General features: G+C 60.8%; 111 protein-coding genes, 1 tRNA gene and 3 pseudogenes (2 of these 115 only partly in view). 60 read left to right on the top strand and 55 right to left on the bottom strand.

Annotated elements, in window-relative coordinates; translation table 11 throughout:
* Together ACR0BA_RS09085 and ACR0BA_RS09090 are read left to right on the top strand one after the other, a co-directional pair.
* Positions 1-61, top strand: the 3' portion of a protein-coding gene (locus ACR0BA_RS09085; protein WP_480727544.1) for an Lrp/AsnC family transcriptional regulator. 392 nt of this gene lie to the left of the window's left edge; the window shows 61 of its 453 coding nt (coding positions 393-453); the start codon falls outside the window, past its left edge; its stop codon occupies positions 59-61.
* A gap of 143 nt (positions 62-204) precedes the next feature.
* A complete protein-coding gene (locus ACR0BA_RS09090) occupies positions 205-606 on the top strand; it encodes a helix-turn-helix domain-containing protein (protein ID WP_480727546.1) in 402 nt (133 codons plus the stop codon).
* 670 nt (positions 607-1,276) lie between these two features.
* Here ACR0BA_RS09090 and ACR0BA_RS09095 read toward each other — a convergent pair.
* The gene (locus ACR0BA_RS09095) at positions 1,277-1,573 is read right to left on the bottom strand and encodes a hypothetical protein (protein ID WP_480727547.1); all 297 of its coding nucleotides are present in this window, start codon (positions 1,571-1,573) and stop codon (positions 1,277-1,279) included.
* A 149-nt stretch (positions 1,574-1,722) separates the two neighbouring features.
* On the opposite strand from ACR0BA_RS09095, the gene ACR0BA_RS09100 reads away from it, so the two are divergent.
* Together ACR0BA_RS09100 and ACR0BA_RS09105 are read left to right on the top strand one after the other, a co-directional pair.
* On the top strand, positions 1,723-2,841 hold the full coding sequence (locus ACR0BA_RS09100; RefSeq protein WP_480727549.1) for a DUF262 domain-containing protein: 1,119 nt from the start codon (positions 1,723-1,725) through the stop codon (positions 2,839-2,841).
* The gene (locus tag ACR0BA_RS09105; protein WP_480727551.1) at positions 2,825-3,460 is read left to right on the top strand and encodes an MAE_28990/MAE_18760 family HEPN-like nuclease; all 636 of its coding nucleotides are present in this window, start codon (positions 2,825-2,827) and stop codon (positions 3,458-3,460) included. Before ACR0BA_RS09100 ends, ACR0BA_RS09105 begins: the two co-directional genes overlap by 17 nt.
* A gap of 111 nt (positions 3,461-3,571) precedes the next feature.
* Here the strand turns inward: ACR0BA_RS09105 and ACR0BA_RS09110 are convergent, their stop codons facing one another.
* Positions 3,572-4,309: a competence protein CoiA gene (locus tag ACR0BA_RS09110; protein WP_480727552.1), complete on the bottom strand. Its 738-nt coding sequence runs from the start codon at positions 4,307-4,309 to the stop codon at positions 3,572-3,574.
* 417 nt (positions 4,310-4,726) lie between these two features.
* The gene (locus ACR0BA_RS09115) at positions 4,727-5,521 is read right to left on the bottom strand and encodes an SDR family oxidoreductase (protein WP_480727553.1); all 795 of its coding nucleotides are present in this window, start codon (positions 5,519-5,521) and stop codon (positions 4,727-4,729) included.
* A 228-nt stretch (positions 5,522-5,749) separates the two neighbouring features.
* On the opposite strand from ACR0BA_RS09115, the gene ACR0BA_RS09120 reads away from it, so the two are divergent.
* Positions 5,750-6,709 carry a TAXI family TRAP transporter solute-binding subunit gene (locus ACR0BA_RS09120; RefSeq protein WP_480727555.1) on the top strand — a complete coding sequence of 320 codons (960 nt, stop codon included), beginning with the start codon at positions 5,750-5,752 and terminating at the stop codon, positions 6,707-6,709.
* 72 nt (positions 6,710-6,781) lie between these two features.
* Positions 6,782-8,575, top strand: coding sequence for a TRAP transporter permease (locus tag ACR0BA_RS09125; RefSeq protein WP_480727557.1), 1,794 nt, complete (start codon positions 6,782-6,784; stop codon positions 8,573-8,575).
* Between the two features lie 140 nt (positions 8,576-8,715).
* Here ACR0BA_RS09125 and ACR0BA_RS09130 read toward each other — a convergent pair whose 3' ends face one another.
* The 5 genes from ACR0BA_RS09130 to ACR0BA_RS09150 form a co-directional block, all read right to left on the bottom strand.
* Positions 8,716-8,913: a hypothetical protein gene (locus ACR0BA_RS09130; protein ID WP_480623552.1), complete on the bottom strand. Its 198-nt coding sequence runs from the start codon at positions 8,911-8,913 to the stop codon at positions 8,716-8,718.
* A 366-nt stretch (positions 8,914-9,279) separates the two neighbouring features.
* A complete protein-coding gene (locus ACR0BA_RS09135; RefSeq protein ID WP_480727558.1) occupies positions 9,280-10,266 on the bottom strand; it encodes a porin family protein in 987 nt (328 codons plus the stop codon).
* A gap of 367 nt (positions 10,267-10,633) precedes the next feature.
* Positions 10,634-10,966 carry a thermonuclease family protein gene (locus ACR0BA_RS09140; RefSeq protein ID WP_367646573.1) on the bottom strand — a complete coding sequence of 111 codons (333 nt, stop codon included), beginning with the start codon at positions 10,964-10,966 and terminating at the stop codon, positions 10,634-10,636.
* Between the two features lie 82 nt (positions 10,967-11,048).
* Complete coding sequence (locus ACR0BA_RS09145; RefSeq protein WP_480727560.1) at positions 11,049-11,828, bottom strand: COG3904 family protein; 780 nt, start codon at positions 11,826-11,828, stop codon at positions 11,049-11,051.
* A complete protein-coding gene (locus tag ACR0BA_RS09150) occupies positions 11,828-13,108 on the bottom strand; it encodes a hypothetical protein (RefSeq protein WP_170343017.1) in 1,281 nt (426 codons plus the stop codon). The genes ACR0BA_RS09145 and ACR0BA_RS09150 overlap by 1 nt, the downstream gene beginning before the upstream one ends.
* A gap of 200 nt (positions 13,109-13,308) precedes the next feature.
* On the opposite strand from ACR0BA_RS09150, the gene ACR0BA_RS09155 reads away from it, so the two are divergent.
* The 10 genes and pseudogenes from ACR0BA_RS09155 to ACR0BA_RS09200 all read left to right on the top strand — a co-directional run bounded on the left by ACR0BA_RS09155 (position 13,309) and on the right by ACR0BA_RS09200 (position 22,068).
* A complete protein-coding gene (locus ACR0BA_RS09155) occupies positions 13,309-14,196 on the top strand; it encodes a LysR family transcriptional regulator (protein ID WP_480727561.1) in 888 nt (295 codons plus the stop codon).
* A 107-nt stretch (positions 14,197-14,303) separates the two neighbouring features.
* A complete protein-coding gene (wrbA, locus tag ACR0BA_RS09160; protein ID WP_480727563.1) occupies positions 14,304-14,927 on the top strand; it encodes an NAD(P)H:quinone oxidoreductase in 624 nt (207 codons plus the stop codon).
* On the top strand, positions 14,927-15,565 hold the full coding sequence (locus tag ACR0BA_RS09165; protein ID WP_480727886.1) for a DsbA family oxidoreductase: 639 nt from the start codon (positions 14,927-14,929) through the stop codon (positions 15,563-15,565). The genes wrbA and ACR0BA_RS09165 overlap by 1 nt, the downstream gene beginning before the upstream one ends.
* A gap of 177 nt (positions 15,566-15,742) precedes the next feature.
* Positions 15,743-16,639, top strand: a complete 897-nt coding sequence (locus ACR0BA_RS09170) for an EamA family transporter (protein WP_480727565.1) — start codon at positions 15,743-15,745, stop codon at positions 16,637-16,639.
* Between the two features lie 368 nt (positions 16,640-17,007).
* Entirely contained in the window at positions 17,008-17,979 is a 972-nt protein-coding gene (locus ACR0BA_RS09175; protein WP_480727567.1) for a DNA cytosine methyltransferase, read from the top strand.
* Between the two features lie 47 nt (positions 17,980-18,026).
* On the top strand, positions 18,027-18,818 hold the full coding sequence (locus ACR0BA_RS09180) for an NgoMIV family type II restriction endonuclease (RefSeq protein WP_480727568.1): 792 nt from the start codon (positions 18,027-18,029) through the stop codon (positions 18,816-18,818).
* 998 nt (positions 18,819-19,816) lie between these two features.
* Complete coding sequence (locus tag ACR0BA_RS09185; RefSeq protein WP_480727570.1) at positions 19,817-20,518, top strand: hypothetical protein; 702 nt, start codon at positions 19,817-19,819, stop codon at positions 20,516-20,518.
* 141 nt (positions 20,519-20,659) lie between these two features.
* Positions 20,660-20,798: pseudogene (locus tag ACR0BA_RS09190) on the top strand (IS3 family transposase); the annotation flags it as partial.
* Positions 20,799-20,932: 134 nt separating this feature from the next.
* A pseudogene (locus ACR0BA_RS09195) lies at positions 20,933-21,067 on the top strand (excisionase family DNA-binding protein); the annotation flags it as partial.
* 17 nt (positions 21,068-21,084) lie between these two features.
* On the top strand, positions 21,085-22,068 hold the full coding sequence (locus tag ACR0BA_RS09200; protein ID WP_480727571.1) for a tyrosine-type recombinase/integrase: 984 nt from the start codon (positions 21,085-21,087) through the stop codon (positions 22,066-22,068).
* Positions 22,069-22,139: 71 nt separating this feature from the next.
* Here the strand turns inward: ACR0BA_RS09200 and ACR0BA_RS09205 are convergent.
* A tRNA-Pro gene (locus ACR0BA_RS09205) sits at positions 22,140-22,216 on the bottom strand.
* A 105-nt stretch (positions 22,217-22,321) separates the two neighbouring features.
* Positions 22,322-23,434, bottom strand: a complete 1,113-nt coding sequence (locus ACR0BA_RS09210; protein ID WP_480727572.1) for a THUMP domain-containing class I SAM-dependent RNA methyltransferase — start codon at positions 23,432-23,434, stop codon at positions 22,322-22,324.
* Between the two features lie 298 nt (positions 23,435-23,732).
* Between ACR0BA_RS09210 and ACR0BA_RS09215 the strand changes: the two genes are divergently transcribed.
* The 6 genes from ACR0BA_RS09215 to nqrF are packed head-to-tail and all read left to right on the top strand — an operon-like array spanning position 23,733 to position 29,592.
* On the top strand, positions 23,733-25,076 hold the full coding sequence (locus ACR0BA_RS09215) for a Na(+)-translocating NADH-quinone reductase subunit A (RefSeq protein WP_480727574.1): 1,344 nt from the start codon (positions 23,733-23,735) through the stop codon (positions 25,074-25,076).
* Positions 25,077-25,081: 5 nt separating this feature from the next.
* Positions 25,082-26,290: an NADH:ubiquinone reductase (Na(+)-transporting) subunit B gene (locus ACR0BA_RS09220; RefSeq protein WP_170407596.1), complete on the top strand. Its 1,209-nt coding sequence runs from the start codon at positions 25,082-25,084 to the stop codon at positions 26,288-26,290.
* Positions 26,283-27,098, top strand: a complete 816-nt coding sequence (locus ACR0BA_RS09225) for a Na(+)-translocating NADH-quinone reductase subunit C (protein ID WP_480727575.1) — start codon at positions 26,283-26,285, stop codon at positions 27,096-27,098. Before ACR0BA_RS09220 ends, ACR0BA_RS09225 begins: the two co-directional genes overlap by 8 nt.
* Positions 27,098-27,751: an NADH:ubiquinone reductase (Na(+)-transporting) subunit D gene (locus tag ACR0BA_RS09230; RefSeq protein ID WP_170341481.1), complete on the top strand. Its 654-nt coding sequence runs from the start codon at positions 27,098-27,100 to the stop codon at positions 27,749-27,751. Before ACR0BA_RS09225 ends, ACR0BA_RS09230 begins: the two co-directional genes overlap by 1 nt.
* Positions 27,751-28,359, top strand: coding sequence for an NADH:ubiquinone reductase (Na(+)-transporting) subunit E (gene nqrE / locus ACR0BA_RS09235; RefSeq protein WP_050603817.1), 609 nt, complete (start codon positions 27,751-27,753; stop codon positions 28,357-28,359). Before ACR0BA_RS09230 ends, nqrE begins: the two co-directional genes overlap by 1 nt.
* A 12-nt stretch (positions 28,360-28,371) precedes the next feature.
* Positions 28,372-29,592 carry an NADH:ubiquinone reductase (Na(+)-transporting) subunit F gene (gene nqrF / locus ACR0BA_RS09240; protein WP_170341483.1) on the top strand — a complete coding sequence of 407 codons (1,221 nt, stop codon included), beginning with the start codon at positions 28,372-28,374 and terminating at the stop codon, positions 29,590-29,592.
* Positions 29,593-30,104: 512 nt separating this feature from the next.
* Here the strand turns inward: nqrF and tviB are convergent.
* The 6 genes from tviB to ACR0BA_RS09270 form a co-directional block, all read right to left on the bottom strand.
* Entirely contained in the window at positions 30,105-31,388 is a 1,284-nt protein-coding gene (gene tviB / locus ACR0BA_RS09245; protein WP_480727577.1) for a Vi polysaccharide biosynthesis UDP-N-acetylglucosamine C-6 dehydrogenase TviB, read from the bottom strand.
* A 22-nt stretch (positions 31,389-31,410) separates the two neighbouring features.
* A complete protein-coding gene (locus ACR0BA_RS09250; protein ID WP_170372559.1) occupies positions 31,411-32,424 on the bottom strand; it encodes a GDP-mannose 4,6-dehydratase in 1,014 nt (337 codons plus the stop codon).
* 113 nt (positions 32,425-32,537) lie between these two features.
* The gene (locus tag ACR0BA_RS09255; protein ID WP_480727578.1) at positions 32,538-32,966 is read right to left on the bottom strand and encodes a hypothetical protein; all 429 of its coding nucleotides are present in this window, start codon (positions 32,964-32,966) and stop codon (positions 32,538-32,540) included.
* Positions 32,967-32,979: 13 nt separating this feature from the next.
* The gene (locus tag ACR0BA_RS09260; protein ID WP_480727579.1) at positions 32,980-33,312 is read right to left on the bottom strand and encodes a hypothetical protein; all 333 of its coding nucleotides are present in this window, start codon (positions 33,310-33,312) and stop codon (positions 32,980-32,982) included.
* Between the two features lie 294 nt (positions 33,313-33,606).
* Positions 33,607-34,026: a YjbF family lipoprotein gene (locus ACR0BA_RS09265; RefSeq protein WP_480727580.1), complete on the bottom strand. Its 420-nt coding sequence runs from the start codon at positions 34,024-34,026 to the stop codon at positions 33,607-33,609.
* The gene (locus ACR0BA_RS09270; RefSeq protein ID WP_480727582.1) at positions 34,020-34,307 is read right to left on the bottom strand and encodes a hypothetical protein; all 288 of its coding nucleotides are present in this window, start codon (positions 34,305-34,307) and stop codon (positions 34,020-34,022) included. The genes ACR0BA_RS09265 and ACR0BA_RS09270 overlap by 7 nt, the downstream gene beginning before the upstream one ends.
* Before the next feature lie 158 nt (positions 34,308-34,465).
* On the opposite strand from ACR0BA_RS09270, the gene ACR0BA_RS09275 reads away from it, so the two are divergent.
* The 4 genes and pseudogenes from ACR0BA_RS09275 (at position 34,466) to ACR0BA_RS09290 (ending at position 37,750) form a co-directional block, all read left to right on the top strand.
* A complete protein-coding gene (locus ACR0BA_RS09275; protein ID WP_480727583.1) occupies positions 34,466-35,266 on the top strand; it encodes a metallophosphoesterase family protein in 801 nt (266 codons plus the stop codon).
* Positions 35,267-35,382: 116 nt separating this feature from the next.
* Positions 35,383-35,886, top strand: a complete 504-nt coding sequence (locus tag ACR0BA_RS09280; protein ID WP_480727585.1) for a sugar transferase — start codon at positions 35,383-35,385, stop codon at positions 35,884-35,886.
* A gap of 125 nt (positions 35,887-36,011) precedes the next feature.
* Positions 36,012-36,266, top strand: a pseudogene (locus tag ACR0BA_RS09285) (hypothetical protein); the annotation flags it as partial.
* A gap of 596 nt (positions 36,267-36,862) precedes the next feature.
* A complete protein-coding gene (locus ACR0BA_RS09290) occupies positions 36,863-37,750 on the top strand; it encodes a GNVR domain-containing protein (protein WP_480727586.1) in 888 nt (295 codons plus the stop codon).
* A gap of 142 nt (positions 37,751-37,892) precedes the next feature.
* Here ACR0BA_RS09290 and ACR0BA_RS09295 read toward each other — a convergent pair whose 3' ends face one another.
* On the bottom strand, positions 37,893-38,417 hold the full coding sequence (locus ACR0BA_RS09295; protein WP_093963355.1) for a CBS domain-containing protein: 525 nt from the start codon (positions 38,415-38,417) through the stop codon (positions 37,893-37,895).
* 125 nt (positions 38,418-38,542) lie between these two features.
* On the opposite strand from ACR0BA_RS09295, the gene ACR0BA_RS09300 reads away from it, so the two are divergent.
* From ACR0BA_RS09300 to ACR0BA_RS09330, 7 genes are all read left to right on the top strand, one after another.
* Positions 38,543-38,728 carry a hypothetical protein gene (locus tag ACR0BA_RS09300; RefSeq protein WP_480727588.1) on the top strand — a complete coding sequence of 62 codons (186 nt, stop codon included), beginning with the start codon at positions 38,543-38,545 and terminating at the stop codon, positions 38,726-38,728.
* Positions 38,729-38,794: 66 nt separating this feature from the next.
* Complete coding sequence (locus ACR0BA_RS09305) at positions 38,795-39,820, top strand: FAD:protein FMN transferase (RefSeq protein ID WP_170359443.1); 1,026 nt, start codon at positions 38,795-38,797, stop codon at positions 39,818-39,820.
* 15 nt (positions 39,821-39,835) lie between these two features.
* Positions 39,836-40,081: a (Na+)-NQR maturation NqrM gene (gene nqrM, locus ACR0BA_RS09310; protein WP_170341485.1), complete on the top strand. Its 246-nt coding sequence runs from the start codon at positions 39,836-39,838 to the stop codon at positions 40,079-40,081.
* Entirely contained in the window at positions 40,082-41,749 is a 1,668-nt protein-coding gene (locus tag ACR0BA_RS09315) for a sulfatase-like hydrolase/transferase (protein WP_480727590.1), read from the top strand. It begins immediately after the preceding gene.
* 92 nt (positions 41,750-41,841) lie between these two features.
* The gene (gene gpmI, locus ACR0BA_RS09320) at positions 41,842-43,359 is read left to right on the top strand and encodes a 2,3-bisphosphoglycerate-independent phosphoglycerate mutase (RefSeq protein ID WP_480727592.1); all 1,518 of its coding nucleotides are present in this window, start codon (positions 41,842-41,844) and stop codon (positions 43,357-43,359) included.
* A complete protein-coding gene (locus tag ACR0BA_RS09325; RefSeq protein ID WP_170435720.1) occupies positions 43,356-44,489 on the top strand; it encodes a murein hydrolase activator EnvC family protein in 1,134 nt (377 codons plus the stop codon). Before gpmI ends, ACR0BA_RS09325 begins: the two co-directional genes overlap by 4 nt.
* A gap of 6 nt (positions 44,490-44,495) precedes the next feature.
* On the top strand, positions 44,496-45,842 hold the full coding sequence (locus tag ACR0BA_RS09330) for a S41 family peptidase (RefSeq protein ID WP_480727594.1): 1,347 nt from the start codon (positions 44,496-44,498) through the stop codon (positions 45,840-45,842).
* A gap of 54 nt (positions 45,843-45,896) precedes the next feature.
* Here the strand turns inward: ACR0BA_RS09330 and ACR0BA_RS09335 are convergent, their stop codons facing one another.
* The 3 genes from ACR0BA_RS09335 to ACR0BA_RS09345 form a co-directional block, all read right to left on the bottom strand.
* Entirely contained in the window at positions 45,897-47,423 is a 1,527-nt protein-coding gene (locus ACR0BA_RS09335) for an MFS transporter (RefSeq protein ID WP_480727596.1), read from the bottom strand.
* A 110-nt stretch (positions 47,424-47,533) separates the two neighbouring features.
* Complete coding sequence (locus tag ACR0BA_RS09340; RefSeq protein ID WP_170369316.1) at positions 47,534-47,893, bottom strand: hypothetical protein; 360 nt, start codon at positions 47,891-47,893, stop codon at positions 47,534-47,536.
* A gap of 11 nt (positions 47,894-47,904) precedes the next feature.
* Entirely contained in the window at positions 47,905-48,666 is a 762-nt protein-coding gene (locus tag ACR0BA_RS09345; RefSeq protein WP_093963346.1) for a DUF6478 family protein, read from the bottom strand.
* Between the two features lie 245 nt (positions 48,667-48,911).
* Between ACR0BA_RS09345 and ACR0BA_RS09350 the strand changes: the two genes are divergently transcribed.
* Genes ACR0BA_RS09350 through ACR0BA_RS09365 form a run of 4 tightly spaced genes read left to right on the top strand, consistent with a single transcriptional unit; the run spans position 48,912 to position 55,167 of the window.
* Positions 48,912-51,992: an ABC transporter transmembrane domain-containing protein gene (locus tag ACR0BA_RS09350; protein WP_480727599.1), complete on the top strand. Its 3,081-nt coding sequence runs from the start codon at positions 48,912-48,914 to the stop codon at positions 51,990-51,992.
* Between the two features lies 1 nt (position 51,993).
* A complete protein-coding gene (locus tag ACR0BA_RS09355; RefSeq protein ID WP_480727601.1) occupies positions 51,994-52,893 on the top strand; it encodes a CPBP family intramembrane glutamic endopeptidase in 900 nt (299 codons plus the stop codon).
* Between the two features lie 58 nt (positions 52,894-52,951).
* Positions 52,952-53,896, top strand: coding sequence for an acetyl-CoA carboxylase, carboxyltransferase subunit beta (accD, locus tag ACR0BA_RS09360; protein ID WP_480727603.1), 945 nt, complete (start codon positions 52,952-52,954; stop codon positions 53,894-53,896).
* Positions 53,893-55,167 (top strand): bifunctional folylpolyglutamate synthase/dihydrofolate synthase, encoded by a 1,275-nt coding sequence (locus tag ACR0BA_RS09365; protein ID WP_480727605.1) that lies wholly within the window; start codon positions 53,893-53,895, stop codon positions 55,165-55,167. The genes accD and ACR0BA_RS09365 overlap by 4 nt, the downstream gene beginning before the upstream one ends.
* A 39-nt stretch (positions 55,168-55,206) precedes the next feature.
* Here ACR0BA_RS09365 and zapE read toward each other — a convergent pair whose 3' ends face one another.
* Entirely contained in the window at positions 55,207-56,265 is a 1,059-nt protein-coding gene (gene zapE, locus ACR0BA_RS09370) for a cell division protein ZapE (protein ID WP_170371708.1), read from the bottom strand.
* Positions 56,266-56,410: 145 nt separating this feature from the next.
* Here zapE and ACR0BA_RS09375 point away from each other — a divergent pair, with 145 nt between their 5' ends.
* Entirely contained in the window at positions 56,411-57,652 is a 1,242-nt protein-coding gene (locus tag ACR0BA_RS09375) for an MFS transporter (RefSeq protein WP_170365830.1), read from the top strand.
* Positions 57,653-57,654: 2 nt separating this feature from the next.
* On the opposite strand, the gene ACR0BA_RS09380 is transcribed toward ACR0BA_RS09375, so the two are convergent.
* From ACR0BA_RS09380 to mbfA, 6 genes are all read right to left on the bottom strand, one after another.
* Positions 57,655-58,275: an HAD family hydrolase gene (locus ACR0BA_RS09380; RefSeq protein ID WP_480727606.1), complete on the bottom strand. Its 621-nt coding sequence runs from the start codon at positions 58,273-58,275 to the stop codon at positions 57,655-57,657.
* A gap of 73 nt (positions 58,276-58,348) precedes the next feature.
* Entirely contained in the window at positions 58,349-58,804 is a 456-nt protein-coding gene (locus ACR0BA_RS09385; RefSeq protein WP_480727608.1) for a YaiI/YqxD family protein, read from the bottom strand.
* Positions 58,801-60,270: a Si-specific NAD(P)(+) transhydrogenase gene (gene sthA, locus ACR0BA_RS09390; protein WP_480727609.1), complete on the bottom strand. Its 1,470-nt coding sequence runs from the start codon at positions 60,268-60,270 to the stop codon at positions 58,801-58,803. The genes ACR0BA_RS09385 and sthA overlap by 4 nt, the downstream gene beginning before the upstream one ends.
* Positions 60,271-60,273: 3 nt before the next feature.
* The gene (gene fghA, locus ACR0BA_RS09395) at positions 60,274-61,107 is read right to left on the bottom strand and encodes an S-formylglutathione hydrolase (RefSeq protein WP_480727611.1); all 834 of its coding nucleotides are present in this window, start codon (positions 61,105-61,107) and stop codon (positions 60,274-60,276) included.
* A gap of 101 nt (positions 61,108-61,208) precedes the next feature.
* Complete coding sequence (locus tag ACR0BA_RS09400; RefSeq protein ID WP_480727613.1) at positions 61,209-62,138, bottom strand: AEC family transporter; 930 nt, start codon at positions 62,136-62,138, stop codon at positions 61,209-61,211.
* 44 nt (positions 62,139-62,182) lie between these two features.
* Positions 62,183-63,157 carry an iron exporter MbfA gene (mbfA, locus tag ACR0BA_RS09405; protein WP_170599942.1) on the bottom strand — a complete coding sequence of 325 codons (975 nt, stop codon included), beginning with the start codon at positions 63,155-63,157 and terminating at the stop codon, positions 62,183-62,185.
* Between the two features lie 127 nt (positions 63,158-63,284).
* Here mbfA and ACR0BA_RS09410 point away from each other — a divergent pair, with 127 nt between their 5' ends.
* Positions 63,285-63,902 (top strand): TetR/AcrR family transcriptional regulator, encoded by a 618-nt coding sequence (locus tag ACR0BA_RS09410; protein WP_480727615.1) that lies wholly within the window; start codon positions 63,285-63,287, stop codon positions 63,900-63,902.
* Positions 63,903-63,911: 9 nt separating this feature from the next.
* Here the strand turns inward: ACR0BA_RS09410 and ACR0BA_RS09415 are convergent, their stop codons facing one another.
* The 12 genes from ACR0BA_RS09415 to ACR0BA_RS09470 all read right to left on the bottom strand — a co-directional run bounded on the left by ACR0BA_RS09415 (position 63,912) and on the right by ACR0BA_RS09470 (position 73,739).
* Positions 63,912-64,751: an EamA family transporter gene (locus tag ACR0BA_RS09415; RefSeq protein WP_480727617.1), complete on the bottom strand. Its 840-nt coding sequence runs from the start codon at positions 64,749-64,751 to the stop codon at positions 63,912-63,914.
* 175 nt (positions 64,752-64,926) lie between these two features.
* On the bottom strand, positions 64,927-65,562 hold the full coding sequence (gene ureG, locus ACR0BA_RS09420) for an urease accessory protein UreG (RefSeq protein WP_480727619.1): 636 nt from the start codon (positions 65,560-65,562) through the stop codon (positions 64,927-64,929).
* Positions 65,559-66,212, bottom strand: coding sequence for an urease accessory protein UreF (locus ACR0BA_RS09425; protein WP_480727621.1), 654 nt, complete (start codon positions 66,210-66,212; stop codon positions 65,559-65,561). The genes ureG and ACR0BA_RS09425 overlap by 4 nt, the downstream gene beginning before the upstream one ends.
* Positions 66,196-66,642, bottom strand: coding sequence for an urease accessory protein UreE (locus ACR0BA_RS09430; protein ID WP_170359485.1), 447 nt, complete (start codon positions 66,640-66,642; stop codon positions 66,196-66,198). Before ACR0BA_RS09430 ends, ACR0BA_RS09425 begins: the two co-directional genes overlap by 17 nt.
* Positions 66,643-66,657: 15 nt before the next feature.
* Positions 66,658-68,367, bottom strand: a complete 1,710-nt coding sequence (gene ureC, locus ACR0BA_RS09435; protein WP_480727623.1) for an urease subunit alpha — start codon at positions 68,365-68,367, stop codon at positions 66,658-66,660.
* A complete protein-coding gene (locus ACR0BA_RS09440) occupies positions 68,367-68,672 on the bottom strand; it encodes an urease subunit beta (RefSeq protein WP_480727625.1) in 306 nt (101 codons plus the stop codon). Before ACR0BA_RS09440 ends, ureC begins: the two co-directional genes overlap by 1 nt.
* Complete coding sequence (locus ACR0BA_RS09445; protein WP_480727626.1) at positions 68,669-68,827, bottom strand: hypothetical protein; 159 nt, start codon at positions 68,825-68,827, stop codon at positions 68,669-68,671. Before ACR0BA_RS09445 ends, ACR0BA_RS09440 begins: the two co-directional genes overlap by 4 nt.
* Positions 68,828-68,838: 11 nt before the next feature.
* A complete protein-coding gene (locus ACR0BA_RS09450) occupies positions 68,839-69,141 on the bottom strand; it encodes an urease subunit gamma (RefSeq protein ID WP_005976933.1) in 303 nt (100 codons plus the stop codon).
* Position 69,142: 1 nt separating this feature from the next.
* Positions 69,143-69,910, bottom strand: a complete 768-nt coding sequence (locus ACR0BA_RS09455; RefSeq protein WP_480727629.1) for an urease accessory protein UreD — start codon at positions 69,908-69,910, stop codon at positions 69,143-69,145.
* A 311-nt stretch (positions 69,911-70,221) separates the two neighbouring features.
* Positions 70,222-72,201: a bifunctional 2',3'-cyclic-nucleotide 2'-phosphodiesterase/3'-nucleotidase gene (locus ACR0BA_RS09460; RefSeq protein ID WP_480727631.1), complete on the bottom strand. Its 1,980-nt coding sequence runs from the start codon at positions 72,199-72,201 to the stop codon at positions 70,222-70,224.
* Positions 72,202-72,424: 223 nt separating this feature from the next.
* Entirely contained in the window at positions 72,425-73,144 is a 720-nt protein-coding gene (locus ACR0BA_RS09465; protein WP_480727632.1) for a glutathione S-transferase family protein, read from the bottom strand.
* Positions 73,131-73,739, bottom strand: coding sequence for an NAD(P)H-dependent oxidoreductase (locus tag ACR0BA_RS09470; protein ID WP_480727634.1), 609 nt, complete (start codon positions 73,737-73,739; stop codon positions 73,131-73,133). Before ACR0BA_RS09470 ends, ACR0BA_RS09465 begins: the two co-directional genes overlap by 14 nt.
* Before the next feature lie 128 nt (positions 73,740-73,867).
* Between ACR0BA_RS09470 and ACR0BA_RS09475 the strand changes: the two genes are divergently transcribed.
* On the top strand, positions 73,868-74,233 hold the full coding sequence (locus ACR0BA_RS09475) for a winged helix-turn-helix transcriptional regulator (protein ID WP_480727636.1): 366 nt from the start codon (positions 73,868-73,870) through the stop codon (positions 74,231-74,233).
* 4 nt (positions 74,234-74,237) lie between these two features.
* Here the strand turns inward: ACR0BA_RS09475 and ACR0BA_RS09480 are convergent, their stop codons facing one another.
* Positions 74,238-75,251 (bottom strand): LacI family DNA-binding transcriptional regulator, encoded by a 1,014-nt coding sequence (locus ACR0BA_RS09480; protein WP_480727638.1) that lies wholly within the window; start codon positions 75,249-75,251, stop codon positions 74,238-74,240.
* Between the two features lie 246 nt (positions 75,252-75,497).
* On the opposite strand from ACR0BA_RS09480, the gene ACR0BA_RS09485 reads away from it, so the two are divergent.
* From ACR0BA_RS09485 to ACR0BA_RS09510, 6 genes are all read left to right on the top strand, one after another.
* Positions 75,498-76,766, top strand: a complete 1,269-nt coding sequence (locus tag ACR0BA_RS09485) for an ABC transporter substrate-binding protein (protein ID WP_480727639.1) — start codon at positions 75,498-75,500, stop codon at positions 76,764-76,766.
* A 101-nt stretch (positions 76,767-76,867) separates the two neighbouring features.
* Complete coding sequence (locus ACR0BA_RS09490) at positions 76,868-77,713, top strand: carbohydrate ABC transporter permease (protein ID WP_480727641.1); 846 nt, start codon at positions 76,868-76,870, stop codon at positions 77,711-77,713.
* Positions 77,710-78,549, top strand: coding sequence for a carbohydrate ABC transporter permease (locus ACR0BA_RS09495; protein WP_170341552.1), 840 nt, complete (start codon positions 77,710-77,712; stop codon positions 78,547-78,549). The genes ACR0BA_RS09490 and ACR0BA_RS09495 overlap by 4 nt, the downstream gene beginning before the upstream one ends.
* A 21-nt stretch (positions 78,550-78,570) precedes the next feature.
* A complete protein-coding gene (locus ACR0BA_RS09500) occupies positions 78,571-79,611 on the top strand; it encodes an ABC transporter ATP-binding protein (protein WP_480727643.1) in 1,041 nt (346 codons plus the stop codon).
* Positions 79,612-79,621: 10 nt separating this feature from the next.
* Entirely contained in the window at positions 79,622-80,899 is a 1,278-nt protein-coding gene (locus ACR0BA_RS09505; RefSeq protein WP_480727644.1) for an amylo-alpha-1,6-glucosidase, read from the top strand.
* Between the two features lie 44 nt (positions 80,900-80,943).
* A complete protein-coding gene (locus ACR0BA_RS09510) occupies positions 80,944-81,366 on the top strand; it encodes a GNAT family N-acetyltransferase (protein ID WP_170529897.1) in 423 nt (140 codons plus the stop codon).
* A gap of 17 nt (positions 81,367-81,383) precedes the next feature.
* Here ACR0BA_RS09510 and ACR0BA_RS09515 read toward each other — a convergent pair whose 3' ends face one another.
* From ACR0BA_RS09515 to ACR0BA_RS09530, 4 genes are read right to left on the bottom strand one after another with little or no spacing between them, the layout of a single operon-like run.
* The gene (locus ACR0BA_RS09515; protein WP_480727646.1) at positions 81,384-82,367 is read right to left on the bottom strand and encodes a glycosyltransferase family 4 protein; all 984 of its coding nucleotides are present in this window, start codon (positions 82,365-82,367) and stop codon (positions 81,384-81,386) included.
* Positions 82,368-82,381: 14 nt separating this feature from the next.
* Complete coding sequence (locus ACR0BA_RS09520) at positions 82,382-83,368, bottom strand: glycosyltransferase family 2 protein (protein ID WP_480727647.1); 987 nt, start codon at positions 83,366-83,368, stop codon at positions 82,382-82,384.
* A 20-nt stretch (positions 83,369-83,388) separates the two neighbouring features.
* Positions 83,389-84,309: a glycosyltransferase family 2 protein gene (locus ACR0BA_RS09525; RefSeq protein WP_480727649.1), complete on the bottom strand. Its 921-nt coding sequence runs from the start codon at positions 84,307-84,309 to the stop codon at positions 83,389-83,391.
* The gene (locus ACR0BA_RS09530; protein WP_480727650.1) at positions 84,306-85,544 is read right to left on the bottom strand and encodes an oligosaccharide flippase family protein; all 1,239 of its coding nucleotides are present in this window, start codon (positions 85,542-85,544) and stop codon (positions 84,306-84,308) included. The genes ACR0BA_RS09525 and ACR0BA_RS09530 overlap by 4 nt, the downstream gene beginning before the upstream one ends.
* Before the next feature lie 195 nt (positions 85,545-85,739).
* Between ACR0BA_RS09530 and ACR0BA_RS09535 the strand changes: the two genes are divergently transcribed.
* Positions 85,740-86,969: a polysaccharide biosynthesis/export family protein gene (locus tag ACR0BA_RS09535; RefSeq protein WP_170444631.1), complete on the top strand. Its 1,230-nt coding sequence runs from the start codon at positions 85,740-85,742 to the stop codon at positions 86,967-86,969.
* Here the strand turns inward: ACR0BA_RS09535 and ACR0BA_RS09540 are convergent.
* From ACR0BA_RS09540 to ACR0BA_RS09555, 4 genes are all read right to left on the bottom strand, one after another.
* The gene (locus ACR0BA_RS09540; protein ID WP_480727652.1) at positions 86,959-89,517 is read right to left on the bottom strand and encodes a hybrid sensor histidine kinase/response regulator; all 2,559 of its coding nucleotides are present in this window, start codon (positions 89,515-89,517) and stop codon (positions 86,959-86,961) included. The two genes, ACR0BA_RS09535 and ACR0BA_RS09540, sit on opposite strands and share 11 nt — an antisense overlap.
* Positions 89,518-89,578: 61 nt before the next feature.
* A complete protein-coding gene (locus ACR0BA_RS09545) occupies positions 89,579-90,079 on the bottom strand; it encodes a putative pterin-binding protein (protein WP_254437822.1) in 501 nt (166 codons plus the stop codon).
* A gap of 100 nt (positions 90,080-90,179) precedes the next feature.
* Positions 90,180-91,067 carry a UTP--glucose-1-phosphate uridylyltransferase gene (locus tag ACR0BA_RS09550; RefSeq protein WP_170341569.1) on the bottom strand — a complete coding sequence of 296 codons (888 nt, stop codon included), beginning with the start codon at positions 91,065-91,067 and terminating at the stop codon, positions 90,180-90,182.
* A gap of 21 nt (positions 91,068-91,088) precedes the next feature.
* Positions 91,089-92,462 (bottom strand): WecB/TagA/CpsF family glycosyltransferase, encoded by a 1,374-nt coding sequence (locus ACR0BA_RS09555; RefSeq protein ID WP_480727654.1) that lies wholly within the window; start codon positions 92,460-92,462, stop codon positions 91,089-91,091.
* Positions 92,463-92,715: 253 nt separating this feature from the next.
* Between ACR0BA_RS09555 and ACR0BA_RS09560 the strand changes: the two genes are divergently transcribed.
* From ACR0BA_RS09560 to ACR0BA_RS09570, 3 genes are all read left to right on the top strand, one after another.
* On the top strand, positions 92,716-93,330 hold the full coding sequence (locus ACR0BA_RS09560) for a response regulator transcription factor (RefSeq protein WP_170341595.1): 615 nt from the start codon (positions 92,716-92,718) through the stop codon (positions 93,328-93,330).
* A 115-nt stretch (positions 93,331-93,445) separates the two neighbouring features.
* A complete protein-coding gene (locus ACR0BA_RS09565; protein WP_480727656.1) occupies positions 93,446-94,927 on the top strand; it encodes a GumC family protein in 1,482 nt (493 codons plus the stop codon).
* Positions 94,924-96,207: an O-antigen ligase domain-containing protein gene (locus ACR0BA_RS09570; protein ID WP_480727658.1), complete on the top strand. Its 1,284-nt coding sequence runs from the start codon at positions 94,924-94,926 to the stop codon at positions 96,205-96,207. Before ACR0BA_RS09565 ends, ACR0BA_RS09570 begins: the two co-directional genes overlap by 4 nt.
* Here the strand turns inward: ACR0BA_RS09570 and phoB are convergent.
* From phoB to ACR0BA_RS09600, 6 genes are all read right to left on the bottom strand, one after another.
* Entirely contained in the window at positions 96,192-96,875 is a 684-nt protein-coding gene (gene phoB, locus ACR0BA_RS09575) for a phosphate regulon transcriptional regulator PhoB (RefSeq protein ID WP_170341606.1), read from the bottom strand. The genes ACR0BA_RS09570 and phoB overlap by 16 nt on opposite strands.
* On the bottom strand, positions 96,875-97,603 hold the full coding sequence (phoU, locus tag ACR0BA_RS09580; protein WP_254433987.1) for a phosphate signaling complex protein PhoU: 729 nt from the start codon (positions 97,601-97,603) through the stop codon (positions 96,875-96,877). The genes phoB and phoU overlap by 1 nt, the downstream gene beginning before the upstream one ends.
* Positions 97,600-98,397, bottom strand: a complete 798-nt coding sequence (pstB, locus tag ACR0BA_RS09585; RefSeq protein ID WP_480727660.1) for a phosphate ABC transporter ATP-binding protein PstB — start codon at positions 98,395-98,397, stop codon at positions 97,600-97,602. The genes phoU and pstB overlap by 4 nt, the downstream gene beginning before the upstream one ends.
* A gap of 19 nt (positions 98,398-98,416) precedes the next feature.
* Positions 98,417-99,721: a phosphate ABC transporter permease PstA gene (gene pstA, locus ACR0BA_RS09590; RefSeq protein ID WP_480727662.1), complete on the bottom strand. Its 1,305-nt coding sequence runs from the start codon at positions 99,719-99,721 to the stop codon at positions 98,417-98,419.
* Positions 99,722-99,732: 11 nt separating this feature from the next.
* Complete coding sequence (gene pstC / locus ACR0BA_RS09595) at positions 99,733-101,109, bottom strand: phosphate ABC transporter permease subunit PstC (RefSeq protein ID WP_244952436.1); 1,377 nt, start codon at positions 101,107-101,109, stop codon at positions 99,733-99,735.
* Between the two features lie 66 nt (positions 101,110-101,175).
* On the bottom strand, positions 101,176-102,213 hold the full coding sequence (locus ACR0BA_RS09600) for a substrate-binding domain-containing protein (RefSeq protein ID WP_093963304.1): 1,038 nt from the start codon (positions 102,211-102,213) through the stop codon (positions 101,176-101,178).
* Between the two features lie 303 nt (positions 102,214-102,516).
* On the opposite strand from ACR0BA_RS09600, the gene ACR0BA_RS09605 reads away from it, so the two are divergent.
* Positions 102,517-103,179, top strand: coding sequence for a L,D-transpeptidase (locus tag ACR0BA_RS09605; protein ID WP_093963303.1), 663 nt, complete (start codon positions 102,517-102,519; stop codon positions 103,177-103,179).
* A 4-nt stretch (positions 103,180-103,183) separates the two neighbouring features.
* Here the strand turns inward: ACR0BA_RS09605 and ACR0BA_RS09610 are convergent, their stop codons facing one another.
* A complete protein-coding gene (locus ACR0BA_RS09610) occupies positions 103,184-103,456 on the bottom strand; it encodes a hypothetical protein (protein WP_170341585.1) in 273 nt (90 codons plus the stop codon).
* Positions 103,457-103,705: 249 nt separating this feature from the next.
* Between ACR0BA_RS09610 and ACR0BA_RS09615 the strand changes: the two genes are divergently transcribed.
* The 9 genes from ACR0BA_RS09615 to ACR0BA_RS09655 form a co-directional block, all read left to right on the top strand.
* The gene (locus tag ACR0BA_RS09615; RefSeq protein ID WP_480727664.1) at positions 103,706-106,216 is read left to right on the top strand and encodes a heavy metal translocating P-type ATPase; all 2,511 of its coding nucleotides are present in this window, start codon (positions 103,706-103,708) and stop codon (positions 106,214-106,216) included.
* Between the two features lie 13 nt (positions 106,217-106,229).
* Positions 106,230-106,616 carry a Cu(I)-responsive transcriptional regulator gene (gene cueR, locus ACR0BA_RS09620; RefSeq protein ID WP_170341589.1) on the top strand — a complete coding sequence of 129 codons (387 nt, stop codon included), beginning with the start codon at positions 106,230-106,232 and terminating at the stop codon, positions 106,614-106,616.
* 177 nt (positions 106,617-106,793) lie between these two features.
* Positions 106,794-107,459, top strand: a complete 666-nt coding sequence (locus tag ACR0BA_RS09625; RefSeq protein WP_480727666.1) for a Crp/Fnr family transcriptional regulator — start codon at positions 106,794-106,796, stop codon at positions 107,457-107,459.
* Positions 107,460-107,555: 96 nt separating this feature from the next.
* The gene (locus ACR0BA_RS09630) at positions 107,556-107,771 is read left to right on the top strand and encodes a YgaP family membrane protein (RefSeq protein ID WP_170359531.1); all 216 of its coding nucleotides are present in this window, start codon (positions 107,556-107,558) and stop codon (positions 107,769-107,771) included.
* Between the two features lies 1 nt (position 107,772).
* Positions 107,773-108,204 (top strand): YeeE/YedE family protein, encoded by a 432-nt coding sequence (locus ACR0BA_RS09635; protein WP_170365772.1) that lies wholly within the window; start codon positions 107,773-107,775, stop codon positions 108,202-108,204.
* Between the two features lie 4 nt (positions 108,205-108,208).
* The gene (locus tag ACR0BA_RS09640; RefSeq protein WP_480727667.1) at positions 108,209-108,646 is read left to right on the top strand and encodes a DUF6691 family protein; all 438 of its coding nucleotides are present in this window, start codon (positions 108,209-108,211) and stop codon (positions 108,644-108,646) included.
* Between the two features lie 85 nt (positions 108,647-108,731).
* Positions 108,732-109,616, top strand: coding sequence for an MBL fold metallo-hydrolase (locus ACR0BA_RS09645; RefSeq protein ID WP_480727888.1), 885 nt, complete (start codon positions 108,732-108,734; stop codon positions 109,614-109,616).
* 15 nt (positions 109,617-109,631) lie between these two features.
* On the top strand, positions 109,632-111,314 hold the full coding sequence (locus ACR0BA_RS09650) for a bifunctional protein tyrosine phosphatase family protein/NAD(P)/FAD-dependent oxidoreductase (protein WP_480727669.1): 1,683 nt from the start codon (positions 109,632-109,634) through the stop codon (positions 111,312-111,314).
* 65 nt (positions 111,315-111,379) lie between these two features.
* Positions 111,380-112,291: the 5' portion of a SulP family inorganic anion transporter gene (locus ACR0BA_RS09655; RefSeq protein ID WP_480727671.1), read on the top strand. The gene runs 825 nt beyond the window's last position; only the first 912 of its 1,737 coding nucleotides appear in the window; the start codon lies at positions 111,380-111,382; its stop codon lies beyond the right edge, outside the window.

A 112,291-nucleotide genomic window follows, 5' to 3' on the forward strand; every position in this document is an offset into this window, starting at 1 on the left:
TTCGATCGATACCAGTTTTGTCTACGGAACCGTCAAAGAGACGGAGGTATTTCCATCCTAATCAATCGGGTCGTTTTCCGAGCGTCTAGTCGGTTGGATGATCGCAGCCTCTGTCTTCCAGTTTTCCCTGGGCGCAGTCCCTAGGTCGCCGTCGCTATAGAGAAGACATGCAGCAAGCGCTGCGTTACTTCAGGAAGGAAAGCGATGCGCAAGAAACCTTATGATAGCTCGCGTCTGGCAAAGTTCGTTGAACGCCGGGTGCTTGAACTCAAACCGACCAAGAGCCAGGCCGATATTGCATCACAGGCCGGATATACCAACGCCAATATGATCACGATGATCAAACAGGGAAGTTCAAAGGTTGCGCTTGATCGCGTGCCTGCTCTCGCCAAGGCGTTGGAGTGCGATCCTGCTTACTTGATGCGTCTTTCATTAGAGCAGGCAATCGGAGAAACAGCCGCTGCGTCTGTTCTCGAGATTTTCGGAGATCCGGTGACCGAGAACGAACGCTCCTGGCTGAAAGCGATCCGTGAGGCCTCCGACAATTCCGATCCCCGGCTGACCAGCAGGTCACAGGCCTCGATCAAGTCGCTCTTTGGAAAATGAGAGACGAGAGTATGCACAACGAAGCATTGACGTCCAACGAGCACGCTTGGTTACGCTTCCTGCGTGAGTTGAGCAATCACAGCGACCCGGAACCCACATTGCATCAGGTCCAGCTGTTGAGACGCGTCTGCTCTCGCAGACCGAAATAACGCCGTGAGCGCCGGGGTAGTTCAAGCCATCATTGGCTGGGCTGCCTCCTCAATCCGGCTTGGAAACCCCGGCCGGGTTGCGCAAGGTTGACAAAGGTTTACATCGCTCCTGCCCGGCGGCTGTAGATGTAAACCTTTTCTTGCTTCCGAAGCCGGATTTTTAGCCAAAAGGTTTACACTAAGTTTACTCTAAGTTGACAGATTTACCCGAGAATCCGGTTTTTTTGTCGAAAATGTAAACCTTGATACAGCAACCTAGCGCAAAAGGTTCGACCTCGCAGTGAATGACTTTGGATTGGCGCAGTTGTTCGTTCTTCTGATGTGCGGTCGCGGAGCTCAGTTTCATTGGCAAGACGGTTTCCCGCACTCTGTCGCATTCAATGGCTTGTTGTCTTGCTTAGTCATGCGGTGGATGTTTCGCTCGGCACAAACCGCGCCTAGTCGAGTATCGAACGATGTAGCGGAGGCTTGGTTGGCGAAGAGCGAATGGAGCGATGAGCGCTAGAACTGCTCAAACGTCCTCAACGTTCGATATCCGTCTCTACATCAGCATTCGGCAATTGTGTGACTGGCGTCCTTGGAGCAAGCGTCACCGGCGACAGGCGCTTGCTGCGATAGAGACGCTCGAATTCGAGCGACAACAGATGCGAATGCCCCCCTGCTGTCTTTGTGCCACGGTGTCGAAACCGATGAAAACAGTCCAGAGATGTGCTCAGACCGACATTAAGGAGCCATTCGACAAAGGCCTGCACATTACGGTAGAAAAGCCAGAATTGCCGACGCTGCAAGCTGAACAAACGACAATCAACGGCGGACACCGGTCATTCTCCGCGGTTGCGAAGGAATCATCTAAAAATTGCAATTTCGAGCATTCACGCGCCTTGAAGTTGAAATATGATCCCAATGGGGGCTGGCAAACCGCTTCTGCGTGGGTCTACAATTGGCATGAATGAAAAGGGTATGCTCCATGCTCAAGACTGAGATCGACACCGCCAAGCGCACTGTAAATACAGACCGCGTGCAGATCACCATTGGTGAAGTCGCGACGATGTATTCGTCGGAAGAACTTAATATTCTCCCTGACTTCCAGCGGCTCCATCGCTGGAGCTTGGAGAAGAAATCCAACTTTGTTGAATCGATTTTGATTGGAATTCCCATTCCCCCCGTCTTCGTATTCGAGACAGATGAGGGCACATGGGAGCTTGTAGACGGGCTTCAACGTGTGTCAACGATTCTCGAATTCATGGGTTTACTTCGGGATGTCAACAATCCTGGCGAAACCAAGAGAAGCATCTTGGCTGGAACGAAATATCTTCCGAGCCTCGAAGGGGTTGCATGGGACGCGATCAACGCTGGAGAGGCAACTCTCGAAAAGTCCCTGCAGCTTTTCTTCCGGCGTGCCAGGCTCGACTTCGAGATTCTAAAGCACCCGAGTGACCCGAAGACCAAGTATGACTTATTCCAGCGACTCAACCGTGGTGGAGCCTATGCGAATGAACAGGAAGTCCGCACTTGCTCCATGGTCTTGGCGGACGAAGATTTCACGCAGAGGCTCAAGGACATCGCCGGCCGGCCAGAGGTTCAGGCGCTATTCGGTGTGACTAATGAACAGCACCAGAAACAGCGCGACCTCGAGTATCTCGTGCGTTTGATAGTCCACACCATGGTTGAATACTCGACAAAGATGGATATCGAAGAATACCTGAGCACAGGAATTCTTGAAGTAATCGAGAGCGGGCGCCAGGACGAAGCAATCGAAATGGTGAACTGGGTTATTGATACCCTACGAAATGTGGGAGGCGACGAAGCACTTTTGCCCGCAGAAGGACGCATCGATGGAGTCGGAGGCGGCAGGAGGTTCTCACTCCGAGCCTTGGAAGTCATAGGCGTTGGAATTGCGAAGAACCGAGAGGTGCTCGCTGCCAAACCTGATGCTGGTGAGTTCATTCGGGCCAGGATCGCGAGCTTTTGGATGAACCAGATCGTGGTAGAATTGAGCAGCGCAGGAATGCGGGGCACCACAAGAATTCAGCGAAGCGTTCCTTTCGGCGCAAATTGGTTCGATCCGGATGCCCAAAACAATTGACGACTTTTTCGACGACATCGATGCGGCAAGGTCGAACCGAGTCCGAGAGCTGTCGGAAATCAAAAGGCTATTCGGAACTCCATCGTCTACAGTTGACCCCATGGGTGTTCAGTCGAAGGCGCTCGTTGTTTTGAGCTACGCAGCCTGGGAAGGCTTCTATAACGAGTGCGTCGATGCCTACTGTGACTTCCTCCAAACACGAGGGAAAAAGGTCTCTGATGCGGGCTGGAAGATGCTTGTCGGAGCACTTGGAGCTGAATTCGATTCTTTGCGCGACCGAAACCATTCGCCGGTGGCAAAACGAGACTTCATCGAAAAGTTACAGCATAAGCTTGCCTGCAACTTCGCCGACTTCGATCGCAAGGCTGTAAAAGCGACGTCGAACCTTGATTGGGACAAGCTCGACCAGAATTTCCAGATACTCGATTTCGATCTGGCGCGATTTCAAAAACACCGAAATCGCCTACACAAGGAAGTGGTCGGTTGGCGTCATGGTGTCGCGCACGGTGATGCCCCGAATTTGGGAAGCTTGGATGCCTCGCAGCACATTTCGCTGGTCGGCGAAGTGATGACCTTGGTGGCAGACGTTTTCCAAGAGGCAATGTTGGAGCACTTGTAGAACTCGCCCACCAGAATGTCCGCTTTGGAGAAGCCGCGTCGCCGCGTTGCACCCCTCGATTAACGGCAGGTAAGGGCCGATGGTGTCGCCTTCCGTTTCAGTTAAGTGCTGTCAGCGCCGTCTTTTCGACAATCTTAGTCGTGAAACATTCTGCAGGACGCCACGAACAGCGGACATGTGCACACGTTCTGAATAGATCGCACGCAGTAATCCGTCGCGCGTAAGTGGTTCTACTAAGCGACCACCATGCACTGTGCCAGGATACAAAAGGAATAGTGGTGTCGGTCCAGTCGCAATATCGGCATTTGGGCCCAAGTAGTCGAAACATATTGGAACGGAGCTTTGCGACCAATCGCTTGGAAAAAGTTCATTGGCCTCGCTCATCAAGAACAGGTTGGTCCGTTCGCCACCTTGAAAAATCTCGACTAGCGCGTCCCGCCATCCCAGGATTTTCTTCCGATCGCCTTTGAGCCTGGAGCCATCAACCACCCAAAGCATATTCTTGTAGAAATTCTCACGGGCTCGACGTTCTTTGGGGTCGATATGGGAATGTTGGACCTCAACAGTGAGGCCCGCCAATGTGTGAACGTCAGCAATGTGCCTCTCACCAGTCTCTTGATCCGTTAAAACCTGCTCCTGCCAACGGAGTGGAAACTCGTTCTTCCAATTCCGATGCCAATCTGTTTCTGGCTCCCACCAAGGATCGCAGTCCACTTTGCTTTTGTGCGCCCAATGATGAACCCTAACCTCACCGCAACGAGGGATCATTTCAGACTTGCAAAAGGGGCATTGCCCAACAGTCGCGGGAATCGGTCTACTTCGATTGCCATTAACGATCGCAGATAACATTTGGTTGGGTCGAGCTTGAGTTGTTGAGATTGCCTGCTTGTAGTAGGTTTTTCAGCGACCGCGAATTGGTCCGGAAAACTTTGGATCATACGCGCCAGAATAGCAACATTGCCAATGATAAGTCTTCCTAGGGTGCGGCGCGACACAATATCCGCTCTAGAGAAACTGCGGCGCAGCACCGTATGGCATGTTTAAAGTCCGCAATGGGCCGAGTTCAGACCCTAGATTGCGATCAACGAACGAGGGCTTGGTCCGCAGCTTCGCCGTTGACGCAATTCTTCCCACGTTCGGTTGTAGGTAGAAGCCGCCGCTGAGAATGTGATTGCTTTTTTGGGTCCCGAGTCTAGTTGTCGGAATGCGATTTGGCCGATACGTTCGCTCTTGGTTGGGTCGCTAATCATCCTAGTTGGTATTGAGCTAGCTTCCCGGGGTCGCTGCGGAACCTGCCAGGATTCCCCCATCGATCGATAGCTCGGCGCCGGTGATGTAAGTAGCCTCGTCCGAGGCGAGAAGAACGGCCAAAGCCGCGACTTCTTCGGCCGTTCCGAACCGCCGCAATGGGGTGTCCGCGACCATGGCAGCTTCACGGTCAGCTCTCTCTGGTCCTTCACCCAACATCGGTTCCCACATAGGTGTCATTATCGCGGCGGGATGGATGGAATTGCACCGGATCGAAAGGCCTTGGCTTGCGCAATACAAGGCAACGGACTTTGTGTGATTGCGAACAGCAGCCTTAGAAGCCGCATAGGCCGCCGCCATCGGAATTCCGACAAGGCCAGATCGGGAAGAGATATTGATGATCGATCCAGCACCATTTCTTCGCATTGCCTTGATCCCATAACGGCAGCCTAAGAAAGTCCCGTCATTGTTCACGGCATGAACGGCTCGCCAGTCAGCCAAGCTGGCGTGCTCAGGATCGTGTGCAGGAGGGGTGCCGGTAGCGGAAGATTCAAAGCCCGTTACGCCAGCGTTGTTCACCAACACATCCAACACCGGAAACTCAGTCTCAACCCTTTGCCAATCCGCCTCCGACGAGACGTTAAGCTCGCGGAATATTGCGCCGATTTCATCTGCGGAACTTTGGCCGTTTTTGGCGTCGACATCTGTCAGAATGACGTCAGCGCCTTCTTCGCGAAACGCTTTGGCGATGGCCAGTCCTATTCCTCGGGCTCCTCCGGTAATGAGAGCGGTTTTCTTTTCCAACCTGGACATTGTGCGCTCCTGAGACAGATCCACGAAGGCTCAACGCATAAGTTGGATGCCGTTTGCCAGCTGACTTCTTCATGTAGTCAAATTGCAAAGACAACACCAGTCTGTCGGACCGTGGTCACACACTTCCTGGCTGGTGCACCAGCGACGCTCCACGCCTCCGAGATCCCGGGCCATTGACCCCGGATCAGTCTGAGTGCTTTATCGCTGCTATCAAAGGGAGACTCTCAAATGTTCGACAATTTCAAGTGCATGGTTGCCGCCGTAGCCGCCACGGTGGTCGTGTCATCTCCGGTTTGGGCCGAAACGCGCGTGACCTACAAGTCCGCCAAGGCGGGGACTTCATACTACCAAATGGGCGTCCAGATCGCCGAAGCCATGAAGGCCGGATCGGACGGGAACATCATTGTGACCGTGGAAGAAGGTCAGGGTTCGGTTCAGAACGTAATGGAAGTTCGCGCGCGCGGTGGCGACTATGTGTTCACTACACCGCCGGCCTTGGTTGGACTGGCTCAGGGCGGAAAAGCGATGTTTGAGGGCAAAAGCGATCCGTCCTTTGACGAGATCCGCGCCCTGTTCCCGATCCCTTCCTTGACCATGCATTTTGTTGTTTCCGCGGACAGCGGGATCGACAGCTTTGCAGACATGGAAGGCAAGACCATCCTCTTGGGAAAAGGCAGTTTTGGCGCGCGCGAAGGCGAGAAATACCTGAACTTGTTTGGACTTGAAGGCAAAGTCAATATTGCCGATGCAGAGCTCTCCAACGCTGTCGCCGCCCTGAAAAACGGCCAGATCGACGGCTTTGTTACCGCCGGCTCCTGGCCCGCCCCGAATGTGGTGGAAGCCGCCGCTTCGGCCGGTGTGAAAGTGCTGTCCCTGAGTGACGACCAAGTCGCGCAGACCAAGCGCGCCCGTCTGGTAATACCGGCCGGCACCTATGCTGGTCAGGATGAGGATATCGTGACGACCTCTCTGCCAGTTGTTGCGTATACCACCACCAAGATGGACGACGACACCGCTTATCAACTGACCAAGACCTTCTGGGAAAGCAAGAATGCGATGGCTGATACTGCGGCCTGGTGGGCCGGTGTTGATACCGATCTGATGGAAAACATCACGGGCAAGATCCATCCCGGAGCAATACGTTACTACAAGGAAGCGGGCATTGCGCTGACTGACGACCAAATGTAGCTCACCCTTCGAAAAGATTAAGCTGAGGCCGGGCCGAAATTGGCCCGGTTTTTCTGTCGGGAAGGAAACAACGTGACCGGATCGGTTGATCTTCCGCAAAAGTGGAGCCTGCGAGCCTTGTGGATTGCCTTGGCATTGGCTCTGGTCGCATTCCACATCGGGCTGGTCTTTCTGGGCCTTGTTCCCAACTTGGTGAGCCGACCGTTGCACCTGGCACTCATTCTGCCTTGGGTGTTCTTGTTCGGCGTGGTCGATCGCGCTCGTTTTGTCTCAGGTGCGGTGCTTTCCGCAATCGGTGTCGCCTCGGCGCTTTGGGTGGCCTGGAACCACGAAATGCTGGGGGACCAATATGGTTTTCTGGAAAGCCGTTTTCAGGTCGCGGTAGGTTTTGCGCTCTTGGCGGTGGTGATTGAAGCCGCAAGGCGCGCCATCGGCTGGCCGCTTCCCACAGTGGCAGCCCTCGCGCTGCTCTATGCCTTTTTCGGTCAGCACATACCCGGAGAGTTTGGTCATTCGGGAATGCCTCTGCGCTCATTCCTTGGGTCGATGACCATTGCAGAAGGTGGCATCTGGGGCAGCCTTACGGCCGTCTCCGTCGGCGTGGTCTCGATTTTCGTGATATTTGGCGCCGTCTTGAACGCCGGCGAGGCGGGACAGGGCTTCATGAATGTGGCAGCCGCTGCCGCTGGCCGACTCAAAGGCGGAGCGGCCAAGGTTTCCGTTTTGTCGTCTGCGCTGTTTGGCTCCATATCCGGTTCGGCCAGCGCAAATGTCGCTTCGACCGGAGCCATTACGCTCCCCGCCATGATGCGGTTGGGATACCCTAAGCGGCTGGCGGCGGGTGTCGAAGCCGTTGCAAGTTCGGGCGGACAGATCATGCCGCCGCTTATGGGAGCAGGCGCCTTTGTCATGGTCGAGCTCACGGGCGTCCCCTATACCCAGATCATGGGAGCCGCGCTTCTGCCTGCCATTCTCTATTTCTTGGCGGTCTGGGTGGGTATCAACGCCTACGCCACCCGATTTGAGCTCAAGGGGTTGGACCCGTCACAACGCCCGCAAACCCGCGATGTGGTCGTAACGTCCATGTTCTTCCTCGTGCCCTTCAGCGTGTTGATGGCCGGAATGTTCGCAGCCGGCTACACGCCCCAATATGCGGCATGCCTTGCCATTTTCGCAGGGGCATTCCTGTTGCTGATCGATGGCAAGCTGACGTTCGACGTGAACAGGACCGCAGACCGCGTAACCCAAGCGCTGGTCACTGCATCCCGGCAAGTGTCCATGATCGCGGCTATCATCTTCTGCGCCTCGATCATTATCGGTGTCTTGGGGGCGACTGGGCTGGGCGTAAAGATCACTTCCGTGATCCTCGAAGGGTCGGGGGGCGTGTTGTGGGCATCCTTGTTGCTGACTGCAATTGCCTGCCTGATCCTGGGCATGGAAGTGCCGACAACGGCGGCTTACGTGATCTGCGTATCGGTGGCCGGCCCGGCCTTGATGCAGCTTGGCCTTGAGCCACTCCAGGCACATTTGTTCGTTTTCTGGTTCGCGCTGTTATCCACGATTACGCCACCCGTATGTGGGGCGGTTTTCATCGCTGCTGGGATGGCGGGAGAAAACTGGATCAAGGTGGCGCTGACAGCGATGGCTTTAGGTGTCGGCCTCTATTTGATCCCGGTCGGGATGATCACTTGGCCGGATCTGATCCAACTTCCGTCGGAGCCAGTTGCTGCTATTACGGCATTTGTTGCCTTGGCCCTTGGGCTGTCAGCGTTGTCTTTCGCGCTGATTGGGCGAGCAAATATTTTGGTGAGAACAGCCTTGGGCCTCGCGAGCGTTGCGATCCTTTTGGGGCCGGTGATTGTGTGAGTTGGATCGCGATCTGCGGTATTGGCCTACGCATCATTTTTGGGGAGGCGCGGCCTGTTGCTACAATCCGGACTTATCGCCTTCGATCAGTGCAAAGCGACTATGGATTTCGCCGAGGTCCTTAGGCAACGAGAAAGCCATCAAGACAGCAGTTTCATTGATCCCTTGAGACGCTTTTCCGCATCGCTCGCAATGGCACGCAGACGCTCTCGACGAGCTGCATTTTCGTCGGACCCCTCTTGGTTTGGTGACAAACCGGTTTGTCCGCACCCTTTGTTTTCATCCTGAGCCGGACGCTTTTGGGTGTCTTGTTTTTTGCTTTCGTCGATCTTTGCCATTCCGTTTCTCCGTCTAGCCCTGAATCGTAGGGAATGGTTCCACCCATGGCAATCACCAAAGAAACCGTTTGCCTTTGAATAGCCGATGGGTTGGACCACAACCCTCTTTGCTCCGGGTCCGGGAATGGCTGAAGATTCAATTTGTGGGATCCGTAGCCCTCATGAACGAAGTCCTAGAATTCTCTCAAAATGCTGAAGGGGATGCGTTCCGGCTTCGCGCAGCTCAGAGAGCCAAAGCTCCCATTCAGTAAGAGACAAGGCACGCATTTTTCGATGGCTGCGATCTTTCGTCTAGCAACTCGAAATTCCGTCGGATTCGGGGCCAGCATTTCAGTTGGCTGGCCCCGGCAATTTGTTTTGTGCGTGTTAGAACAGTGTGTCCGTGAAAGTGGTCAAAGCGTTGTGACGTGGCGCCATGGCTGCACGTGCTACGCTGTTGACCGGGGTCGCAACTTCACGTTGTCCGAGCGGGAAAGTGAGACCAAGACGCACGGTATCAAGATCGCCGCTTACACCACCAACATCCAGGTCAGTCCGAACAAGTTCGAGGGAGACCTGACCAGGGAATTGGCTAATTTGACGGAGGTCGTAGTCGATGCCGACGCCAAGTGTCGTTGCATCCGCATCAATGTCACTCAGCGATTGGCGGCTGATACCGGCAAACGCTCCCCAACCTTGAGCGAATTGATAATATCCACCGATACCAAAGCTCGACAGAGCAATGCTTTCACCATAGCCCGAAAGCTCGCTGCGGACATAGTGAATACCGAGGACAGTCTGTTCGGATGGTTGATAGCGGAACAGCGCGCCGTAGTCCGTCCAGTCCACGCCATCAATATCCGGGGAGAACTCGGTTTCACCAATCCATGCTTCGAAGCCATAACCGTTGGCGGAGTAACCGCCCGTGACACCATAAGAGGTTGTGTCACCTGACAGATCGAACCCAAGCCCGGTATCGATATCCGCATCGGCATAGTCGAGGTAAGCACCTGCCGTTGCACCGTTGCTGAATTGATAGGTCAGGGTCGAGCCCAGATCTAGCAAACTCATATCGCCTGAGACGTCGTCCGGATCGATATTGGTAAGCTTGCCGTCCAAGCCTAGAAACAGGCTATTTTCAAAATCAAAAACACCAAAAGCGTCTAGCGATGGCGTTCCAATATCACCGCCTCCATCAGAAAGGGATGTATGCCCATAACCAACTGTTGCTGCCCCTTGAAAACTCTGAGCTGCGGCGGTAGTGGATGCGAAGATGGCGATCAGAGCGATCGATGTTTTGTCTATGGAAAACAAAGTCTTTTCTCCTTTTTTTTTGCTGTTTCCAAGCGCCGAATTATCCAAGGTCGGTAGCACATTCAATATCAAAATGAGACTTTTTCGAGCCTCTAACTCGCGAGGCAGAATCTATAAGTTTCCAATGAAAAAAGTGTGTAGTGGCTCAATACAGACTACCCATGGGCCTGTTTTTTTCGGACTGGCGCGCGCGCAAATGATGCATGCTTCGGCAGCATTGTCTCTATCAATCGCTATAGCTTTTTGATGTCATAGCGCACCAGCAGCTTATGAGTGAAAATGACATAGTATGACCGTCGTATACGTTAGCAGGGCAACGGAAACTTCGACCCGATGATGGCGGGTCTGGCTGCTAAGCTCGGTATCGGGAGGACGGTAATTGTCGCTTTAGGGCGTCGCTAGTGCTAGTTACTTTTCAGAATCAAACTCAACAATATGGGGCTCTTCGCAACCTCGATCGCGCGGCTGAAGTCTCTAAACTCCGATAGCGACCGCCACTATATCGCGCACAGTCAAGAGCATAGCCAGCTGCAATCACAGCTGCTCCGATGTCTCTGCCATCGGCGTAGCAAACGCCGACATAGCGATCATAGGTTCGCTCTCCTGTGAGCTTGCACTCAATGGATTTGCCACGCAGGTAGTTGACCATCCATCGGCGTGCATCTCGCCCAGCAGAGGTTCCCAATTCCGGTGCATCTACACCCTGCAATCTCACCGGTGTTCCATTTACAACAATCGTATCAGCATCTCGCACCTGCACGCCACCGGCCCATGCGGTGCTTGCAGTAAAAATCAACGTGGCAACTAGTCTCTTCAAAACAAATACAATCCTAGGTCTTTCGTCATTCGAGAATCTGAGTGGCAAGCCTTGTTTGGATTAGCTCATCTGCAACTAAGGCGTAAATCTGATCTGGAGGTGTGTTCAGCGAATAGAGCATGAGCGCTGGGTCGATGCCCATTTCGATAAGGTGCTGCATCGTTTCGCCTTGGCCCTTCTGAATGCCTTCTACGGCAAACACCACCGGGATCATACGCGGCTGTTCATAGTAATGCTGGTGCATTCCGACGACCCCTTTTTGAGACACAAGACGATCAATCCCACCCGCGAGAATATACGGGCATGAGGACATGCACACAGAACCTGCAAGAACTCCGGTATTTACTCCGGCTTCCCTCAAATGCTGTCCGATAATCAGTGCCTCTGAGACACGTCCACCGGGGCTGTGTAGCGCGACCAAGCCGGGTTTCTCGGTCATGTCTGAAAGGTATGAAATGAGCCGAGCAGCGTCCCCAGTCTCTATCTGACCGCTTAACAGAAGCACCTGCCCAAACTCGTCGAGCTCACTGACAGAAAAATCCAAACGCGCTGAAAAATTCGCCGGAACCGGCAAATCCTGCGGCCCATCGTTCAAAAATAGCGTCGGGTCAGTCCGATCGGTTCGATATTCACGCCGCTGGTCACCAGGTGATACCGGTCCAGACGGCAGTTCAACCCGATTTTTGAACGGATTTGAGAACTCTTCTGCGACATCGCTAAAGATAAGAACCGCTGCGATGACAAGCTGTAGGATCAGCACATATCTAAGACCGGAACGCGGATCGAAGCGCGATAGGTATTTCATCACGCGTCGTCTTTTTTCTGGGTCGCCCGCTCAATTACGGCAGCGTCTGCGACACCAAGCGTGGCCTCGACATCCTTCATCGCATTCATCGCCGCTCTCAGATCGGACAGCGTTAGAGTGTCCTCGATACTCATGCCGTCTTTTCCACTACGAATTGCGGCTTGAGTTATTGCCAGCACGAAGACCAGCACCGCAGGCAACAAGTCGATGGCAATTGCCCCCGCCCACGAGGGCACAAAGTTGCCCGCATAGATAATCACCGCGTCAGCGCTGGAGATTGGATTGTAGGCTGTCTCAATCGGCGGCTCCATGTCCAAAACCTCGTCAGCGGCGTTCTTAAGCGTCTTGCTGCGTTGATCGAGTGCGTTCAACACAGAGTTGATAGTTGAAGACTGCGCACTGCGGACATCAGAGCTACGTCCATCCAGCTCTGGGAGAACGACTGAAGAAGGCAGGTCTTCCGCCGCGCGCGCCACAAGAGGTGCTACGCTGTATTGGTTCAGGCGAGAGATTACTCCAGCCAGCTTTACGCTCTCTTCAGAAAACTGCACTGAGCGGCGCTCAACTGGCCCGGGCGCAACGGTTAGTTCGCGCATCTTTGCGAGGATTTCATTTCCCTGCTGGAAAGCTTCTTCGATCGGTTGCTGCTGGGCGGCGATTTGCTCTTCCAAGTTTCGGAGTTCTTCAGCCTTCTGTGTCAGCACGCGAAAGACAGCACCCCGTCCGGCTGTTCCGGAAAGATCGCCGGACTGCTCCAATTCCGCCAGTTCCTCAAAACTTTGGCGCGCACGCTCCACTTCACGACCCAGAGCTTGGCCGCTCAAAGCAATATCATTGGCTTGTTCTAATGCCGCCTGATAATCCCGAACCGTGTTCTCTAAGTGTTGTTCAACCGCAGCAGAACCGGCTAGTGCCGCCGCATTCAACCAACTGGACATCGCTATAATTGCGATTGACCCAACTATCGTAGAAATGGTCAATCCGATGAAGCCACTTGCTGTGCGCATCGACGGAAGCAACCTCAGCATATAGCTCCAGAACACGAAGATGCCGACAGATACCGCAACGGAGTAAGCCACAGCAGCAAAAAAAGAGACGGCTCCGTTATCTTCAAGCAGCGATGAGACACCAAGATAAGTGTAAATCCCGGAAGCTATTGCCAGGACCCCGAGAGCTGCTGGGGTGAACGTGTCAAGCCAGGCCAGGTGACTTTCAAGTTCCTTTGCAGTTCGAAGACCTTTTGCTTCTTCTGCCGTCAAACGCCCATTCCGTTCCGTCATGTTGACTCGCTACCCACTATCGAATTTGCACTCATCGAATAGTTAATCATCCGCTTTCGGGATTCAAACCGCAGATACCTCAATGGTTGAGCAGCTATCTGCGTCAAGCCTTCCCGCCATCGCACAACGCCAGGACGCGTGCTATCAGTAGGTCCAGTCGTCTGTAAGATCCATCAATTCGGTAAGAAGGGTGCCCGACTTTGGACAAATTGGCGGTCATGCATGCCTTTAGGCGCATTGTGGAACGTGGAAGTTTTGCGCGCGCGTCCGAGGACTTAGGCGTGTCACCAGCGTTGCTGAGTCGAGAAGTCAGACTCTTGGAAGAAAGCTTGGGCACGCTTCTTCTGACCCGGACCACTCGGTCCATGTCACTCACCGATGCCGGCCGACTGTATTACGAGGAGGCGCAGAACATTCTCGCTGCGGTAGGCGGCGTTGAGAACCGCATACGGGAGGGGGCCGGAGCGGTTCGCGGACACCTGCGCGTCAATGCGTCCAGCTCATTTGGCCAAGAGGTGATTGCGCCGATGCTGCCGAACTTCATGACGTCCTATCCTGATTTGCGGGTCACGCTGTCGATGGATGATCGCGTCGTCGACATGGTTGAAGGCGGTTTTGACGTGTCGATCCGCATTCGTGCAGCGATGCCAGACTCGGCGTTGGTTGCCCGAAAGATCGGTGCGGTGCGGCAAAGAGTGTATGCCTCGCCAGCTTATGTTGCGTCGGCCGGAATGCCGGAAAAACCCGAGGACGTAGCCCGGCACAAAGTGATCGGATTTCTTCTTGCCGATCACCTCACCACATGGACGCTTACTGGTCCGGATGGGACAACCACCGTTGAGCTCGACCCAATGATCCGCGTGGGGAACAGTCTTGTTCTGCGAGACTTGCTGGTTTCTGGACAAGGTATAGGGACATTGCCCGATTTCGTTTCGCGCCGCGCCGAAGCGCGGGGAGATCTGGTCCGCGTTCTTTCTGACTACGAGCTCCCAGCGCCTGAAATCTTTGCCGTAACAACATCAAGACTGGGTGCGGATGCAAAGGTATCAGCCTTTGTCGATCATTTGCGATCGGCGTTGCGCGACTGAGATTATTCAACCTGCGTAAAGAATGAAGTCAAACCAGACCGCTTACTGCGTGGTCGGGTATTTCCCATTCTCTCTGGCAAGCAAACGTCACGCCTGAGAGGTTCAAAATGACACGCATTCTAGTTCTTTATTATTCCAGCTACGGTCACGTCCGCGCCCTTGCAGAGGCTGAGGCGGAAGGCGCACGCAGCGTCGCCGGGACACATGTCGATCTGCGTCGCGTTCCGGAAACCGTCCCTGAAGAAATTCGCCGAAAAGCAGGGTTCTCCGAAGACAGAACCCCTGTGGCAAGCCCTGCCGACCTTGAGCGCTACGACGCCATCATCTTTGGCACACCAACCCTGTTCGGGATGATGGCGGGTCAGATGAAATCCTTTCTCGATCAAGCCGGCAGCCTTTGGGCGCGAAATGCATTGGTTGGCAAGGTCGCGGCGGTTTTTGCCTCCACCGGCTCGCAGCATGGCGGGCACGAAGCGACGCTGCTAACCACGCAAGTCCCGCTCCAGCACTTTGGAATGCTGATCGTTGGCATGCCTTATACCTATGTTGGCCAAACCACGGCTGACGAAATCGTCGGCGGCGCGCCCTACGGCGCTGGCACCATCGCTGGCGCGGATGGCTCGCGCAGTCCGACAGAGAAGGATCTCGCCGGTGCGCGGTTTCAGGGCAAACATGTTGCGCGGATCGCAGCGCGGCTGGCCGGGGCGAACCTTCATGAGGAGGCCGCGTGATGGCGACCCTCACTGTAGAGTTCTACCACGATGTCGTGTGCTGCTGGTGTTTCAACATTTCCTCACGGTTGCGCGAGCTTGCCACCGAGTTCGATTTGAAGGTCGTGCATAGAACTTTTGTCCTGCAGGCAAGTCGCGCAGAAATGGCAGCCCGGTGGGGCACACCGGATCAGGCCCGTGAGACCATTCTGAGCCATTGGTCGGTTTGCCGACAGGTCAGCGACCGGCCCGAATTGGTAGATATCGATGCGATGCGCACGGCTAAATTCGACTATCCGCACGGATTGACCGCAGCCATCGGTTGCAAGTCAGCGGAACGCTTGGGCGGACAGCCTGCCCATTGGGAAATGTTCGACCGCCTCCAATTGGCCCATCTCAGCGCGGCGCGCAACGTCGCGGACACCGAGGTTGTGTTTAGCATCGCAGACGAGCTGGGTTACGACGCCCGCTTGTTCGCCGAAGTGCTCAGGGATCCGGCAACCGTCCGGGCGGTGGAGCAAGACCGACACCGCGCGCGCGCTCTGCAAGTTCACTCTGTTCCGACCCTCATCATACGAGAAACCGGCACTCGTCTGGTCAATGGGCCAACCGATGACCTTGCCGCGCAGTTGCGAACTGCCATGCGCCTGGTCGCCTGAAAGGAGAACGCCATGAAACGCATCATTCGTTGGGTTTTCAAACCCAACCAACCGCCACGCCATGAGCGTTGCGATCTGCCACCTGAACTGCGTCGCGACATGGGGTTTCCGCCGTGTCCGCAACGTCCCCGCTTGAAGATCCACACTCTGTGGTGATTGAGAATCTGGAGCTCTGCTATGTCCCGCGCAACCGACATCTTTCTGACCGCTCTGGCACCCGCCGTCTGGGGCAGCACCTACCTGGTTACGACCGAGGCTTTGCCGGACGGCTACCCGATCACCTTGGCGGCCTTGCGCGCGCTACCCGCCGGGCTGCTTCTTCTGGCGCTCACACGCTGTCTGCCACATCGCGCCTGGCTGGGTAGGGTCTTTCTGCTGGGCGCCTTCAATTTTGCAGTGTTTTGGGTGCTGCTGTTCATTGCGGCCTATCGCCTTCCAGGCGGCGTTGCGGCGACTTTGGGTGCTCTTCAGGCAATGATGGTTATCTTTATGTCGCATGGTTGGCTCGGCACTCCCATCCGGATCGGGGCAGTTGCGGCAGCGGCGACTGGTGTTTTTGGAGTGGCCCTGTTGCTTGTCACACCGGAGGCCGCGTTGGACCCTGTCGGTATTGCCGCAGGTCTTGGCGGGGCCGCGTCGATGGCGGCGGGAACTGTTCTGAGCCGGAAATGGCAACCACCAGTCTCAGCATTGAGCTTCACCGCGTGGCAATTGACGGCAGGTGGTTTGGTGCTGGTGCCAGTCGCATTGATCCTTGAGCCGCCTCTACCGGCGCTCAGCGCTACAAATGTTGCCGGTCTTTTGTGGCTTGGATTGATTGGTGCCGCAGCTACCTATGCTCTTTGGTTCCGTGGTATAGCGCGTCTAGAACCCAGTGCGGTTTCGATGCTAGGGATGATGAGCCCCTTGACAGCTGTCGCGCTCGGTTGGGTATTTCTTGGACAGGGGTTGAGTTTTACTCAGTTGCTAGGATCAACGTTAGTCATCGGCTCTGTTGTGGTCGGCCAAAGCGTGGGTCGAAGGGACTATTCGGGATTGAAAGATCCAAGATCAGAAACACCCGAGTCCGCCTGATGGATAGCTTTCTGTTGACAATCCGCCACTCGGGCAAGCGGGTGGGGAATGGCTGGAAGTTTCATTTTTACTCGTTCGGTGGGTCCTTTCATAATCGAAGTCTTAGGTATCGCTCCGAACGATGGCAGGGATGCATTCTGGTGCCCCGTCTCCGAATGATCCAAACCTCCTGTAGATACTATGGAACGGTGGTTGATCAACAGTTTGGCATCTGCGTCTGTTATCATGATAGGCAACAGACCCGGTAGAGCAAGCTAGCGGGATTTTCACTTTCAAAACTTTCTGACGTGCAGCGATTTCAGGATGAGTGTTGACACTTTGTTCAATACTCCGCGATATGTAGTGAAATCAATCAAACGAGGCACGACATGCGGGGGAACCTAACTTCACTTGAGCTATGCGCCGGCGCTGGCGGCCAAGCGCTAGGAGTGGAAAATGCCGGGTTCGGTCACGAAGCTCTAGTGGAAGTTGACGACTGGTGCCGCAAGACGCTGGTGCTGAACCGACCTAGGTGGAATGTCGTCGAAGGCGAACAAGCAGACCTTACCAGGTTCGACGCGCGGCCTTATGCTGGTGTTGACCTTGTGGCTGGTGGTGTTCCGTGCCCGCCGTTTTCGAAGGCTGGAAAGCAGCTAGGTGCTGCTGATGAGCGAGACTTGTTCCCTGAAGCGTTGCGCGTTGTGGACGAAGTGCGCCCGAAGGCAGTCATGCTTGAAAACGTGCGGGGCTTTATGGACGCGGTGTTCCATGACTATAGACAGAAGCTTAAGACCCAGCTCAAGAAGATGGGCTACACCTTCGCTGATTGGCACTTATACAACGCCAGTGATTTTGGCGTCTCTCAACTGCGTCCCCGCGTCGTTATTGTAGCAGTTCGGAGGGAATACGCAGATAAGTTCGAGTGGCCAAAAGGTGGTGACATGCAGCCCCCGACTGTGGGTGAACTACTTCACGACCTCATGGCTGCGCGTGGTTGGCAAGGCGCGGATGCGTGGCGTCATCATGCTGATGAGATCGCACCGACTATCGTGGGTGGTTCCAAGAAGCATGGCGGCCCAGATCTAGGGCCGACCAGAGCCAAGCGAGCCTGGGAGAGCTTGAATGTGAATGGCAAGACCATTGCGGATGAGGCACCGGACCCGGACTTCACAGGGATGCCGCGCTTGACTGTGCGAATGGTGGCCCGTTTGCAGGGCTTCCCAGATGACTGGCAGTTCGCTGGCCGAAAGACCGCAGCTTATCGGCAGGTCGGTAACGCCTTTCCTCCGCCTGTCGCGCAAGCTGTAGCGCAAAGTCTAAAGACGGCAATAACGGCGCGGTCTTTATATGCGGTAGCATAATGGACGCTTGGCTTCTTCAAGCACGCAGACGGTTCCACGCAGAGTGCTTGGCCGGACCAATCACCAAGACGAAGGGTGTGCCGTCCATCGCGGACGTATCGAACAAGTCGAGCCGTGAAATTGCTACGGCTTTGGTGGCGAAGATCGGCGCCACCCAGGACCTTGCAGAGAAACCAGCAGGCCAGACAGCCGGGAATATGTTCGAAACGGCCTGCCAAGCGTTTATTGCCGAGTGCTTTACGCAGTTCAAACACCTACGCCCCGGAACATTTTCGGTGGTGAAAGGGCAGGCAATTTCGCGGTTTGATCAGTATGCGCATCTGGATGAGTTGCGCACTCTGGCAGATGCTAGCCGCGAGTTGAAGACCCACTTGGGCACCGACTACTTAATCAAGCCTGACGTTGTGGTGATCCGTGAGCCCGAACCCGATGAGACCATCAATGTGAATGCTGCCCTCGTAGATGAATCTGTAGCCCGCTACACAGCGCTGCGCACCTCAAATGGCGCGAGCGCGACGCTTCACGCGTCGGTTAGCTGCAAGCTCACCATACGGTCAGACCGCGTTCAGAACACCCGCTCCGAGGCGCTAAACCTTGTCAGGAACCGTAAGGGTCGCTTGCCGCACATCGTAGCAGTCACGGCAGAGCCGGTGCCGTCACGCATCGCGGCAATCGCGCTTGGGACCGGCGATATGGACTGCGTTTACCATTTCGCGTTACCCGAGCTGGTGGAGACATTGCGTAACCAGGAGCGCGAGACCTTGGAACTTGTTGAAACCATGATTGAAGGCCAGAGACTTCGCGATATCGCGGATCTTCCGCTTGACCTTCTGATCTGACGCTACGTCTTCCGGCCAATTCTTAGGCCGGGCGCACGGTCAAAAATGGCCACGTAAGCTATTGATTTTAAATGGCGAGGTGGAGGTTCAAGTCCCTCCACCCGCACCACCGGAAATCGTTGATAAATCTTTGGTTTCTCCCCTGTATGGTCCTGTGATCCTAGCAGAGTTTCGCAATTTGCTTCGCGCTTTCCCGGTTTGTCGCTGTTTGGTTGCCGCTTATGTTGTGTCCGTTTCGACGCCTTTCTATGGTCCGGGCCCAAAGCATATTTCTTGCAACCTCAACTTCCGCTGCAGCACTTTGGGATGCTGATCGTTGGCATGAGGAATGGCTAGAAGCTTCGTTTAAGCTCGTTCGCCGGATCCTTTCATCATCGAAGTCCCAGGTTTTCCTCCGAATGATGAAGGGGATGCATACTGGCGCCACCACCTCCGGATGATCCAAACCTCCTGAAGCCATGGAGGAATAGTGGTCGAGCAGCCAAGCGCCGAGAGCGCTCAGGGCGTGCGTTAATACTTTACTGCTGTCGTGTATCGAAAACTGCATTGGACGCTGCCAGTGCGCGCCCCAGCCAGCCGGGTGCTAATCGTAGAAAACGTTAAGAGTTCAGACTGCATAAACTTACGTCAGAGCAGCGGCAGGTCAGTAGAAATGACGTGGAAAGGTATTCGTGCCCAAATGACAGTTAGCAAACGAAACCCGGTTCGCTCGCTCGAGTTCATACCTCCAAAGCAGAAACAGTCTCTTGGTCCGGAACAGCGTAGATCTTGAGCGGGAAAGAGGAGCTTTGCCCTACCTTAGATGTATGTATTAAGTAAGAGGTATATATATTAGTAGAGAGACGGCATTGGGAGCTTAAGGGAAAGCGGAGCTTCCGGATACTAAGTAGTTGCAGAGTGGTTTCTTGCAGATCAAGTCCTGTGTAGTTAGTTCCGGCACTGAAACACATTTTTCACATTTGTGTAGGCCTTCACAAATGAGAAAGTGAGGAGTCAGTATGATATTCTACGTTCTGCTAACCTACGGAAATCGACCCACCGGGGCGATCAAAAGTCACCCTGCGGCAAGAGCCCAATTGGCACTGATCAATCGAGTTGTATCTCTAAATCCGCAAATCAAACCCAAGGTTGTGTTCGACTATGCTCGTAGCGTTGAGGGTCTACGTTCACTACCCCGACTTGCGAATGTCCTCGCTAGATTGCAAGGCTTTGATGGCCCAAAAGTGGGAGTCGATGATTTGTCTCGGTTGTTTCGCATAGCAGAATTGAGAGACCGAGAACGGCTACTCAAGGAACTGCAAGTCTATGGCTCCATTCTATTCTCGCTAAAGCACCAGAAAACCCTATCAAAATTCTCAACTGACGAGATGCACAACCTTATCCTGCATGCTGAAAAATCGAAGTCGCCGGCTCAGCAGCAACGAGCAGGTGATACTGCCAACGCCCGAGCAGCATCCATAATTTCCCGGAAGGGCAGATCAATCGCGGTTGCAAGACAGCTCCAAGCTTTGAAAAACGAATTGCTTCAGAGAGAAGTCCCGGTGGGAAATCAAAATGTTGCAGACGAAGCCAATGCGCGAGGTATTCGAACCACCAGAGGAGGCAAATGGACAGCTCAGAATGTCGACCGCATGCTCAAGTCATTAGAGCGAGTATCCGTAGAATTCGTTTCGGGTCAGGACCATGCCCGCGACCAGTAGTGCGGCGCGAAGCATGCTGGTCCTGCCCGGCATCTGGTCGTAGCGAACATTGCCTTTGACCTGCCCCCCCGCAAAATCCCTCACCATGAAGTAGAGTCTGCCCAACCTATGTAGGAGCAGACGAATACGGAAGAGCCGTCTTTCAACACCGTCGGGCCGCACTCATCGCTCGGGAACAAAACGCCGGACGCTTGAGCAATTTGAAGGCTCCGCGCCCGGGGCGCTTGCCAAACCCGAAACCGACGACTACCAAAATCAAACCCGCAGACTCTCGTCATGAACGAAGGGCCAGCGGGGGCAGATCAAAATTTCTTTCGTTTATTTTCAATATTTTAAAACTTTTTTTCCCAAAACTTCGCGCATCGCAGCTCCTCGTCGCTATAGACAACTCAACTTGATCGAGGAGAGCAAAAGGTGACACGACCGTATACCCCGGAATCCCTTGCAGAGCGTTGGGATTGCAGCGCTGAAACTGTGCGGCAGCTCTGCAAGTCAGGCCGACTGAGTTCGTTTAGAATTGGTCGGCTTTTTCGCATCCCTTCACAGGCAGTAGAGGAATTTGAGCAGTGCAGGAATACACAATCGGCCGCCTCAAAGGTCGCTTCGTCGTTGTCTGGTATGAGAAAGATGGAAAAAGACGCCGGTATCGTCTTGATGCGGAAACCCGTGAGGCAGCTGAAGCAGAAGCGCGGGATATCCTCCTCTCCGCAACAGCCCAGAAAAGCCGGTTGACCGTGGAAATGATCTGGCATGCATATAGCGAAACCGTCGTAGGCCGCCCGGTCCATGAAGACATGAAATACACAGGGCGTTCGGTTCTGCCTTGGTTCGGATCTCTTCGCCCTGATCAGATCAGTGCGAATGACTGCCGTGCCTATATTGCGGACCGGAAGAGAGCGGGAATTCAGGATGGAACGATCTGGACCCAACTGGGGAAACTGAGAACATGTTTGAATTGGGCGGCGAAGACAGGGCTGATTGAGCGAGCGCCCTACATAGAACGCCCTAGCAAACCTGCGCCGAAAGAGAGATACTTAACGCGCGACGAGATCAGGAAGCTGCTTTCAGTTGATTGCGCACCCCACATCAAGTTGGCGATCCGGCTGATGCTGTCGACAGCGGCACGAGTGACTGCCGTCTTGGAACTCACCTGGGACAGGGTAGACTTCTCGCGCCGCCAGATAAATCTTCGCACCGGTGAGGGGCGGAGAAAAGGTCGCGCCATAGTGCCCATCACCGACGGTCTCCATTCAGCGTTGATAGACGCACAAGAAGCAGCACTTTCGGAGTATGTGATTGAATGGGCGGGCGGTCCTGTGAAGTCTATCAAGAAAGGGTTCAAGGCGGCTGCGGACGCCGCTGGGCTGCGGAACGTTTCGCCGCATGTTCTTCGGCATACTGCGGCAGTCCATATGGCTGAGGCAGGAATTTCGATGGATGAGATAGCTCAGTATCTCGGCCACACCGATACCAGAATCACGGCGTCGACCTATGCTCGGTTCAGTCCCGAGCATCTGCGGAAGGCTGCCAGAGTTCTGGAGTTCGAATAGCAATGAGGTTCAACGAACCTTGGAGCTCTGTCTTACCAACAAAAAAGGCGCCAGAGGGCGCCTTGTTTTATTGGTCGGAGTGAGAGGATTCGAACCTCCGACCCCTGCCTCCCGAAGACAGTGCTCTACCAGGCTGAGCTACACTCCGACCGTGGCGCGTGATCTATACCCAGTGGATTTGATGCGCAAGAGGGATTCTGTCTGCTTTTTGTCCGAACTGGCTCTGCCGCTTGGACCCTCAGGAATTGGCCGGTCAGGGCAGGGCCTCGGTTTGATAGAGGCGGATCTTCGTGCCGCCATGATCGACGATCGGACCCGGAGGCAGCAACGGCAGGCGGGTGGCGCGCGCCAGAGACTGGTTGCTGGTGACGACGCCGACACGCCAGCCGGAAAACCTGGACAACATCACCTTGCCAAAGCTGCCATATAGCGACCGCAGGCGTTTTTCATCGCCGATGCGCGCCCCGTACGGTGGGTTTACGATTACCAGGCCCGGCCCGCCCATGGGCGGTTTCAGGTCAGCGACTGCGCGTTTTTGGAATTGCGTCGCGCCGTCCACCCCGGCGCGGCTGGCATTTGCCTGCGCGGCCGCGATCGCCCCGTCATTCCGGTCCGAGCCATAGAACGCGGTATCTGTCTGCGTCGCGACCCAGTCGGCGCGGAGTTCCGCCCAAGCCTTGGGGTCGAATCCGGCAAAGTCCTGAAAGGCAAAGGCTCTGTCGCGGCCGGGCGGCAGGCCCATCGCGATCTGCGCGGCTTCGATCACGAAAGTGCCCGAGCCGCACATCGGGTCCAGTACCGGCTCAGATCCGTCAAAGCCGCAATTGCGCAGAAACATCGCCGCCATCGTTTCGCGCATGGGAGCCTTGGCGACCGCTTCCTTGTGCCCGCGCTTGTGCAGCGCTTCTCCGGAACTGTCGAGGGAAAATGTGCAGATGTCTTTCTCGATTCGCAGCAGAACACGGACCGTCGCCTCGGACGAGATCGGAGACCCCAACGTGTCAGAGATTGCGCCTTCAATCCGTTGCCGTGCGGCGCCGGCATGATAGATGCGGGATTTTCGGCTGGTGGCCTCAACCCGAACCGGGACATCGGGTTTCAGAAAATCTCCCCACGGAAACTTTCGTGCCCGCTTGTCCAGCTGAGCCAGGTGCACAGCCGGGAACGAACCCACCCGAACCAACACCTTGTTGGCCCCGCGCAACTGGAGATTGGCCCGCCAGACCTCGCGCAGGTTGCCACGAACCGTGACACCTCCGGGTGCAAGTCGGGCCTCAGCGAATCCGGCCTCCTGCGCTTCGGCGAGGAGAAGAGCCTCCAGACCGGGTGTCGCGACCAGAAAAATCTCAAGATCGGTATCTTCCATCCCGGCTGCTTATATCAGCAGAGCCATCCGTGCGACACGAAATTTCCTACCAAGTTTTTGGTACTCCGCCCGCGGTTTCGGGTAAAAATATCTACACGGCGCGCGATTTGGGCGGTAACAGGTTTGCGTTTGGCCGCTTCGCCGCGTAAAGGGGCCGTAATCAGAGAGACGCCCGCGGATTTCGGCCGGTCCTCGTCGTTTTTACGACGGGCTTGACGAAACTCCGCGCTATTCAGTGCCCAAAGCAAAGGGCCCTGTATGACGGGCGCAAGAAAAAGGCTTGGAAGAACGTAGCGACATGCAAACTTTCAAACTGAAAAAGGGACTGGACCTTCCGATCGAGGGATCGCCTGAACAGGTCATTCAGCCAGGGCCAGCATATTCTTCGGTTGGCGTGCTGGGTGGAGACTATATCGGTCTGAAACCCCGCATGCTGGTGCAGGAAGGGGACACTGTCCAGCGCGGCGCGCCGCTGTTCTGCCACAAGGACGCGCCCGAGGCGATGATGGTTGCGCCGCTGACCGGCAAGGTCGTGGCTATCAACCGCGGTGCGCGGCGCGTGTTGCAGAGCGTCGTCATCGAAGTGTCGGAGCCCAACGACCCCGGTGTCGATTTCTCGGGCATGGGCGATGCCGAGACCGCGCAGGGCCTCACCGCCAAGCTGTGCGCCGCCGGCCTGTGGACCGCGTTCCGCACGCGGCCCTATTCCAAGATGCCGCAGCCGGGCACCCAGCCCGCCGCGATTTTCGTCACCGCCATGGACAGCGAGCCGCTGGCCGCCGATGCCGCGCTGATCATCAATGACGCGGCCGAGGCCTTTGCCGCCGGTCTGGCCGCCGTGGCCAAGCTGACCGAAGGCAAGACCTATCTGTGCCAGAAGGATGGCGACACGATCCCCGGCACTGATCTGCCGGGCGTCGAGGCCGCGGCCTTCAGCGGCCCCCATCCTGCGGGATTGGCCGGGACACATATCCATTTCCTCGAACCCGTGACCGCCGAGAAAACCGTCTGGACCATCGGCTATCAGGACGTGATTGCCATCGGGCGGCTGCTGCAGTCGGGCCATCTGGACCCGAACGTGGTGGTGGCCCTGACCGGCCCCGGCGCGCGTCAGCCGCGTCTGATCCGCACCGTCATGGGGGCCTCGACCGAGGATCTGACCCGCGACGAGATAAATGTCGACGGCGAGGCCCGCGTCATTTCCGGCTCGGTCCTGTCGGGGCGTCACGCCACCGGGCCGTTCGCTTATCTGGGACGCTTCGCGCGCCAGATCTGCATCATCCGCGAGGATCACGACCAGATCCCGATGGGCTGGATCCGTCCGATGCCGTCGAAATACGCGGTGCAGCCGGTTCTGGGTTCGGCCTTTGCCAAAAAGCTGTTCGCCTTCACGTCGAACCTGAACGGTGGCCGCCGCGCCATGGTGCCCACCGGTACCTTCGAAGAGCTCATGCCGCAGGATTACCTGCCGACGCAACTGCTGCGGGCGCTGTTGGTGATGGATACCGACACGGCGCAGGCCCTGGGCGCGCTGGAGCTGGATGAAGAGGATTTGGGCCTTGTGGGCTTTGCCTGTCCGGCCAAGTATGAATACGGGCTGGCGCTGCGCGACTGCCTGACCAAGATTGAAAAGGAGGGCTGATCCACATGGGTTTGCGCAGCTTCTTTGACCGGATCGAGCCGAACTTCACCAAGGGCGGCAAGTACGAGAAGTTCTTCCCCATCTACGAGATGGTGGAAAGCTTCATCTACACTCCGAAAACCGTAACATCCGTGGCACCGCACGCGCGGTCCTACGTGGATATGAAGCGGATCATGACCTATGTCGTGATCGCCACCATCCCCTGCATCCTGTGGGGCATGTACAATACCGGCTTCCAGGCCAACTCGGCCATCGCGACGCTGGGCCCGGAGTCGGCGACCGGCTGGCGCATCGCCATCCTGCAGGCCCTGGGCATTTCTCTGGATCCCTCCAGCATCTTTGCCAACGTGATGCACGGGCTGATGTATTTCCTGCCGATCTATATCGTGACACTGGTCGCGGGCGGCACCTTCGAGGTGATCTTTGCCACCGTGCGCGGGCATGAAGTGAATGAGGGCTTTCTCGTCACCTCGATGCTGTACACGCTGATCATGCCGGCCACCGCGCCGTTGTGGCAGGTGGCGCTGGGGATCATCTTTGGTGTGGTCATCGGCAAGGAAGTGTTCGGGGGCACCGGCAAGAACTTCCTCAACCCCGCGCTGGTGGGGCGCGCCTTCCTGTATTTCGCCTATCCCGCATCCATGTCGGGTGACGCGGTCTGGACCCCGGTCGACGGTTTTTCCGGCGCGACCGCGCTGGCGGTATCGGCCGCTGACGGCTACCAGGCTCTGGCGGCCGAGGGCATCACATGGTGGAACGCCTTCTTCGGCTCGATCCAGGGCAGCTTTGGCGAGACATCGACCTTGGCCTGCATGGTCGGGCTGGCCTTCCTGCTGATGACCAAGATTGCCAACTACCGCCTGATTGTGGGCTGTCTGGCAGGGACCATCGGCTTTACCCTGCTGCTGAACCTGATCGGATCGGACACCAACCCGATGTTCGCGATGCCGTGGTACTGGCACGTCGTGCTGGGCGGTTATGCGTTCGGCCTGGCCTTCATGGTGACCGAGCCGGTCTCGGCCAGCCACACCAATATGGGCCGCTATATCTATGGCGCGCTGATCGGGGTCATGGTCGTGATGATCCGGGTGGTGAACCCGGCCTTCCCCGAAGGCATGATGCTGGCCATCCTGTTCGGCAACGTCTTTGCGCCGCTGATCGACCATTTCGTCGTTCAGGCAAACATCAAACGGAGGGCGCGTCGCCATGTCTGATACGCAATCCCCTGAACCCAAAGGCACCATCGCCCGGTTCCTGGCGGCCTCGCCGGACTCGGTTGGCAAGACGATCTTCATCGCGGTCGCCGTGTGCCTCGTGGCCTCGATGATCGTGTCGGCAGCTGCGGTCAGCCTTCGCCCGGTGCAAGAGGCCAACAAACTCAAGGACAAGCAGATCAACGTTCTGCAGGTCGCGGGGGTCTATGAGCCGGGCATCGACGTGGCCGAGGCTTTTGCCGCTTTCGAACCGCACGTGCTGGAACTGGCGACGGGTGAGTTCGTCGACGATCAGTTCGACCCGGCCACGTTCGACGATATTGCCGCCGCCAGTGACCCCGAGTTGAGCGAGCCGCTTGCCGACGACCCTGCCGGCATCGGCCGCAAGGCGAAATACCGCGTGATCTACCTGCTGCGCGACGAAAACGGCGCGTTGGACAAGGTGATCCTGCCGGTCCACGGCTATGGGCTGTGGTCCACGCTCTATGGCTTCATCGCGCTCGAAGCGAATGGCAACGACATCTTCGGGCTGCAATTCTACCAGCACGGCGAAACGCCGGGCCTGGGGGCCGAGGTGGACAACCCGCGCTGGAAAGCCCTCTGGAGCGGCAAGAAGCTGCGCGACGATGCGGGTGATCTGCAGATCACGGTCGCCAAAACCATGCCCGCCGCAGGGCCTGACTTCTATATCGATGCGCTGGCCGGCGCGACCTTGACGACGGTCGGCGTCGACAACCTGGTGAAATTCTGGATGGGCGACGCGGGCTATGCTCCGTTCCTGGCCAAGCTGCAAGCAGGAGAGATCTGATGTCACAGACCAAGAAAGATCTGCTGGTCGACCCGCTTGTCGACAACAACCCGATCACGCTGCAGGTGTTGGGCATCTGCTCGGCGCTGGCGGTAACTTCGTCGCTGCAAGTGGCCTTCGTGATGTCGCTGGCGGTGATGTTCGTGACGGCGTTTTCGTCCTTCTTCATCTCATGCCTGCGCAACCAGATCCCCGGCTCGATCCGGATCATCGTACAGATGGTCATCATCGCGTCGCTGGTGATCCTGGTCGACCAGATCCTCAAGGCCTATGCGTTTGAGATTTCGAAAACGCTGTCGGTCTTCGTGGGCCTCATCATCACCAACTGCATCGTGATGGGTCGAGCCGAGGCCTTTGCCATGAAGAACCCGCCCGTGGCGTCCTTCATCGACGGCTTGGGCAACGGCATGGGTTATGGCCTGATCCTGATGCTGGTCGGTGTCATCCGCGAGCTGTTCGGCTCGGGCTCTCTGTTCGGGGTGACCATCCTGGAAACCGTGAACAATGGCGGCTGGTACGTGCCCAACGGCTTGCTGCTGCTGCCGCCGTCGGCCTTTTTCATCATCGGCCTGATCATCTGGGCCTTCCGCACGTGGAAGCCGAACCAGGTCGAGGAACGTGAATACAAGATCCAGCAGGTAGAGGCGCACTGATGGAAGGTCTCATCTCACTGGCCGTAAAGGCCATCTTCGTCGAAAACCTCGCGCTCAGCTTTTTCCTGGGCATGTGTACCTTCATCGCCGTGTCGAAAAAAATCTCGACGGCGCTGGGGCTCGGGATCTCGGTCATGGTCGTGCAGGCCATCACCGTTCCGGCCAACAACCTGTTGCTGAACTACCTGCTCAAGCCGGGTGCGCTGGCGTGGGCCGGGTTCCCGGATGTGGACCTGACCTTTCTCGGCCTGATTTCATATATCGGCGTGATCGCGGCGATGGTGCAGATCCTCGAGATGGTTTTGGACAAGTATTTCCCGCCGCTTTACAACGCGCTGGGTATCTTCCTGCCGCTGATCACGGTGAACTGCGCCATCCTGGGCGGCTCGCTGTTCATGGTCGAGCGCGACTACAACTTTGCGGAGGCCGCAACCTATGGCCTGTCCTCCGGCTTTGGTTGGGCGCTGGCGATCACCGCCATGGCGGGCGTGCGCGAAAAACTGAAATATTCCGACATTCCGGACGGACTGCAGGGCCTCGGCATCACCTTCATCACCGCAGGTCTGATGGCGATGGCCTTCATGTCCTTCTCGGGCGTCAAACTGTAAAGGGGCAGGGGCATGGAAACTTTCTCGCTCGGCGTTGTCCTTTTCACCCTGATCGTTCTGGCCCTGGTCGCGCTTATCATGGCGGCCCGGTCTCGGCTGGTTTCATCGGGCAACGTCAACATCACCATCAACGGTGAGAAAACCATCTCGGTTCCTGCCGGCGGCAAGCTGCTGCAGACGCTGGCAGCCGAAAAGCTGTTCGTTCCGTCGGCTTGCGGCGGGGGCGGTACCTGCGCGCAGTGCCGGGTGCGAGTGCTGGAGGGCGGCGGGTCGATCCTGCCAACCGAAGAAAGCCACATCACCAAGCGCGAGGCCACCTGCGGTGACCGTCTGTCGTGCCAGGTGGCCGTCAAGCAGGACATGAAGATCGAAGTTCCCGAAGAGGTCTTTGGCGTCAAGAAATGGGAATGCACCGTCCGGTCGAATGACAACGTTGCGACCTTCATCAAGGAACTGGTGCTGGAACTTCCCGAAGGCGAGGATGTGAATTTCCGCGCGGGCGGGTACATCCAGATCGCCGCCCCGGCGCACAAGGTCGACTACAGCGATTTCGACGTCGCCGAGGAATACCGTGAGGATTGGGACAAGTTCAACCTGTGGCAGTACAAATCCACGGTTACCGAACCGATCGAGCGCGCCTATTCGATGGCCAACTACCCCAACGAAAAAGGCATCATCATGCTCAACGTGCGGATCGCCTCGCCCCCGCCGGGGTCCGAAGGCATTCCGCCCGGGCAGATGTCGTCCTACATCTTCAACCTGAAGCCGGGTGACAAGGTTACGATCTCGGGTCCGTTCGGGGAATTCTTCGCACGCGAGACCGACAAAGAGATGGTGTTCGTCGGTGGTGGCGCAGGTATGGCCCCGATGCGCAGCCACATCTTCGACCAGCTCAAGCGTCTGAACACCAAACGCAAGATCACCTTCTGGTATGGTGCGCGGTCGCGCCGCGAGATGTTCTATGTTGAAGATTTCGACCAGCTGGCCGCCGAGAACGAAAATTTCGAGTGGCACGTTGCTTTGTCCGACCCGCAACCGGGCGACGATTGGGATGGCTACACAGGGTTCATCCACAACGTTCTGTTCGAGGAATACCTCAAGAACCACCCGGCGCCCGAAGACTGCGAATTCTACATGTGCGGTCCGCCAATCATGAACCAGTCGGTCATCAACATGCTGCTGGATCTGGGTGTTGATCGCGAAGACATCATGCTGGACGACTTTGGTGGCTAAGACAAAACCGGCGCAATCTTGCGCCGGTTTCATTTTGTAACATCAAAACCCAAAACGCTGCGTATTGCCGTCAGTGGGTCAACGCGGTTGTCCCGCATGCAGCGTTCTACCAACGCCAACGTCCGTTCGACACGACGACGATACCCAAGACCCCGCAGCCGGGGAAAACGCCGCCCTTGGCGGCTATCCAAAAATCCCAGCCAGATCACGTATCGCAACAGGATAAAGGCCCAGGCCCTGAGCCCACCCGACGAGAACGTGCTGCATTCCCCATCGCAATCAGCGCGGTGGTCGCTGCGCCATTCAGCGCGGACACAACAGCAAGGAGGGAGAGCACAGCGGACCAAGCACCGGCGGCCGGAAGGTACTTTTTGCGGACACATCTTCGATAGGCCGTCAACGCCCGCCGACCAGAAGGCTGAACTGGCCGGCGGCAACCCACAGGGCCTGGGACCTTGCGGACAGTGGTTTCACAGTCAGAAAATGTCTCTCATTTCAGTGTGCTGCGCGGGTCAGAGCCGCAGATCACTGACGCGGCGCGGCAGGCAGGATTTGACGTCGAACAGGACATTCCGGGCCTTTCCGAACGCTCGGATTTCGGCCGGATCCATCGCAAGATATGCGTCATGGGCAACGGCAAGGACGATACCGTCATAGGTGCCGGGCTTGGGCTGCTCCAGCAGGTCGATCCCATACTCGTCACGTGCGGCTTGCGGATCGGCATGGGGATCGTGAACGTCCACGGTCACACCGTAGCTCTGCAACTCGTGAACGATGTCGACGACCCGGGTATTTCGCAGATCAGGGCAGTTTTCCTTGAAGGTTAGCCCCATGACCAAGACCCGGGCGTCCGTCATCTCGATCCGCTCGCGGATCATCCGCTTGACCAACTGGGACACGACATATGCGCCCATTCCATCGTTCAGGCGCCGCCCCGCCAGAATGACCTGAGGATGATGGCCAACGGCCTCGGCCTTGTGGGTCAGGTAGTAGGGGTCGACCCCGATGCAATGCCCACCGACAAGGCCAGGGCGGAAGGGCAGGAAATTCCATTTGGTGCCCGCCGCCCGCAGCACCGCATCAGTGTCGATGCCGAGGCGGCCGAAGATCATGGCAAGTTCGTTCACCAGGGCGATATTCAGATCGCGCTGTGTGTTCTCGATCACCTTTGCAGCCTCGGCCACGCGGATGCTTTCGGCCTTGTGCGTCCCCGCCGTGATGATCCGCGCATAAAGCGCGTCCACCAGATCGGCGGCCTTAGGCGTCGATCCCGACGTGACCTTGCAGATATCGGCGATGCGATGCGCCTTGTCGCCGGGATTGATCCTTTCAGGACTGTACCCGACAAAGAAACCCACGTTGAAACGCAAGCCGGACTCCCGCTCGAGGATCGGGACGCAGTCTTCCTCGGTCGCGCCGGGGTAGACGGTTGATTCATAGATAACCAGATCACCAGGCTTCAACACCCGTCCAACCGTTTCTGAGGCGCGCAGCAACGGTGCAAGGTCTGGCTGTTTTTGTGCTGTGATCGGTGTGGGCACCGTCACGATATACGTGTCACAGTCCGCCAGATCAGCGGGGTCAGTGGTAAACCTAAGACCCCCGGCGGCGGACAGCTCGTCTTCGCTGACCTCATGCGTGGCGTCATTGCCCTGGCGCAGCGCGTCGATGCGCGTGGGATTGATGTCAAAGCCCAGAACCGGTCCGATCTTGCCAAAGGCAGCGGCCAACGGCAGGCCGACATAGCCCAGACCGATCACGGCGATCCGACGGGAATTGGGGTTCGTTTCAAGCATACGTCAGGTCCGGGTCACTAGATCATTTGCCGTGGTATTCGCGGAACCATTCGACAAACTGAGCGATTCCATCCTTGAAATCGGTCTGCGGACGATACCCGGTCAGGCGTTGCAGTAGGTCGGTATTGGCCCATGTCGCCGGAACATCACCCATCTGCATGGGCATGTAATTCCGGATCGCCTTCTTGCCCACGGCTTCCTCGATTGCTTCGACGAAATCCATGAGACGCACCTTGTCACCATTTCCGATGTTGACCACACGATAGGGCGCGACCGGCGACAGGCTGTCACCCTTCTCGATATCCTCGGGGCTGTCCGGACGGGCGGGGACCGCATCGATCAACAACCGGATCCCGCGCACCAAGTCGTTTACATTGGTGAAGTCGCGATACATTTCGCCGTGATTGTAGATGTCGATCGGGCGCCCATCCAGAATTGCATCGACAAACTTGTACAGGGCCAGGTCTGGACGGCCCCAGGTGCCGTATACGGTGAAGAACCGGAACATGGTCGTGGGCAGATCCCAGAGATGGGCATAGGAATGTCCCATCGCTTCGTTCGCCTTTTTGGTGGCAGAATAGATCGTCAATTGGGTGTCGGCCTTTTCCACCTCGGTAAAGGGCATGTCTTCGTTTGCCCCATAAACCGAAGAGGTAGATGCCATGAGCAGGTGCCCGACCTTGTGCTGACGGGCCACCTCCATCACGTTGAACGTACCCACAACGTTTGAATCGATATAGCTGCGCGGGTGTTCAAGGCTGTAACGCACACCCGCCTGAGCGGCGAGGTGAACGATAACCTCGGGCTGGAATTCGTCGGCAACCTGCATGAGACGTTCGTGGTTTTCCAACAGATCCTCGGTTGCTGAGAAGCCGGGCGTCTGCAACAGCATCTGATGGCGGCGCTGTTTGAGAGTGACGTCGTAGTAATCCGTCATCCCGTCATAGCCATGGACCTGAAATCCTTCGGACAACAGCAGCTTGGCCAGGTGGAACCCGATGAAGCCCGCAGTGCCCGTAATCAATACCCGTTGCATGAAACCCTCGAACGCAAATCAATAATCCCGACCATCAGGGACCCTTTCGACCCGCCAAGGTCAAGGGGATTATCGGTCGGTGGGGCCTCATATCCGATGCAGGGCGGTGCGCGTCAACCATTTGCCGCGCCCAGCCCCGCATTGACCATCGAGGGCAGGAATTGATCCAGCACCCGACCCCAAGTCGTGATCGGCTGCTCCTGGATGAAAACAATATCGTGGGGCCGCAGTTCCATACGGGCCGCGATCGACGATGCCGAGGGATTGCGCGCATCCAGGTGCCAGGCAGTTACGGCGCCGAATTCCTCAGGCTTGCGAGAGGCACGCAGTACAAAGATTTGCGATGCGTCCGCCGTTCTGGTGCTGTAAACGCCTTCACCGAACAAAGCACCGGCCAGGCTCAGGTGCTGGCCGTAGGGCAGGGGAACACGAGCGTTCTTGCGGAACTCTCCCCCTAGATAGACATAGTCGCGCTGTTCGGCGCCCAGTTGACTGCGAACCGTGAAATTTTTGCGTGTCTCCGTCAGTTCGGCGCGGCGCAAACCGACCTCTTGCTCAAGTTCGGCCAAGGCGGCCCCGAGCCTGACGGTTCAGGCTGATGACGTCGATCTGATCGCGATAAAACGCAAGAGCCCGGTCCAGGTCATAGCTGGTATCGGCAAACACGGCGTCCCCGTTCAAAAGGACCAGTTGACGGAACTCCGGTCGGGCCAAATAGTCGCGCAACGGAATCTGATACAAATCCCCACTGCGGTAGATGCGGATCGTGCCCAGCTCTCGATCCCGGGTCGTCAGGCGTCCGGCCGCGGCAATCGCCTGACCGAGTGTCAATGCAGCGACGGTCAGCGGCACCACGACCGGCGTCGGGGATCGAGATCGTGCCGTCATCGCGCACAGTGAAGGTATCCCGCTGAGCGCCCGCGCCAGCAAGTTCGGCAACCCGTGCGGGGCGTATGATCACCACCACATCACCCGGTCCCAGGTGACAAGGTGGAGCCTTCACACGCGGAGGCGCGCGCAATTCAAGCGGTTCGGGGGTGAAGTCCGGAAAGGCAGGACCATCTGGCAGCGCAACCAATCGAGAGTGGGCCGGCCCGGTGCCTGCGGTTTCATAGAAGGACTGCGGCAGGCTGCGTGGCCGAAAGGATGTCGTCCCGTTTTCCATGAGCACCGTCTGAGCCGTCAAAGGTACTTCTCGCAGGGCGACGCTGTCCAGTTGGTTGGAGATGCGCGAAAGCTGGGTTGGTATTCGCCGTCCAGATAGCTGTGCAGGCGGATATGGCGCGCCGAGCCGTCCCCGGCCAGCATGGCGCGTGTTCCACTCACATCCGCCGACATCACGTCCGCGCCCAATCCCCGGCTTGAGACCAAAACTCCATCCAGAAAGGAAAGCGAAACACCGTCCGCTAACTTCCAGGTTTGAACGTCACCGTTGCCACCAAACAGGGCCATCGTTGCGCTGACCGACAATTTGGGCAGCTCGGCCAGCATTGTGGGCTGGCCCTGACGATCCAGCATCGCGGGCATCAGAACCGAACGCGGGCCATCACCATCCGGAGTGCAGTCCGCCAGAACCAGCACAACGACGATGATCCTCACCATCGCCAAAATCGACCCCAATTGGCACGCAGATCGTGCCCGCGCAGCCCTCGGACCGTATCATCCAGACGCTCGCCAGCTTTCATCTGCATTGCAAAAGACCGTCCCGTTTGAACCGTGTGACCCAAAGCCGCTTCCAATTCAGGGATGGCATCGTCGGCGGTGATTTCAAACCGGATCGATGCACCACCCACGTTGCTGAGAAGAATGTCCTGGTCCGCGGCCGCAACGTGGCGGTTTTCGACAGACCACTGCGCGGCCGGTTTGTAAGTCATCGAAGGCATGGAAAGCTCCTGTTGTTTGTCGGCGGCCACTCCAATGCCGAGGACCCTTGCGTTGCCGACCCGCCTCAATAACCTGTTGTTCACATCTACGGCGGTGGCGTCAGCCGGCCCTGTCCACCATTGCTGCCGGGGCCGCAGCGCGATAGGGAACAGGTCTGATGATAGGATCGTGGATCAGAAAACTCAGGCGGGGCACCGGCGAGCCTGAGCAGGAATCGCTGCTGGGGACCCTGGCACCCGATCGGCGGTTCTATGTCGTTGGTGACATTCACGGACGGCTGGACCTGTTGCAGCAACTGCTGACCCGGCTCGATCCGGACATTCCCCTGGTATTTGTAGGGGACTATGTCGACCGTGGAGATTACAGCGCTCAGGTTTTGCATCACCTGCGGCATCTTTCGGAAAACGGCGAGCGCGAAGTGATTTGTCTGCTGGGCAATCATGAAGAGATGCTGCTTCGATTTATCGAGGAGCCCAAGCGGACCAGTCGCTTGTGGCTGGGAAACGGTGGGCTTCAGACACTCGCGTCGTTCGGCCTGACGGGAATAACCGAAGCGACACTGGGCGAAGATGCTGTCCAAATCTCGCATCAGTTGCGGTCTGTGATCGGTGACCCGGTTCTGACTTGGCTCGAAAACCGGCCACTGACCTGGTCAAGCGGGAATGTCTCCATCGTCCACGCGGCCCTTGATCCGGCTTTGCCAATCGATGACCAACCGCGCCATGTCTGTTTGTGGGGGCACCCCAATTTCCCGTCCACCGCTCGAACGGATGGCCAATGGGTCGTGCACGGGCATACCATCGTCCCAGATCCAAAGGTCAGTGGCCGGGTGATTTCGATCGATACCGGCGCGTTTGCGACCGGTCGGCTCACGGCGGCAGACATCAGCCCGGGCATCGTCAATTTCGTATCAACCGGCCCCGGCTATGAAGCCTCGGACACCGCCGGTCGGGCATGATGGCCATGGTCAAATGATGATCTCTAAATACTCTATTAACATTAGCTCGGTATTTACCATTCCGCAGCGAAACTCTCGCTGAGCCTACGCGATATCAGACGCTCAGGGTGGGATGGATGAGCATCGATATTGTTGGTTCCCAGGCAGCTTTTTCCGGTTTTGCCGCGCCGCGCGTAGGTCTGACATTCAGTATCACCAAACGCTTCATGGATGTTGCTGTTTCTCTGGCCCTGTTGCCACTGCTGGCGGTTTGCGCAGTCCTGTTGCTCGTCATGAACCACATTCTAAACCGAGGGCCCTTGTTGTTTTGCCAGATCCGCGTGGGCAGAGGAGGAAGAGCGTTTGTCGCCTACAAATTCCGTTCAATGAAGCCTGGTCACGGTAAGATCAGAGGGCCCCTATGGCCCGGTTACCGCGCCCGGCTTGGCGTCCGCCCCGGAATCAGTGGCTATGCCCAGACCGAAGTCGGGCACGCACAAAGTCTTGAAGATATTCGGAAAAATTTTGGACCGACCACTACTACATCAATAATCCGAGCCTTGCATTCGAATTTTGGATTATTTGGCGGACGCTGCAGGCGGTTGCAGAGTTCAAGGGCAATTGACGCCAAGAAACGGTGACAGAACACAAGCACTTGCAAAGGCCTAACATGACCGACGAAAAACCTCATGGCGCGAACAGGCGCGAGAAAACCGTGGACGGTTTGGTTCTGCTGGCCTTTGCCCGGCTGTGATGGCCGGACAGATACACAATCGCCAGCTGCGCAGGTCTCGGTCTTTTGCTGGCATTTGGGATCTCGACGTTTGCGACGGAACCCCGCTTCCGGTCCGAAACGACGTTGGTTCTGACACGCTCTGCGGGCTATTCCGAAGTGCCGTCGCAAGCCATGACGGGGCTAGGCGGCGACATCTCCACCATCAATACCCAAGTCGAAATCCTTGGCTCTGCTCGTATGATGCATAGCCCGGCGCTGGAGCTAAACCTCCAGGATGATCCATAGTTCAATCCAGCCATCCTCGCATCGCGTTGGACCGTATTTTGGCAAAATCCGGCGAACCGGTCGGATAGCGAAGCCCTGGGCATTGTCGCGGAAAACGTCACACAGGTGGTATCTATCGAAAACGTCCGGAATTCAGATGTCATCCGGATCGGCGCAACAACCAACCGCCCTCAGAAGTCGGCTGAGATTGCGGATACCTTGGCCCAGCTTTTTGTTCGGGATCAAATCAATGCAAAAGCCAAAGGACTAACCGAAACTGTTTCATGGTTGTCGGACCGGGTGGCCGGGCTGGAGCAGGAAATCGCCCGGCAGGAGGACGCCATCAAGGTCCTGCGGGCGCCAGCCCCGAAGCACTGGCCGCGCACCTTTTCGAAACCCGAACAAGGTTGGCCAATCTGCAAAGCCGTCTTCAAGAGCTTGACCAACTGGACCAGACACTTGTTGACTTTGACCCCGAACACTTCAAAGGCGATATTCCGGAGGCCAATCACGGTAGCATTCTCACCAGCCTTTCAAGGCAGGTCGCCACAGGGGACGCAGCAGCAAGGATAGCTCTCGCCGAACGTGTTTCAGAATTGATCGCCCAGAATGCCCGCGTGACGGCCGAACTGCGCCAGATCGAGCGCGACGCCCGCGCAATCCTGTTGCTGCAAGAAACCTTTATTTCCAGACAGAAGAAAGCCGCCGTCCAACAGGGCGCACAAACGCCGGACAGCCGCATAATCTCGGCGGCTACTCCGGGAAAACAAGTTGCACCGCGTTCTGGTCTGATCATGTTTCTTGGGGTGATCGCCGGGGCGGCTTCGGGGCTGGGCATCGTTCTTGTCCGACAAATCCGGCAATCCGCGGTTCCGATCGGGGCCGATCTGGAGCTGGCCACCAGCGTACCGGTTCTGGGCCGTCTGCCATTGGCGCCGATCCGCCAGCGCAGTCAGTTGGTCGGGTACCTGTCCACATATCCGACGTCGCCGCTCTTGGAGGCGGCTAGAAACCTGCAAACGTCTGTGCTGTCGCCATATGCGGACGCTCCACCGCAGGTCATTCTGTGCACCTCGTCGGTACCGGATGAGGGTAAGACCAAGATGTCGATTGCCCTTGCGCAAAGCATGGCGGGGCTCGGTCGATCTGTTCTGCTGCTCGAAGCCGACATCCGGAGCCTGTCTTTCAGGGCGTATTTTCCAGACAACCCGAACGGCGGTTTGGTCACAGCGCTGACCGGAGGGACACCCTTGGGCAACCTTCTGCGTACCAACACCCGGTTTTCGGTCAGTGTTCTGATGGGCGAGTGCAGCACACGCAGCGCCACGGATACTTTTTCGTCTTCGCGCTTTCATGACCTCATGCAGAGTTTGCGGGCAGACTGCGACAATATTCTGATCGACAGCCCACCGGTTTTGGCCATTCCTGACGCCCGGGCAATCGGGCAGGCCTGTGACGCGATCATTTTGTCGGTTGCACCGGCCATCACGTCCCGCGCCCAGTAGGCACAAGCGCTGCGCGAGTTTTCCAGCATGAACTTGCACGCCACCGTGCTGGTCATGTCGGACCTGCGGTCTGCCCGAAAGCAGACCAAGGCAGGCGGGCAGGCCTATGGGGCATATGCCCGTTACTACAACGTGTGACTATCTAGCCGACGATCATCTGCTTCATGCGCAGGGCTTCGTATTCCAGCTCTTTCAGGCGGAAATGCACGACATCTCCGATGGTGATCATGCCGCAAAGCTTGCCGTCGCGCAGAACCGGCATGTGGCGGAATCGCCCCTCGGTCATCGTCTTCAGCACATCCATCAGCAGGTCGTCCGGTGTGCAGGTCCGCACATCGCGTGTCATCAGCGCCTCGACCGACTGTGGCAGCGTCTGACCCGGAGTATCCGCCATGCGGCGAACGATATCCCGCTCGGACAGGATCCCCTGCAGTGCGCCGTTCTGATCGGTGACGACAACCGCCCCGATGCGTTTCTCCTTTAGAATTTCGACCACCGAATGGATAGTGTCATTCGGCCGAACCGAAAACACCGCATCACCTTTTCCTTCCAGCAATTTGGCGACAGTGGTCTGAGTATGTGACAAATTCGACTCGGCGGATTGGCTGTAAGTGCTTGACCCGGCCTTGTCGCCACGTGTCGGGGGCTGGTAAGAGCTTGGGGCCATGGGCGGTCTCCTCCTTCAACGCTACAGGCTGTCCTCACCACCTTATCGCAGCAGAGAAACCTGTATAGGGTGCAAATTCAAAAACCGGCGCAACCGCGCCGGGTCGCAAGGAAAAACCGGACCCCGTGACCCAACTCCATCTGACTCCTGCGGTTGCCGCCGTGATCTTCCTTCTGGTCGTGATCTGCGGGCATAATTTCCGCAAACTGTGGAAAGAACAGCCCCCGGGTTGGCAGAAACGTGCGTGGCTGTTTGGAGTGCCCGCTGCGGTCGGGCTGCTGGTCCTTGGCTTCCTGCCGCTGGCGCCCTGACGCAGGTTTGACTCTGGGTGGGGCCGCTGGCATATGCCGGGCAACACATTTCCAGGAGATCGCCCCATGCGCCGACTGCTTGCTCTGGCCCTGCCGCTTGTTGTTTCTGGCTGTCTGTTCGACGAGGAGCCCGAGATCGTCCGTCTGTCCGGCGAAACCATGGGCACGACATATCACATCACCGCAATCGGCGAGGATCTGGACGAGGCTGCTCTGTCCGCCTCCGTGGAGGAAACGCTGGCGCAGGTAAATGCCAAGATGTCCAACTGGGACCCGAATTCCGAAGTCTCGGTCTTTTCTGCCTCGGCCAGCACCGACCCGATGCCGGTGTCACAGGAATTCGCCTATGTGATCGCGGCGGCCAACCAGGTGCACGAGCAAAGCGGCGGCGTTTTCGACGTGACCCTCGGCCCGTTGATCGAGCTGTGGGGCTTCGGCCCGCGCAAGCCCGAAGACCCGGTTCCGTCGGATGCCGAGATCGCGGCGGCGCTGGAACAGGTGGGGCAGGCCCGCCTGCTGACGCTGGATGCGCAGGCCGGGGCGCTGGCCAAGGCGCTGCCGGGCGTGGGGATCAACCTGTCGGCCATCGCCAAGGGCTACGGGATCGACGCCGTGGCCGAGACGCTGCAAGAAGCCGGCATCGAGAGCTACATGGTCGAGATCGGCGGCGACCTGGTGGCCCGCGGTCAGAACGACAAGGGCGAGGCCTGGCGCATCGGCATCGAAAAACCCGAAACCGGGTCGCAGACCATCCAGTTCATCGTGCCGTTGGACAACCGCGGCATGGCGACTTCGGGCGATTACAAGAACTTCTTCGAACAGGACGGGGTGCGGTATTCGCACATCATCGACCCGACCACCGGACGTCCGATCACGCATCGGACGACCTCGGTCACGGTTCTGGCCGAAAATGCGATGATGGCCGATGCCTGGGCCACTGCGATGCTGGCGCTGGGGCAGGAGCGGGGGCTGAAACTGGCCGATCAGCTGGGTTTGGCGGTGTTTTTCATCTCGCGGGATGTGACAGGCGGCGAAGATGCCTATATCACGGTACAAAGCAGCGCGTTCAAGGATGCGCTGGGATCGAACTGAAGGGCGGGCCGGCCGATGAGCACCTTTATCCTCGCGTTTGTTCTGCTGCTGATCATCATGGTCGGCATGTCGCTGGGCGTGATGCTGATGGGCAAGACCATCAAAGGCAGTTGCGGCGGATTGAACGCGATTTCGGGGGCCGACAAATGCGTGGTGTGCCAAAAGGACGTGGACCCCAACAGCCCCCTGCGTGACAAGCTGCATTGCAAGCGCGCCCGCCGGATGGTGGAGCAGATGGAAAGCCAGGGCGCGCAGCACTGAATGGCCAAGGCCCGCAACATCCTGTTCATCATGTTCGACCAGCTGCGCTGGGATTACCTGAGCTGTTACGGCCATCCGCATCTGCACACGCCCAATATCGACCGGCTGGCCGCGCGCGGCGTGCGGTTCACGCGGGCCTATATCCAATCGCCGATCTGCGGCAGCTCGCGCATGTCCACCTATACCGGGCGCTATGTGCAGTCGCACGGCGCCTCGTGGAACGGCATCCCGCTGAAGGTGGGCGAGCAGACCATGGGCGACCATCTGCGCAAGGCGGGGATGGACTGCTGGCTGGTCGGCAAGACCCATATGCGCGCCGACGCCGAGGGCATGGCGCGGCTGGGCCTGGAACCCGACAGCCTGATCGGCGCGCGCGTGGCCGAATGCGGTTTCGACGTGTTCGAGCGCGACGACGGGATGCGCCCCGAAGGTCCCGACGGGTTCTATGACCCCGACGGGGCCAAGGCCTATAACGCGTGGCTGGCCGACAAGGGGTATGACGGCGACAACCCCTGGCACGACTTTGCCAATTCCGGGCTGGACGAGGACGGCAACGTGCTGTCGGGCTGGTTTCTGAAAAACGCGCCGCAGGCCGCGAACATCGCCGAAGAGGACAGCGAGACCCCCTATCTGACCTCGCGTGGCATGGAATTCATGGAAACCCATGACGGACCGTGGTGCTGCCACTTGAGCTACATAAAGCCCCACTGGCCCTATATCGTCCCCGAGCCCTATGCCTCGATGTACGGACCCGAACAGGTTCTGCCCGCCAACCGGTCCGAGGCCGAACGGGCGGCGGCACACCCCGTGCTGAGCGCCTTCATGCACACCAAGATCGGTCAGACCTTCTGGCGGCAGGATGTGCGCGAGGCCGTGATCCCCGCCTATATGGGCCTGATCAAGCAGGCCGACGACCAGATCGGGCGGCTGCTGGACTGGATGGAGAAGACCGGCCGCATGGACGACACGATGATCGTGCTGACCTCGGACCATGGCGATTTTCTGGGCGATCACTGGATGGGCGAAAAGACGTTCTTCCACGACGCTTCGACCAAGGTGCCGCTGATCATTTTTGACCCGTCCGAACAGGCCGATGCCACGCGCGGCACCACCTGCGACGCGCTGGTCGAGTCGATCGACTTGGCCCCCACTTTCGTCGAGGTCGCGGGCGGTGCGGTGCCTGATCATATCCTAGAAGGCCACTCGCTGCTGCCCATCCTGCACGGGCGGGCGGACGAGACCCCGCGCAAATTCGCGATCTGCGAATACGACTTTTCGGCCTCGCCCATCGCGGAAACGCTGGGCGTTTCGGTGCGCGATGCGGCGATGTTCATGGTGGCCACGAAAAAATGGAAGCTGATCCATTGCGAAGGCGGGTTCCGCCCGATCCTGTTCGATCTGGAAAACGACCCCGGCGAGCTAACCGATCTGGGCGACAGCGCGGCTCATGCTGATGTGATCGCGCAGATGTATGACCATCTGTTCGCCTGGGCCCGGCGCCCGTCGCAGCGCACCACGCGCTCGGCGGCCGAGCTGGTCGAGATGCGCACCAAAAGTCGTGGCAAGGGCGTGATCCTGGGCGCCTATGAAGAAAGCGACGCCCCGCCCGAGCTGACGGTCAAGTATCGCGGCCGCAAGGCGCGGCCCTGGCAGCAGATCAGGAAATAACCCGGCGCGGGGCGCATCGCCGCAAAAGGCGGTTCACGATGCGGCAGGCAGGGGATAGAAGAACGGACAAGAGCAGTTACCGGAGACCCGACATGAGCGCACCCAAACCCGTCGTCCTGTGTATCCTTGATGGTTGGGGTCTGTCCGACGACACGCAGGCCAATGCGCCCTATCTGGCCCACACGCCCACTTTCGACGCGATCATGTCCAAGGGTCCGCACGCGCGGCTGATCACCCATGGCCCGGATGTAGGCCTGCCCAGCGGCCAGATGGGTAATTCCGAGGTCGGTCATACCAATATCGGGGCCGGGCGGGTCGTGGCGATGGATCTGGGCCAGATCGATCTTGCGATCGAGGACGGCTCGTTCTTCGAAAATGCCGCGCTGCAGGACTTCATCGCCAAGGTGAAATCGGCGGGCGGAACCGCGCATCTGATGGGGCTGGTCTCGGATGGCGGGGTGCATGGGCATCTGAACCATATCGTCGCCGCCGCAAAGGCGATCACCGAAGCGGGCGTGCCGGTGGCCCTGCACGCCATCACCGACGGGCGCGACGTGGCCCCGAAATCGGCGCTGGACTTCCTGGCCGAGCTGGAACGCCGCCTGCCCGCGAACGCGCAGGTGGTCACCGTGTCGGGGCGGTACTATGCCATGGACCGCGACAACCGGTGGGAACGGGTCGGTCGCGCCTATGACGCGATCATCAAAGGGCAGGGTGGGCAGGCCGATACCGCAAGCGCCGCGATTCAGGCCGCCTACGACCGGGGCGAAACGGACGAGTTCATCGCGCCCACGGTTCTGCCCGGCTACGACGGCGTCCGCGACGGTCACGGCTTCTTCTGCCTCAATTTCCGCGCCGACCGCGCCCGCGAAATCCTGCGCGCCATTGCCGAACCTGATTTCGCCGAATTCGACACCGGCCCGCGCCCGCACCTGTCGGCGCTGCTGGGCATGGTGGAATATTCCGACGGCCACAACGCCTACATGACCACAGTGTTTCCCAAGCGCGAGATCGTGAACACGCTGGGCGAATGGGTTGCCAAGCAGGGCCTGCGCCAGTTCCGCCTGGCCGAAACCGAGAAATACCCCCATGTCACGTTCTTCCTGAACGGCGGCAAGGAAACCCCCGAGCCCGGCGAGGATCGCTATATGGCCCCGTCGCCCAAGGTTGCAACCTATGATCTGCAGCCCGAGATGTCGGCCGCCGAGGTCACGGACAATTTCGTCGAGGCGATCGAGGGCGGCTATGACCTGATCGTCACCAACTATGCCAACCCCGACATGGTGGGCCATACCGGTGACCTGCAGGCCGCGATCAAGGCCTGCGAGGCCGTTGACCAAGGCCTGTCCCGCGTGGTCGCCGCGCTTGAAAAGGCAGGCGGTGCCATGATCGTGACGGCCGATCACGGCAACTGCGAAACCATGATCGACCCCGAAACAGGCGGGCCGCATACCGCTCACACCCTGAACCCGGTACCCGTGGCGCTGGTTGGCGGACCCGAGGGCGCAACCCTGCGCGAAGGTCGCCTGTCCGATCTGGCGCCTACGGTGCTGGACCTGATGGGCCTGCCCAAGCCGCCGGAAATGACGGGTCAGAGCCTGCTGTCATGAGGCTGCGCGCGCTTCTTCTGGCGGCCCTGATGGCGGGGCAGGCGGTCCGGGCCGCGCCGGACCCCGCGCAGGCGGCACTGGAGGCAGCGCAGATGCTGGAACAGGCCTCGATCGCGCTGACCGAGGCCGAAACCGCCCGCGACCGCGTGCGTGCCCTGACCGAGACGATCCAGGCCTACGAGGCCGGGCTGGCCGCCATGCGCGACGGGCTGCGCCGAGCGGCTTTGCGCGAAAGCCAGCTGACCGCCGAGTTGAACGCGCGCGAACGCGAAATCCGCCAGTTGCTGGGCGTGCTGCAAACCATCGAAACCACGGCGCCACCGGTTCTGATGCTGCACCCGGCCGGGCCGCTGGGGGCGGCGCGCACCGGGATGATGCTGTCCGAAGTCACCCCTGGCCTGAACACCAGAGCCCAGGCGCTGGCCCGGGATCTGGACGAGGTGCAGACCCTGCGCCGCTTGCAACAAAGCGCTGCGGACACGCTGACCGAAGGGTTGGAAGGCGTGCAGAACGCCAGGACGAAGCTGAGCGAGGCCATAGCGGACCGTACCGACCTGCCGCGCCGCTTCATTGAAGACCCGGTACGGACAGCCATCCTGATCTCATCAACGGAGACTCTGGATGGTTTCGCCAGCGGTCTATCTGAGATATCGGATGGAGAAATCATAGCCTCGAACGCGGATGTGTCCCAACTGAAAGGACAGATTCCGCTGCCGACCCAAGGCGTCATACTCCATCGTTCCGGCGAAACGGACGCCGCAGGGGTCACGCGTCCGGGGCTTGTACTGGGAACCAGACCACGTGCATTGGTGCTGTCGCCCACAGCGGCCACGATCCGATACCGAGGGCCGCTTCTGGACCTTGGAAACCTTGTGATCCTGGAACCGCAGCCCGGTTTGCTTTTTGTCTTCTCCGGCCTTCAGGAGGTGTACGGGGACCCCGGTCAGGTGATCCCCGAAGGAACACCAGTGGGCCTGATGCCCGGTCAAACACCAGAAATCGGCGCGATTTTGTCAACAAGCGGTGATGGCACTGGAACTGATCGTCCAGAAACGCTCTATATAGAGGTAAGAGAGAACAATAGCCCCGTGGATCCGGAATCATGGTTCCGGCCTGACAAGGATGGATAGACGAGTATGAAGAGATTTGTGATGGCCGGTCTGGCCGGCACCGTGGCAGGGATTATTGCGACTACCCAGATCGCCGGGCCACTGCTGGCGCAAGAGGCCGAAAACAAGGCCGGAGTGTATGAACAACTTGACCTGTTCGGCGATATCTTCGAACGGATCCGCGCCCAGTATGTTGAGGAAGTCGCCCCCGAAGAACTGATCGAGGCTGCGATCGACGGCATGTTGACGTCACTGGATCCGCATTCAAGCTATCTTTCCCCGGACGACGCCGAGCAGATGCGCGTGCAGACGCGTGGTGAATTCGGTGGGCTGGGCATCGAGGTCACCCAAGAGGACGGCTTCGTCAAAGTCGTATCGCCAATTGACGGGACGCCTGCGGACGAAGCGGGCATCGAGGCCGGCGATTTCATTACTCATGTGGACGGCGAAAGCATCCTGGGCCTGACGCTGGACAAGGCAGTCGACCTGATGCGCGGCCCGGTCGGTTCGGAAATCGTCATCACCGTCGTGCGGGAAGGCGAACCCGACCCATTCGATGTGACCATCATCCGCGACACGATCAAACTGACCGCCGTTCGCGCCCGCACCGAAGGCGCCAGCGTGGTGCTTCGTGTGACCACCTTCAACGATCAGACCTTCCCGAACCTGAAAGAGGGGATGGAAAAGCAGATCGCCGAAGCTGGCGGCATCGACAAGGTGAACGGCTTTGTTCTGGACCTGCGCAACAACCCCGGCGGGCTGTTGACCCAAGCCATCAAGGTATCGGACGCATTCCTGAACGAAGGCGAGATCGTCTCGACCCGTGGGCGCAATCCCGAAGATGGTGAACGCTTCAACGCAACCCCGGGTGATCTTGCCCAAGGCAAGCCGATCGTAGTGCTGATCAACGGCGGATCGGCGTCGGCTTCCGAAATTGTTGCAGGTGCATTGAAGGATCACCACCGCGCGATCGTCGTCGGCACCAAAAGCTTCGGCAAAGGATCGGTTCAAACCGTGATGCCGCTGCGTGGCGACGGGGCGATGCGTCTGACCACCTCGCGCTACTACACCCCGTCGGGTCGGTCGATCCAGGCTTTGGGTGTCAGCCCCGACATCATCGTGGAACAGCCCCGCGTCCGTCCCGAGGCTGAGGAAGAGGAAGAAAGCAACGCCCGCACCCGGTCCGAGGCCGACCTGCGGGGCAGCCTGAACAATGACAGTTTGACCGAGGATGAAATCCGCCAGATCGAGGAAGACCGCACCAAAGCGGAAGAAACCGCCGAACTGCGCAACGAAGACTACCAGTTGGCCTATGCGATCGACATTCTCAAAGGCCTGTTCGCCTTCAATCCGACAGAGCGGGCATCGCAGTAAGCTGCGCAAACAATGACCGAAGGGCCGCGGTTTTCCGCGGCCTTTTCTTTTGGCTCAGCTCTCGATTTTGTGCAGTTTCTTTTCGTCAAGCATCAGCGCCAGAACCAGGCCGATCGACACCGACACCGTTGAAAACACAAAAGCCATATCCATCCCGCTGTCAAAGGCCATCGACAACGCGGATTTGATCTTTTCGGCCTCGGGCGCGCTGAATTTCTGCATGACAGCCTGCGCGGTCTTGGTCGTCAACGTACCGCCATTGATGGCTTTTTGATCGGCCAGGGACATGTCGATTCCGGCCTTGGAAAGGTGTTCGCGGAAGCGGGACAGACTGACCATGTACATGATGGCCGTCGCGCAGGCGACCGAAATGGCGCCATAGACCAAGTGCACCATGAAGCTCAGACCGCCAACCAGGCCTGCACGTTCAGGCTTGACGGCGCAAACGGCGGCGGTACCCGACGGGCCAACCGTCAGTGTCGCTCCCAACCCGATCAAAGCCATCCCCGGAAGGATTTGAAAATACCCCAGCCCGGCCGGCATCACAACGACACTGGCCGCGCCTATCGTAGCGCAGAGATACCCCCAGAACAGCAGGCGCTTGGGTCCGAAATCATTATACAAAGTGCCTGACACGATCGACCCGACCGCCAAAAGAACAGTCAGCGGTGCGAGACCCAGAGCGGATTCGAATACCGACCAGCCCAGAACCTTTTGCATATATTGCGGAAAATAAAGCAATCCCACAAAGGCCGCCGAGACGTTGAACATGTTCAGCCCCAAGGTGATGCGAAATTGCGGATTTTGCATCATCTGCGGCAGCAAAAGCGGTTCTTTCACGCGTTTTTCCACGCGTGGGAACAACAGAAACAGCGACGCGCTGAGGAAAAACAGAAACATCAGCGGAACCGACAGCCAGCCCCAGTCCGATCCGACATCCAGCGCGTACAGCAGCAGCAGGACAGCAAAAGAAAGGACACCCATTCCGGCAAAGTCGATGTGCTCGCCTGTCCTGTGGGTCTTGTCACGCTGCATCAGCAGGACTGCCGTGGCTATCGAGATGCAGGAGAAGACGACATTTGCCAGAAAGAACAGGCGCCAATCTCCAAGATTGACGACAAACCCGCTGATCATCGGACCAAATACATTGCCGGTCGTGACACCGGCAAGGATCAAACCCATGACCATCGCACGGTGTTCCTCACGGGATACCCTCGTGGCCCCGAAGGCCAGCGTGCACGGCCACACGCATCCCGCGCCGATACCCTGAAGCGCGCGTGCGCCGATCAGGAAATCAAGACTGGGAGATACGAAACACATGACCGAGGCGAATAGAAACAGCGACAATCCGATGATCATGATCTTGCGATGACCGTACATGTCGCCCAGCCGGCCACCTGCAACCATCGTCATGGCGAAGAACAGCGCATAGATGTTCAATACCCACTGAGTACTGGTGATATCGGCATCAAACGAGTTTTCGATCGCCGGAACCAGCATCAGCGCACCGGTGAAGTCTATGCCGATGCCAAACGCCGTTACCATCAGCGCTATGACCTTGATAATGCTGTCACGTTCCATCCGGCCCCCAGAGTTTCCTTGGTGGCTCAATCATGCATGAATTCAGCGAAAAAGATAGGAATGCGTCCAAGCAGACTTCGAATATGCTGAACCTGCCGGCTTTTGGCCGATCAACCCTGATCAGCGCTCAACCGACGCACCACGCGCTTCAGAAGGTCAAGTTCGGCGCGCAGCAGGTCCATCTCGGCGCGGATATCGCCCACGGCCGGCGCACCCGCGATTACGGTGATGTCACCCACTTTTTCCTGTGAAGCGCTGTCGAGGATAATCACACTATGCACACCATCGGACAACAGGACCGTTGGTACGGGAACCCGAACATGCCAGCCACCTTCGGCCTCAGAAACCTCGATATCTTGCAGGATCTGATCCCGGTACCGGGCTTCAAGTTGGGGTGCGATACTTCCTGAATAGTGGCCTTCCCATAAGCCGTCTTCGAACCGGATCGGGACGAGTTTTGTTTCCGCCATGGCCTTTCCCTTCACAAGTCAGCGCGATGATGGCGGCACAGGGTCAGATCCCGCAGCACCACACGGTTCATACCAGGATCCTGGATGATAAGGTCCAGCCACATCTTCTCGATGCGACGTTCGTTCAAGGACAGATGCGCAAGATCAAAATCGATGTCGGATGTCGCATGTTGCGGTTCCAGCTTTCGCAGCACCTGCTCGGTATTCGGTCCATTCTGGATGTTCAGCCTCGCAAAGACCTCGGCCGGGCGCTCACTGTCGACCGTCACATGAGCCCGGACCAGGTGTTGCCGCGTCAGGCCCTCGGCGGCGCTGCCCGGAAGTTCGACAGACACGGAGAGGAACGAGCCTTGAAAGCTGAATACGTCGATCGCCAGGCTGAAAGGCGCCAGGTCCTTTTCCCCGCTGTTGCGGATTTGCCGGACTGCAATCTCGGCCAGCGGACAGTCATGGAAAAGCGCCACGCTGTCATCAAGCTGCGCCTTGCGAGACAAAGATACCAGGCCCGTAACGGGCAGGGGGCTGCCCCACAAATCCGGGCGCCAGGCCCAATCCGTGCCAAGCGGTCTGGGGAAATTCTGGGTGCCGATATGCGGGCGGGTCAGGCGCCCGTCCGCAATCTGAATCAGCCGATCAAGTTGGGCGCGAAGCACTCGCGCCTGATCACGCTGCTGGCGAAGCAGGGGCAGGTCTTCGTGCGGCGCGTTCTGCGCCGTCCGTTTCCAGTGCCCAACTGCCTTGCGGCTGAAATACCGATCCAGAAGTCTGCTCATGTGCCCAGTGCTTGAAACTGCACCTCTTTAGTCGGATTCCGCGGGCGGAATAAACCCGCCTTCGACAGATAGCACTGCAAAATTTCCGAATTGTGAACGACGCCGGTCGTGCCGGCCGGATTTTTGCAAGATCACGCCGGGGCACGTTCTTGAAATAGCACGGGGCAAAGCTTACCGTCAGTCACCCGGTCGCCGTGGATCCTCCGCAACGGGCCGCAGTCCAAAAAACAAGACGAGGCCGGGGCATGGAACCCACCCTATTCGCGTTCATCTGGAAACATTCCAAGAAACAGCAGTTCATTCTGCTGCTGTTGACCGTACTTTCGTTTCCGTTTCTCTATGCCTCGCTTGAATTGCCCAAGCAGATCATCAACGACGCCATCGGCGCGACCGGAAACACGGTAATGCTGTTTGGCACGAAGGTGACCCAGGTCCAATACTTGCTAATCCTGTGTTTTGCGTTCTTGGGAACCGTGCTGGCTGGCGGCCTCATGAAGATGCGCATCAACACCATGAAGGGGATCCTGGCCGAACGCATGCTGCGGCGGCTCAGATTCACCCTGATCAGCCGGATGCTACGCTTCCCCAAGCCGTATTTCTCGACCACAAGCCAGGGCGAGCTGGTGTCGATGATATCGTCCGAAGCGGAACCGATGGGCGGACTGATGGGCGACGCGATCGCCCAGCCGGTTTTTCAGTTCGGTCAGATGATGACGATTGTCACTTTCCTGTTCATGCAGAGCGTCTGGTTCGGGCTGGCTTCGATCGCGCTGATCCCGCTGCAAGCCTGGCTGATCCCGCGCCTTCAGCGCCAGATCAACCTCTTGAACAAGGACCGTATTCAGGAGATCCGCCATCTGAGCACCGAGATCGGCGAAACCGCCGCCGGTATCAGCGACCTGCGCGCGAACGGTGGTTGGCGCTATCGGCTGGCGCAGTTCAGTCATCGTCTGGGAACCTTGTTCGATATCCGGGTTCGGATCTACAACAAGAAATTCTTCATGAAGTTCCTCAACAACCTGATCACGCAAATGACGCCGTTCCTGTTCTATTCGGTCGGCGGCTATCTCGCGATTACGGGCGAAGTGACAGTCGGTGCGCTGGTTGCGGCGCTGGGGGCGTACAAGGATCTCAGCGGCCCTTGGCGCGATCTGCTGACCTATTACAATCAGGTTCAGGACATGTCGTTGCGCTGGCAGGTCGTCACCGAACGATTTGCGCCCGAGAACATGATCCCCGAAGAACTGTTCTATGGCGAGCCGGAGAGCATCCCGCACCTGCAGGGCGACATCGAATTGCGCAATGTGACGGTGCGCGACGAAGACGGCAAGTTGATCCTTGAAGACATCGACCTGACAATCCCGAAAGGCGCTCGGGTGGCCATCAAGGCCTCGCATGACTCGGAAAGACAGGCGCTGGCCCAGTTGCTGATCCGCGAGATCCTGCCGGTTCAGGGCGAGGTCCTTCTGTCTGGGCACAACCTTCGCGAACTCCATCAGGCGGTGATCGCCGCCCGTGTCGGCTATGCCCACTCGCGACCCTACTTGTTCAACGGCACGCTTGGGGACAACCTGCTGATGCCTTTGCGTCCCCATCCCCAGCACGAGACCGAAGCTCTGAAGGCTCCATCACGTTATCAGGTCGAAGCCGTGCGCGCCGGCAACTCCCCGGACCTTCTGGAGGACGAATGGGTCGACCCACGCCTTGCCGGGCTGCAGAGCATCGACGAGATCCGGGATTGGTGGTTCGAACTGGTCGAGGCGATGGGCATCGACGAATTCATGTTCCGGCGGACGTTGCGGTCGCAATTCGATCCCGAACTGCACCCCCATCTGGCCAAGGCGATCGTGGATGCGCGCGACAAGGTTGCAGCGCGTCTCAAGGAAAAGGGCTTGGACAAATACGTTTACCGGTTCGATCCGGACCGGTTCAACCCGGCCGTACCTTTGGGGGGCAACCTTCTGTTTGCCTCACCGTCGCGCAACATCTCACCGGACATCCTAGCCGGGGACGCTCGATTTCTTGCCATGCTGCGGGCCCATGATCTGGACAAGGACGCCCTAAGCATCGCGACGGCGGTCCTCAGCACGCTGCGGAAAACATTCGGCCGAGAAGGGACGGATCACCCGCTGTTCCTGCGTTTGGGCATGTCCAAGGACATGTACCACCGACTGCTCGACATCGACGAACGCCGCATGTCGAAAGGTGAGGCAACCCTGTCCGAACGTGAAATGGCACTGTTGCTGACGGTGCCGTTCATGCTGACCGCCGAACAGATCGGCCCCAGTTTCCCCGAGGAGTACAAGGAAAAGATCCTGTCGATCCGGCGCACGCAGGCCCAAAACCTGCACGCATCTTTCGACGGGCTGTTCATTCCCGTGGCACCCGAAACCTATGTGCCGCGCCTGACCGTCATGGAAAATGCCCTGTATGGCCGCGTGTCGCTGATGGCCGGGGCACATGCCGAAGAGATCGAGGATGCCGTAGCCGAAGTCCTGATCGAGGCGGGTCTCACCCGTCGCCTGGCGGCTATCATCTACGATCTGCCGACCGGTCTTGGCGGGGCCAACCTGCCCACGGTGTTCCAGGAACGTGCCGCGTTTTCACGGGCAGCGATCAAGCGGCCCGACATCCTGATCCTGGACAAGGTTCTTGCCAGCCACGATTCGGAAAGCCGTCTGCGCACGCGTCTCAAGCTGCGTGAGTTGCTTCCCGACTCGGTCATGATCTTCATGGAAGATCATTTTGGCCATCCCGAGGCCTATGACATGTACGTGGAAATCAAGGACGGCCGAATCGACGGTGTATCGCGTTCCAAGGCCGAGGCGGAAGACGAACAACCCGAAGACTTCAGCCGAAAACTCAAGATCATTTCGGCAACCGAACTGTTTTCGAGGCTTGACGGAAAACACCAGCGTCTGCTGGCCTTTTCGGCGCAATGGTACGACGCGGCGGCGGGGCAGACCATATTCTCGCGCGGGCAAACGCCCGACGCTGCCTATCTGTGCATCTCCGGGCAGGCGAGCCTGGAATGGACGATGCCGGACGGCGAAAAGCGAAACATCTCCGTCGTCGAGCCAGGCCGTCTGATCGGCGACCTGTCGATCATCACCGGCGCGCCTCGGCAACTTGACCTCGTTGCGATGACCGACTGTTCGTTCCTGCGGATCGGCGCGGAAGAGCTGCGCGCCGTGGTAGAGGGTGACGCGGCTGTTTCGATGCGCCTTCTCGAAACGGTGGCCGGGTATCTGACAACTGTCTCGGAACGACTGTTGCTGTCTAATACCCCGTTGACACCCGAAGCCGAGACCGGGGCGGGCGGTTAGGATGCGCGAACCGCAGCCACACCCGGCCTATGCCCCGCACGAAATCCTGGTGGCGCCGGCCAGGGCTTATCCCGAACTCTGGCGGCTGCTGCTGGGCTTCGCGATCATCACAGTCGTCGTGCTGGCACTGAATCTGGTTCTCCTGGCCGCTGTAACCGCCTTTGGTTCGGCCGAACTGGTGTCCGGTTTCGAAGACGGGTCCTCGGCCCTGGCGCTGCTGGTCATCCTTTCCAGTTTTGCCTTTGCCACATTGGGCGTCGGATTGGCCGTGCGACAGGTGCAGCACCGGAAACTGATCTCCGTGGTTGGGGCGCCGATTCTGACTGTACGGCAATTCTGGCGGGTTCTGCGGGCGCTGGTCGTGCTGGGTGCCTTGCTTTTTGTTCTGCCCCCATACGATATGGGACCGCCCTTGGAGCCAAACCTGCCGGTTTTCAGGTGGCTGCTGCTGATGCCGCTGGCGCTGGTGGCTGTCCTTATTCAGGTCAGCGCCGAAGAGATTCTATTCCGCGGGTTCCTGCAACAATCGCTGGCCGCGCGGTTCAGGGCCCCGTGGATTTGGATGGGTGTACCCTCCCTGATTTTTGCTGCCGGGCACTACGCACCTCTTGCCGCCGGTGACAATGCTATCCTGATCGCAGTTTGGGCCTTTGTCTTTGGCCTTCTTAGTGCAGACATCACCGCCAGAGCAGGAACGCTGGGACCCGCAATCGCCATGCATTTTGCCAACAATGTAACGGCTCTGCTGATCGTATCGTTGCCTGACGGCCTGGGTGGGCTGGCCCTCTATCATCTTCCGTTCGAAACATCGGACACCGGTATCCTGCGCCAGTGGCTTGTCGTGGATTTCGCGGTGATGATCGTCAGCTGGCTGGTTGCGCGACTTGCGCTCAGGCGCTGATTGCATTTCCTTCCGTAGCGTCTTATTTGACTGCAACCCGCATCAGCAAGGTTCCGACATGAACTGGATCACAAACTACGTCCGCCCCCGGATCAACTCGATCTTCTCCCGCCGTGAGGTGCCCGAGAATCTCTGGCACAAATGCGACGAGTGCGGAACGATGCTGTTCCACCGTGAACTGGCGGACAACCAGAACGTTTGCACCCAGTGCGGACACCACATGCTGATCACCCCGCGCGAGCGGTTCAAGCACCTGTTCGACGGCGGCATCTTCACCGAAGTCGCAGTGCCTGCGCCCAAGGAAGATCCGCTGCAGTTCCGCGATCAGAAGAAATACCCCGACCGGATGAAGGCGGCGCAGAAAAAGACTGGCGAGAAAGAAGCGATGCTGGTCGCCACCGGCGAGATCGGCCGCACGCCGATCGTGGCCGCGGCCCAGGATTTCTCGTTCATGGGCGGTTCGATGGGCATGTATGTGGGCAACGCCATCATCGCGGCCGCGCAAGAGGCGGTGAAGCTCAAGCGCCCGCTGATCCTGTTTTCCGCCGCCGGCGGCGCCCGGATGCAGGAAGGCATCCTCAGCCTGATGCAAATGCCGCGCACCACGGTCGCGGTGGAGATGCTGAAAGAGGCCGGCCTGCCTTATATCGTCGTTCTGACCCATCCCACCACCGGAGGCGTTACGGCGTCCTACGCGATGCTCGGCGACGTGCATATTGCCGAGCCGAACGCCCTGATCTGTTTCGCTGGCCCCCGCGTGATCGAGCAGACGATCCGTGAAAAACTGCCCGACGGCTTCCAGCGCGCCGAATACCTGCTGGATCACGGCATGCTGGACCGCGTCACCAAACGGACCGAGTTGCGGGACGAGTTGATCACGATCATCCGGATGCTGATGGGTCTGCCCCCGGCGGTCAAAGGCGATCTGCCCGCCCCGAACGAGGACGCGGCCGAACAGCCTGACGCGCAGGCCAAGCCTGCCGAAGACATGCCCAAGAAATGACCGCACCCACATCCGACGTCATCCTCGACCGGATGATGGCGCTGCACCCCAAGATCATCGACCTGACCCTGGACCGTGTCTGGCGTCTGCTCAAGGCCCTGGACAACCCGCAGGACAAGCTGCCCCCGGTGATCCATATCGCCGGTACCAACGGCAAAGGCTCGACCCAGGCGATGATCCGCGCCGGGCTGGAAGGGGCCGGGCTGACGGCCCATGCATACACCTCGCCGCATCTGGCACGCTTTCACGAGCGCATCCGCCTGGCGGGCAAGCTGATCTCTGAACCCGACCTGACCGCCGTTCTGGATGAGTGCTACACCGCCAATGGCGGCGAGAACATCACCTATTTCGAGATCACCACCTGCGCGGCCCTGCTGGCCTTTTCCCGTGTACCCGCCGACTACACGCTGCTCGAAGTCGGACTTGGCGGGCGGCTCGACGCCACCAACGTGATCGCAAAGCCCGCGGTCACGGTCATCACTCCGGTCTCGATCGACCATGAACAGTTTCTGGGCAACACGTTGGCCAAGATCGCTGCCGAAAAGGCCGGCATCATCAAGCGCGGCGTGCCCTGCATCGTCGGCCCGCAACCGGACGAGGCGATGGAGGTCATCGAGGCCACCGCCGCACGCCTCGGCGCACCGCTGCTGGCTTACGGACAGCACTGGCACGTCCACGAGGAACATGGCCGCCTGATCTATCAGGACGAAACCGGGCTGCGCGACCTGCCGCTGCCAAACCTGCTGGGCGCCCACCAGATCCAGAACGCCGGCGCCGCACTGGCGGTCCTGCGCCACCTCGACCTGGGCGACGAGGCCTACGAGGCCGCAGTCACCCGTGCCGAATGGCCCGCCCGGATGCAGCGCCTGAAGACCGGCCCGCTCGTCGAACAGGCGCCTCAGGCCGAACTCTGGCTGGACGGCGGCCACAACGCCGCCGCCGGCGTCGCGCTGGCGGACGTCTTGGCCAAGCTGCCCCCGCGACCCACACACCTGATCTGCGGCATGCTCAACACCAAGGACGTGACTGGCTACCTCTCCCCGCTGGCCCAGCAAGCCGCCAGCCTGACCGCCGTTTCCATCCCGGGCGAGACCAACACGCTGAGCGCTGAAGAAACTGCCGCCGCCGCCAAATCAGTGAACCTGCCCGCGACGACCGCCAGCAGCGTGTCCCAAGCCCTCGACACCATCATCAAAGCCGACCCTCAGGTGCGCGTGCTGATCTGCGGCTCGCTCTACCTTGCTGGCAACATCCTGCGCGAAAACGGCTGACGATTCATTGAGCCACAGCTAAGGCAGAGGCAACGCTCGCTATTGTCCCCAGTCCTGCGCCTGCATCTCCCGCAGGCGCGAGGCTGTGCGCTCGAACTCGAAAACACCTTCCCCCTCGACATACAGCATCTCGGGCTCGGCGGCCGCTGAACAGATTAACCTCACCTTCGCCTCATACAGCGCATCGATCAACGTGACGAACCGCTTCGCCTCGTTGAAATTGTTGCGCGACAGGCGCGGTATGTCCTCGAGCACCAGCACTTTTACCGCATCAGCAATGGCAAGATAGTCCCCTGGCCCCAACATCCGGCCGCACAGATCATAGAACGAGGCCCGTGCCACACCATTGCGAAACGCGGGCAACACCACCTCGCGCCCCTTGACGTGCAGGGTCAGGGGTTCGGCCGGCCCACCTGACAGGTCGGCCCAAACGGCCCGGATCTTCTCTCGCGCCTCGGGTCCGATGGGCGTGAAATAGACCGGCGAGCCCTCGAGCCGGTTCTGCCGGTAATCCGTGGGCGAGGTCAGTTCCCACACTTCGAGCTGCTGCTTGATGTGGTGGATGAAGGGCAGGAACAGCTGCCGGTTCAGGCCATCCTTGTACAGATCGTCGGGATGACGGTTGGAGGTGGTCACAACGACGACGCCACCCGCATGCAGCATATCGAACAGCCGCCCGACGATCATCGCGTCGGTGATGTCGGTGATCTGCATCTCGTCAAAGGCCAGCAGGCGCACGGATTTCACGACCGAGGCCGCCACCGGCGCCAGTGCATCCTGCACGCCGGTTTCGCGCGCCTCATGCATGCCAGCGTGGATTTCCTGCATGAAGGCATGGAAATGGACGCGCCGGGCCGGAACTTCGCCCAGCGTTTCGACGAACATGTCCATCAACATGGATTTGCCGCGCCCCACGCCGCCCCACAGGTACAAGCCCTTGGGCGGCGGCGGTGCCTTGCGGAACAGCCCGCGTTTCACCGGCGCGGCCAGAGCCGCCCGGATACGCTCGAACTGGGGCAGAACGGCCTCTTGCGCGTCGTCGCGGTTCAGGGTGCCATCGGCAACGCGGGCCTCGTACAACGAGATCATGTCGGTCATGGCCCGAGCCATAGCGCCCGCCCGCGCCGTTGAAAAGAAGGCATCCTCCGGCACGCATCAATTTTGGTTAATCGTGACCGCAAAACTCCTGAATTGACGAGCGAGCCCAAGCGGATACTGTCGGCGGGCTGAACCCGGAGGCCCAATGACCCCAACCGCCCGTCTGCTCAACCCGGTGCTGATCGTCGGATGCGTGATCATCACGGTCAGCTTCGCCGTGCGCGCCTCGTTCGGCGTGTTCCAGATTCCGATCGCCGAGGAGTTCGGCTGGCTGCGCACTGATTTCTCGCTGGCCATCGCGATCCAGAACCTGGCCTGGGGCATCGGCCAGCCGATCTTTGCCGCCATCGCCGAAAAGATGGGCGACCGGCGGGCGATCATTCTTGGTGCGCTGACCTATGCGGCGGGGATGGTACTGTCGGCTTGGTCCGTTACGCCCTTCGGGCATCAGCTTTATGCCTGGCTGGTGGGCTTCGGTATCGCAGGCACGGGCTTTGGCGTCGTGCTGGCGGTGGTCGGGCGGGCCTCGACGGATCAGAACCGCTCGATGTCGCTGGCGATCGTAACGGCAGCGGGCAGCTTCGGGCAGGTGATCGGTGCGCCGACGGCTGAATGGATGCTGACCTTTCTGCCATGGCAGCAGGTGTTCATCATCTTCGCCATTGCCATTCTGGCCCTTGTGCTGACACTGCCCTTCATGCGCGCACCCGCGCAGGTCAGCAAGGCCGAATTGGAAGAAAGCATGGGCCAGATCCTGGGCCGGGCCTTCCGCGACCCGTCCTATGCGCTGATATTCTTGGGTTTTTTCAGCTGCGGCTATCAACTGGGCTTCGTCACCGCGCATTTCCCGGCCTTCGTGACCGAGATGTGCGGCCCGATCCAACCCGGCGGTGTCCTGCATGCGATGGGCATCACCACAACGTCTGCCTTGGGTGCCCTGGCGATCTCGTTGATCGGGCTCGCCAATATCGGAGGCACCCTTCTGGCCGGATGGGCGGGCAATCACTTCCCCAAGAAATACCTTCTGGCAGCAGTCTACACCGGGCGCACGATCGCGGCCGCGGCGTTCATCCTGTTTCCCATCACGCCTCTGACCGTGATCCTGTTCTCGCTGGTCATGGGGTCACTGTGGCTGGCGACGATCCCGTTGACCTCGGGCCTCGTCGCGCATCTTTACGGCCTGCGCTACATGGGCACGCTGTATGGCATCATCTTCTTCAGCCATCAGGTCGGCAGTTTCCTGGGCATCTGGCTGGGCGGCCGCATGTATGACCTTTATGGCGATTACACAGTTGTCTGGTGGATCGGCGTGGCCATCGGCGCCTTCAGCGCGATCGTGCACCTCCCAATCCGCGAGAATCGCCCCGCGCAGCCCGCTGCCGCCTAGGATCAGGCGGCCTCGTCCAAGGAGAGCAGACCTTCGGCCACCAGCCTTTCGGCCCAGCCCTTCGGGCCGTCGAAATGGTGGGTCTGCCATCCACGGCCACGGGCGGTTTCGATATTGTCGATCCGGTCGTCGGTGAACAGCAGCGTCTCGGGCGGCAGGCCGCAATCCTGTTCGACCATCTGGTAGATCGGGGCATGCGGTTTCACCATCTTCATCCGCCCCGAGACATAGTGCCGGTCGAACTCTTTCAGGAACGGATAGACGGTGGTGGCATAGTCGAAATTCTGCACCCCGAAATTGGTCAGCGCAAAGACTGGCACGCCCTTGGCCCGCAGCGCGCGCTGCAGCCGGACCGAATGCGGGATCTCGGGCGCGGCCAGTTCGATCCAGTTGTCGTGCCACATGCGGATTTCGTCGCGCCAATCGGGGTATTTCTCGGCCCAGGCATAGATCGTGTCGGTGAAGTGATGCCCCTGATCGACCAAGTCGTTCATGCCGTGCAGATCGACGGCCGAGAACATCTCGCGGCGCCTGTCCTCGCCGATCACACGGTCATAATACCGCTCGGGCTGCCATTCGATCAGAACGTTGCCGATGTCAAAAACAACCGCTTCTACGGGCATGGGGGTTCCTGTTCGCTTGTGTTGCGTTTGGGGCTGACTGAACCAACCCGCCGAGGGGGATGCAAGGCCAAACTCAGCCGCGCAGGGCGGCGCGCATCTCACGCTCGAGCGCGTCCAGAAACCGCGATCGGTCGGCCTTGGAAAACGGTTTGCCACCGCCCCCGGCGCCCAGCGGATTGGCGGCGCGCAGATCCGCCATCAGATCGCGCATCGCAAGTTGCTGGCCGATATTTGCGGCGGTGAAGGCTTCACCGTTGGGACGCAGCACGCGCGCGCCGGCCTCGACGCATTTGGCGGCCAACGGGATGTCCGAGGTGATGACGATGTCGCCCGCGCCGCACCGCTCGGCGATCCACTTGTCGGCTTCGTCAGCGCCTTGCGCCACGGTCACGATCTGAACCAGCGGGTTGGCCGACGGGCGCAGCCCGCCATTCGCCACCACCACCATCGGCACCTTGTGCCGCGTGGCGACGCGTTCGGCCTCGGCCTTCACCGGGCAGGCGTCGCCATCGACATACAGGGTCGTCACGCCTGCTTGGCCTTCTTGGGCGCCAACTTTGCTGGCTCGGGGGCATCGGATTTGCGCACCTTGAACTCGTCCGGGATCGGCATCCGGTTGAAGGCGTCGAGCCCGGCAATCTTGTAGGCCTCGGCCAGGGTCGGATAGTTGAAGGTGTTCTGCACGAAATAGTCCACCGTGCCCTTCAGGTTCAGCACCGCCTGGGCGATGTGGATCAACTCGGTCGCGCCTTCGCCGACGATCTGCACGCCCAGCACCCGGCGGGTTTTCAGCGAGAACAGCATCTTCAGCATCCCGTGCTCGAGCCCCATGATATGCCCGCGCGAGGTCTCGCGGAACCGGGCCACGCCCACCTCATAGGGAATGCCGCGTTCCTGCAGCTCTTCCTCGGACATGCCGCAGGTCGAGATCTCGGGCACCGAATAGATGCCATAGGGAAACCAAGGGCTTTCTGGCAGGGTAGGGGTCTCAAGCGCGTGGCAGGCCGCAACGCGTCCCTGCTGCATCGAGGTCGAGGCCAGCGACGGATGCCCGATCACGTCCCCGGTGGCATAGATATGCGGCACCGAGGTCTGATAGGTCTTGCGATCGACCGTGATGCGGTTGCGGTGGTCGGTTTCGATCCCAACCGCACCCAAATTCAGCGCCGAGGTGTTGCCCATACGGCCCGCCGCGAACAACAGCATCTCGGCCCGGACATGGCGGCCGTTTGACATGGTGATCTCGACATGCTTGCCGGCGTCCTCGATCTTTTCCACGGCCGAGCCCAAACGCAGGTCCACCCCGTTTTCACGGATCTGATGGGTGAATTCCTGGATCAGGGTCTTGTCGATGAAATCCAGAAAGGTCTCGCGCGGTTCGATCAGCGTCACCCGCACATCCAGCGCCGAGAACATCGTGGCATACTCGACCCCGATCACGCCCGCACCGATCACGCAGAGCGAGCGCGGGATCTCGGCCATTTCTAGGAACTCGTCGCCATCGACGATGGTCTTGCCGTTGAAGGGCACGTAATCGGGGCGATAGGTTTTGGTCCCGGTCGAGATCAGGAATTTCGCGGCCGTCAGGCGGGTGGTGTCGCCCGCATCGGCTGTGACCTCGATCTCGTGTGGGCCGACAAAACGGGCTACGCCGTCCATGGTTTCAACGTGGTTGCGGTTGAACTGGTGTTCCAGCACGTCAACCTCGTAATCCAGCGTCATGTGCAGCCGGGCCTTGAGGTCCTCGGCGCGGATCTGATCCTTGACCCGGTACGAACGGCCGTAAAAGCTGCGTTCACGCCAGCCGGACAGGTTCAGTACCGTTTCGCGCAGGGTCTTCGACGGGATCGTGCCCGTGTGCACCGATACGCCGCCCAACCGGTCACGGCGGTCAACCACCAGAACCTTGCGTTTCAGCTTGCCCGCCTGAATCGCCGCCGCGCGGCCCGATGGACCCGAGCCGATGATGATCAGGTCATAGTCGTATTTGCTCATCCCTCAGTCTCCGTACAGGGCTTCGGCGTGGAAGGTGACGTGGTCCTCCATGAAGGTGGACACGAAAAAGTAGGAATGGTCATAGCCGGGCTGCAACCGGTTCGTGGCCTGTTGACGGCGCTCGGCGATGGCCTGTGCCAAGGCCTCGGGGCGCAGCAGGTCGATGAACTGGTCGTTGGTGCCGGTGTCGACCAGGATCGGGCCGTCAAAGCCCTTTTCCTTCATCATCAGAGTCGCGTCATGTTTGGCCCAGGCGGTCGGGTCATCGCCCAGATAGGCACTCAGCTGCTTGCGGCCCCAGTCGCTGGCCGTCGGGTTCGAGATCGGCGCAAAGGCCGAGACCGAGCGGAACCGGCCCGGCAGGTTCATCGCCAGCGTCAGCGCCCCGTGGCCGCCCATCGAATGGCCGGTGATGGCCTGCCGGTCGCCATCGATGGCGAAGTTTTCGACCAGCAGCGCGGGCAGCTCGTCAGCCACATAGTCCCACATGTTGAAATGCGGCGCCCACGGCGATTGCGTGGCGTTGACGTAGAACCCGGCGCCCTGGCCCAGGTCGTAATCCTCATGATCGGCGACCCCTTCGCCGCGCGGCGAGGTGTCGGGAAAGACCAGTGCGATGCCTTGTTCGGCAGCCCAAGCCTGCGCGCCCGCCTTGACCATCGCGTTTTCATGGGTGCAGGTCAGGCCCGACAGATACCAAAGGACCGGAACCGGGCCGTCCTTGGCCTCGGCCGGCAGGAACAGGCCAAAGGTCATGTCGCACTGGCACGCCGCCGAGGCGTGGCGGTACACGCCCTGCACGCCACCGAAACAGGCGTTTTCGGAAAGGGTTTCCATCTGGCATCATCCTTACGTTGGGTTCGTGCCATGGCTAACGGGCGAAGGCCCCGGCGTAAAGTCCGGGCACCAATGTTCGCACGCTTTTTGAAGTCGCCGCGTCAGAATGCGGCAACCCACGCGATGACCACCGGCACGGTCAGAATGCTGACAATGGTCGACAGCAGAATGGCGGCAGATGCCCGGTGCGGCGCCACCCCATAGTGAGCCGCCAGCATATAGACATTGCCGGCCACTGGCAGGGCGGCGGCGGAGATCGCCACCGCCGCGGCAAAAGGATCAGTCGGCAGCAGCCACAGCAGCACCACGGCCACACAGGCCGGGTGCACGGCCAGTTTGCAAAAGCTGAGCCACAGCGCAATCTGAACCCGCTCGGCCGATTTGCTGGCCAGCGAGGCGCCGATGGCGAACAGCGCGCCCGGAGTGGCGGCGCCGCCCAGAATGGTCAGAAAATCGTTCAACGGGTCAGGCACCGGCATCTGCAGGGCCGACCAGATCAACCCGGCCGAGATCGAGACGATCATGGGGTTTTTCAGCAGCCCGACTCCGATGAGCCGCAGCGTCCCAACCGTCAGCTTTCCATCCCGCCCGCCGTTGATCAGGATCACGATCAGCGAGGAAAACACCACCAAATCGACCGTCAGAACCAGCATGACCGGCCCGATGGCGGCCTCGGAAAACAGCAGGGCCAACATTGGCAGACCCAGAAAGCCCACATTTCCGATGGCGGCGCATTGCGCCTCGACCGCGGCGGTGGGGATGTCGAGCCCGCGCAGATAGGCGACCAAGGTGGCCAGCGTGTATACGCCGGCGGTGCCGATCAGATAGCCCAGCATCAGCCGCGCGTTGAATATCTCGGCAAAGGGCAGCGTGGCGGCAAAGCGGAACAGCATCGCCGACAGCGCGAAATAGAACACGAACTTGGTCAGATAGGCCGTCGCGTCTTCGGTGAAGAACCGGCTGCGCCCGGCCCAGTATCCCAGGCCGATGATCGCAAAGAAGGGCAGGGTGCGCAGAAAGATATCGACCATGCGCAGATTGGTAACATAGAATTACCACATCGCAAGCCGGGTCATCACCCGCTGCCGATCAAAATCCCGGCTGCCAGCACCAGCGATCCGCCCAGAACGACCTGAAAAGCGGCACGGAAGAACGGAGTTTCCATATAGCGGTTCTGAATCCACGCGATCGCCCACAATTCGAAAAACACCACGATGAAGGCAATGATCGTGGCCGTCCAGAATTCCGGGATCAGATAGGGTAGGGCGTGGCCCAATCCGCCGACCGTGGTCATCACCCCGGACGCCAAACCCCGCTTGACCGGAGATCCACGGCCCGACAGCTCGCCATCGTCCGATGCCGCTTCGGTGAAGCCCATGGAAATGCCCGCGCCCACTGACGCTGCAAGGCCCACAAGAAAGGTCGTCCAAGGGTCGTGCGTCGCAAAGGCCGTCGCGAAGATCGGCGCCAAGGTCGACACCGACCCGTCCATCAGCCCGGCCAATCCCGGCTGGACCCAGGTCAAGATGAATTGCCGGTGCGAAATCACTTTTTCGGCTTCTTTTTCATCGTGATCCAGGTGAGCTTCTTCCAATTCGGCGGCCGCGGCTTGATGCCCTGCTTCGGCCGCAGCCAAGTCGCCCAGAAGTTTGCGTGTTGCTGCATCGGTCGTACGACCAGCAGCCGCCAGATAGAAGCGCTCCGCGTCGCGCTCCATCATCTCGGCTTCTTCGCGGATTCGCTCGATTCCGAGATTCTCGACCAGCCAGATCGGACGGCGGGCGTAGTAACCGGCGACATGCTCGCGCCGGATCAGAGGGATCACCGGGCCGAACCGATCCTCGTGCAGGGCGATCAGGCGACGGCGGTGCTCGTCTTCCTCGGCAGCCATGCCATCGAAGATTTTGGCCGTCGCCGGATAGTCGGGGCGCAGCATCTCGGCATATGACCTATAGATCCGCGCGTCATCTTCCTCGGACGAAATCGCAAGCGCGATAACTTCCTGCTCGGTCAGATCCCTGAAGTGTTTGCGCTGAGTGAAAAACCGCATAGCCACCCTCGTTTTAGAATTATTCTAATCTACGCCGCATAACGGAACTTTCAAGCCGAATTGAAAACCGTTGAAACTGAACTGACTGGTTTATAGATTTGTCGCAGCACTCAGCCAAGGAGACACCATGACCCAAGCCGCTACCATCGTGCGTACCGGACGGAAATTCGACCAGGTTCTGAACGGCGCCCGAGAGGTTTTCATGGCGGATGGGTTCGAAGGCGCCAGCGTCGATGATATCGCGCGCGCGGCGGGTGTGTCGAAGGCAACGCTCTACAGCTATTTCCCAGACAAACGACTTCTGTTCTCCGAAATGGCGCAGACCGAGTGCTGCCGCATGGCCGAAAACGTGTTGTCCATGATCGACGAAACCAAGCCAGTGCGCGAGGCGTTGATGATCACCGCCACGCATCTGACCCGGTTTCTGGTTTCGGATTTTGCGCAACAGGTGTTCCGCATCTGCGTGGCCGAGCGTGACAGGTTCCCGGAACTGGGCAAGGCGTTCTACGAAGCCGGCCCCGCCAACGGTCAGCGCCAGATGGCCGAGTATCTGGAAAAAGCCGTGGCCAAAGGTGAACTGGCGATTGACGACGTGCATTTTGCCGCCGAGCAGTTCTCGGAATTGTGCAAAGTGCGCCTGTGGACCCTCGCGGCTTTGGGGATCCAAACCCGGTTCTCGGACGAGGAAATCGACGAAGTGGCCACCAACGCCGTTGACATGTTCATGGCGCGTTACGGCACTTGACGGACCGGGTCAGCCCGACAGTCCAACCAGCGCCACGCCCCCCGCCATCAGGATGGCGGCCCCCAGCCTGCGCACCCAATAGCCTTCGTGCAGAAATACGAACCCGATCAGGGCCGCAAAAATCACCGAGGTTTCCCGCAACGCCGAGACTGCCCCCAGCGGCGCGAAATTCTTGGCATAGAGCACCAGCCCATAAGCCAGCATCGACACGAAACCGCCCAGGATGCCGATCGCCCAGGTGCGCGCCGGAAGCTGTGTCAGAACCTGCCGCCGTCGAAGACCCACGAAGCCGGCGATGAACAGGTGCAGAAACGCCCCCCAAGCCCAGTAGCTTAGCGTGTTTCCAGACAGCCGTACCCCGATGCCGTCCACAACCGAATAAACCGAGATGCAAAGTCCGGTACCCACCGCAAACCCCAGCGCCGCGCCGCCGACGCCTTGCCGGAGCGAGCTCCAACTGCTGAGTTGGATGCCGAACGCGATAAGGCCGATGCCGATCCAGGCTTGCATGGACAGAACCTCATCCAGCAACAGATAGGCCCAAAGCGCCACCAACGCCGGAACGATGCCTCGGGCGATCGGGTAGACCACGCTGAGGTCTCCATGCTGATAGGCTTTGCCCAGCATGAAGTAATATCCGAAATGCACCACGGTGGACAAAAGGATGTAGACAAAGCTGTCGCCGCCCGGAAAAGGCAGGACAAGGATCATGACGCTGGCCGGGATTACATGCCCAAAGGCCACAAGGCCCAGAGTCGTAGTCCGGTCGCCCGCGGTTTTGACTATGGCGTTCCAGACGGCGTGCAGGATGGCAGCCGACAGAATGATCGCGACGACGAATGGGCTCACCGGCGGTCCTCAGGTGATGGGGCGGCCCCAAGCAGGATCGGCCCGGCTGCAACTTTCTCGCACCGGGCTATCGCAAGGACAGCTTCGGTGGTCGAGTCCGGTTACATCGGATTACCCGGCAGGCGCAAGGTTCCAAATTCTGGAACCGGAAACCCCCAAAGTCGTGTTGTGGGTCCTACGCCGTTGCAAGCCGCCCGGCGTCGATGCCGGCGATCTTGTCCAACAGGTCGATGACTTCACTCGTTCCGCTACCGCTCCGCAGGTTGGTGAATACGAATGGCCGATCACCGCGCACCCGGGCCGCATCGCGCTGCATCACCGACAGGTCCGCTCCGACATGCGGGGCAAGGTCGATCTTGTTGATGATCAGGATGTCTGAACGGGTGATCGCGGGGCCACCCTTGCGGGGGATCTCTTCGCCCGCGGCCACGTCGATCACATAGATCGTCACATCCGCCAGTTCCGGGCTGAAGGTAGCCGACAGGTTGTCACCGCCGGATTCGATCAGAACGATCTCGACCTCGGGATGACGGCGCACCATCTCGGCCACGGCGGCCAGATTGATCGAGGCATCCTCTCGGATCGCCGTATGCGGGCAACCTCCGGTTTCCACGCCGATCACCCGGTCCTGCGGCAGGATCTGCATGCGCATCAGCGCCTCGGCGTCTTCCTGCGTGTAGATGTCATTGGTGATCACCCCGATCGAATGGGTGTCGCGCAGCGCGCGGGCGAGGGCGGCGGTCAGGCTGGTCTTGCCCGCACCGACCGGGCCGCCGATGCCCACCCGCAGAGGGCCGTTCATGCTGCTCATGTGCGGAAAATCCTTGGTTGTTGGGTTTCATGTTGCATGGCCGAAATCTCGGCCAGAAAGGCGGTGCCGGACAGGGCCGACAGATCGGCCTCCACTGCCGCGTGCGCCTGATGTGCGCACAAGGGGGCCATGTCTCGGACGACTCCTTGGGCAGCGGTCTGGCCCAGGGGCATCAGCCGCTGCGCGGCTGAAACAAGATTGCTGATGAACGCATGCAGATACAGTCGCGCGGTCGGCTCCACCTGCAAACCGGCGTGGCGCGCCGCGCAGCCGACAGCGACGGGATAGGCCAGATCCGTCAGTTCGATGCCCCAGACTGCAGCCGTCACACCGCAGAAGGCCGCGCCCTGTTGCGCGGTCTCGAATCTGCGCTCGAAGGGGCCGGCGAAGGCGCGGGCCATATCGTCAAGTTCGGCCACGGCCAACTCGGATTTAGCCCGCCAAGCGGCGGTCAGAAACAGGGCATCCGACCATCCGGCACCGTGTTCCAGCACATCATGCAGCCAGTCCCGCAGGCTGGCCGCATCGTGCACCGCGCCCGATTGGACCAAGCGTTCCAGCCCATGCGAATAGGCAAACGCCCCGACCGGGTAGGCGGGTGACAGCCATTGCGTCAGCGTCAGCAGATCAAGGTCAGTGGCTGTGGCCATGGGTCCGTCCGTGCCCATAGGCGCCGCCTTCGGGGCTGAAGGGTGCGCGGATGTCTTGCACCGTCGCACCAAGTTTCAGCAGCATGTCGCGGATCACATGGTCGCGGCGGATCATCAGGCGGGCGGGCTCGATCTGGCAGGGAGTGTGACGGTTGCCGATATGCCAGGCCAGCCGGGTCAGATCGGGGCCAGTGACGGCGAACAGATCCTCTTCGGCGGCGACCACCTCGATCAGGCGGCCATCGGCCAGTTCGAACGCATCCCCCCCGTCCAGCGAGGTCGTCTGCGACAGATCCACCAGGAACTCTTCATTCTGTGCGGTGCGCAGCATCCGGCGGCGCAGAAAGCGGTCTTCGTAGTTTAGCGTCACGGTGCCATGGGTTTCGTCCCACTGACCGTTGCGGCGGATTTTCTGTGATGTGGCAAGCATCGGGAACACCCCTTCTCAGAACAGGAAATAGCGTTGCGCCATGGGCAGGGTTTCGGCGGGCTGGCAGGTCAGCAATTCGCCGTCGGCGCGCACCTCGTAGGTTTCGGGGTTCACGTCGATCTCGGGCAGGGCATCGTTCAGTCGCAGATCACGCTTGCCGATTGCGCGTGTGTTGCGCACGGCGACGGTCTGCTTGGCCAGGCCCAGACGCGCCGCGATGCCGTCCTCCTGCGCGGCTTCCGATACGAAGGTCGCCGCGCTCTGTTCGACCGAGCGGCCATAGGCCCCCCACATCGGCCGGGAATAGACCGGCTGCGGCGTGGGGATCGAGGCGTTCGGGTCGCCCATCTGCGCACAGGCGATGGTGCCGCCCAACAGCACCATCTCGGGCTTCACGCCGAAAAAAGCGGGGCTCCACAGCACCAGATCGGCGCGTTTGCCCTCCTCGATGCTGCCGATATGGGTGCCAAGCCCGTGCGCAATGGCCGGGTTGATCGTGTATTTCGCGATATAACGGCGCACGCGGAAATTGTCGTTTTCGCCTGTTTCCTCCGGCAGGCGCCCGCGTTGTTTCTTCATCTTGTCGGCGGTCTGCCAGGTGCGGATCAGCACTTCTCCCACGCGGCCCATCGCCTGGCTGTCGGAGGCGATGATGCTGAAGGCGCCCATGTCGTGCAGAATGTCCTCGGCCGCGATGGTCTCGCGCCGGATGCGGCTTTCGGCAAAGGCCACGTCCTCGGGGATGGATTTGTCGAGATGATGGCAGACCATCAGCATGTCCAGATGCTCTTCGACCGTGTTCACGGTAAAAGGCCGGGTCGGGTTGGTCGAGGAGGGCAGCACATGCGCTTCGCCGCAGATCTTGATGATGTCGGGGGCGTGGCCGCCGCCCGCGCCTTCGGTGTGGAAGGCGTGGATCGTGCGGCCTTTCATGGCGGCCACGGTGTTTTCGACAAACCCGCTTTCGTTCAGCGTGTCGGTGTGGATCATCACCTGCACGTCCATCTCGTCGGCTACCGACAGGCAGCAATCGATGGCCGCCGGGGTGGTGCCCCAGTCCTCGTGCAGTTTAAGGGCGCAGGCCCCGGCCAGGACCTGTTCGCGCAGGGCCGCCGGTTGCGAGGCGTTGCCCTTGCCCGCAAAGGCCAGGTTCATCGGAAAGGCATCGGCCGCCTGCAGCATGCGCCCGATATGCCAGGGGCCGGGCGTGCAGGTGGTGGCCAGCGTGCCATGCGCCGGGCCGGTGCCGCCGCCCAGCATGGTGGTCAGGCCGGAATGCAGCGCATCCTCGATCTGTTGCGGGCAGATAAAATGGATGTGGCTGTCGAACCCGCCGGCGGTCAGAATGCGGCCCTCGCCGGCGACGGCCTCGGTACCGGGGCCGACTATGATATCCACGCCGGGCTGCGTGTCGGGGTTGCCCGCCTTGCCGATCTTGGCGATGCGCCCGTCCTTGAGGCCCACATCCGCCTTGTAGATGCCCGTCCAGTCGACGATCAGCGCATTGGTGATGACGGTGTCCACCGCCCCTTCAGCGCGGGCGGCCTGAGACTGGCCCATGCCGTCGCGGATCACCTTGCCGCCACCGAACTTGACCTCTTCGCCATAGATGGTCAGGTCGCGCTCGACCTCGATGATCAGGTCGGTATCGGCCAGCCGCACCTTGTCGCCCGTGGTTGGGCCGTACATGGCAGCATAGTCGGAACGTTTGATCCGGGCTGGCATCAGAGGTCTCCCATGACTGCGCCGTTGAACCCGAAGACGCGCCGCGCGCCGGCGATCGGGATCAGCTGCACCTCGCGCCTTTGGCCGGGTTCGAACCGCACGGCGGTGCCGGCGGCGATGTCCAGCCGCATGCCGTGGGCGGCGGCCCGGTCGAAATCCAGCGCCGGATTGGTTTCGGCGAAATGATAGTGCGAGCCCACCTGTACGGGGCGGTCACCGGTATTGGCCACCATCAGGGTGATTGCAGCCGCGCTCGCGTTCAGCGCGATCTCGCCGGGGGCGGTGATGACCTCTCCGGGGATCATTTGCGCGCCTTCAGCCAGAATGCGACACCGCCGATCGCCAGCAGCAGGACCAGCACCAGCCAGGTGCCCGAGTCATGCGGGTGCAAATGCGGCCCCTCATGCGCCAGCGCGGGCGCGGCCATCAGGGCGAAGGGCAGGGAAGCCAGGTTTCTCATCGTCATCTCCTTCAGCGGATGGGGTTGTGGACGGTGACCAGCTTGGTGCCGTCGGGGAACGTCGCCTCGACCTGCACCTCGTGGATCATCTCGGGGATGCCGTCCATGCACTGATCGCGGGTGATAACCTGCGCGCCGGCCTCCATCATGTCGGCGACCGAGCGGCCGTCGCGGGCACCCTCGACCACGGCATCGGTGATCAGCGCGATGGCCTCGGGGTAGTTCAGGCGCACACCCCGAGCCAGGCGCTTGCGCGCCACCTCGGCGGCCATGGCGATCAGCAGTTTGTCTTTTTCACGCGGCGAGAGTTGCATGTCAGATCATCCAGGGTCTTGGCAGGGAATTGCGGGTCAGCCGGTTCAGTAACGGCACAAGGGTCTGGCGCAGCGTGAAACCGTCGGGCGCCAGCAGGCGCATCAACAGCATGTCGTCACCCACAAGGCTGACGCCGCCGGTGTCGGGCAAGGCCGCGCGGATCGGGTCCAAATGCGCAGCGGCATTAGGGCGGATCAGTATCAGGCTGCTGAGCGCGCCTGCGCCGTCGCCAACGCCCGGCCGGGCCATTTCCGCCGCCAGATCACCGGTCAGACGCAGCGCGTCCAGATGGGCCAACCGGCCCGCGCGCCAGATTTCGATGCGGTCTTGGAAGTGGGCCGCAGTAATCAGCTCGCCCATTGCGGCGCGTCCGAAGATCAGCGATTCCACCAGCAGCACGCCGGCGTCGGGGGCCAGATCGACACGCAAGCGGCGATCGATCGCGCAACCATCAAACAGGATGGTCTCCTGAGGCAGCCAGTTCAACTGGCCGCCTGCCGCCACGGTCAGATCTGTCCGAATCCGGCCCGGAACTGCTCCGGACGCGCGATAGGCGCGCTCGGCCGCCTGCGTGGTCAGGGTCAGATGTGCATCTGCCTGAGCGGTGGCGGAAAGGTCAAAACTGTCTCCGCCGGTGACGCCGCCGGCGGTGTTGATCAGCACCGCTTGCATGTCCGCGCCATCACGCCGAGGAAACAGCAACTTCAGCGACCCCTGCTGGCGCAGTCCCTGCAACTCGGTCCGGCCCGCGCGGCCAACCACGGACACATTACCCCGCCCGACAGCACGGGGAGGCGCGGCGATCGCTTGCGCGGGAGTTATTGCGGACAAAGAGGTTATTGGAAGCTCCGGGCGAGAGGACTGTCGGATGCGAAAGCACCACAGCCTTTTCCTCGAGTCAGCGCAGCCCGGCTGAGGCAATTGAGTCAGAATACTTGTCCGCCCACTTTATGGGCATTATTACCCCTATCGCCCGAAAAATAGGCATCCCACCAATGCGTGTGATGATCCGGCTCTCGACTCCAAACCAAAAGAAAAGGGCGGCCAGTTTGGCCGCCCGATCCGATGTCTGTCGCCGGTCAGAGCGTGATGCGGAAGGCCGCGAAGCCGTCGGCCCCGTCGCCTGCATCTTCCAGCGCCAACCCTTTGACGTCGCTGATGTAATCACGCGCCTTGGGGCCGGTTTCGAATAGAACGGTGGTGTCGCCCAGCGGTGCGAAGGACCAGTTGCCGTCGGCCTTGGGGTCGATCGTGCCCTGTTCGACGATATAGCGCACGATCACGTCGCGGTTGGTGTCGGGGGCCTCGAAAACGATGGTGTCGCCCATCGCGCCCGGGAACGATCCGCCGCCCGAAGCGCGGTAGTTGTTGGTGGCGATGATGAACTCCATGTCGTCGGTCACCGGGGCACCGTTGAACTGCAGGTTCACGATGCGCGCCGCATCGGGGTTGATCTCTTCGCCCTTCGGGCCAAAACGCGAGGGCTGCGCGAGGTCGATCTGATAGGTTACGCCGTCGATCACGTCGAAATTGTAGGACGGGAATTCGGGATTCAGCAGCAGCGCATCCTCGGCGCCCGGCTCGATCTGGTTGAACATCCCGGCCGAACGCTCCAGCCAGCCGCGCAATTGCGCGCCGTTCACGCGAACCGCGCGCACGGTGTTGGGATAAAGATACAGGTCGGCCACGTTCTTGATCGCCACATCGCCCACCGGCACGTCGGTATAGTATTCGGGGCCGCCCCGGCCACCGGCCTTGAACGGCGCCGCGGCCGACAGGATCGGCAGGCCCTCATGCTCGGTGCCTTTCAGCATCTCTTCGACATACCATTTCTGCGCGATCGACACGATCTGGACCGACGGATCATCGGCCACCAGCGCGAAATAGCTGTGCAGCGGGGCCGAGGTCTTGCCCACCGCGCGGCGCACATAGGCCAGCGTTTCTTCGTGATCCTGCGCGACCGAGGCCAGCACCTTGGGGTCGTCCTCGACCAGTGCGTTGATCGAGCGGTCTTCGTTGCGCTTCGAGATCGGCCGCGCCTCGGAGGTGGTGGTGACCACGCGCCATTCGTTGCCGTCGCGTTCCAGCAGCAGGTCAAGCACGCCCAGATGCGACCCCCAGAACCCGCCCATGACGGCCGGCTTGCCCATCAGCGTACCCTTGTCCACGTCAACGCCCGCACGGTCGGCGAAGGTGGGCGAGGGGAAGACCAGGTGGTTGTGCCCGGTCACCAGCGCGTCGATGCCATCGACCCCGGCCAGCGGGACCGAGGCGTTCTCCATCCCGTCCGCGTGATCGGCCGCGCCGATGCCCGAATGCGACAGGGCCAGGATCAGATCGCAGCCTTGCTCTTTCATCTCGGGCACATAGGCCTTGGCGGTCTCGACGATGTCGCGGGCCTGCACGTTGCCTTCCAGGTGGCGGCGGTCCCAGTTCATGATCTGCGGCGGGGTGAAGCCGATGACGCCGATGCGGATCGGCTGCTTGCTGCCATCGCCCAGCTCGATCTCGCGGTCGAGAATGACATAGGGCTGCACCAGCGTCTTGTCCGCGCGCGGATTTGTACCCTGTTCCTTGGCGATATTGGCCAGAACGATCGGGAACTGCGCCCCGGCCAGCGATTTTTCCAGAAAGCTCAGGCCATAGTTGAACTCGTGGTTGCCCAGCGTCGCGGCATCATAGCCCAATGTGTTGAACGCATTGATGATCGGGTGGGTGTCGCCATCGTTCATGCCACGCTCGTAGGCGATGTAGTCGCCCATCGGGTTGCCCTGAAGAAAGTCGCCATTGTCGACCAGCATCGAGTTTGTGGCCTCGGCACGGATCTGGTTGATGATCGAGGCCGCGCGCGACAGGCCCACCGTATCGCGCGGCTTGTCGGCGTAGTAGTCGTAGGGAAAGACGTGAACGTGAATGTCGGTCGTTTCCATGATCCGCAGATGCGCTTGATTGTTTGCGGCAGCGGCGGAAAACGGGTGCAGGGAAACCATGGCGAAGCCGGCCGTGGTCGTGGCCATGAATTGACGCCGCGACATCGCGAATTTGCTGGATAGGGTCATGAGGCACCTCTCGAAATAAATTGGTCGACGCATCATCTGAACGTTTATGACGACAATGATGTGACAGCGCAATCCGAGGGGATCACCCGGCGCGCCGAAGGTTCAGACTGACCGCTTTTGACACCCGAGTAAAGCGTCCACGCGGCCATCGACCTGCGCTTGAGCCGTGCGGCGCCCAAGGTGCTGTGGCGCGGGCCCGGGCTGGCGCACCCGGGCCGAAGCCTCAGTCCTTTTTCACGTCACCGGCAAACCGCGCGGCGTTTTCCCGAGCAAAGGCGCTGGCATCAGCCGAAGCATCCCAGAACTGGGGATTGGCCTTGGGAATGGTCAGCGCCTTCTGCACTGCGGGGCGGGCATCAATGCGGTCGAACCATGCGTTCAGTTGCGGAAGGTCATCGACCTGAACCCGCGCCCAGACATAGGCCCGCGCCCAAGGGAACAGCATCATATCCGCGATCGTGTATTCGTCCGCCGCGATCCAGTCGCGCCCATTCAGGCGATCATTCATCACCTCCATCAGGCGGCGGCTTTCGTTCACGTAGCGGCGGATCGAGAACGGTTCGGGATGGCCATTGGGGGCAGCAATGTGCTGGAAATACATCGCCTGGCCCATCATCGGACCCACATGCCCAACCTGGAACAGCATCCACTGCATCACCTCGGACTGCTGCGCGGGGTCTGAGGGCAGAAACTGACCGTATTTCTGCGCGAGGTGCCACAGGATCGCGCCGCTTTCGAAAATCGCGCGGCCTTCGGCCCGGTCCTCGATCACTGGGATCTTGCCGTTGGGGTTCAGCGACAAGAAATCCGGCGTCTTTTGTTCCTGTTTGGAAAAGTCGATGGGGGTCAGGTCGTAGGGCACGCCTGCCTCTTCCAGGAAGATTACCGGTTTGTAGCCATTCATCGTGGCCGCGGTGTAGAGGTGAATGTCAGGCCGCGACATGCGCGATCTCCTCGAAATGCTCTTTCAGATGCGCGTCGAACCGCTGGAAATCCTGTTCGATTTGGGGGTTCTTCATCACGTCGAAAGCCGCGAAAGTAGGCAGGGGCTGCATCGCCAGAAACTTGGCGTTCAGGTGCATGGGCCACAGCAGGTCATCGACGCTGGCCCCGGCAAAGAACGGCTCGGTCGGGTTGTCGAACGCCTCGCGCGGAGCGTTGAAGGTGACCGACAGCATGTATTTCGTTCCATGCAGCAGGCCACCGGTGCCGTAATTGGCCTTGGGCGCCTCGGCGGTCCGGCCGTCGCCGGCCAGCAACCGGCCGTCCATGCCCGCGGTGTAGACCTCGTCGATGTATTTCTTGAACACCCACGGTACACCCATCCAGTTCACCGGAAACTGCATGATGACCACATCCGCCCAGACATGGGCGTCGATCTCGGCATTGATGTCGTACCCTTCAGCAACCGTGGTCACGCGCACCTCGTGGCCCATACCGGCCAGTGCGTCCTGCGCCCGTTGCACCAGCGACGCATTCAGGCGGCCAGGTGCGAATTCATAAGGCTGCGTACCGTTCACGATCAGGATCTTGTTCATGTCCATATCCTTGGTTTTGAAACTGCTTGCCCCTTGACTTCGGTTGGGGTGAAACCGAACTTGAGAACGGTAGTGATGAATTGCAACCAGTTTACTTTTTGTAACCTAAAACTGGACTGGAGTAGGCGATGCGTGCCCGTATCGAACAGGACGACCAAGGCAAGCGGCAAGCGGTGGATGCGTGCCGCGAACCATGCCCCATCGAGCGCGGCATGCGGATCATCGGTGGCAAGTGGACCGGGTCGATCCTATGGCACCTCAAAGACGAGCCAGTGCGATTCAATGACTTGGCGCGGATGATCGGCGGCGCCAGCAAAAAGATGATCGCCGAACGCCTGCGCCAATTGGAGCAACAGGGCCTGGTACTCCGCCAAGTGCTCGAAACCTCACCGGTTTCGGTGCAGTACTCCGTAACCGACCGTGGACGCACCGCGCTGGGTTTTCTGGACGAGCTGCGGAAGTGGAGCGAGACCTTGCCGGACACGCGCGCCTGATCCGTCAGCGGTCCTTCTGCAGCGGCCCCGTGGTTTCCCGTGCGATGAACCGAGCCGAAACTTCGGACACGATTACCGGCATGTCAGGGTCTTTTATCCTGTCCAGCAGAGTGCGCGCGAGCTTGCGGCCCAACCGCTTTGGCGAAACCGCCATGGTACTGAGCGCGGGAATTGCGACCGAGGCATCCTCGGTATCGTCAAATCCAACAATCGAAACATCCCGCCCCGGCTGCAACCCAGCCCGCATCAGACCGAAACACGCCCCCAAAGCGACCATGTCGCCATTGCAGACCACCGCCGTGACCTCCGGATGGGCGTCGTGCAATTTCAGCATCTCCTGCATACCGGCACGCTTGGTGTCAGGTGAGGGCCAGATGATCGGCGGCCCCAAAGACAAGTCCTGCAGCGTACGCTGGTACCCGGCTATGCGCTGCTTTCGAACGGGGTTCATGCCGATGCCGCCGAAGAATGCGATGTGCCTGTGTCCCAGATCCGCCAGGTGATTGGTCGCGGTCGCGGTCGCTTCGGAATTTCTGATGCCCACATGATCAAAATCAGGGCTGACATGGCGCAGAAAGGTAACCGTGGGCAAACCATGCGTGCGCAGCAGTTGAAGGGTTTCCGCCGTGGTCTCCAGCGCGGGGACCCACAGCAGGCCGCCGCGCCCGTTGCGGATGAAATCCCGCAATTGCTTGCCCTGCCGGTCCGCGTCGTCGCGCGTGTCCAAGATCGAAACCAGATACCCCTCGGCCTCCAGCAACTCGACCGCGCCGCTAACGACTTCGGCATTGAACGGGTTTGCGAACTGGTTCAGAACGAACCCGATTTCCCGGTTCTCGCCTGATCGCATCGACGCCGCCCGCGAGTCCGTGACATAGTGCAAGGCCTCGGCCGCCTGCAGCACTTTCTTACGGGTCTGCTCGGAAATCCGCCCGGTGCCGCGCATCACCTGGCTGACCGTCGGGATCGAGACTCCGGCGGCTTTGGCGACACTGGCGAGGGTGGGTTTGGCGGGCATTTCTCGGACTTCTGATATATCGTTGCATCATCAAAATGCCTAACTCACTAGGGCATTGCAACGAGCAATTCCCACAATTTACTAAAGTTCGGGCCAACCGATTGGAAAATATTCGTTGACGTAAGATATATCGTTATACCATGCTAATGACATCGCCTGGGGTGAGTCGTCGCACGACAAGCACAGCAAACCGACCCCACCGGGCAGAACGGGCAAAAGGCCCAATCGAAACTCTGGGAGGAGTCCATGTCAATTCAATCCAAGCTGGTCGGTGCCGCATCCGGCCTTGTTCTGGCCCTGGTCACAAACGTGGCGCAGGCCGAGGTTCTGTTCTGGTCGACACAGGCCAAGCCGGTCGAAGAGGCGCAGGCCATGCGCGAACAGGTCCTTTCGGGCTTCGAGGGTGGCGTGGACTACCAGCCCAATGACGGCGGTCCCTGGCTGACGCGTCTGCAAGCCGAATTGCAGGCCGGCTCGGGCACGATCGGCGTTCTGGGCGCGCTGCATGGTGATTTCTCGGCCATGAACCCCGATGACCTGGTCGACCTGGATGATCTGGGCATCGCCTCGGCCTCGGACACGTTCAACGAACTGGCGACGCTGGGAGCAGGCAGCCTGCAATACATCCCCTGGATGCAGGCCAGCTATATCATGGCGGCCAACAAAGAGGCGTTGCAGTACCTGCCCGAAGGCGCAGAAATCAATGCATTGACCTATGACCAGCTGATCGAATGGGCCGCCAACGCCCATGAGGCAGCGGGCGAGCCGAAATTCGGCTTTCCGGCCGGGCCCAAGGGCCTGAAGCACCGCTTCTTCCAGGGCTATCTGTATCCGTCCTATACGAACGGCGTGGTGCGGACCTTTGCCAGCGACGATGCCGTGACCGCGTGGGAAAAATTCCGCGAGCTGTGGACGCATACCAACCCGGCCTCGACCAACTTCTCGTTCATGCAGGAACAGCTGTTGTCGGGCGACGCCTGGATCGTTTTCGACCACACCTCGCGTCTGGCGCAGGCCTTCAACGAGCGGCCTGATGACTTCGTGGCCTTCCCGGCCCCGGCGGGCCCGACCGGGCGCGGCTTCATGCCGGTTCTGGCTGGAGTTGCGATCCCCAAAACCGCACCGGACATGGAAGCGTCCAAAGCTCTGGTTGCCTACATGATGAAGCCGGAAACCCAGATCGCCACGCTGCGCGCGACGAACTTCTTCCCGGTCGTCGCGGTTGACCTGCCCGACGACCTGCCGCCAGCCGTAAAAGCCGCAGGCGACGCGGTCACCAAGATGAGTGGCTCGGCCGATGCCAACCCCGGGCTGCTGCCCGCGGGACTGGGCGACAAGGGCGGTGACTTCAACCGCGTCTATACAGATGCGTTCGAGCGGATCGTACTGGGCGGTCAGGACATCCGTACCGTGCTGGACGATCAGAAAGGCGCATTGGAGGCGATCATGCAGGAAACCGGCGCGCCCTGCTGGGCTCCGGATGCGCCTTCGGACGGTCCGTGCCCCGTCGAATAAGGGTCTGACCTGATCCCGACACCGGGCTTGACGCAGGCCCGGTGTCCCCCGACCTCTCTGCCCGAAACCACCGGAACTTCCGCAAGGAAAGGAGCGATCTGATGAACGCTCGTGTGTTGCCCTATGTGCTGATCCTGCCCGTGACGGCGTTTCTGTGCCTGTTCTTTCTGTATCCTTTCGTCCTGGTCGCCAAGCAGGCTTTCAACACCGGCGACGGATTCACGCTGGACAATTTCCGGCAGGTGGTCGGGTACTGGAAATTCCCGATCTCGCTGCAGAATACGCTGCTGCTGGCGGCGGCGGTGGTTCCGGTGCAACTGGCGCTGGCGCTGCTGATGGCCACGATGGTCAACAGGATGCAGCGAGGGCGCCACCTGGTGCTGTATGTCTGGACCATCCCGCTGGGGATCTCGGATCTGGCCGCAGGCATCATCTGGCTGGCGATCTTCGAACAGTCGGGCTTCCTGAACTCCATGCTTTCTGGGCTGGGCGTGGTGGACCGGCCGGTGAATTTCCTCAGCTATCAGCACCCCGGCGTGGTGTTCCTGGCCATCGCCCTGGCCGAGATCTGGCGCGCCACGGCGATCATGCTGGTAATCCTGGTGGCCGGGATCGGCCTGATCCCCAAGGAATATTATGAGGCGGCCGAGGTCTTCGGCGCCTCGCCCTGGAAACGCTTCACCCGCATCACGCTGCCGCTGCTGCGCCCGTCGCTGCAGACGGCACTGGTGCTGCGCGTGATCCTGGCCTTCGAGGTCTTCGCCGTGGTGCTGGCCCTGGGCGGCACCCTGTTCCCCGTCCTCATGAGCGAAACCTACGCCTATCAGTTCGACCTGCTTGACAGCGGCGCGGCGGCGGCGATGGCGCTGATCATCCTCGCCATCTCGATCGGGTTCACCCTGATCATACTGCGCGCCCTGCGTGTCCCGAAAGGAGCCACGATATGACGACCGTCACGACCGATGTCGCCGCGCCCGATACGCGCCGGGCCGGACGCTATGTCTACATCGCCGCGGTGGTGCTGCTGTGCGCCTGGGTGCTGGTGCCGCTGTATTTCCTGCTGATCAACACGCTGTCTTCGCCGGAAACGGTGAACAGCTTTCCCAAGCCCTTCATCCCCGAATTCGACCTGGGGAGCCTGGGGTTCTTTGCAGGCTTCGCGGGCATCCTGACCGCGCTCAAAAACTCGATCCTGGTGGCCGGGCTGACGATGATCATGTCGATCCTGATCGGCGCGCCGGCAGGCTATGCCCTGTCGCGGTTCGACTTTCGCGGGAAGGAGGCGTTCCGCCTGCTGATCCTGCTGACCCGCGCCTTTCCGCTGCCGCTGCTGGCATTGCCCTTGGCGGTGATGTTCATCCAGACCGGGCTGGATGACACGGTATTCGGCCTGTCGCTGGTGCACACCACGTTGGCCATCCCGTTTGCGGTGCTGATCACGTTCTCGCTGTTTTCCGGCATCCCGCTGGAACTGGAAGAGGCCGCCTGGACGCTGGGCTGCACCCGGCTGACCGCCTTCACCAAGGTGGTGCTGCCGTTGATCCTGCCGGGGATCACGGCCTCGGCCATCTTCGCCTTCGTGATCTCGTGGAACGAGGTGTTCGCCGCCGCCGTCCTGACGATCGAGAACCGGACCCTGACGGCCTTTTTGCTGCAGAACCTCGACACCTCGCCGCTGCATCTGAAATTCGCGGGCGGTTTCATCCTTGTCGTTCCGGCACTGATCTTCATCTTCGCCGTGCGCAAATACCTGTTCGCCATGTGGGGCATCGCCAACCGCTGACAGCCCCAAGGAGTTGGAATAATGGCAGAAATTCAAATCAAGAATGTCGCGAAACGCTTTGGCAGCTATCAGGCGCTGCACGACATCAACCTGACCATCCAGGACCAGGAATTCATGGTTCTGCTGGGAGCCTCGGGCTGCGGCAAGACCACGCTGCTGCGGATCATCGCCGGGCTGGAAACCGCGACCGAGGGCGAGGTCTGGATCGGGGGGCGCCGGGTGGATCACCTGCCGCCCAAGGATAGGGGCATCGCCATGGTGTTCCAGAACTATGCGGTGTTCCCGCACCTGACCGTGTTCGAAAACATCGGGTTCGGCCTGCGGATGCAGAAACTGCCCAATGACGAGGTCAAGCGCCGGGTCGAGCGCACGGCGGGTCTGATGCATATCGACCAGCTGCTGGGGCGCTATTCGGGCGAGCTGTCCGGCGGTCAGCGCCAGCGCGTCGCCGTGGCCCGCGCCCTGGCGATGGAGCCCGACGTGATCCTGATGGACGAGCCCCTGTCGAACCTGGACGCGCTGCTGCGGATGGAGATGCGGGCCGAGCTCAAAGGCGTTCTGGTCGAAAGCAACACCACCGCCATCTATGTCACCCACGACCAGGTCGAAGCCATGAGCATGGCCGACCGGATCAGCGTGATGCATCAGGGCAAGATCGTTCAGGCGGCCTCGCCGATCGAGGTCTACCGCAACCCGGCGGCCGAGTTCGTGGCCGGATTCATCGGCAATCCGCCGATGAACTTCCTGCCCGCCACTCCGACCAGAGACGGCAAATGGACAGTCGCGGGCCAGATCCTCGACGGGCCGTCCCGGACCACGCCGCTGCATTTCGCCATCCGCCCCGAGGATCTGCGCCCGGCCGACACGGGCCTGGCCGCCACGGTCAAGGTGGTCGAACCGTTGGGCGCGCACCTTCTGGTCACCTGCAGCGTGGATGGCGCCTTGTTCCGCGCGGTTCTGGACAGCGATCTGACCGTCCGCCGCGGCGACACCCTGACCCTGGCCCCGCAGCCCGACCGGGTGCGCTGGTTCGACCCCGAAACAACCCTGGCCGTGGCCTGAGGAGCGCGCAATGAAACAGGATCTGATCGAACAGGCCCGCGCCGTTCTGGCCCGAAACGACCGGGGCGACTACACGGTGCCCACCCACGGCCTCTATCCGTTCCAGTGGAACTGGGACAGCGCGCTCAGCGCCCTTGGGTTCTCGCATTTCGACGAGGCCCGCGCCTGGCGCGAGATCGAGACCTTGTTCCGGCATCAGTGGGATGATGGCATGGTGCCGCATATCATCTTCCACGAGATGAATGACGGCTATTTCCCAGGGCCGGATGTCTGGGCCACGGGCCGCGCGGTTCCCACCTCGGGCATCACGCAGCCGGCGGTGGCCGGGTTCGCCGTGCGGCGGATCCATGCGCGGGCCAAAAACCGGGCGCTGGCCGATGCGCAGGCCCGCGCCCTGCTGCCCAAGATCCACGCCTGGCACCAATGGTTCTATACCAACCGCGACCCGCAGGGCACCGGTCTGGTCGCCATCATCCACCCGTGGGAATCGGGGCGCGACAACTCGGTCGATTGGGACGCAGCGCTGGCCCGGGTCCCGACCGAGGGCGTGGCCCCGTTCCAGCGTCGCGACGTGGCCCATGCCAACCCGGCGCACAGGCCGACCGATGAAGAATACCGCCGCTATATCTGGCTGGTGCAACATTTCCGCGACCTTGGCTGGGACAATTCCAAGCTACATGACGCCTCGCCGTTCCGGGTCGTGGACCCGGGATTCAACGCGATCCTGATCCGCTCGTGCCTTGACCTTGCTGCGCTGGCCGACGACTTGGGCGAGGCCGAGATCGCCAGCGCTTCGCGCGCCTTTGCCCAGGCGGGCATCGCGGCGATGGACGCCCTGTGGAGCGAGACCCGCAGGCAATATCTGTGCTTTGATCGGGCCACCGGGGCGCTGATCGACAGCCCCTCGATCGGCGGCTTGTTGGCGGCGTTCTGTCCCATCCCCGAGCACCGCGCGCAGGCCATCGCCCAGCGGTTGGACGCCATCGGAGCCGCAGTCCCGTATCTGGTGCCCAGCCACGACCCGGCGGCCCCTGAATTCGACGGACTAAGGTACTGGCGCGGGCCGGTCTGGCTGATCGTGAACTACATGATCGCCGATGGTCTGAAACGCGCGGGCCAGACCCGGATCGTGCAGCGGATCGTCGACGACAGCCTGCGCCTGATCGAGCAAAGCGGCTTTGCCGAGTATTACGACCCAGTCACTGCCGAACCCTGCGGCGGCAGCAGCTTTACCTGGACGGCCGCGATGGTGATCGAGATCCTGAACGCGGAAACCACCCCGGCATGAACGGCGCCGCACCGGTCCCCGCCCAATGGATACCGGACTGACCGATGGCGGGACCGTCCATTGTTTCCGCCCCCGGGCAAGCGGACTGGGTCGAGCAAGCCCTTCTTGCGGAATTGCGGGCCACTGCGCCCCAAGGGGTCAATGACAGCATCACGCTGATTGCGCAGGACGGCGAGGGCCGGGTTGGCGGCCTGCATGGCGCCACCTCCTATGGGTGGCTGCTGATCAAGACCTTATGGATCGACCCGGCCCATCGACGCCGCGGTTTGGGTCGGCAGTTGCTGGACCACGCCTTTGACGAGGCGCGCCGACGCGGGTGTCATTCTGCGTGGCTGGACACATCCAACCCGGCCGCCACACGGTTCTATCAGGCTTCGGGCTTCGAGCCCTTTGGTCGCCTGGCCAACACGCACACGCAAAACCCGCCCGGACATTGCCGCTGGTTCTTGTGGCGCCCCTTGCCGTAGCCGTGGCCACGCCGCCCTCACAACCGTTTGGCCGGGTCGAACACCTGCTGCCACCGCTGTGCATAGCGGGATCTATCAGCCTTGGGCGCCAGGACGGGAACCACCGGAGGCGTACCCGCCAGAACCGCCTCGATCGACTTGCGCCACGCCTTGGGATCGGACCCGCACGGGATCACGCCGCTTGCCCCGATCCGGTCACGCAGACCGTCGACCATGCTGACGATGACCGGACGCCGCGCCGCGCGCGCCTCATCCGCCACCAGCCCGTAGGCCTCCCATCGCGAGGGCATCGCCACCACGTCCACGACCCGATAGGCTTCGGCCGGGTCGTCGGCGTGGCCCCGAAACTCGATCCGTCGGTCGCCTGCGGCCAAGGCTGCAAGGCGGTCGCGCTGGCTGCCTTCGCCAAAGATCACAAGCCGTGCATCGGGGTTGGGGCACATGCGAAATCCTTCGATCAGCAGATCGAAGCCTTTCTGCGGCTCGAGCCGTCCGATCGCACCGATGACCCGGGCCGCCTCGACCGGCCCGGCTGCGGGGGCAACTGCGCTCAGATCAACCTGGGGCGATATCACGCTCAGCTTGGATGCGGGGGTCAACCGCCGGTCAGCCATCCAGCCGGCCTGCGCCTTGCTGACGGCGATGACCTGATCGAACAACGAATAGGTCACGCGCAGCATCGCAAAGAACCGCCGCTTGTGCGGCACGTTCAAGGCGGTGAAAGACCGGGTATAGCTGTGTTCGACATGAACCAACCGCGTGGTGGGATGCATCGCCCGCAAGGCCGAGAAGGCCGGCAGGCAGCGCCAGCCGGGGGCGATGTGGCATACGATGACATCGGCGTCGAAACTGCCCCAGCTGAAGGCGGTCCGCTTGACCGGGCGAACCTCTTGGTGGACTTCGTCGGCCAGTTCGGGCAGCTGCGCAAGATGGTCGAGCATACGCATGACCCCACCGGCCGTGGTGTCATCAACAAGGTGAAGAACGGTGATCTTGGACATTTGGAAACCTCGGTTCAGATGGAAGTCTGGCGGCGCATGAGGCGACCGGCTTGAACAACAGGCGCTGGCCCGACCGCGCGCAGGGCTGCGGCTGCGATGATGGTGGTCAACGTTTTGGCGGGTTCTTCGATCAGGGGCCGGGCGCTGGTTGAAACCGACCGCTGCGCAAGCTCCCAAGCCTTGTGCGGATCCAGATTGCTGACTGCGCGGCGCGCAAGATAGCGCAGCTGATAGGCGCGCGCCGCCGCTTCGTGCCGGGCAAAGAATTCGGGGTTCAGCGGACGCAGCTTGTCGACCATCCGCTCCCACGCCTGCAACTGCCGGTCCAAGGCCGCCGACAGGCCGGTCGCGTGGATCCGGTAGCGGGTCAGCAACCCAGGTACGCCTGCGATTTGCCAATCCGTCGTCAGCATCAGCCGCAGCCAGCATTCGATGTCCTCGGACTGGCGGAAGGTTTCGTCAAAGACCCAGTCGCGCTTGGACTCGAACGCCGGACGGTAGGCCAGATCCAGCAAGGCCGATTTGCGCATCACCGCTGCCGATCCATTGCCGATCGGGTTGCGTTTCAGGACATGTGCCGCCGTCACATCCCGCAGGCGCGGCGACTGGCGGACGCGCATCAGCCGACCACCCTCGTCAATCATGGCACTGCCGGAATAGCTGATCGCAAGGTCGGGTTCGGCCTGCAGGTGGCGCACATGGGTGGCCAGCTTTTCGGGCAGCCACAAGTCGTCGGCGTCGCAGAAGCCAACGAACTCTCCCCGCGCGGCCGCAATGCCGGTATTGCGCGCCCCGGCCAAGCCACGGTTTTCCTGCCGGATCACCCGCACTTTTGGGTCGGTCGCATGGGCGCGGGCAATGGCCCGGGTTTCGTCTTGCGAACCGTCATCCACGATGATGATCTCGAAATCGTCATGGGTCTGCGACAGAAGCGAGGCCAGAGTCTCGGCGAGGGTCGCGGCGGTGTTGTAGGCGGGAACGATAATGGATGCCTGGGGCATTTTGGGTCTCCTGGTTGGGATCAGCGGGCAAACAGCGCCTGACGGATCGGGCGGGGCAGGGCGGGGGCCAGTGCCGCGCCAAGTGCAGTGGGCACACCGCGCCGAATGGGGTTGAGAAAGCTGCGCGCATTCAGCGCCAGACCGGCGCGGGCATAGGCGCGGGCCATCGACGGTTCTGCCCCCAGACGCAGCGCGCGGCGGGCCAGATACCGCATGTAAATCGCCTCAGATGCAGGCGATGGTGAAACGCCATAGCGGGCCGCTGTTGCAACCGCCCTTGCGCGCCCGGCCCGCATCGCCTCGAGGTCCGAAGACAGACCGCTGCCGCTGGTCCGGTACCAGACCTGCAGGCGATCGACGCCGATGATCACGTGGCCTTCGCCTGCCAAGCGGATCAGCAGCTCGAGATCCTCGTTGTGGACCGCAGCCGGGTTCAGTCCGCCGACAGCAGCGAACACCTGGCGGCGCACTGCAAGGTTCGACATCGTGCACACCGCATTTTCCGCCAGCAGGTCTGGAATGGTCAGGGGATCGGTGGGAACCGTTGAGCGCGTCGGACAATCGCCGGGGGTTTCGGAAAAGAACCCGATCTGGCCAAAGGCCGCATCAATGCTGGTATCTGCAAACAACCGGTCCAGTTGGGCCAGCTTGTCGGTGACCCACAGGTCATCCGCGTCGCAGAACGCGAGGATGTCGCCGGTGGCCACTGCCGCACCATGGTTGCGCGCAGAGCTGGGGCCGCGATTGGGGTTGGCCTCAACCCGCACCCGGGCGTCGCGCGCGCAAAATTGCCGGACAACTTCGGTCGTCTGGCGCGAGGGCTTGTCGCCCACGCAGATGAGTTCGAAATCCGCAAAGCTCTGCCCCAGCAGGCTATTCAGGGTGGCGGCAATGGTTGCCGCGTCATTGTGGAAGGGAACGATGATGGAAAACCGGGTCATTGGGCGCGCGCCTCCTGAATGATAGCAGAACCCCGCGGCAGCAGCGCCCAGGAAGCGGCCAGCATGATGGCGCTGCAGGTGCAGACGTACCCGACGGCGACGGGCATCAGGCCGAGCGGCGCCATCAGGGTAGTGTTGGCGATCAGGCCCACGGCCAGAACCGTGCTGACCCGTAATTCGGTGACGGGGCGGTTTTCCGACCGCAGCCACCCAGCGACCGCCGACCAGATCACCGTCGGCAGGGCCGCAAGGCACAGAACCGATACCACCGGGGCGATTTCGGCCCAGCCCTGTCCCAGCAGCAGCGGCACATAGACCGGGGCCAGTGCCGCCTGCAGCAAAACCAGCGGCGTCAGGATCAGCAGCGACAGGCCCAGCCCGTGGCGCAGCGCCCCATGCTTGTCCTCGGCCGCGCACAGATGCGGGAACAGAACGACCGAGAAGGCTTGCGTGAACGAAGTGGCCAGCCCAAGCCCCGCATTGAAAGCCATGAAATAGATGCCAAGCGCCTCTGCGCCCATCATCGCGCCCACCACCAGCTTGTCTGCCTGCAGGCGCAGAACCTTGACCAGTTCGACGCCCAGAACGGCCCAGCCGTAGACCACGAAAGGTTTCAAGGCTGCAAACCCGGCCTGACGATCAGGCGACCACCGACGCAGGCGGCGCATCAGCACCAGCCAGACAGGTGCAGTCAGCAGGCGCGGAAGGACCAGCGCCAGGGGCGAAGCCCAGACCACCGCCAGCAGCGCCGTCAGGGCGTTGGCCCCCACGACTTGCCCGCCGGCGATCGCGGCGGTCTGCTGCAGCTTGCCCTCGCGCATTGCCAGTGCGGCCTGAACCAGGCCCGCTGGCATGAACAGGTATTCCCCGGCCAGCACCGCCAGCAGCATCGCCAGCATGGTGTGGCCCATGATGAACAGCGCCGCCGCGACCGCCAGTTGCAGCAAGCACAGCCCCGAGCACCAGACCCAGAAGATGCGGTGCGCCGTGTTGCACCGCCGCGCCAACTCCTCGGACGGAGCCTGAATGATACGCTGGTTCACCCCATTCTCGGTCAGCGCCTTGAGGATGTCGCCCGCCGCCAGAGCTGCTGCGGCCAGACCGATCGCTTCGGGGCTGAGGGTACGGGCAACGGCCACCACGACGACCAGGCGCGACGCCTTGGCCGCCACTTCGGAGGCGGTGTAGGCCAAAAGATGCTGTAGGAAGCCTGATCGTGCAAAGCTGTGCGTCATGACGCCGTTATCCCGAAAAACAGTTGTTGGTTCTGTTGTACGGGTGGCCAGGGTCTGTGTCCCGGACGCGGTCGGACGGGGCAGGGGACCGTTCGGAGAGGGACCTATCCGAATGGGACAAACCGCCATCCCGATGCCGGACTGACGCAGGGCGCGCGGCGCGGTTTATCTTCTGTGACAGATCAGGAGATGAAAATGACCATGAATTTCAAGACCTTCCTTATTACGGCCGTCAGCGCCTCAACCCTGCTGGGGTGCAGCAGCATGCAGACCCCGCGCAACATCGAAGCCGTATCGCGCGGCGAAAGTTATCAGGCGCAATATCGCGAACCCGGTCGTCGGCGGGGCGATACGCAATTGCTGCAGGCCGCCGCGATGAACGGCCAGACCTGCATGCCGCAGGCCGGCGATCACGGCGCAAATACCTATGCGAAATGGTCGCAACCGGCGCTCAGCCCCTTGCTGGGCGAGAAACTGTCGCGCAACGACATGGTCCAGATCACCATCGAAGGGGACGACCTGCTGAGCGACGCTTATGTCGTTTCGCGTGACGGAGACCTCAAGCTGCCCTACCTGCCGCCCGTGCGCGCCCAGGGCCGCACCACCGAACAGGTCGAACAAGAGGTGGCACGGGTTCTGGTTGCGGCCCAGTTCTATGACATCGAACCCCGCGTGACCGTACGGGTCAGCGATTTCGCCTCGGTGACAGTAGGTGTGCGCGGCGCGGTGTTCGAGCCGCACTCGGTCGAGATCGGCGGAGTTCCGGGCGACTCCCTTGACCGTCGGCGCCAGGGCGCACTGGGGGCCTCGACCGAGGGGCGCAACCTGTCGGTGGCGCTGCGGGCCGCGGGCGGGGTGCGGCCGGATGCCGATCTGTCAGCGGTCGAACTGCACCGCCAGGGGCGCATCTATCGCATGGATCTGCGCGGCGTGTTCGAAGGATCGGACCCGACCGACATCATGCTGCTGACCGGCGACCAGATCGTGGTCAACAGCCGCGGCTGCTTCCAGGACGCGCTGATGCGCCCCAGCCCGATCAGCCCGCCCGGCGTGACGCTATACATGTCGAACCTGACCCAACCGGCCGCGGGCAATGCAGAATCCGCCATCGGGCGCGACGTGCGTGAAGTGCCTTATGGCACCCGTTTCCTGCAGGCCGTGGTCGACAGCAACTGCGTCGGCGGGTCGAAGACGACAAACGCCAACCGCAGCGCAGTGTTGTTCACGCGCAACCCAGTGACCGGATCCTCGGTCGTGATCGAGCGCAATATCGAAAAGCTGCTGCGGCGCGGAGACCGTGACGACTTCGACCCCTATGTTCTGCCAGGTGATGCCGTGGCCTGTTACGACAGCAAGGTCACCGGAGTGACCGAAATCGCCCGGTCGCTGGGCATCGTCGGGGCCGCCGCGCTGCTCATCCCTTGATCGCACCGGGGGCGGGCAACACAGCCTTTGCCCGCTCCCAAACCTCGGGCAGACCGTCCAACAGAAGGGCGACCTGCTGACGTTCTGCTGATTTTGCGGCCATCTCGATCGCAATCAGCGCATCGCGGAACCCCATCGCACCAAAGGTCGCCGCACTTCCCGCCAGCCTGTGACACTCCTGCGCGACCTGGTCCAGATCGGCTTCACCGGCCTCCAACTGGGCAAGCTGAGCGACGACGGCATCCCCTTCGGACAGGTATTTGGCAAGCAACCGGTCAAAGACGTCGGCGCCGAGGCTGGCGCGCAGATCGCCGATATGATCCGTTTCGTCCTCGGACCGGGTCGAAGCTCCGGGGTTGGTGACCACCGACAAGGCTTTGCGCAAGGCATCCAGGGCAATCGGCTTGCCGACAAAGGCGGTCATACCGGCAGCGCGGAACGCGTCGACCGCATCAGGCAGCACGTTGGCCGAAACGGCAATGATCGGTATCTCCGCCGAAGGCCCGCCCCCGCTGCGGATGTGGCGCGTGGCCGTCGGACCGTCCATGACCGGCATGCTGATATCCATCAGGATCACGTCGAACCGATGCGTTGCCGCCGCGTCCACGCCCAGTTGGCCGTTCTCGGCAACCGTCACCCGGTGACCGTCCAGTTTCAGCATGTTGCAGATCACTTCGCGGTTGATCTCGTTGTCTTCGACCACCAGCACGTCCAACGGCTGGGCGTGCTGAACGTCTGGCTGGTCGCCGTCAACGTTGGCGTCCAATTCCGCGTCCTGCAGCGGCAGACGAACCCAGAACACGCTGCCCTCGCCGGGCGTGCTTTCAACGCCGATCTCGCCGCCCATGGCCCGAGCAAACCGACGTGCGATGCCCAGGCCCAGACCGGTGCCCCCGGTGGCCCGACCGATGCTTGGATCGCTGGTGTGAAAATCGTCAAAGATGACGTCGACCTCATCCGGGCCGATACCGATACCCGTGTCGATGATGCGGAATTCAAAGATGTTGACGCCGGCCGTGGGGCCAGGCTCGGTCACTTCGACCTCGATCGAGATCCGACCGTTTTCGGTGAACTTGATGGCATTGCCGACAAGGTTCAGAAGAATCTGCCGCAACCTTTGGGCGTCGGCGGCGACACAGGGGCGCGCCTCACCCACCCACTGCCAAGAGATGGAGTTCTCCCGCGAGGCGGCGTTGCCGCTTTGACCGTCCACAATCTCTTGCAGGATGTCGTTCAGGTTCGAGGGCTGCAACGTCACCGACAGTTTCCCGGCCTCAAACCGGGCGATGTCCAGAACGGTGTCGACGTGGCTCAGGAGGATCTGGCCCGAGATTTCCATGTTCTCGACGAACCGCGCCTGTTCGCGGGTGGTGCGGGTGTTTTTCAGCAGCGTGAGGTTGCCCAGCAACCCGTTCAGCGGCGTGCGGATCTCGTGGCTCATCACGGTCAGGAAATCGGCCTTGGCCTTCTCGCCGGCCAAGGCGCGGTCACGAGTGCTGATCAATTCCTGCTGGGCGGCAACCCGCTGCGAGATGTCACGGACAAAGCCGATGACGATTTCCTGATCGCCTGCCCGGGCCGATTGCAGCGCCAGTTCGACCGGAAACTGCTCGCCATCCGCGCGCATCGCCTCCAACTGGACACGGCCTTTGCCGACGACATGACGTTCTCCGCCAGACTGCATGCGCGCCATGCCGGCGCTATGTGCCTCACGCAGATGCGGCGGCACGATCAGGTCACCGATCGCGCGACCTCGGGCCTGATCCGCCGTATAGCCGAATATTGCCTCGGCAGCTGGGTTGAACTCGATCACGTCGCCCTTGGCATCGACCACGATCACTCCGTCCAACGAGGTTGAGAGGATCGTGTTCATCCGTTCATTCGCCTGCCGCAGCGCCCGGCCGCGGCGCGTGGCGCGCCGGTTGACCACCAGAAGATAGGCGCTGACGGCGCCCAGGGTCAGAAGCAAGGCCCCCGACAGAATCGCCAATCGCAGCAAGTTTGCCGCCGTCTGGATGCGCTGCTGGTCCGACTCGGTGGCAAAATACGAGATGCCCGAAACGGCCAACGTGCGGACATGCGGACCGATCTCGAGGGCGGCGCGTTTCAGATCGTCCAGTTTTTCGGACAGCTCCGCATCCGGCGCGTCGATCAAGGGGACCGCGGCGTTCAGGTGCCGGGTCACCCGCTCCAACGGCAGGCGGAACCGGTCATCCTGGCGCAAAGGCTGGAACACGCGGGATTGGGCCAGCGTATCGACACGGCTGTAAAACAGATCGAACCGCCGGCGCACCAGATCCAACGTGCCATTTTCCGCGTCCTGTGCCGCCGACGCGGTTTCCAGAGCATTCAGGTAGGACAGATAGTCGACCTCAACCTGCGACAGCGTCCATTGGACATTGTCCGAAGGTGCCGCTCGCCGGTCGTTGAAATCGGTAAACACCTGCGCCGACAGCCACGCCACCGTGACCAGACCCAACAAAACGCCGAAGCCGATGAGCCCGAAGACCCATCGGCGGCGCAAAACCTGCGTATCGGTATCGCTCAATCCGAGCCTCATCGATTGTTCACTGCGCTTTACTCATTACTTCACTCATTCCGGTTGCAAGCTATTTAACGACCTCGAGACGATCGAGTTGCCAGATGCTGCGCGAATAGGTCACCTCGGTCTGGTATTTCGGGTCGCTGTCATAGGGGTAGACGATCCACAGCGGGCCCTTCTGCCGGCGTGACATCTCGGCGCCGTTCATTTCATAGGCCACGATCGGGTCGCTTTCGGTGACCGAGTCCATCGGGATTTCAACCGCATAGTCGTTGATCGCCGTGGCGCGGATAATGCTGCCATCTGCACCGACTGCCTCCAGCACCACCGACAAGGGCACGCCGACAAAGGTGTTTTCACCTTCGGTCCAGATCGTCGAGGTCGCAAATGTCCGTGCGGGCAAGGCTTTCAACATGTCCATGTCGAACCGCGCTCCACCTTCGGCTCCGGGCTGGGTCAGGTTGCCGGTGATCGTCAGAACCACCTCTCCGGTGGGTTCGGCCAGATCCTGGGCCTGTGCCTGGCCCAAGGTCAGAACCATTGCCAAGGCTGCAAGTAAAATCCGCATGTCATTCTCCTCGTGTCCAATTGCACAAGATCAGAAAGCGTGACCGGGCAACAGACGGGCATCAGGATAAGCACCTATCCGAACGGATAGGTGCCCGCCGTTACGCGGCCGGGCGCAGGTGGCCCATGCGCTGTGCCATGATCCGCTCAAACCCTTCGCGCAGCTCTGACCGCTGCAGGGCAAAAACCGCGGTGGCCTCAAGGTACCCGGCGACTGAGCCGCAGTCGAAGCGTTCACCCGCGAAGGCGTAGCCCGAGCAGCCAGCGGTTTCGATATCCGCAGCGATGGCGTCGGTCAGCTGGATTTCATTTCCCGCACCCGGTGCCTGGCCGGCCAGACGATCAAAGATCGATGGCTGCAGGATATACCGCCCGACGATGCCGTAGTTCGATGGCGCCTGCTCGGGGCTGGGCTTTTCGACCAGGCCGCGCAGCTTTTGCACACGCCCGGCCTGCAGGGCGATATCGACCACCCCGTAGGACTCGATCCTGTCGGACGGCACGGATTGGGTCGCAACCATGTGGCCGCTTTGGTCACAATAGCTTTGGACCATCTGTGACAGGGCCGGGCGTCGGGCGCTGATGACGTCATCGGGCAGGATCACCGCAAACGGCTCATTGCCCACGCACTCGCGCGCCAGCGACACGGCATGGCCCAATCCACGGGGCGCATCCTGCCGGACAAAGCAGTATTTGCCATCCTCCAGATCGGCGCAGCGCAGGTTGTTCAAGAGCTCGGTCTTGCCACCATCCTTCAACTTGCGTTCAAGCGCCGTATTCCGCCCGAAATAGGCCTCGAGCGCGGTTTTCTCGGGTGACGTAATGAAGATGAATTCTTCGATACCGGCCGCGCGCGCTTCGTCGACGGCATATTGGATCAGAGGGCGGTCGATCAGGGGCAGCATTTCCTTGGCCACGGTCTTGGTTGCGGGCAGAAACCTTGTGCCCAGTCCGGCGACGGGAAAGACGGCTTTGCGAATCTTGGTCATAACAATTCTCCTTGGGTTTTCTCAGTAGGCGCCGCGGCCGGACACGACGGCCCGCACGGTCATGGCAATCAGCATCAGATCCAGAAGGGCCGAACGGGACCGCACGTAGGCCGTGTCCAGATCGATCATTCGGTCAAAGTCGATGGCGGCCCGGCCCGACACCTGCCAGAGGCCGGTGATCCCGGGGCGGACGGCCAGGCGTTCAAGCGCGCGGGGCGGGTATTTGGCGACCTCCTCGGGCAGGGCAGGCCGCGGTCCGACGATCGACATGTCGCCCTTCAACACGTTGAGGATCTGCGGCAGCTCATCCAGCGAAAAGCGGCGCAGAACCTTGCCCACCCGTGTGACACGCGGATCGTGACGGGCCTTGAAGCACACGCCTGCGCGGTCGGACTGCGCCAGGAGGCTTGCCCTTTGCGCTTCGGCGTCTGTGGTCATCGAGCGGAACTTGTAGACGGTGAAAGGCACCCCGTTCCTTCCCACCCGTGTCTGCCGGAACAGGGCCGGGCCGCGGCTGTCCAGCCGGACAAGGGCGGCAATGGCCAGCATCGGCAGGGCCAGAACCGTCATGGCCGCCAGCGCGACGGTCAGGTCAAGAATACGGCTGGGCGTCAGCCCGCCAAGAACCTGGGCGACGCACCGTCCCAGAAATTCCAAATTTCCGATCAGATAGCGGCGGGCCATGCGGCGTGGCTCCATCGCCAACCGCCACGCCCATTCCATCCGAACCCGCCGTACGATCCCGGGCGCCCGCCGGACGTTGCCCGCCAGAAAGTCGAACAACGCGCCGACACCCAGCACCAGGTTCGGGTTCAGCCGTGCGCGGTGCCGCGCAATCCACAGTTCTTGCAACGGAACGCCCATGGCCATCAGCAGGATGTCTGCGCCGGACTGGTTGATCTCGTCCAAGGCTTCGTCCGTCCGTTCGATGCCCCCAAACCCGTCGCGGCAACCGGCAATCCTCAGGCCGGGCGCCATGTCTTGCAGGCGCGCTGCCGCGGCCTGTGCGGTGCCGGGCGTTCCGCCCAGCAGATAGACCGTCTGGCCCAGCTTGGCCGCGCGCCGGACCAGGCGCGGGACAAAGTCGGTTCCGTTCAAGTTCTCGGCCAGGTGTTCGCCCTGCATCGCGGCGGCAAGCTCGACCCCGATCCCGTCGGGCAGGACGAGGTCGGCTTGCGTCAGGGCTGCTCGATATTGGTCATTCTTTGCCCGGACATTTGCGCAATGGGCGTTCAGGAAAAAGACGGTCCGGCGGTGACCATCCAAAAGCGTGGTGATGACCGGCCCGGATTCTGCATTCACCACCGGTTGCCCGAGGATTTCGGTGATCGGCAGCGCGGTGCCGGGCGTGGTGTGTGCGCCGTCGAAAAGGGCGTGAGCGGCTTGAAAGTGCATGGAACTCTCCGAACATGAACTGAACTGTTGCTCTGAACCTGCCCGCTGTGCCGGGACCGCAACAGACGAGCATCGGGAGAGCACGCGGAGAAATCGGCTGACTGACACGGCCCGGATGCGGCACCGCGTGGAAATCGGGCCAGTTGCTCCTATCCGATCGGGTATCGGCCTGTCCGTTCGGTAGGCTTCACCGCCAATCATCAATGGTTTATTAACCTTTTCAGGTCTGGGTGGAGGCACATGGAGTTCATTGATGAAAGTTCTTATCGCCGACGATCACGAACTGGTTCTGGACACGCTCGTCGCCTTCATCGAGGCCGCGGGCGGGATCGAACCCACCACCGCGCCGGATTTTGCGACGGCAAAAGCCAAGATCGAATCCGAAGGTCCATTTGATCTGGTTCTGCTGGATCTGAACATGCCCGGCATGAACGGGCTGAGCGGGTTGGAAACCTGCATTGGCATGGATCGCGCGCGGCATGTGGCGCTGTTCACCGGCGATGCCTCGCGCGATCTGGCTGAACGTGCGCTCGAGCTGGGGGCAGCCGGGTTCGTGCCCAAGACCCTGCCGGCCAAGTCTCTGGTAAACGCCATCCGTTTCATGGCCATGGGTGAGCAATATCTGCCCGTCGGTTTCATGAGCGCCGAGCAACCGAACGACACCCACCCGATGGCCAAGAAACTGACCGAGCGCGAGCGCCAGGTCCTCAAAGGTCTGACCGAGGGCAAGTCGAACAAGGAGATCGCCCGCGATCTGGACCTGTCCGAGCCCACGATCAAGCTGCATGTGAAAACGCTGTACCGCAAAGTGGGTGTCAGCAACCGTACTCAGGCCGCGATGGCCGCGCGCGAGGCGGGCCTGTTCTGACCCGCGCCCATCCTTTCGGATAGGGGGCCTGTCCCAACCCGCCCCGGCCTAACCCCTTGCGCAGCGGACAGCCCAAGCCGCCCCGGTATATCACTCCTGTAAGAGAGGATTTGATATGCCGAACCAGATTTCCGACAAGCATCAAACGCTTGCGCCAAACCGCCCTTGGGACTGGGCGCGCATCAGCCGCACGGACATCCGATCGCTGGGCTGGCGGCGCGTCCTCAAAGGCGGGCGGCTGACCGATGCGGGACGGCTGCCACGATATGTTGCGTTGTTTCTTCTTGGGTCCAGCTGCATCTGGGCCCCGATCAGCGGGTATCTGGCAACCGCGCCGGTCAAATATGCATCCCACGCCTCGTTGATCCTGCCGGGGTCGGGTGCGTCGGCCTCGGTCAATCTGGCCAATATCGGGCAGGCCTCGTCCTACGCCAATTCGGCCTTTGCCAACGGCTCGATCAGCCCCACCGAAACCTACAAACGGCTGTTGTCGGCCGATCGCATTCTGGATGCGGCCGCACGCGCCGTCGGGGCCGAGCGCGATGCGTTCGGCAAGCCGCGCATCCGCCTGGTCGACCAGACCAGCCTGATCCATATAGAAATGGAGGCCGCCAGCCCGGGGGACGCGCAACGCCACGGCGATGCCCTTGTTGCTGCGTTCTTCGCCGAGATCGACGCCCTGCGCGCGGACGAGATCGCCACGCGCGAAGCCAGCAACAGCGGCGCGATCGACGACTATCAGCGCTCGGTTCGTGAAACCCGCGCTGCGATCGAGCAGTTGCAGCGGCAGAGTAGGCTGCTCTCGGCCGCCCAATACCGTGAGCAGGTGGCCGCCAATGACCGCGCGCGCCAGACGCTGCGGGCCGAGGAAAGCACGCTGGCCCGCCAGGCCGAGCGGGTCGCGGCTCTTGAGGTCGCGCTGGATCTGCCGCCGGATGCCGCCGCGGTGACGCTGAAGCTGTACGCCGACGCGCAATACATGTCGCTGCTCAAGGATGTCTCGGCCGGCGCGGCCAAGCTGGCGCAGGCCGATGCCAATTACGGGCCGCGCCATCCGGTCTATCGCGCAGCGCGGGACGAATATGAAGGCGCACGGAAGGTTGCCGTCCTACGTGCGGCCGAGGTGACCGGGCTATCGGTCGATCAGCTCTCGGGGCTGGACCGCGCCCCCGAGGGAGAGCGCGCGCAGTTGCTCAGCGAGCTTGTCCGCGAAAACGCCCTGCGCGCGGGGCAGGAGAAGCATGTAAAAACCCTCGCCGCACAGGTCGCGGCCGAAACTGCGCGCCTGTCCGCGCTGGCGCCGGTGGCCGCTGAACTTGAGGACCGTCAAAGGGATTTTGCCGTGGCCGAAGCCGTCTTTGCCTCTGCCATCGCCCGGTCGGAATCAAAAAAGACCGATGTCTATGCCTCGTACCCGCTGATCCAGGTGCTGGAAAATCCGTCGCTGCCGGACCGGCCGTCTTCACCCAACAAGAAGCTGTCGATCGCGGCCGGGATTGCCGCCACGTTGATGCTTCTGATCGGATTGACGCTGGCATGGGTCCGCAACCCGCTGATCTCGCGGCTGCTGAAAGACGCAGGCGAGAACAAGGCATGAGCCAGGCCGCGCCGCAGAACCCGGCCGAGCGGCTTGTCTGGCGCGCGCTGGTCTGGACATGGCCGTTCTATGCCATCGGCGCGCTCTATGTCGTCGGGCCGGTACTGGGATGGTTCCTGGCGGGGTTGGCGGTGTTGGCTTTGTATCTGGGGCCGGCGATTCGTCCGGAGCTGCGGGCCACGGGGCCGGTTCCGGCGCTGGCTTGGCTGTGGATGGCCGGCATGTTGTTGATGCTGTTTGCACTGTGGGCCGGCCATCTGGATTGGGGGCTGGGGCTGGGCAAGACCATCAAGTCCTCGATCGGCTGGGCCAAGGGCTGGGCGCTTATTCCATTGTTCATTCTGGCCGGGGCCGTGCTGCCGATCCGGCGCGAGGTTCTGGTGCGAGGCCAGTGCAAGCTGGGGCTGTGGACCCTGTGCCTTGCGCCCCCGCTGTTGGCTGCACCTTATCTGGGCCTGCCCAGCCAGATCTTCACCTCACCGCTCAAGGCGGTCGGTGGGCCGGGCCCCGAGTATTTCTCGGTCTATCTCTACACAATCGACCCGGCCAGTTGGACGCCCCGGTGGCAGTTCTTCGCGCCGTGGTCACCATTTGCCGCCCTACTGGGGGTATGCATGGTCCTGTTCGCGCTCGAAGAACGGCACCGGGGATGGATGGCCGTCGGGCTGAGCGCGGGTATTCTCATGATCTTGGCGTCGAAATCCCGCATGGGGCTGGTCGGGCTGGTGGCCTGCACGCTGGGGCCACGCTTTTTGCCGCTGGTGGCGCGCAGCATCGGATGGTTTCTGGTGTCGGCCGTGGCGACGGCGTCCGCGGCGTGGGGGGCCGCCGCGATCGATCTTGGCAACCAGGCACTGCAGAATTTCAAATCGGCCCGCGCCGACAGCACCCGCGTGCGCGAAACCCTGCAACGCATCGCCTATGAGCGCTGGCAATCCGACGCGGTGCTGTTTGGTCACGGAACCGTTAAGCCCGGTGCGCATTTGGTCGAGTACATGCCCATCGGAAGCCACCACACCTGGTACGGGCTTCTGTTCGTCAAGGGCATCACCGGCTTCATGGCGTTTCTTGTCCCCTTCGCCGTGCATTTCGGCGTAGTGATCACCGACGCGGTCCGCTCGGCGCGTGGACGCTTGCCGCTGGGCCTGCTGATGACCCTGCTGCTGCTGACCTTCGGCGAAAACATCGAGATCGAGGCCTATCTGCTCTGGCCTGCGCTGCTGATGCTGGGGTGCCACCTGCGCGAAATGACAGGGACCGGTGCTCAGCCGAGCGCGTAACCGGCCCCGCGCACGGTGCGGATCGGGTCATCCCCCCCACGCACCGTCAAAGCTTTACGCAAACGCCCGATATGCACGTCGACGGTCCGGGTATCCACGTAGATATCGCGCCCCCAGACCCGGTCGAGCAATTGTTCGCGACTCCAGACCCGGCCTGGCTTTTCCATGAAGGTCGACAGCAGCCGAAACTCGGTCGGGCCCAGCTTGATGTCCTCGTCCGCGCGGGTCACGCGGTGCGTTTCGGCATCCAGGACGATGTCATCGTATTCCAACCGCTCGCCCACGGCTGCGGGGCGGGTCCGGCGGAACTGGGATTTGACTCGGGCCATCAGCTCGATCACCGAATAGGGCTTGGTGACATAGTCGTCGGCACCTGTCTCCAGCCCGCGCACCTTGTCGACCTCTTCGGATTTTGCCGAGAGCATGATCACCGGAATTGCACGGGTCGCGGCCGTCATCTTCAGTTGGCGGCAAATTTCGATCCCGGAAACGCCGGGCAGCATCCAGTCCAGCAGGATCAGATCGGGCGGCACTTCCTTGATCTGCAACAGCGCCTCGTCACCGGTTTCGGCCTGGCGCACGTCAAAGCCTTCGGCCTCGAGGTTGTAGCAGATGATCTCGCGCTGCGCGGGCTCGTCTTCGACGACAAGGATCGATGGCGTTGGCATCACAGGACCTCGGTGGTTTCCGTTGGTGTCTTGTCGAGGCGCGGTCGGTCATCATCAGGCAACTGCCCACTGACAAGGTAGATGGTCTGCTCCGCGATCCCGGTAGCATGATCACCGATCCGCTCGAGGTTTTTGGCCACGAAATGCAGATGCATGCCCGGGGTGATATTGCCCGGGTTCTCCATCATATGGGTCAGCAGAGCGCGAAACACGTTATTGTACATCGCATCCACATCAGCGTCACGTTCACGGATGGCCTGGGCCTTGTCCGCGTCCCGCTGGATGAAGCAATCCAGGGCATCCGCAATCATGCTCTGCACCAGCTGGGCCTGACGCGCTATGGCCGATTTGACTTCGTCCAAACTCGCCGAGTCCGCCAGGGTCACGGCACGCTTGGCGATGTTTTTTGCATGGTCCCCACTGCGCTCGAGCTGGTTGGCGATGGTGAAGGTCGCCAGGACCACGCGCAGGTCGATGGCCGTAGGCGCGCGCCGCGCGATGATGTTGGCGCTGTCGTTCTTGACCATCTCTTCCAACTCGTCGATGGCGCGATCGGCCTTGACGGTGCGCGCGGCGAGTTCGACATCCTTGTCGCACAGTGCCCGGATCGCGTCCGACAGGCAGTTCTCGACCAACCCACCCATGCGCATCAGATGCGCCTGAACAGACTCGAGTTCCTGATCAAAAGATCGGACGATGTGCTTGTCCTTCATGGCGTCCTGGGTCATCCGATTCTCCCGGTGATGTAGGATTCCGTGCGCGGGTCTTCGGGATTGGTGAAGATGTGCCCCGTGTCCCCGTATTCCACCAAGCTGCCGAGGTGGAAGAACGCCGTTTTCTGGCTGACCCGAGCCGCCTGCTGCATCGAGTGCGTGACGATCACCACCGAGAAGTTCAGCTTCAACTCGTCAATCAGTTCCTCGACCTGGGCGGTTGCGATTGGATCCAAAGCCGAGCACGGCTCGTCCATCAACAGGACCTCGGGTTCAGTGGCAACCGCGCGCGCAATGCAAAGGCGCTGCTGCTGACCGCCGGACAAGCCGGTGCCGGGCTCGTGCAGGCGATCCTTCACCTCATCCCAGATGGCGCCACGGCGCAGGGATTTCTCAACGATCTCATCCAGATCGGCTTTGGTTCTGGCCAGTCCGTGGATCCGGGGACCATAGGCTACGTTGTCGTAGATCGACTTGGGGAACGGGTTCGGCTTCTGGAACACCATACCCACCTTGGCACGCAGCTGCACCGGGTCGATCCGTTTGTCGTAGATGTCTTCGTCGTCGATCCGGATGTCACCTTCGACCCGGCAGACGTCAATCGTGTCGTTCATCCGGTTCAGGCAGCGCAGGAACGTGGACTTACCGCATCCGGACGGGCCGATGAAAGCGGTTACCGTCTTGTCGAGAATGTCGACCGATACGTCCTTGATTGCCTGGTTGTCGCCGTAAAAAACCTGGACGCCCTTCGCCTGAATCTTGATGGCGTCGACGGCGGTACTCGGCTCGATCTTGCTCATGTCGTTCATCATGATGACCCCTTTGCGCTTACCAGCTGCGCTCGAATTTGTTGCGAAGATAGATCGCGATTGCATTCATCGTGACCAGGAACCCCAGCAGCACCAGGATCGCGGCCGAGGTCCGGCTGACGAAGCCGCGCTCGGGGCTGTCAGCCCAGATGAAGATCTGCGTGGGTAGGGCGGTGGCACTGTCGAACGGGCCAGCCGGGGCCGAGGTGATGAACGCGTTCATCCCGATCAGCAGCAACGGAGCAGTTTCCCCCAAGGCCTGCGCCAGCCCGATGATCGTACCGGTCAGGATGCCGGGCATCGCCAGCGGCAGCACATGACCGAACACCACCTGGTGCTTGGACGCACCGATGCCCAGGGCCGCCTCGCGGATCGACGGCGGCACGGCCTTCAGCGCCGCGCGGGTGGCGATGATGATCGTCGGCATGGTCATCAGCGCCAGCGTCATGCCACCCACGAACGGGGCCGAGCGCGGTAGCCCGAACCAGCCGATGAACACCGCCAGCGCCAACAGGCCGAAAACGACCGACGGCACCGCGGCCAGGTTGTTGATGTTGACCTCGATGAAGTCACTGACCTTGTTCTTGGGCGCGAATTCCTCAAGGTAGATCGCCGCGCCGATGCCCAGCGGGAAGGAAATCACGAAACACACGAACAGCGCCCAGAACGACCCGATCAGCGCGCCCTTCAGGCCCGCCAATTCGGGGAACCGGCTGTCGGCATTGGTGACCAGGCCGGTGTTCAGCGGCTTGCTGATCACGCCTTCGGCCTTGAGCTGATCGAACCACGCAATCTCGGCATCGTTCAAGCGGCGGTTCTGTTCGGGCGTGTCGCGGTCGATGGTGCCCTTGTTCAGCTGGTCATATGGGTCAGATACCGGCACGGTCATCGTGATGGTCTGCCCGATCAGCGCTGGGTCGGCCACCACCCGGTCGCGCAGATCAAACTGCGCTCCGTTGGACAGAATGCCCGACAGGGCCTTTCGGGTAGCCCGATCGCTGGTGTCCACCTCGGGCAGCAACTCGGACAGCGAGGCTTGCAACACGTCCTTGAAACCGCCCCGCGGCAGTTTTTCGGGCTCGATCTCCTCGGGGTCGACATAGACCTCGAGCGTGATCTTGGTCTGGGTGAACGCCTGATATCCGGATGACACAAGCGAGGCCACCAGGATGAACAGCATCAGAAATGCAAATCCGATGGCGCCCAGGCCAAGGCCCTGGAGTATTTTCTGCTTGCGGTTGCGGCGGGCCAAGCTGGCGCGCACGGCGTCGGCGGTGTCTCCGCCTTTGGGCGAATTGTTTTGTCCTACGGTCAGGTCAGCCATGATTCTTGGCCTCAGTCATAGGCTTCGCGGTACTTGCGCACGATGCGCAGCGCGAAGACGTTGATGATCAGGGTGACGACGAACAGCATCATGCCCAAGGCAAAGGCTGCCAGCGTCTTGGGGTTGTCGAACGAGGTGTCGCCGATCAGAAGCGTGACGATCTGCACGGTCACCGTGGTCACGCTGTCCAGCGGGTTGATGGTCAGAGAGGCGATCAGGCCCGCCGCCATCACAACAATCATGGTTTCCCCGATCGCGCGGCTGACGGCCAACAGGATGCCACCGACGATGCCGGGAATGGCGGCGGGGAACAGCACGTTCAGAACCGTCTCGGCCCGTGTCGCACCCAGCGCCAGTGCTCCGTCACGCAGAGATTTCGGCACGGCTGACAGGGCGTCGTCGGTAAAGGACGAGATGAACGGGATCAGCATGATGCCCATCACGCTGCCTGCGGCCAGCGCCGTGTTGGGTGACACGGGAATGCCCAGCGAGGCTCCGAAACTGCGCATGGCCGGGGCCACGACCAGGATCGCGAAAAAGCCATAGACCACGGTCGGCACGCCGGCCAGAATCTCCAGCACTGGCTTGGCCACCGCCCGCAAGCGGTCGGGCGCGAATTCGTTCAGGTAGATGGCCGACAACAGGCCCACCGGCACCGCCAGGAACAACGCGACCACGGTAATGACGATCGTGCCGAGGATGACCGGAAGCCAGCCAAAGGCACCTTCGGCCGCAATCTGGTCCTCGCGCAGAGGAATCTGCGGTTCCCAGTTCAGCCCGAAGAAGAACTCGGTGATCGGCACCATCTCGAAAAAGCGGATGGATTCGAACAGCAGCGCGGCAATGATGCCGACGGTCGTAAAGATGGCGACGGTCGAGCAGAAAATCATTAGGCCGGAAACGATGCGTTCCACACTGTGGCGGGCGCGGAATTCGACGCCGACACGCGACCGGGCAAATGCCACGATGGCCAGTGACAGAATGACAACGATCGACAGCAGAACCCATCCCGACATCTGATGCAGTTCAAGATACCGCTGGGCCGCGTCCATCTTCCACTGTTCCGGCTCGCCGAAGATCTGCCCGCGCGAGATCGACTTGATCTCGGCCAGCACCAGCTGGCGCCCGCCAGTGTCCAATCCGTCAAGGCTGCCGGCAGGCAGGCCCGACATGACCACATGGTCGATCACCGGCCCCTGCAAGATCAGCCAAAGTACGATCAGCACAAAGACTGGAACCAGCGTGGACAGAAAAGAAAACAGCCCGTGATAGCCGGGCAGGGAGTGCAGGGACGTCCCATCTGCGCGCAGACCGGCCGCAGCCCGTCTGTTCAGCAAATATCCAAGGATACTGACGCCCAACAGCGCCGCAAACACGAAAGTAGTCATCTGCCCCCCAGGCACAAAAATGGGCTGCCCGGTTTCGCGGCCGGACAGCCCTGTGAATTGCAAATCTTACGACTTGGGTTCCATGTTCTGGCCGTCCAGAATTGCGTCCTGCAGCTCTTCACGGCGCTCGTCGGACAGGCCAACCAGACCACGTTCGGCCAGGTAGCCGTCGGACGCCAAAGCATCATCCGACATGTATTCCTCGAGGAACTCGTCCAGGTTCGGGATCACGCCGCGATGCGCGTTCTTCACATAGAAGTACAGCGGGCGGGACACCGGATAGGATTTGTCGGCGATGGTGTCGGCATTCGGCTCGACGCCTTCGATCGTGACCGGCTTCAGTTTGTCCAGGTTCTCGTACAGGAACGAGTAGCCGAAGATGCCCACGGCGTTCGGATCCGCCTCGAGGCGCTGAACGATCAGGTTGTCATTCTCGCCCGCTTCGACGAAGGGTCCGTCAGTGCGCATGCGCGAGCAGTTTTCCTTGACCCATTTCTTGTCGAAGTCACCGCTCTTGACGAAGTCCAGCTCTTTGCAGCCTTCATGCATGGCCAGCTCGACGAACGCGTCGCGGGTGCCCGAGGTCGGCGGCGGTCCATAAGCCAGGATTTCCACGGCCGGCAGGTCGGGGTTGATTTCATTCCAGGTCTTGTACGGGTTGTCCTTCCACTCGCCATCAACCGGCACCTGGGCGCCGAGAGCCATGTAGATGTCGGCCAGCGACAGGTCCCAATCCTGTTCATTGCTGCGCGAGATGGCGATCGACAGGCCGTCGAAACCGATCAGAGCTTCAGAGATGTCGGTCACGCCGTTCTTTTGGCACAGCTCGTATTCCGAGGCCTTCATGGCACGCGATGCGCCGGTGATGTCGGCAGTGTTTTCGCCGATGCCTTCGCAGAAGATTTTCATGCCGCCGCCGGTACCGGTCGATTCGACGATGGGCGAAGCAGCGCCCGTGTTGTTGGCGAACTGCTCGGCCACGGCTTGGGTGTACGGGAATACGGTCGACGATCCGACGATACGGATGGCGTCGCGCGCCGAGGCAGCGGACGCGGCGATCGCGGTGATTGCCAGAACCGAAGCGGTCAGTTTGATGGTGGTCATGGTCACTCCTGAGAATCAGCTTTGGCCGCCCCCTGCGGCCTTGTTGAGTGCAGTAGTCCGGGCGTGCGAAGCTTATGTAACGCTTTCGTAACAGTTTTATGACAACCCACCCGGGGCGGTTCAAAAACTCGTCTGATCCAGATGCGCGGCTTTCGGCAGCCGTTTGTGCACGACCTCAAAACACCAGTTGCGACAAGGTTTTGCGTCAAACGAACAAGTGAATGGACTCGGGGTCTGTTTCAGGGAATCGTTTAGTCCGATCTTTTTTCTTGCTGCCACGGCAAGGCGACTGGAGGTGCAGACATGCTGACCAGAAGACATTTTGTTGCGACTTCGCTTGCTGTTTTCTCGCAACCGATTCTTGGCGCGACATCGGCCGAAGCGTCGACCGCATCTCAATGGGCGGCTTGGGACAGGCAGGTGACGCCGGCCAACTATGACCCGGCCACCTCGAACCCTTGGGGGTTGAATCCCCGGTTTCTGCCGCAACGGGTCGAAACCAATCGGTCGCTGGTGCCCGGTGACATTCACGTGGATGCGGTCGCGCGCTACCTGTATTTCATCGAAGAGGGCGGAACCGCGATGCGATACGGCGTGGCGATCGCCCGTGGCAATCTCTACGAACCCGGGACCTACACGATCCGGCGCAAAGCCAAATGGCCGCGTTGGACCCCGACCGCAGACATGATCAAACGCGATCCGCAGGACTATGCGCAGTTTGCCGACGGAATGCCCGGCGGACCCAACAACCCCTTGGGCGCACGCGCTTTCTACCTGTTTCAGGGCAATCGCGACACATATCTGCGCATCCACGGAACACCCTATTCCCGGTCTATCGGCGGGCGAGCAAGCTCAGGGTGTGTGCGCATGGTCATGGCCCATATCATAGGCCTGTATGACCGGGTGCAGCCGGGTGCGACGGCTCATCTATACCCACCCGAAAGATTTGCGACTGCCAGCAGCTGATCCGTTACGCCCGGGCGCAGATCGGGCGGCCATCGGCGGTTCTCAGCGGTAGGTATGTCGTTTCGACCGGACCCACGTACCGGTACCAGTAACAACCGTCTTCGGGCATGATCCGAACGGCGGTCAGGTCCTGCCCCGGCGCGGCGATTTCGACCACGCCCTCGGGCACTTTGGCAAGGTCACCGGGGGCTTTGTCGCCGGACATCGACGTGGTCTCGGTACAGGCGGCAATCAGGGACAGCGCGCACAGCCCAATCAATGCTTTCCTCGTTGTCATGCCGCACCTTTCCGATTCACAAGTGATTCTATTTGCGTGATACCCTCGCATCCAAGCGATCCTGCTTCAATTGACCAAGAATCCGTCGCCATCCATCGTTGCCCTGTTGCCGCCGGAGCACAGCCGCAAACTGCTCTTGCCCGGACGCGATGGTTTGCTTGGTGTGCAGGGATATCCCGCAGAGGGCCTTGACCTTCCACTTGCTGGAACCCTTATGTACAGGGTCGACCGAATAATCGTGGTGACGACATGGCCAATATTTCACATGCCAAATTTCAGGTTCAGGGGATGAGTTGCGCGTCTTGCGTGGCCCGGGTTGAGCGTGCGCTCAGCGCGGTTCCGGGCGTCGACTTGGCTGCAGTAAACCTGGCGAATGAGAGCGTCCAGGTGGATTTCCATGCTCCGGCTGATGTCAAATCCATCGCACAGGCGATGGAGGCGGCGGGCTATCCAGCCGTGACCGAGACCGTCACGCTCGACATCCAGAGCATGAGCTGTGCTTCATGCGTCGGCCGGGTCGAGAGGGCTTTGCTTGCCGGGCAGGGGGTGCTGGCGGCGTCGGTCAACCTCGCCTCGGAAAGCGCGACCGTCCAGTTTGCAGCGGGCGCCACGACACCCGAAGCGATTGCTGCATTGGCCAACGCGGCCGGGTACCCGGCGACGCCGCGCAACTCGGCTCAGGCAGCGGCGCAGGATCGCAAAGCTGACGAAATCCGCAAACTGGCACTGCGAACAGGGTTTGCGGCAATCCTGGCCTTGCCGGTTTTCATCCTTGAAATGGGCGCGCATGTCATTCCCGGCATGCATCACCTGATTGCAAGCACCATCGGCCTGCAAGCCAGCCACTACATTCAGTTCGTCTTGACGACACTGGTGCTGTTCGGGCCCGGTTTTCAATTCTACACCAAGGGCTTTCCAGCACTTGCCAAGGGCGCACCAGACATGAATTCGCTGGTCGCTTTGGGCACGTCGGCGGCCTATGGGTTCTCGCTGATCTCGACCTTTGCGCCCGAAATTCTTCCGACCGGCACGGCCAATGTCTATTACGAGGCGGCCGCGGTCATCGTGGTTCTGATCCTGCTGGGCCGCTTCCTTGAGGCACGCGCCAAAGGCCGCACCGGCGAGGCGATCCGCAAGCTGGTCGGCCTGCAGGCCAAAACCGCGCGGGTCGAACGCGAGAACCGCATCGTCGAACTGCCTATTGATCAGATCGCAGTGGGCGATCTGGTTCACGTGCGGCCCGGCGAAAAGATCCCGGTCGATGGCTCGGTGCTGAGCGGCAGTTCGTATGTTGACGAAAGCATGATCACGGGTGAGCCCGTTCCGGTCGAGAAATCCTCTGACGCAACCGTCGTAGGCGGCACCGTGAACGGTACCGGAGCGTTGACCGTCCGTGCCGAAAAGATCGGAGCGGATACGATGCTGGCGCAGATCATTCAGATGGTCGAACAGGCTCAGGGCGCGAAGCTGCCCATTCAGGGCTTGGTTGACCGTATCACCCTTTGGTTTGTTCCCGCGGTGATCGCGGTGGCGGTCGTGACAGTCCTTGTTTGGTTGCTGTTCGGACCGGACCCGGCACTCAGCATGGCTCTGGTTGCCGGGGTCGCGGTGCTTATCATTGCCTGCCCCTGCGCAATGGGTCTGGCTACGCCGACATCGATCATGGTGGGCACGGGGCGCGCTGCGGAGATGGGCGTTCTGTTCCGCAAGGGCGACGCGCTGCAGATGTTGCAGGAAACCACTGTTGTAGCGGTGGACAAGACCGGCACCCTGACGGAAGGCCGCCCGGAACTGACTGATCTTGTGGTTGCCCAAGGGCTGGATGAGGACACCGTCCTGCGGCTGGTCGCAGCCGTCGAGGCCACTTCGGAACATCCGATCGCCACCGCCATCGTGCGCGCGGCCGAGACACGCGGCCTGAATCTGCCGAAGCCCGAGGATTTCAAGTCGATCACCGGCTATGGGGTTCAAGCGGTCGTCGAAGGGCACAGCATCCTCATCGGCGCCGATCGTCTAATGGAGCGCGAAGGCATCGACATCAGTGCGCTGTCAGATCACGGCGCGTCGCTGGCCGCCAAAGGCAGAACACCGCTCTACGCCGCAATCGACGGAACCGCTGCCGCCGCAATCGCGGTGGCCGACCCGATCAAGCCCAGCACACCGGAGGCCATCGAAGCCTTGCACGCGCTGGGGCTCAAAGTGGCGATGATCACGGGCGACAACAGGGCGACGGCCGATGCCATCGCAGCACAGCTTGGGATCGACACAGTCGTCGCCGAAGTCCTGCCCGAAGGCAAAGTCGCTGCACTGGAAAACCTGCGCGTGAACGGCGGCAAGTTGGCTTTTGTCGGTGATGGGATCAACGACGCTCCGGCGCTGGCGGCCGCGGATGTCGGCATTGCCATCGGCACCGGGACCGATGTTGCGATCGAGGCCGCAGACGTGGTGCTGATGTCGGGCGATCTGATCGGCGTGGTCAACGCCTTCGATATCAGCCAGCGCACCATGCGCAATATCCGGCAGAACCTGTTCTGGGCCTTTGGCTACAACACGCTGCTGATCCCGGTGGCCGCGGGAGTTCTCTATCCCTTTGGCGGACCCTTGCTGTCCCCGGTTTTGGCGGCTGGCGCCATGGCGCTGTCCAGCGTGTTCGTCTTGTCAAACGCATTGCGGCTGCGTTGGGTCAAGGCGGCCCGGCCGCCGAGCGGATCCGACCGCAAACCGCAGACCATTGCACACGCACCCACACCCGCCGAATAGGAAAGGAGCCGCCATGAACATCGGGGACGTCGCCGAACGCTCGGGTTTGCCGGCCAAGACCATCCGGTATTATGAGGATATCGGTTTCATCAAACCCAGACGCTCGACCAATGGATACCGCCATTTCGACGAGAAAGAACTGCACAAGCTGGCGTTCATCGGGCGCGCGCGGTCGCTGGGGTTCACCATCGAAGACTGCCGCTCGCTTCTGGCGCTGTACGAGGACAAGCACCGCGCCAGCGCGGACGTCAAGCGGATCGCCAAACAGAACCTCGAAGAGATCGATGCCAAGATCGAAGATTTGAAAGCCATGCGCGAAACACTGTCGCACCTGATCCAGGAATGCGCCGGAGATGACCGCCCGGATTGTCCGATCCTCAAGGATCTGGGTCGCGACTGACAGGATAGACCCGAGGCACCTTCGGGCGCTTTCCCTTGATCGCGACCACGGTTCTGTCCTAGGCCATGCGGCAGGTGCACAGGACGCGTTGTTACGAACGTATCGTCTAGGCCGGGCGAAAGACGGCAGAACCGTAATGATCTACGAGGGCTTTGGGCCACCCATGCAAGCAGCCACATGACAATCACTGACTGGACCCAGCGGTTCCACGGAACCAGCCACCTGCCCGATGCGGTACGCGCCCGGTTGCGCGCGGCCGCGCGGATCGTGAAGTTCCCGAACGGGGCCCAGGTGTTCGGGCCCGACAATGTGCCGGACAGCCTCATGTTTCTGTACGAAGGCCGGATCCGCGTTTCACAAAGCTCGCATACGGGGCGCGAAATCGTCTTGTATCGGGTCGAAGCCGGCGAAAGCTGCGTGCTGACCACGGCATGTATGCTGGCCGAAGAGGCCTATAACGCCGAAGGCATTGCTGAAACAGATGTCACCGCGATCGTCCTGCCCAAGCTTGCCTTCGACCGCCTAGCTGCGGAAGAGGACGCGTTCCGCGATTTCGTGTTCCAAGCCTATTCCCGCCGATTGATCGACCTTCTGCGTGTGGTCGATGACGTCGCCTTCGGCCGGATCGATGTCCGGCTGGCGGAACGTCTGCTTGCATTGGCCGATGCCGCGAACGAGGTGCAGGCCACACATCAACAACTGGCCAGCGAACTGGGAACTGCGCGTGAAGTTGTCTCGCGGGTGCTCCACGACTTCCAGAAACGCGAGTTGGTTTCGCAATCCCGGGGCAAGATAACGCTCACCGACACAACGGCTTTGCAGGCTTTGGCCCACAGCACCTGATTTTTCGGGAATCTTCTCGGCTTTCGTGACATTGTCACTGAAGAGACGCTCCTGGCGTCATATATGCCATTCAGAAACCTGAATATGGAGGGCGATATGACCAACAACGTCGGAACGATCGACCGCACGCTGCGCGCAGCTCTTGGGTTGGTCCTGCTGTACCTGGTACTCTTCAGCGGGCTGGCCCTGTTCGCCGCACCCCTTTTCAAATATGGCGCTGTGATCGTCGGCATCATCATGCTGTTGACCGCGACCATGAAATTCTGCCCGGTGTACACGCTTTTGGGCATCAAAACCTGCAGGACCAGATAATATGGAAACCGTATTCACGCCTTTTGCATCCTTTGGCGGCGGCCTGCTGATAGGCTTGGGCGCCGTGTTGTTGATGCTGGGCCTCGGCCGCATCATGGGCGCCACCGGTATCATGTCCGGTCTGGTCTTTCCTGACAGCGGGTCCGAGTTTTCCTGGCGTCTGGCGCTTGTTGCCGGAATGATCGTTGCACCGGGTCTGATCTACGTGCTGACCGGCTCCATGCCGGCCATCGAGGTGCCGATCAGCCCGCTGATGATCGTGGTCGGCGGAGTCATCGTCGGTCTGGGCGCCAGCCTCGGCTCGGGGTGCACCTCGGGTCACGGAGTATGCGGCCTGTCGCGGTTGTCGACCCGGTCCCTGGTCGCCGTTCCGACCTTCATGGCAACTGCCGCCATCACGGTTTTCGTGATCCGCCACGTATTCGGAGGGTGAGGCAATGAAACTGTTCCATACGTTCCTGACCGGCCTTGTCTTCGGCACAGGCATCGCGATCTCGGGCATGATGAACCCGGCCAAGGTGTTGAACTTCTTCGATCTGGCCGGAACCTGGGACCCCAGCCTTGCCTTCGTAATGGGCGGTGCGCTGGTGGTGACATTCATCGGCTATCGCCTGATATGGCGACGCGCCGCGCCGCTTTTTGCGGACCGGTTCCAGATTCCGGGCGCAAAGCACATCGACATGAAGCTTGTCGGCGGCTCAGCCTTGTTTGGCGTGGGCTGGGGCATCGCAGGATTCTGCCCGGGCGCGGCAATTCCGGCCCTGGGCACCGGACGGTGGGAGGTTCTGCTGTTTCTGGGCGCGGTCGCCGCCGGGCTGGCCCTGGCGCGCATTCTGCAAGGGCAACCATTGAATACACGTTCGGCCAAGGCCTGAGCGTCAAAGAGGAGGCACGATCATGACCGACCAAAAGGCAATCGACACCCACAACCAGAAAATGGCTGACGCAATCGCGACACCAATTTCCGCATATCCGGTGGATCTGAGCGTCAAACCCAAGGTTCAGGGCTTCTACGACAAGGCCACGGCGACGATCAGCTACATCGTTTCGGACCCGACATCCAATGCCTGCGCGATCATCGACAGCGTGATGGACATCGACTATGCCGCTGGCCGGATCACCTTCGAACATGCCGACCTGCTGATCGCCGAGATCGAAAAGCAGGGCCTGAAACTGGAGTGGATCATCGAGACCCACGCCCATGCCGACCACCTGTCGGCGGCGCCCTACATCCAGCAGAAGCTGGGCGGCAAGATCGGCATCGGCGAGAACATCAAGATCGTGCAGGAAGTCTTCGGCAAGATCTTCAACGAAGGCACCGAGTTCCAGCGTGACGGAAGTCAGTTCGATGCGCTGTTCACCGATGGCATGACCTACAACATCGGCAACATGACCGCCTTCACCATGCACACACCGGGCCATACACCGGCCTGCATGGTGCATGTGATGGGCGATGCGGCCTTTGTGGGTGACACGCTGTTCATGCCCGATGGTGGTTCGGCCCGAGCCGACTTTCCGGGCGGAGATGCGGGAACGCTTTATGACTCGATCCAGAAGGTGCTGAGCCTGCCGGACGAAACCCGCCTGTTCATGTGCCACGATTACGGCCCCAACGGCCGCGACATTCGCTGGGAAACCACGGTGGCCGAGGAAAAGGCGCACAACATTCACGTGGGCGGCGGCAAGTCGCGGGACGAGTTCATCAAGATGCGCACCGAGCGTGACGCGACGCTGGCGATGCCGACCCTGATCATCCCGTCGATCCAGGTCAATATCCGGGCGGGTGACATCCCGACCGACAAGGACGGCAACCAGATGCTCAAGGTTCCGGTCAACAAGATCTGACCGCAGGAGACAACAATGGAAATCCGAAAGATTTCGGGCGCACTCTCGGTGTCGCCACAGGTAACGCTTGCCGATATCCAAGCGATCAAGGCCGCGGGCTTCCGCGCCATCATCTGCAATCGCCCTGACGGTGAAGGGTCCGACCAGCCGACATTCGAGGAAATCGAGGCCGCTGCAGAAAAGCTTGGCATCGAAGCCCGGTACGTTCCCGTCCAGACTGGCCTGGTTCGGGATGAGGACGCGCAGGCCTTCGGTCAAGCCCTGACCGAACTGCCAGGTCCGATCCTGGCCTATTGCCGGACGGGCACGCGCTCGGCCACGCTTTGGTCGCTGCACGAGGCCGCGCAGGGCCGAGTCTTGCCTGACATCCTGACCTCAACCAAGGCTGCCGGATATGACATGAGCGGCGTGGCCCGCCGCATCGCCAATGGCGGCAAGACGCCCACCGACACCGGCGACGCGTCCTTTGACGTGGTGATCGTGGGCGGCGGGGCAGGGGGCATCGCCACCGCCGCCAGCCTGCATGCGCGTAAATCCGACCTGTCGATTGCCATCATCGACCCGTCCGACGTGCACTATTATCAACCCGGCTGGACCCTGGTGGGCGGCGGCGTGTTCACGCCGGAACAGACGGCCAAGACTATGGGCGCGCTGATCCCGCGCGGGGTCAAATGGATCAAGGCCGCCGTGGCCGCGTTCGAGCCACAGAACAACGCCGTCATTCTGGATGGTTGCCGAGTGGTCAAATACGACCGTCTGGTGGTGACTCCGGGGCTCAAGCTGGACTGGGGTGCGGTCGAAGGGCTGGAGGAAACGCTGGGCCGCAACGGCGTGACCTCGAACTATCGCTATGACCTGGCGCCCTATACCTGGCAGTTGGTCGAAGGGCTGAAGGTGGGACGGGCGCTGTTCACCCAGCCGCCGATGCCGATCAAATGTGCGGGCGCGCCGCAAAAGGCGATGTACCTGTCGGGCGATGCGTGGGTCCGACGCGGGGTTCTGAAGGATATCGACATCCAGTTCATGAATGCGGGCGGGGTGCTGTTCGGGGTCAAGGACTATGTCCCGGCGCTGATGGAGTATGTCAGGAAATACGACGCCACGCTGAACTTCTTCCACAATCTGGTGGCGGTGGACGGGGCGGCGAAAACCGCCACGTTCAAGGTCGCCAAGCACGACGAGCAGCCCGAGCAGGTGACGGTCGAGTTCGACATAATGCATGTCTGCCCGCCGCAGGTGGCGCCGGACTTCATCCGGGTATCGCCGCTGGCAGATGCGGCGGGTTGGGTCGATGTGGATCAGTCCACGCTGCGCCACAAGAGCTTTGACAACATCTGGTCGCTGGGCGACGTGATGAACGCGCCGAACGCGAAAACCGCGGCCGCTGCCCGCAAGCAGGCGCCGGTGGTGGCCGACAACATCGTGGCCGATATCGAGGGCCGCGGCCCGGTGGCGGCCTACGACGGTTACGGCTCGTGCCCGCTGACGGTGGAACGCGGCAAGATCGTGCTGGCCGAGTTCGGCTATGGCGGTGTCCTGAAGCCCAGCTTCCCTAAGTTCCTGATCGACGGCACCAAACCCAGCCGCGCGGCCTGGGTCCTCAAGGAAAAGCTGCTGCCGCCGGTCTATTGGTCGGCGATGCTGAAGGGCAAGGAATGGATGGCCAAGCCCGAGCCGCTGAACGTGGCGACCGAATAGGTCGCTAGGGCTTCTTGCCCTGCGCCATCCAACACCCGCCCTGTGCCCTCTTGAACGTGGAACCGATGCACAACCTGTTGCGATACTTGCCAATTCTGGATTGGGGCCGCCGGTATGACCGGGCGGCGCTGTCCAATGACCTGATCGCCGCGGTGATCGTGACGATCATGCTGATCCCACAATCGCTGGCCTATGCGCTGCTGGCGGGGCTGCCGCCCGAGGCGGGTATCTATGCCTCGATCGTGCCGATCATCCTCTATGCGATCTTCGGCACCAGCCGGGCGCTGGCGGTGGGTCCGGTGGCGGTGGTGTCGCTGCTGACCGCATCCGCCGTGGGGCAGGTGGCTGAACAAGGCACCGCCGGCTATGCGGTGGCGGCGCTGACACTGGCCTTTCTGTCGGGCGGGTTCCTGGTGTTGCTGGGTGTGTTCCGGCTGGGCTTTCTGGCCAACTTCCTGTCTCATCCGGTGATCGCGGGTTTCATCACCGCCTCGGGCATTCTGATCGCCACCAGCCAGTTGAAACACATCCTGGGGGTCAGCGCGCATGGCCATACCCTGCCCGAGATGCTGGGCTCTATCTTGGCGCATCTGGACCAGACCAGCGGGATTACGGTGGTGATCGGCGCACTGGCCACGGCCTTCCTGTTCTGGGTGCGCAAGAACCTCAAACCCGCGCTGCGGCGCATGGGCGTACCGCCGCTTTTGGCCGATGTGCTGACCAAGGCCGGGCCTGTGGTGGCGGTGGTGGCAACCACGATGGCGGTCTGGGCCTTCGGGCTGGACGCGCGCGGCGTCAAGATCGTGGGCGAGGTGCCCCAAAGCCTGCCTCCGCTGACCCTGCCGGGGCTGTCCTCGGATCTGATCAGCGCGCTGCTGGTGCCGGCGATCCTGATCTCGATCATCGGCTTTGTCGAAAGCATCTCGGTCGCGCAGACGCTTGCGGCCAAGAAACGTCAGCGCGTCGATCCCGACCAG

The sequence above is a fragment of the Ruegeria sp. CI5 genome (assembly GCF_056536885.1).

What these genes read in the sequence shown, in the direction of transcription:
- ACR0BA_RS09090 (WP_480727546.1), top strand. Translation starts at nt 205, where the DNA reads ATGCGCAAGAAACCTTATGATAGCTCGCGTCTGGCAAAGTTCGTTGAA.
- ACR0BA_RS09100 (WP_480727549.1), top strand. Translation starts at nt 1,723, where the DNA reads ATGCTCAAGACTGAGATCGACACCGCCAAGCGCACTGTAAATACAGAC.
- ACR0BA_RS09105 (WP_480727551.1), top strand. Translation starts at nt 2,825, where the DNA reads ATGCCCAAAACAATTGACGACTTTTTCGACGACATCGATGCGGCAAGG.
- ACR0BA_RS09110 (WP_480727552.1), bottom strand. Translation starts at nt 4,309, where the DNA reads ATGTTATCTGCGATCGTTAATGGCAATCGAAGTAGACCGATTCCCGCG.
- ACR0BA_RS09115 (WP_480727553.1), bottom strand. Translation starts at nt 5,521, where the DNA reads ATGTCCAGGTTGGAAAAGAAAACCGCTCTCATTACCGGAGGAGCCCGA.
- ACR0BA_RS09120 (WP_480727555.1), top strand. Translation starts at nt 5,750, where the DNA reads ATGTTCGACAATTTCAAGTGCATGGTTGCCGCCGTAGCCGCCACGGTG.
- ACR0BA_RS09130 (WP_480623552.1), bottom strand. Translation starts at nt 8,913, where the DNA reads ATGGCAAAGATCGACGAAAGCAAAAAACAAGACACCCAAAAGCGTCCG.
- ACR0BA_RS09145 (WP_480727560.1), bottom strand. Translation starts at nt 11,828, where the DNA reads ATGAAATACCTATCGCGCTTCGATCCGCGTTCCGGTCTTAGATATGTG.
- ACR0BA_RS09150 (WP_170343017.1), bottom strand. Translation starts at nt 13,108, where the DNA reads ATGACGGAACGGAATGGGCGTTTGACGGCAGAAGAAGCAAAAGGTCTT.
- wrbA (WP_480727563.1), top strand. Translation starts at nt 14,304, where the DNA reads ATGACACGCATTCTAGTTCTTTATTATTCCAGCTACGGTCACGTCCGC.
- ACR0BA_RS09165 (WP_480727886.1), top strand. Translation starts at nt 14,927, where the DNA reads ATGGCGACCCTCACTGTAGAGTTCTACCACGATGTCGTGTGCTGCTGG.
- ACR0BA_RS09170 (WP_480727565.1), top strand. Translation starts at nt 15,743, where the DNA reads ATGTCCCGCGCAACCGACATCTTTCTGACCGCTCTGGCACCCGCCGTC.
- ACR0BA_RS09175 (WP_480727567.1), top strand. Translation starts at nt 17,008, where the DNA reads ATGCGGGGGAACCTAACTTCACTTGAGCTATGCGCCGGCGCTGGCGGC.
- ACR0BA_RS09185 (WP_480727570.1), top strand. Translation starts at nt 19,817, where the DNA reads ATGATATTCTACGTTCTGCTAACCTACGGAAATCGACCCACCGGGGCG.
- ACR0BA_RS09210 (WP_480727572.1), bottom strand. Translation starts at nt 23,434, where the DNA reads ATGGAAGATACCGATCTTGAGATTTTTCTGGTCGCGACACCCGGTCTG.
- ACR0BA_RS09215 (WP_480727574.1), top strand. Translation starts at nt 23,733, where the DNA reads ATGCAAACTTTCAAACTGAAAAAGGGACTGGACCTTCCGATCGAGGGA.
- ACR0BA_RS09220 (WP_170407596.1), top strand. Translation starts at nt 25,082, where the DNA reads ATGGGTTTGCGCAGCTTCTTTGACCGGATCGAGCCGAACTTCACCAAG.
- ACR0BA_RS09225 (WP_480727575.1), top strand. Translation starts at nt 26,283, where the DNA reads ATGTCTGATACGCAATCCCCTGAACCCAAAGGCACCATCGCCCGGTTC.
- ACR0BA_RS09230 (WP_170341481.1), top strand. Translation starts at nt 27,098, where the DNA reads ATGTCACAGACCAAGAAAGATCTGCTGGTCGACCCGCTTGTCGACAAC.
- nqrE (WP_050603817.1), top strand. Translation starts at nt 27,751, where the DNA reads ATGGAAGGTCTCATCTCACTGGCCGTAAAGGCCATCTTCGTCGAAAAC.
- nqrF (WP_170341483.1), top strand. Translation starts at nt 28,372, where the DNA reads ATGGAAACTTTCTCGCTCGGCGTTGTCCTTTTCACCCTGATCGTTCTG.
- tviB (WP_480727577.1), bottom strand. Translation starts at nt 31,388, where the DNA reads ATGCTTGAAACGAACCCCAATTCCCGTCGGATCGCCGTGATCGGTCTG.
- ACR0BA_RS09250 (WP_170372559.1), bottom strand. Translation starts at nt 32,424, where the DNA reads ATGCAACGGGTATTGATTACGGGCACTGCGGGCTTCATCGGGTTCCAC.
- ACR0BA_RS09260 (WP_480727579.1), bottom strand. Translation starts at nt 33,312, where the DNA reads ATGACGGCACGATCTCGATCCCCGACGCCGGTCGTGGTGCCGCTGACC.
- ACR0BA_RS09265 (WP_480727580.1), bottom strand. Translation starts at nt 34,026, where the DNA reads ATGGTGAGGATCATCGTCGTTGTGCTGGTTCTGGCGGACTGCACTCCG.
- ACR0BA_RS09270 (WP_480727582.1), bottom strand. Translation starts at nt 34,307, where the DNA reads ATGCCTTCGATGACTTACAAACCGGCCGCGCAGTGGTCTGTCGAAAAC.
- ACR0BA_RS09275 (WP_480727583.1), top strand. Translation starts at nt 34,466, where the DNA reads ATGATAGGATCGTGGATCAGAAAACTCAGGCGGGGCACCGGCGAGCCT.
- ACR0BA_RS09280 (WP_480727585.1), top strand. Translation starts at nt 35,383, where the DNA reads ATGAGCATCGATATTGTTGGTTCCCAGGCAGCTTTTTCCGGTTTTGCC.
- ACR0BA_RS09295 (WP_093963355.1), bottom strand. Translation starts at nt 38,417, where the DNA reads ATGGCCCCAAGCTCTTACCAGCCCCCGACACGTGGCGACAAGGCCGGG.
- ACR0BA_RS09305 (WP_170359443.1), top strand. Translation starts at nt 38,795, where the DNA reads ATGCGCCGACTGCTTGCTCTGGCCCTGCCGCTTGTTGTTTCTGGCTGT.
- nqrM (WP_170341485.1), top strand. Translation starts at nt 39,836, where the DNA reads ATGAGCACCTTTATCCTCGCGTTTGTTCTGCTGCTGATCATCATGGTC.
- ACR0BA_RS09315 (WP_480727590.1), top strand. Translation starts at nt 40,082, where the DNA reads ATGGCCAAGGCCCGCAACATCCTGTTCATCATGTTCGACCAGCTGCGC.
- gpmI (WP_480727592.1), top strand. Translation starts at nt 41,842, where the DNA reads ATGAGCGCACCCAAACCCGTCGTCCTGTGTATCCTTGATGGTTGGGGT.
- ACR0BA_RS09325 (WP_170435720.1), top strand. Translation starts at nt 43,356, where the DNA reads ATGAGGCTGCGCGCGCTTCTTCTGGCGGCCCTGATGGCGGGGCAGGCG.
- ACR0BA_RS09330 (WP_480727594.1), top strand. Translation starts at nt 44,496, where the DNA reads ATGAAGAGATTTGTGATGGCCGGTCTGGCCGGCACCGTGGCAGGGATT.
- ACR0BA_RS09335 (WP_480727596.1), bottom strand. Translation starts at nt 47,423, where the DNA reads ATGGAACGTGACAGCATTATCAAGGTCATAGCGCTGATGGTAACGGCG.
- ACR0BA_RS09340 (WP_170369316.1), bottom strand. Translation starts at nt 47,893, where the DNA reads ATGGCGGAAACAAAACTCGTCCCGATCCGGTTCGAAGACGGCTTATGG.
- ACR0BA_RS09345 (WP_093963346.1), bottom strand. Translation starts at nt 48,666, where the DNA reads ATGAGCAGACTTCTGGATCGGTATTTCAGCCGCAAGGCAGTTGGGCAC.
- ACR0BA_RS09350 (WP_480727599.1), top strand. Translation starts at nt 48,912, where the DNA reads ATGGAACCCACCCTATTCGCGTTCATCTGGAAACATTCCAAGAAACAG.
- ACR0BA_RS09355 (WP_480727601.1), top strand. Translation starts at nt 51,994, where the DNA reads ATGCGCGAACCGCAGCCACACCCGGCCTATGCCCCGCACGAAATCCTG.
- accD (WP_480727603.1), top strand. Translation starts at nt 52,952, where the DNA reads ATGAACTGGATCACAAACTACGTCCGCCCCCGGATCAACTCGATCTTC.
- ACR0BA_RS09365 (WP_480727605.1), top strand. Translation starts at nt 53,893, where the DNA reads ATGACCGCACCCACATCCGACGTCATCCTCGACCGGATGATGGCGCTG.
- zapE (WP_170371708.1), bottom strand. Translation starts at nt 56,265, where the DNA reads ATGACCGACATGATCTCGTTGTACGAGGCCCGCGTTGCCGATGGCACC.
- ACR0BA_RS09375 (WP_170365830.1), top strand. Translation starts at nt 56,411, where the DNA reads ATGACCCCAACCGCCCGTCTGCTCAACCCGGTGCTGATCGTCGGATGC.
- ACR0BA_RS09380 (WP_480727606.1), bottom strand. Translation starts at nt 58,275, where the DNA reads ATGCCCGTAGAAGCGGTTGTTTTTGACATCGGCAACGTTCTGATCGAA.
- sthA (WP_480727609.1), bottom strand. Translation starts at nt 60,270, where the DNA reads ATGAGCAAATACGACTATGACCTGATCATCATCGGCTCGGGTCCATCG.
- fghA (WP_480727611.1), bottom strand. Translation starts at nt 61,107, where the DNA reads ATGGAAACCCTTTCCGAAAACGCCTGTTTCGGTGGCGTGCAGGGCGTG.
- ACR0BA_RS09400 (WP_480727613.1), bottom strand. Translation starts at nt 62,138, where the DNA reads ATGGTCGATATCTTTCTGCGCACCCTGCCCTTCTTTGCGATCATCGGC.
- mbfA (WP_170599942.1), bottom strand. Translation starts at nt 63,157, where the DNA reads ATGCGGTTTTTCACTCAGCGCAAACACTTCAGGGATCTGACCGAGCAG.
- ACR0BA_RS09410 (WP_480727615.1), top strand. Translation starts at nt 63,285, where the DNA reads ATGACCCAAGCCGCTACCATCGTGCGTACCGGACGGAAATTCGACCAG.
- ureG (WP_480727619.1), bottom strand. Translation starts at nt 65,562, where the DNA reads ATGAGCAGCATGAACGGCCCTCTGCGGGTGGGCATCGGCGGCCCGGTC.
- ACR0BA_RS09425 (WP_480727621.1), bottom strand. Translation starts at nt 66,212, where the DNA reads ATGGCCACAGCCACTGACCTTGATCTGCTGACGCTGACGCAATGGCTG.
- ACR0BA_RS09430 (WP_170359485.1), bottom strand. Translation starts at nt 66,642, where the DNA reads ATGCTTGCCACATCACAGAAAATCCGCCGCAACGGTCAGTGGGACGAA.
- ureC (WP_480727623.1), bottom strand. Translation starts at nt 68,367, where the DNA reads ATGCCAGCCCGGATCAAACGTTCCGACTATGCTGCCATGTACGGCCCA.
- ACR0BA_RS09440 (WP_480727625.1), bottom strand. Translation starts at nt 68,672, where the DNA reads ATGATCCCCGGAGAGGTCATCACCGCCCCCGGCGAGATCGCGCTGAAC.
- ACR0BA_RS09445 (WP_480727626.1), bottom strand. Translation starts at nt 68,827, where the DNA reads ATGAGAAACCTGGCTTCCCTGCCCTTCGCCCTGATGGCCGCGCCCGCG.
- ACR0BA_RS09450 (WP_005976933.1), bottom strand. Translation starts at nt 69,141, where the DNA reads ATGCAACTCTCGCCGCGTGAAAAAGACAAACTGCTGATCGCCATGGCC.
- ACR0BA_RS09460 (WP_480727631.1), bottom strand. Translation starts at nt 72,201, where the DNA reads ATGACCCTATCCAGCAAATTCGCGATGTCGCGGCGTCAATTCATGGCC.
- ACR0BA_RS09465 (WP_480727632.1), bottom strand. Translation starts at nt 73,144, where the DNA reads ATGTCGCGGCCTGACATTCACCTCTACACCGCGGCCACGATGAATGGC.
- ACR0BA_RS09470 (WP_480727634.1), bottom strand. Translation starts at nt 73,739, where the DNA reads ATGAACAAGATCCTGATCGTGAACGGTACGCAGCCTTATGAATTCGCA.
- ACR0BA_RS09475 (WP_480727636.1), top strand. Translation starts at nt 73,868, where the DNA reads ATGCGTGCCCGTATCGAACAGGACGACCAAGGCAAGCGGCAAGCGGTG.
- ACR0BA_RS09480 (WP_480727638.1), bottom strand. Translation starts at nt 75,251, where the DNA reads ATGCCCGCCAAACCCACCCTCGCCAGTGTCGCCAAAGCCGCCGGAGTC.
- ACR0BA_RS09485 (WP_480727639.1), top strand. Translation starts at nt 75,498, where the DNA reads ATGTCAATTCAATCCAAGCTGGTCGGTGCCGCATCCGGCCTTGTTCTG.
- ACR0BA_RS09490 (WP_480727641.1), top strand. Translation starts at nt 76,868, where the DNA reads ATGAACGCTCGTGTGTTGCCCTATGTGCTGATCCTGCCCGTGACGGCG.
- ACR0BA_RS09495 (WP_170341552.1), top strand. Translation starts at nt 77,710, where the DNA reads ATGACGACCGTCACGACCGATGTCGCCGCGCCCGATACGCGCCGGGCC.
- ACR0BA_RS09500 (WP_480727643.1), top strand. Translation starts at nt 78,571, where the DNA reads ATGGCAGAAATTCAAATCAAGAATGTCGCGAAACGCTTTGGCAGCTAT.
- ACR0BA_RS09505 (WP_480727644.1), top strand. Translation starts at nt 79,622, where the DNA reads ATGAAACAGGATCTGATCGAACAGGCCCGCGCCGTTCTGGCCCGAAAC.
- ACR0BA_RS09510 (WP_170529897.1), top strand. Translation starts at nt 80,944, where the DNA reads ATGGCGGGACCGTCCATTGTTTCCGCCCCCGGGCAAGCGGACTGGGTC.
- ACR0BA_RS09515 (WP_480727646.1), bottom strand. Translation starts at nt 82,367, where the DNA reads ATGTCCAAGATCACCGTTCTTCACCTTGTTGATGACACCACGGCCGGT.
- ACR0BA_RS09520 (WP_480727647.1), bottom strand. Translation starts at nt 83,368, where the DNA reads ATGCCCCAGGCATCCATTATCGTTCCCGCCTACAACACCGCCGCGACC.
- ACR0BA_RS09525 (WP_480727649.1), bottom strand. Translation starts at nt 84,309, where the DNA reads ATGACCCGGTTTTCCATCATCGTTCCCTTCCACAATGACGCGGCAACC.
- ACR0BA_RS09530 (WP_480727650.1), bottom strand. Translation starts at nt 85,544, where the DNA reads ATGACGCACAGCTTTGCACGATCAGGCTTCCTACAGCATCTTTTGGCC.
- ACR0BA_RS09535 (WP_170444631.1), top strand. Translation starts at nt 85,740, where the DNA reads ATGACCATGAATTTCAAGACCTTCCTTATTACGGCCGTCAGCGCCTCA.
- ACR0BA_RS09545 (WP_254437822.1), bottom strand. Translation starts at nt 90,079, where the DNA reads ATGCGGATTTTACTTGCAGCCTTGGCAATGGTTCTGACCTTGGGCCAG.
- ACR0BA_RS09550 (WP_170341569.1), bottom strand. Translation starts at nt 91,067, where the DNA reads ATGACCAAGATTCGCAAAGCCGTCTTTCCCGTCGCCGGACTGGGCACA.
- ACR0BA_RS09555 (WP_480727654.1), bottom strand. Translation starts at nt 92,462, where the DNA reads ATGCACTTTCAAGCCGCTCACGCCCTTTTCGACGGCGCACACACCACG.
- ACR0BA_RS09560 (WP_170341595.1), top strand. Translation starts at nt 92,716, where the DNA reads ATGAAAGTTCTTATCGCCGACGATCACGAACTGGTTCTGGACACGCTC.
- ACR0BA_RS09565 (WP_480727656.1), top strand. Translation starts at nt 93,446, where the DNA reads ATGCCGAACCAGATTTCCGACAAGCATCAAACGCTTGCGCCAAACCGC.
- ACR0BA_RS09570 (WP_480727658.1), top strand. Translation starts at nt 94,924, where the DNA reads ATGAGCCAGGCCGCGCCGCAGAACCCGGCCGAGCGGCTTGTCTGGCGC.
- phoB (WP_170341606.1), bottom strand. Translation starts at nt 96,875, where the DNA reads ATGCCAACGCCATCGATCCTTGTCGTCGAAGACGAGCCCGCGCAGCGC.
- phoU (WP_254433987.1), bottom strand. Translation starts at nt 97,603, where the DNA reads ATGACCCAGGACGCCATGAAGGACAAGCACATCGTCCGATCTTTTGAT.
- pstB (WP_480727660.1), bottom strand. Translation starts at nt 98,397, where the DNA reads ATGAACGACATGAGCAAGATCGAGCCGAGTACCGCCGTCGACGCCATC.
- pstA (WP_480727662.1), bottom strand. Translation starts at nt 99,721, where the DNA reads ATGGCTGACCTGACCGTAGGACAAAACAATTCGCCCAAAGGCGGAGAC.
- pstC (WP_244952436.1), bottom strand. Translation starts at nt 101,109, where the DNA reads ATGACTACTTTCGTGTTTGCGGCGCTGTTGGGCGTCAGTATCCTTGGA.
- ACR0BA_RS09600 (WP_093963304.1), bottom strand. Translation starts at nt 102,213, where the DNA reads ATGACCACCATCAAACTGACCGCTTCGGTTCTGGCAATCACCGCGATC.
- ACR0BA_RS09605 (WP_093963303.1), top strand. Translation starts at nt 102,517, where the DNA reads ATGCTGACCAGAAGACATTTTGTTGCGACTTCGCTTGCTGTTTTCTCG.
- ACR0BA_RS09610 (WP_170341585.1), bottom strand. Translation starts at nt 103,456, where the DNA reads ATGACAACGAGGAAAGCATTGATTGGGCTGTGCGCGCTGTCCCTGATT.
- ACR0BA_RS09615 (WP_480727664.1), top strand. Translation starts at nt 103,706, where the DNA reads ATGGCCAATATTTCACATGCCAAATTTCAGGTTCAGGGGATGAGTTGC.
- cueR (WP_170341589.1), top strand. Translation starts at nt 106,230, where the DNA reads ATGAACATCGGGGACGTCGCCGAACGCTCGGGTTTGCCGGCCAAGACC.
- ACR0BA_RS09625 (WP_480727666.1), top strand. Translation starts at nt 106,794, where the DNA reads ATGACAATCACTGACTGGACCCAGCGGTTCCACGGAACCAGCCACCTG.
- ACR0BA_RS09630 (WP_170359531.1), top strand. Translation starts at nt 107,556, where the DNA reads ATGACCAACAACGTCGGAACGATCGACCGCACGCTGCGCGCAGCTCTT.
- ACR0BA_RS09635 (WP_170365772.1), top strand. Translation starts at nt 107,773, where the DNA reads ATGGAAACCGTATTCACGCCTTTTGCATCCTTTGGCGGCGGCCTGCTG.
- ACR0BA_RS09640 (WP_480727667.1), top strand. Translation starts at nt 108,209, where the DNA reads ATGAAACTGTTCCATACGTTCCTGACCGGCCTTGTCTTCGGCACAGGC.
- ACR0BA_RS09650 (WP_480727669.1), top strand. Translation starts at nt 109,632, where the DNA reads ATGGAAATCCGAAAGATTTCGGGCGCACTCTCGGTGTCGCCACAGGTA.